Origin of the sequence: Arenibacter sp. ARW7G5Y1 (assembly GCF_003201775.1) — a bacterium.
Taxonomy (GTDB): Bacteria; Bacteroidota; Bacteroidia; order Flavobacteriales; family Flavobacteriaceae; genus Arenibacter.
This window is the reverse complement of the sequence record NZ_QJJZ01000003.1, coordinates 230,687-346,029: the sequence shown is the minus strand read 5'-3', so window position 1 is coordinate 346,029 and position 115,343 is coordinate 230,687. Positions and strand designations below refer to the sequence as shown.

General features: G+C 39.9%; 96 protein-coding genes and 1 tRNA gene (1 of these 97 cut by a window edge). 47 read left to right on the top strand and 50 right to left on the bottom strand.

Annotated features, from left to right (window positions below):
• The 3 genes in view from C7972_RS06660 to C7972_RS06650 are tightly spaced (at most 17 nt apart) and all read left to right on the top strand, a layout consistent with a single transcriptional unit that may run on beyond the window.
• A protein-coding gene (locus tag C7972_RS06660; RefSeq protein WP_110355435.1) for a SusC/RagA family TonB-linked outer membrane protein crosses the window boundary here: on the top strand, position 1 shows a 1-nt sliver of it. 3,029 nt of this gene lie to the left of the window's left edge; a 1-nt sliver of its 3,030-nt coding sequence is all that appears in the window; the start codon falls outside the window, past its left edge; only part of the stop codon is in view: it crosses the left edge, with 1 base visible at position 1.
• Positions 2-11: 10 nt separating this feature from the next.
• Positions 12-1,409 carry a RagB/SusD family nutrient uptake outer membrane protein gene (locus C7972_RS06655; RefSeq protein ID WP_110355434.1) on the top strand — a complete coding sequence of 466 codons (1,398 nt, stop codon included), beginning with the start codon at positions 12-14 and terminating at the stop codon, positions 1,407-1,409.
• A 17-nt stretch (positions 1,410-1,426) separates the two neighbouring features.
• Positions 1,427-4,279: a pitrilysin family protein gene (locus C7972_RS06650; RefSeq protein ID WP_110355433.1), complete on the top strand. Its 2,853-nt coding sequence runs from the start codon at positions 1,427-1,429 to the stop codon at positions 4,277-4,279.
• A gap of 57 nt (positions 4,280-4,336) precedes the next feature.
• Here C7972_RS06650 and C7972_RS06645 read toward each other — a convergent pair whose 3' ends face one another.
• The 4 genes from C7972_RS06645 to C7972_RS06630 form a co-directional block, all read right to left on the bottom strand.
• Entirely contained in the window at positions 4,337-4,648 is a 312-nt protein-coding gene (locus C7972_RS06645; RefSeq protein ID WP_110355432.1) for a DUF6520 family protein, read from the bottom strand.
• A 105-nt stretch (positions 4,649-4,753) separates the two neighbouring features.
• Positions 4,754-5,224 (bottom strand): MauE/DoxX family redox-associated membrane protein, encoded by a 471-nt coding sequence (locus tag C7972_RS06640; protein ID WP_110355431.1) that lies wholly within the window; start codon positions 5,222-5,224, stop codon positions 4,754-4,756.
• A gap of 106 nt (positions 5,225-5,330) precedes the next feature.
• Positions 5,331-6,284 (bottom strand): helix-turn-helix transcriptional regulator, encoded by a 954-nt coding sequence (locus tag C7972_RS06635; RefSeq protein WP_110355430.1) that lies wholly within the window; start codon positions 6,282-6,284, stop codon positions 5,331-5,333.
• A gap of 77 nt (positions 6,285-6,361) precedes the next feature.
• Positions 6,362-6,739: a hypothetical protein gene (locus C7972_RS06630; RefSeq protein WP_110355429.1), complete on the bottom strand. Its 378-nt coding sequence runs from the start codon at positions 6,737-6,739 to the stop codon at positions 6,362-6,364.
• Between the two features lie 223 nt (positions 6,740-6,962).
• Between C7972_RS06630 and C7972_RS06625 the strand changes: the two genes are divergently transcribed.
• Complete coding sequence (locus C7972_RS06625; RefSeq protein WP_110355428.1) at positions 6,963-9,389, top strand: aminotransferase class I/II-fold pyridoxal phosphate-dependent enzyme; 2,427 nt, start codon at positions 6,963-6,965, stop codon at positions 9,387-9,389.
• A 462-nt stretch (positions 9,390-9,851) separates the two neighbouring features.
• On the opposite strand, the gene C7972_RS06620 is transcribed toward C7972_RS06625, so the two are convergent.
• From C7972_RS06620 to C7972_RS06575, 8 genes are all read right to left on the bottom strand, one after another.
• Entirely contained in the window at positions 9,852-10,301 is a 450-nt protein-coding gene (locus C7972_RS06620) for a PA2169 family four-helix-bundle protein (protein ID WP_181422835.1), read from the bottom strand.
• A 338-nt stretch (positions 10,302-10,639) separates the two neighbouring features.
• Positions 10,640-11,041 carry a VOC family protein gene (locus C7972_RS06615; protein ID WP_110355426.1) on the bottom strand — a complete coding sequence of 134 codons (402 nt, stop codon included), beginning with the start codon at positions 11,039-11,041 and terminating at the stop codon, positions 10,640-10,642.
• 333 nt (positions 11,042-11,374) lie between these two features.
• The gene (locus C7972_RS06610; protein WP_110355425.1) at positions 11,375-11,626 is read right to left on the bottom strand and encodes a SemiSWEET family sugar transporter; all 252 of its coding nucleotides are present in this window, start codon (positions 11,624-11,626) and stop codon (positions 11,375-11,377) included.
• Positions 11,627-11,677: 51 nt separating this feature from the next.
• The gene (locus C7972_RS06605) at positions 11,678-13,144 is read right to left on the bottom strand and encodes a Y4yA family PLP-dependent enzyme (protein WP_110355424.1); all 1,467 of its coding nucleotides are present in this window, start codon (positions 13,142-13,144) and stop codon (positions 11,678-11,680) included.
• A complete protein-coding gene (locus tag C7972_RS06600; RefSeq protein ID WP_110355423.1) occupies positions 13,141-14,961 on the bottom strand; it encodes an FAD/NAD(P)-binding protein in 1,821 nt (606 codons plus the stop codon). The genes C7972_RS06605 and C7972_RS06600 overlap by 4 nt, the downstream gene beginning before the upstream one ends.
• A complete protein-coding gene (sbnA, locus tag C7972_RS06595) occupies positions 14,948-15,973 on the bottom strand; it encodes a 2,3-diaminopropionate biosynthesis protein SbnA (protein ID WP_110355422.1) in 1,026 nt (341 codons plus the stop codon). The genes C7972_RS06600 and sbnA overlap by 14 nt, the downstream gene beginning before the upstream one ends.
• A 429-nt stretch (positions 15,974-16,402) precedes the next feature.
• Complete coding sequence (locus C7972_RS06590) at positions 16,403-16,855, bottom strand: arsenate reductase family protein (RefSeq protein WP_110355421.1); 453 nt, start codon at positions 16,853-16,855, stop codon at positions 16,403-16,405.
• Positions 16,856-18,119: 1,264 nt separating this feature from the next.
• Positions 18,120-18,204, bottom strand: a tRNA-Ser gene (locus C7972_RS06575).
• Between the two features lie 109 nt (positions 18,205-18,313).
• Here C7972_RS06575 and C7972_RS06570 point away from each other — a divergent pair.
• The 5 genes from C7972_RS06570 (at position 18,314) to C7972_RS06550 (ending at position 24,311) form a co-directional block, all read left to right on the top strand.
• On the top strand, positions 18,314-18,862 hold the full coding sequence (locus C7972_RS06570; protein WP_110355418.1) for a sulfite exporter TauE/SafE family protein: 549 nt from the start codon (positions 18,314-18,316) through the stop codon (positions 18,860-18,862).
• Positions 18,863-19,084: 222 nt separating this feature from the next.
• On the top strand, positions 19,085-19,717 hold the full coding sequence (locus C7972_RS06565; protein WP_110355417.1) for an NAD(P)H-dependent oxidoreductase: 633 nt from the start codon (positions 19,085-19,087) through the stop codon (positions 19,715-19,717).
• A 50-nt stretch (positions 19,718-19,767) separates the two neighbouring features.
• Entirely contained in the window at positions 19,768-20,976 is a 1,209-nt protein-coding gene (locus C7972_RS06560; RefSeq protein WP_110355416.1) for a DegT/DnrJ/EryC1/StrS aminotransferase family protein, read from the top strand.
• A 44-nt stretch (positions 20,977-21,020) separates the two neighbouring features.
• On the top strand, positions 21,021-23,315 hold the full coding sequence (locus C7972_RS06555; RefSeq protein WP_110355509.1) for a GH92 family glycosyl hydrolase: 2,295 nt from the start codon (positions 21,021-21,023) through the stop codon (positions 23,313-23,315).
• Positions 23,316-23,522: 207 nt separating this feature from the next.
• On the top strand, positions 23,523-24,311 hold the full coding sequence (locus C7972_RS06550) for a DUF1080 domain-containing protein (RefSeq protein ID WP_110355415.1): 789 nt from the start codon (positions 23,523-23,525) through the stop codon (positions 24,309-24,311).
• An 83-nt stretch (positions 24,312-24,394) separates the two neighbouring features.
• Here C7972_RS06550 and ribB read toward each other — a convergent pair whose 3' ends face one another.
• The 11 genes from ribB to C7972_RS06495 all read right to left on the bottom strand — a co-directional run bounded on the left by ribB (position 24,395) and on the right by C7972_RS06495 (position 35,722).
• The gene (gene ribB / locus C7972_RS06545; protein WP_110355414.1) at positions 24,395-25,537 is read right to left on the bottom strand and encodes a 3,4-dihydroxy-2-butanone-4-phosphate synthase; all 1,143 of its coding nucleotides are present in this window, start codon (positions 25,535-25,537) and stop codon (positions 24,395-24,397) included.
• Positions 25,534-27,018, bottom strand: coding sequence for an LptF/LptG family permease (locus C7972_RS06540; RefSeq protein WP_110355413.1), 1,485 nt, complete (start codon positions 27,016-27,018; stop codon positions 25,534-25,536). Before C7972_RS06540 ends, ribB begins: the two co-directional genes overlap by 4 nt.
• Before the next feature lie 3 nt (positions 27,019-27,021).
• Positions 27,022-27,666, bottom strand: coding sequence for an outer membrane lipoprotein carrier protein LolA (locus C7972_RS06535; protein ID WP_110355412.1), 645 nt, complete (start codon positions 27,664-27,666; stop codon positions 27,022-27,024).
• 31 nt (positions 27,667-27,697) lie between these two features.
• A complete protein-coding gene (locus C7972_RS06530; RefSeq protein WP_110355411.1) occupies positions 27,698-30,079 on the bottom strand; it encodes a DNA translocase FtsK in 2,382 nt (793 codons plus the stop codon).
• Positions 30,080-30,206: 127 nt separating this feature from the next.
• Positions 30,207-30,572 carry a diacylglycerol kinase family protein gene (locus C7972_RS06525; protein ID WP_110355410.1) on the bottom strand — a complete coding sequence of 122 codons (366 nt, stop codon included), beginning with the start codon at positions 30,570-30,572 and terminating at the stop codon, positions 30,207-30,209.
• Positions 30,565-31,071: a thiol peroxidase gene (tpx, locus tag C7972_RS06520; protein ID WP_110355508.1), complete on the bottom strand. Its 507-nt coding sequence runs from the start codon at positions 31,069-31,071 to the stop codon at positions 30,565-30,567. The genes C7972_RS06525 and tpx overlap by 8 nt, the downstream gene beginning before the upstream one ends.
• A 186-nt stretch (positions 31,072-31,257) precedes the next feature.
• On the bottom strand, positions 31,258-31,515 hold the full coding sequence (locus tag C7972_RS06515; RefSeq protein ID WP_110355409.1) for a DUF6952 family protein: 258 nt from the start codon (positions 31,513-31,515) through the stop codon (positions 31,258-31,260).
• Positions 31,496-31,810: a co-chaperone YbbN gene (locus tag C7972_RS06510; RefSeq protein ID WP_110355408.1), complete on the bottom strand. Its 315-nt coding sequence runs from the start codon at positions 31,808-31,810 to the stop codon at positions 31,496-31,498. Before C7972_RS06510 ends, C7972_RS06515 begins: the two co-directional genes overlap by 20 nt.
• Before the next feature lie 75 nt (positions 31,811-31,885).
• On the bottom strand, positions 31,886-32,530 hold the full coding sequence (locus C7972_RS06505; RefSeq protein WP_110355507.1) for a peroxiredoxin: 645 nt from the start codon (positions 32,528-32,530) through the stop codon (positions 31,886-31,888).
• Between the two features lie 440 nt (positions 32,531-32,970).
• A complete protein-coding gene (locus tag C7972_RS06500; protein WP_110355407.1) occupies positions 32,971-34,440 on the bottom strand; it encodes a Na+/H+ antiporter NhaC family protein in 1,470 nt (489 codons plus the stop codon).
• Positions 34,441-34,507: 67 nt separating this feature from the next.
• Entirely contained in the window at positions 34,508-35,722 is a 1,215-nt protein-coding gene (locus C7972_RS06495) for an aminotransferase class I/II-fold pyridoxal phosphate-dependent enzyme (protein ID WP_110355406.1), read from the bottom strand.
• 156 nt (positions 35,723-35,878) lie between these two features.
• On the opposite strand from C7972_RS06495, the gene C7972_RS06490 reads away from it, so the two are divergent.
• Together C7972_RS06490 and lpdA are read left to right on the top strand one after the other, a co-directional pair.
• Positions 35,879-36,337, top strand: a complete 459-nt coding sequence (locus C7972_RS06490) for an Lrp/AsnC family transcriptional regulator (RefSeq protein WP_110355405.1) — start codon at positions 35,879-35,881, stop codon at positions 36,335-36,337.
• A 116-nt stretch (positions 36,338-36,453) separates the two neighbouring features.
• Positions 36,454-37,860, top strand: a complete 1,407-nt coding sequence (gene lpdA / locus C7972_RS06485; RefSeq protein WP_110355404.1) for a dihydrolipoyl dehydrogenase — start codon at positions 36,454-36,456, stop codon at positions 37,858-37,860.
• A 106-nt stretch (positions 37,861-37,966) separates the two neighbouring features.
• On the opposite strand, the gene C7972_RS06480 is transcribed toward lpdA, so the two are convergent.
• Together C7972_RS06480 and C7972_RS06475 are read right to left on the bottom strand one after the other, a co-directional pair.
• On the bottom strand, positions 37,967-38,203 hold the full coding sequence (locus C7972_RS06480; RefSeq protein WP_110355403.1) for a CDGSH iron-sulfur domain-containing protein: 237 nt from the start codon (positions 38,201-38,203) through the stop codon (positions 37,967-37,969).
• A gap of 54 nt (positions 38,204-38,257) precedes the next feature.
• Complete coding sequence (locus C7972_RS06475; RefSeq protein ID WP_309148916.1) at positions 38,258-39,514, bottom strand: heparan-alpha-glucosaminide N-acetyltransferase domain-containing protein; 1,257 nt, start codon at positions 39,512-39,514, stop codon at positions 38,258-38,260.
• Positions 39,515-39,591: 77 nt separating this feature from the next.
• Between C7972_RS06475 and C7972_RS06470 the strand changes: the two genes are divergently transcribed.
• The 8 genes from C7972_RS06470 (at position 39,592) to C7972_RS06435 (ending at position 51,902) form a co-directional block, all read left to right on the top strand.
• Complete coding sequence (locus C7972_RS06470; protein ID WP_110355401.1) at positions 39,592-40,125, top strand: NADPH-dependent FMN reductase; 534 nt, start codon at positions 39,592-39,594, stop codon at positions 40,123-40,125.
• 6 nt (positions 40,126-40,131) lie between these two features.
• Entirely contained in the window at positions 40,132-41,430 is a 1,299-nt protein-coding gene (locus C7972_RS06465; protein ID WP_110355400.1) for an anthranilate synthase component I family protein, read from the top strand.
• A gap of 84 nt (positions 41,431-41,514) precedes the next feature.
• Positions 41,515-42,360, top strand: a complete 846-nt coding sequence (locus C7972_RS06460) for an alpha/beta hydrolase (protein WP_110355399.1) — start codon at positions 41,515-41,517, stop codon at positions 42,358-42,360.
• Positions 42,361-42,392: 32 nt separating this feature from the next.
• On the top strand, positions 42,393-43,700 hold the full coding sequence (tilS, locus tag C7972_RS06455; protein WP_110355398.1) for a tRNA lysidine(34) synthetase TilS: 1,308 nt from the start codon (positions 42,393-42,395) through the stop codon (positions 43,698-43,700).
• Complete coding sequence (locus C7972_RS06450; RefSeq protein WP_110355397.1) at positions 43,697-45,679, top strand: protein-disulfide reductase DsbD; 1,983 nt, start codon at positions 43,697-43,699, stop codon at positions 45,677-45,679. The genes tilS and C7972_RS06450 overlap by 4 nt, the downstream gene beginning before the upstream one ends.
• 116 nt (positions 45,680-45,795) lie before the next feature.
• Entirely contained in the window at positions 45,796-47,667 is a 1,872-nt protein-coding gene (locus tag C7972_RS06445; protein ID WP_110355396.1) for a CocE/NonD family hydrolase, read from the top strand.
• A 91-nt stretch (positions 47,668-47,758) separates the two neighbouring features.
• Positions 47,759-50,158 carry a penicillin acylase family protein gene (locus tag C7972_RS06440; RefSeq protein ID WP_110355395.1) on the top strand — a complete coding sequence of 800 codons (2,400 nt, stop codon included), beginning with the start codon at positions 47,759-47,761 and terminating at the stop codon, positions 50,156-50,158.
• Between the two features lie 208 nt (positions 50,159-50,366).
• The gene (locus tag C7972_RS06435) at positions 50,367-51,902 is read left to right on the top strand and encodes a YifB family Mg chelatase-like AAA ATPase (protein WP_110355394.1); all 1,536 of its coding nucleotides are present in this window, start codon (positions 50,367-50,369) and stop codon (positions 51,900-51,902) included.
• A 309-nt stretch (positions 51,903-52,211) separates the two neighbouring features.
• Here C7972_RS06435 and C7972_RS06430 read toward each other — a convergent pair whose 3' ends face one another.
• Positions 52,212-53,522, bottom strand: a complete 1,311-nt coding sequence (locus C7972_RS06430) for a serine hydrolase (protein ID WP_110355393.1) — start codon at positions 53,520-53,522, stop codon at positions 52,212-52,214.
• A gap of 290 nt (positions 53,523-53,812) precedes the next feature.
• Between C7972_RS06430 and C7972_RS06425 the strand changes: the two genes are divergently transcribed.
• On the top strand, positions 53,813-54,640 hold the full coding sequence (locus C7972_RS06425) for a sialate O-acetylesterase (RefSeq protein WP_146216279.1): 828 nt from the start codon (positions 53,813-53,815) through the stop codon (positions 54,638-54,640).
• Positions 54,641-55,000: 360 nt separating this feature from the next.
• Here C7972_RS06425 and C7972_RS06420 read toward each other — a convergent pair whose 3' ends face one another.
• The 3 genes from C7972_RS06420 to C7972_RS06410 all read right to left on the bottom strand — a co-directional run bounded on the left by C7972_RS06420 (position 55,001) and on the right by C7972_RS06410 (position 57,382).
• The gene (locus C7972_RS06420) at positions 55,001-56,089 is read right to left on the bottom strand and encodes a Gfo/Idh/MocA family protein (RefSeq protein ID WP_110355391.1); all 1,089 of its coding nucleotides are present in this window, start codon (positions 56,087-56,089) and stop codon (positions 55,001-55,003) included.
• A gap of 215 nt (positions 56,090-56,304) precedes the next feature.
• Positions 56,305-56,844 carry a hypothetical protein gene (locus tag C7972_RS06415; RefSeq protein ID WP_146216278.1) on the bottom strand — a complete coding sequence of 180 codons (540 nt, stop codon included), beginning with the start codon at positions 56,842-56,844 and terminating at the stop codon, positions 56,305-56,307.
• 94 nt (positions 56,845-56,938) lie between these two features.
• Positions 56,939-57,382 carry a hypothetical protein gene (locus C7972_RS06410; RefSeq protein ID WP_110355389.1) on the bottom strand — a complete coding sequence of 148 codons (444 nt, stop codon included), beginning with the start codon at positions 57,380-57,382 and terminating at the stop codon, positions 56,939-56,941.
• Positions 57,383-57,597: 215 nt separating this feature from the next.
• On the opposite strand from C7972_RS06410, the gene C7972_RS06405 reads away from it, so the two are divergent.
• The 11 genes from C7972_RS06405 (at position 57,598) to C7972_RS06355 (ending at position 71,310) form a co-directional block, all read left to right on the top strand.
• Positions 57,598-58,701 carry a DUF2891 domain-containing protein gene (locus C7972_RS06405; RefSeq protein WP_110355388.1) on the top strand — a complete coding sequence of 368 codons (1,104 nt, stop codon included), beginning with the start codon at positions 57,598-57,600 and terminating at the stop codon, positions 58,699-58,701.
• 1 nt (position 58,702) lies between these two features.
• Entirely contained in the window at positions 58,703-59,896 is a 1,194-nt protein-coding gene (locus C7972_RS06400) for an Nramp family divalent metal transporter (protein WP_110355387.1), read from the top strand.
• 4 nt (positions 59,897-59,900) lie between these two features.
• A complete protein-coding gene (gene pxpA / locus C7972_RS06395) occupies positions 59,901-60,638 on the top strand; it encodes a 5-oxoprolinase subunit PxpA (protein WP_309148915.1) in 738 nt (245 codons plus the stop codon).
• The gene (pxpB, locus tag C7972_RS06390; RefSeq protein WP_110355385.1) at positions 60,635-61,372 is read left to right on the top strand and encodes a 5-oxoprolinase subunit PxpB; all 738 of its coding nucleotides are present in this window, start codon (positions 60,635-60,637) and stop codon (positions 61,370-61,372) included. Before pxpA ends, pxpB begins: the two co-directional genes overlap by 4 nt.
• Positions 61,365-62,204, top strand: coding sequence for a biotin-dependent carboxyltransferase family protein (locus C7972_RS06385; protein WP_110355384.1), 840 nt, complete (start codon positions 61,365-61,367; stop codon positions 62,202-62,204). The genes pxpB and C7972_RS06385 overlap by 8 nt, the downstream gene beginning before the upstream one ends.
• Positions 62,205-62,631: 427 nt before the next feature.
• On the top strand, positions 62,632-64,308 hold the full coding sequence (gene ilvD, locus C7972_RS06380; RefSeq protein ID WP_110355383.1) for a dihydroxy-acid dehydratase: 1,677 nt from the start codon (positions 62,632-62,634) through the stop codon (positions 64,306-64,308).
• Between the two features lie 85 nt (positions 64,309-64,393).
• Entirely contained in the window at positions 64,394-66,127 is a 1,734-nt protein-coding gene (gene ilvB / locus C7972_RS06375) for a biosynthetic-type acetolactate synthase large subunit (RefSeq protein ID WP_110355382.1), read from the top strand.
• Positions 66,128-66,189: 62 nt separating this feature from the next.
• The gene (gene ilvN, locus C7972_RS06370; RefSeq protein ID WP_110355381.1) at positions 66,190-66,714 is read left to right on the top strand and encodes an acetolactate synthase small subunit; all 525 of its coding nucleotides are present in this window, start codon (positions 66,190-66,192) and stop codon (positions 66,712-66,714) included.
• Positions 66,715-66,760: 46 nt separating this feature from the next.
• Positions 66,761-68,236 carry a ketol-acid reductoisomerase gene (gene ilvC, locus C7972_RS06365; protein WP_110355380.1) on the top strand — a complete coding sequence of 492 codons (1,476 nt, stop codon included), beginning with the start codon at positions 66,761-66,763 and terminating at the stop codon, positions 68,234-68,236.
• Between the two features lie 70 nt (positions 68,237-68,306).
• A complete protein-coding gene (ilvA, locus tag C7972_RS06360) occupies positions 68,307-69,560 on the top strand; it encodes a threonine ammonia-lyase IlvA (RefSeq protein WP_110355379.1) in 1,254 nt (417 codons plus the stop codon).
• A gap of 163 nt (positions 69,561-69,723) precedes the next feature.
• Positions 69,724-71,310, top strand: coding sequence for an NADP-dependent glyceraldehyde-3-phosphate dehydrogenase (locus C7972_RS06355; protein WP_110355378.1), 1,587 nt, complete (start codon positions 69,724-69,726; stop codon positions 71,308-71,310).
• A gap of 176 nt (positions 71,311-71,486) precedes the next feature.
• On the opposite strand, the gene C7972_RS06350 is transcribed toward C7972_RS06355, so the two are convergent.
• Complete coding sequence (locus C7972_RS06350; protein ID WP_110355377.1) at positions 71,487-73,253, bottom strand: ATP-binding protein; 1,767 nt, start codon at positions 73,251-73,253, stop codon at positions 71,487-71,489.
• Complete coding sequence (locus C7972_RS06345; RefSeq protein WP_110355376.1) at positions 73,250-74,377, bottom strand: FIST signal transduction protein; 1,128 nt, start codon at positions 74,375-74,377, stop codon at positions 73,250-73,252. The genes C7972_RS06350 and C7972_RS06345 overlap by 4 nt, the downstream gene beginning before the upstream one ends.
• A 415-nt stretch (positions 74,378-74,792) precedes the next feature.
• Here C7972_RS06345 and C7972_RS06340 point away from each other — a divergent pair, with 415 nt between their 5' ends.
• The gene (locus C7972_RS06340; RefSeq protein ID WP_110355506.1) at positions 74,793-75,989 is read left to right on the top strand and encodes an MFS transporter; all 1,197 of its coding nucleotides are present in this window, start codon (positions 74,793-74,795) and stop codon (positions 75,987-75,989) included.
• 102 nt (positions 75,990-76,091) lie between these two features.
• On the opposite strand, the gene leuB is transcribed toward C7972_RS06340, so the two are convergent.
• The 5 genes from leuB to C7972_RS06315 form a co-directional block, all read right to left on the bottom strand.
• Positions 76,092-77,147, bottom strand: coding sequence for a 3-isopropylmalate dehydrogenase (gene leuB, locus C7972_RS06335; protein ID WP_110355375.1), 1,056 nt, complete (start codon positions 77,145-77,147; stop codon positions 76,092-76,094).
• Between the two features lie 60 nt (positions 77,148-77,207).
• The gene (locus C7972_RS06330) at positions 77,208-78,725 is read right to left on the bottom strand and encodes an alpha-isopropylmalate synthase regulatory domain-containing protein (RefSeq protein WP_110355374.1); all 1,518 of its coding nucleotides are present in this window, start codon (positions 78,723-78,725) and stop codon (positions 77,208-77,210) included.
• A gap of 130 nt (positions 78,726-78,855) precedes the next feature.
• Complete coding sequence (gene leuD / locus C7972_RS06325; protein ID WP_110355373.1) at positions 78,856-79,452, bottom strand: 3-isopropylmalate dehydratase small subunit; 597 nt, start codon at positions 79,450-79,452, stop codon at positions 78,856-78,858.
• Positions 79,453-79,627: 175 nt separating this feature from the next.
• Positions 79,628-81,037 (bottom strand): 3-isopropylmalate dehydratase large subunit, encoded by a 1,410-nt coding sequence (gene leuC / locus C7972_RS06320; RefSeq protein ID WP_110355372.1) that lies wholly within the window; start codon positions 81,035-81,037, stop codon positions 79,628-79,630.
• A gap of 331 nt (positions 81,038-81,368) precedes the next feature.
• Positions 81,369-82,931 carry a M28 family peptidase gene (locus C7972_RS06315; RefSeq protein WP_110355371.1) on the bottom strand — a complete coding sequence of 521 codons (1,563 nt, stop codon included), beginning with the start codon at positions 82,929-82,931 and terminating at the stop codon, positions 81,369-81,371.
• Positions 82,932-83,248: 317 nt separating this feature from the next.
• Here C7972_RS06315 and C7972_RS06310 point away from each other — a divergent pair, with 317 nt between their 5' ends.
• The 4 genes from C7972_RS06310 to C7972_RS06295 all read left to right on the top strand — a co-directional run bounded on the left by C7972_RS06310 (position 83,249) and on the right by C7972_RS06295 (position 88,109).
• The gene (locus C7972_RS06310; protein ID WP_110355370.1) at positions 83,249-84,169 is read left to right on the top strand and encodes a dihydrodipicolinate synthase family protein; all 921 of its coding nucleotides are present in this window, start codon (positions 83,249-83,251) and stop codon (positions 84,167-84,169) included.
• Between the two features lie 92 nt (positions 84,170-84,261).
• Entirely contained in the window at positions 84,262-85,845 is a 1,584-nt protein-coding gene (locus C7972_RS06305; RefSeq protein WP_110355369.1) for an aldehyde dehydrogenase (NADP(+)), read from the top strand.
• 4 nt (positions 85,846-85,849) lie between these two features.
• Positions 85,850-86,857, top strand: a complete 1,008-nt coding sequence (locus C7972_RS06300; RefSeq protein ID WP_110355368.1) for a 4-hydroxyproline epimerase — start codon at positions 85,850-85,852, stop codon at positions 86,855-86,857.
• Between the two features lies 1 nt (position 86,858).
• On the top strand, positions 86,859-88,109 hold the full coding sequence (locus tag C7972_RS06295) for an FAD-binding oxidoreductase (RefSeq protein ID WP_110355367.1): 1,251 nt from the start codon (positions 86,859-86,861) through the stop codon (positions 88,107-88,109).
• 78 nt (positions 88,110-88,187) lie between these two features.
• Here the strand turns inward: C7972_RS06295 and C7972_RS06290 are convergent, their stop codons facing one another.
• The 4 genes from C7972_RS06290 to C7972_RS06275 form a co-directional block, all read right to left on the bottom strand.
• Complete coding sequence (locus tag C7972_RS06290) at positions 88,188-89,357, bottom strand: efflux RND transporter periplasmic adaptor subunit (RefSeq protein WP_110355366.1); 1,170 nt, start codon at positions 89,355-89,357, stop codon at positions 88,188-88,190.
• Between the two features lie 10 nt (positions 89,358-89,367).
• Entirely contained in the window at positions 89,368-93,705 is a 4,338-nt protein-coding gene (locus C7972_RS06285) for a CusA/CzcA family heavy metal efflux RND transporter (protein ID WP_110355365.1), read from the bottom strand.
• A gap of 72 nt (positions 93,706-93,777) precedes the next feature.
• Positions 93,778-94,176 carry a hypothetical protein gene (locus tag C7972_RS06280; RefSeq protein ID WP_110355364.1) on the bottom strand — a complete coding sequence of 133 codons (399 nt, stop codon included), beginning with the start codon at positions 94,174-94,176 and terminating at the stop codon, positions 93,778-93,780.
• A 65-nt stretch (positions 94,177-94,241) separates the two neighbouring features.
• A complete protein-coding gene (locus tag C7972_RS06275) occupies positions 94,242-94,946 on the bottom strand; it encodes a LytTR family DNA-binding domain-containing protein (protein ID WP_110355505.1) in 705 nt (234 codons plus the stop codon).
• Positions 94,947-95,738: 792 nt separating this feature from the next.
• Between C7972_RS06275 and C7972_RS06270 the strand changes: the two genes are divergently transcribed.
• The 3 genes from C7972_RS06270 to C7972_RS06260 all read left to right on the top strand — a co-directional run bounded on the left by C7972_RS06270 (position 95,739) and on the right by C7972_RS06260 (position 97,955).
• Positions 95,739-96,167 carry a VOC family protein gene (locus tag C7972_RS06270; RefSeq protein ID WP_110355363.1) on the top strand — a complete coding sequence of 143 codons (429 nt, stop codon included), beginning with the start codon at positions 95,739-95,741 and terminating at the stop codon, positions 96,165-96,167.
• Positions 96,168-96,277: 110 nt separating this feature from the next.
• Positions 96,278-96,688 carry an iron chaperone gene (locus C7972_RS06265; RefSeq protein WP_110355362.1) on the top strand — a complete coding sequence of 137 codons (411 nt, stop codon included), beginning with the start codon at positions 96,278-96,280 and terminating at the stop codon, positions 96,686-96,688.
• A gap of 319 nt (positions 96,689-97,007) precedes the next feature.
• Positions 97,008-97,955: a hypothetical protein gene (locus C7972_RS06260; RefSeq protein ID WP_110355361.1), complete on the top strand. Its 948-nt coding sequence runs from the start codon at positions 97,008-97,010 to the stop codon at positions 97,953-97,955.
• 58 nt (positions 97,956-98,013) lie between these two features.
• On the opposite strand, the gene C7972_RS06255 is transcribed toward C7972_RS06260, so the two are convergent.
• Together C7972_RS06255 and C7972_RS06250 are read right to left on the bottom strand one after the other, a co-directional pair.
• The gene (locus C7972_RS06255; protein WP_110355360.1) at positions 98,014-98,562 is read right to left on the bottom strand and encodes a GNAT family N-acetyltransferase; all 549 of its coding nucleotides are present in this window, start codon (positions 98,560-98,562) and stop codon (positions 98,014-98,016) included.
• Positions 98,563-98,768: 206 nt separating this feature from the next.
• Positions 98,769-99,206 carry an alpha/beta hydrolase gene (locus C7972_RS06250; protein WP_309148914.1) on the bottom strand — a complete coding sequence of 146 codons (438 nt, stop codon included), beginning with the start codon at positions 99,204-99,206 and terminating at the stop codon, positions 98,769-98,771.
• Between the two features lie 72 nt (positions 99,207-99,278).
• Between C7972_RS06250 and C7972_RS06245 the strand changes: the two genes are divergently transcribed.
• The 8 genes from C7972_RS06245 to C7972_RS06210 all read left to right on the top strand — a co-directional run bounded on the left by C7972_RS06245 (position 99,279) and on the right by C7972_RS06210 (position 106,411).
• Positions 99,279-99,701, top strand: coding sequence for a PaaI family thioesterase (locus tag C7972_RS06245; protein WP_110355359.1), 423 nt, complete (start codon positions 99,279-99,281; stop codon positions 99,699-99,701).
• Between the two features lies 1 nt (position 99,702).
• Positions 99,703-100,812: a chorismate-binding protein gene (locus C7972_RS06240; RefSeq protein ID WP_110355358.1), complete on the top strand. Its 1,110-nt coding sequence runs from the start codon at positions 99,703-99,705 to the stop codon at positions 100,810-100,812.
• A gap of 56 nt (positions 100,813-100,868) precedes the next feature.
• On the top strand, positions 100,869-102,623 hold the full coding sequence (gene menD / locus C7972_RS06235) for a 2-succinyl-5-enolpyruvyl-6-hydroxy-3-cyclohexene-1-carboxylic-acid synthase (RefSeq protein WP_110355357.1): 1,755 nt from the start codon (positions 100,869-100,871) through the stop codon (positions 102,621-102,623).
• Positions 102,624-102,660: 37 nt separating this feature from the next.
• Complete coding sequence (locus C7972_RS06230; RefSeq protein ID WP_031444095.1) at positions 102,661-103,002, top strand: DUF2853 family protein; 342 nt, start codon at positions 102,661-102,663, stop codon at positions 103,000-103,002.
• Positions 103,003-103,089: 87 nt separating this feature from the next.
• Complete coding sequence (locus tag C7972_RS06225) at positions 103,090-103,920, top strand: S1 RNA-binding domain-containing protein (protein WP_110355356.1); 831 nt, start codon at positions 103,090-103,092, stop codon at positions 103,918-103,920.
• Positions 103,921-104,100: 180 nt separating this feature from the next.
• Entirely contained in the window at positions 104,101-104,712 is a 612-nt protein-coding gene (locus C7972_RS06220; protein WP_110355355.1) for an SPOR domain-containing protein, read from the top strand.
• 1 nt (position 104,713) lies between these two features.
• Positions 104,714-105,622 carry a 1,4-dihydroxy-2-naphthoate octaprenyltransferase gene (gene menA / locus C7972_RS06215; protein WP_110355354.1) on the top strand — a complete coding sequence of 303 codons (909 nt, stop codon included), beginning with the start codon at positions 104,714-104,716 and terminating at the stop codon, positions 105,620-105,622.
• 33 nt (positions 105,623-105,655) lie between these two features.
• Positions 105,656-106,411 carry a LytTR family DNA-binding domain-containing protein gene (locus C7972_RS06210; RefSeq protein ID WP_110355353.1) on the top strand — a complete coding sequence of 252 codons (756 nt, stop codon included), beginning with the start codon at positions 105,656-105,658 and terminating at the stop codon, positions 106,409-106,411.
• Between the two features lie 207 nt (positions 106,412-106,618).
• On the opposite strand, the gene C7972_RS24280 is transcribed toward C7972_RS06210, so the two are convergent.
• From C7972_RS24280 to C7972_RS06175, 8 genes are all read right to left on the bottom strand, one after another.
• Complete coding sequence (locus C7972_RS24280) at positions 106,619-107,005, bottom strand: response regulator transcription factor (protein WP_309148913.1); 387 nt, start codon at positions 107,003-107,005, stop codon at positions 106,619-106,621.
• Entirely contained in the window at positions 106,992-107,261 is a 270-nt protein-coding gene (locus C7972_RS24275) for a response regulator (protein WP_309148912.1), read from the bottom strand. The genes C7972_RS24280 and C7972_RS24275 overlap by 14 nt, the downstream gene beginning before the upstream one ends.
• A gap of 766 nt (positions 107,262-108,027) precedes the next feature.
• Positions 108,028-109,974 (bottom strand): PorP/SprF family type IX secretion system membrane protein, encoded by a 1,947-nt coding sequence (locus C7972_RS06200; RefSeq protein WP_110355352.1) that lies wholly within the window; start codon positions 109,972-109,974, stop codon positions 108,028-108,030.
• Between the two features lie 260 nt (positions 109,975-110,234).
• Positions 110,235-111,515, bottom strand: coding sequence for a PD40 domain-containing protein (locus C7972_RS06195; protein WP_110355351.1), 1,281 nt, complete (start codon positions 111,513-111,515; stop codon positions 110,235-110,237).
• Positions 111,516-111,732: 217 nt separating this feature from the next.
• Entirely contained in the window at positions 111,733-112,314 is a 582-nt protein-coding gene (locus tag C7972_RS06190; protein ID WP_110355350.1) for a superoxide dismutase family protein, read from the bottom strand.
• A 226-nt stretch (positions 112,315-112,540) separates the two neighbouring features.
• Positions 112,541-113,182, bottom strand: coding sequence for a YceI family protein (locus C7972_RS06185; protein WP_110355349.1), 642 nt, complete (start codon positions 113,180-113,182; stop codon positions 112,541-112,543).
• A 123-nt stretch (positions 113,183-113,305) separates the two neighbouring features.
• Positions 113,306-114,523, bottom strand: coding sequence for a bifunctional alpha/beta hydrolase/OsmC family protein (locus C7972_RS06180; RefSeq protein WP_110355348.1), 1,218 nt, complete (start codon positions 114,521-114,523; stop codon positions 113,306-113,308).
• A 4-nt stretch (positions 114,524-114,527) separates the two neighbouring features.
• Entirely contained in the window at positions 114,528-115,211 is a 684-nt protein-coding gene (locus tag C7972_RS06175; RefSeq protein WP_110355347.1) for a DUF2490 domain-containing protein, read from the bottom strand.
• Between the last annotated feature and the right edge of the window lie 132 nt (positions 115,212-115,343).

The window sequence follows — 115,343 nt, the reverse complement described above, 5'->3', positions numbered from 1 at the left end:
AAACCGATAATATGAAACATAAATGGTATATCATAGTACTTAGTATCTGCCTTCTGCATACTGCATGCGAAGAATTTGTGGATGTTGACCTTCCCGATAATAAAATAAGCAGTGAAACCGTGTTTGGAAGTGACGAAACCGCCAATGCTGCTGTGATGGGCATATATAATGAACTGTACAATCTAGATGGGTTTTCCAATGGTGGATTTCGTTCCGTGACCCTTCTGGGAGACCTGTCCGCGGATAATCTTCGTACCATCACTCTAAATCAGGAAATGTCGGAATTTCAAGAATCCGAAATAATATCCGATAACGCCTATAACCAGACCCTATGGTCCAGCGCCTATAATATTATATATATGTGCAATGCTGTACTGGATGGACTTGATACATATAGCGGGGTATCGAATAAAACTAGGGATAGATTGATGGGAGAAGTACAATTCGTCAGGGCTTTTGCCTATTTCTACCTGGTCAACCTGTACGGAGAGGTACCCTTGGTACAATCTTCGGATTACCGACAGAATGCGATGGCACCCAGATCCAGTATAGAGGATATTTACAGTGCCATGACCACTGATCTGGAAAGTTCCATACATGTCCTTGGCGATTCCTATGGGGAAGGGGAAAGATGGCGTGCCAATAGGTTTACGGCTCAGGCCCTTTTGGCAAGGGTCCACCTCTATTTGGAAAATTGGGAAAAAGCCGAAAACCATAGTACCGAAATCATTGGCAGTACGGAGAACTTTACGCTTTTGGACCATCTTGACGACATTTTCCTGGCCAATAGCAAAGAGGCCATTTGGCAGATAACCCCCGCCGGGAGAAGTCTCAGTTTTGTTACCAACGAGGGCCGTATCCTGATCCTGACAAGTCCTCCGCCCAATTCCCAAAAACCTGTTGCATTGACCACTGATCTAATGGGGTCCTTTGCCGATGAGGACCTTAGAATGGAACATTGGATAGGAAAACTGGACACCGAAGATGGAGTGTATCACTATCCTTTCAAATATAAAGTAAACAGTGCGAATGTAATAACGGAATACTCCATGGTACTGAGATTGGCGGAACAATATCTGATAAGGGCCGAAGCCAGGGCGCATCAGGATAATTTGCCCGGGGCCATTGCGGACCTGGATAAAATAAGGACACGTGCCCACCTTGTACCGCTATCGATAATAGACCCTGGAATAAACAGGGCGGCCCTATTGGATTCCATTCACTTGGAGCGCCGCAGGGAACTGTTTACGGAATGGGGCCACCGATGGCTGGATCTAAAGCGTACGGGATCGGTTTCAAAGGTATTGGGCATAAAAAAACCGTTATGGCAGGATACCGATGTACTTTATCCAATACCGGAAACAGAAATCGACAAAAACCCTTCACTGACACAAAATAATGGTTATTAATCCTCAATAGGCCTGTAATGAAAAATCAAACCATAAAACATACAATATCACTCTTTCTGTATACCATTTTTATTTGGGTCCCCATTATTATGTATCCTTCTGTGCAACAGGATAAGATTGGTCTGGATCCCGGTATACGTAAAGGGGAATTGTCCAATGGACTGACCTATTATATAAAACCGACGGGTTCCGGTTCTTCAGAAATGGAAATACGCCTGCTTATCAGGGCCGGGTCCGCAAATCAGGATCCCGATCAATATGAATTGGACCATTTTATAGAGCACATAGCTTTCAAGGCAGGTAGGAATATGACCATAGCCAAGGCCCACGATGCCGGTTTTGATATAGGCCAGATCAATGGCAACACTTCCTTTGATTTCTCCAACTATTTGATCCAAAAGGTCGGGACCGATAAAGAAAGGCGGATCGCATTTCAACTTTTACAGGATATTATCTGGGATTTGGACCTTAAAAAGGAATATATCGATAGTGAGCGTTCCGTAATATTAAATGAAATAGTGACGAGGGGCGGATTTGATGCCAAATCGATCTTGGTGGGTATGGAAAGTGCTATGTTGGGAAGAGGTGCGCAACGTCCAAAAGATTATGCGGATTACATCCATTCCTTTCCCTATGAACCCCTCCTGCGATACTACAACGACTGGTACCGTCCAGATCTAATGGCCATTGTAGTAGTGGGGGATATCCGGGACATTGGTGCTCTGGAAAAGGAAATCACGGACAAATTTTCAAGGAGCAAAAAGGTCAGGGATCCACGTTCCCCCAATAAAGATTATAGTGATTATAGAAATTCGTCCCCGCAGTTTATATCCAAAGAGTTAACCTACATGAAAGAAGGTTCCAAAAACCAGGCCGTAAATCTACGCTTATATATGAGACAGGGAAAGGATAGCGAAGAACAAGGACTGGAAGTTTTGCAAAACGAGCAGAAAAGGTCACTTTTATTGACCATGCTCATGGACAGGTTCAAAACGGATAATGAGGTTTACGCGTCCACGTATAAGGTTTTTCCGGGTTATTCAATTCCGTCTTCCCTAGGGTTGTTTCTGCGCATTAGAATCGAAGGAGGGCTTGGGAAAGAAGCAATTTTAAAGTCGATGCGATTGTTGCGGCAACTCAAGGTCTATGGCTTTACAGCACAAGAATTTGAGGAATGTAAAAGAAAATATCTGGTTGCCCTGAACAAAAAGGATACCACGAAAGTGGCCTATTGGATGGATGATATCCTGGATAATTTTATCTATGGCAAAGTTTTGCCTCCCAATAAAAAGTCGATTTTACGTAACCTGATAAACGATCTGACCTTGGAGGAACTTAATAATTTTGTAACGGAGGGTATTAAGACCGGACCAAGGGAAATAGATATACTAATGTTGGCCCCTTCCGGCCATCCTGTATTGTCCTATTCGGAAAATACTGTCAGGGGCTGGATTGCCGAGGCCTCTAAATTACCTGTTCGGATGTATAGTCCGCCAATTTCGCCAACAGCCCTTATGCCCTTGTCCATCCAGAAAGGCTTAAAAACTACCTCTATATTAAAAACAGCCCATCCCATACCGAAAACGACAGAATACGTATTGGGCAATGGTGTTCGCATAGTTATGAACCCGTTGGGCCCAAATACCCAAAAAGCCGCTGGGATAAGCCTTCATGGCTTCACCCCTAAAGGTATAAGCTGTTATCCAAAGACGGATTACTTTTCGGCCTTAAATTCTGTTGAAATAGTGAAAAATTCAGGAGTGGGGGGACTGAACAAGTTTGATCTAAAAAGATTATTTTCTGAAAAGGGGTTTGGTGGGAAAGTTATGCCCTATATAAATTATAATGAAGCCGGAATAACGGGTTACCTTTCAGTCGAGGATCTGGAAATGGCACTAAAATTGGTATATCTCTATTTTATGGAACCTAATAAAAATAGCCTGGCCTTTAAGGATTGGAAATTGAACGCCACTTCATCCATAGCAATGAAGAAAGCCAATGAAAGTGACTTCATGGGAGACATTAAATCGATCTTGGGCGATTACACATTATTTCCCAATAGGGAAAATATCCTTGAAGGTGTCTCTAAAACCAACTTGGACCGTGCATATGAAATCTACCGGGATATTTTTGGCTCTCCTACCAACTTTACATTTGTATTCATAGGAGATTTTTCAGAAGAAAAGGTACTGGCCCTAAGTCGGAAATATTTAGGTAATCTGCCAATAGTGGAACAGTCAAAAAAGTGCGATAGTTCCATAGCAATAAAACAGGGTAGCTTACCAAGTCCCCGTTCAATACATCTTTCCCCACAGGAATATATAAAAGCATCAAAAGTAAAGTTGGTCCATGTTTCAAATAGGAATTCCGATAATAGTGACTGGAAAGAGGATATTAAAATTAGGTTATTGGCTTGGATGATGGATTTTTCGGCAAAGCAACACCTACGGTTTAATTCCAAGGAAGGTGGACTTTATGATATATCGCTTACAAGTAATCTTGATCCGATGCGTCCTTTTAATGAGATCTTTATTGAGTTTAGTTGTCATCCAGAAAATATGGATAGATTGATCAATGATACCAGGCAAGTAGTGGAACATTACAAAAACAATTTGGTAGATCCTGGATTATGGGAGCGGTTTATTAAAAATATGATGGAATATTCGGAGAACGAAATACAAAATAATAAATGGATCTCCAAGAAAATCCATGCATTTTATAGATATGGGGAACCCTGGTCAAGTATAGAGGATGAACAGAAGTTCATCAAATCCCTTTCCCCGGAAGATATCAAAAATACTGCCCAAAATTTATTGACGGTCAAACCCTTTCAATTTATAATGCTATCGGACCAAATGGGAGATCGATAGTACTTTGGATTAAGAATAGACCATAGGAGCGAATTTTTCGCTCCTATGGTTTGTTCACTACAATTCTGGGTCATCGGGACTTGGAACAGAACCGGTAATGGTTATCAATTCGCCATTTCCATCGGTCGGATAATCGGTATCCTTTTGATCATAGACAGGAAAGGTCATGGATGGTGCTCCGGAAAATTTTACACTACAATCCAAACTTCCCGCATGACAATTGACCTCAATTGTGGCCCAACCACCAGGGACCTCAATGTACTTGGTGGCGTAATAGTCCTTGTCCGCTGATTTGTCCACAAATGCAAACGACAGTGCAATGGCAAAAATAAATGCCAACATCGGTAATATCAATTTCAACTTTTTCATGATAATATAATTTTAATTAATAATAAGCGCCTACTCTATTGTCCAGGTTTTCGGTCTTCCCCCTGCTCTTGCTGCGCAACAAAATATTTTTATCATTTTATATTTTCATTTCGGTTCCATGGTCCTTGATGGATCTTGTCCCATGGTGTTTTTTTTGAGGGAGGATGATATGGCCATCATGGCCAAAAGAAGCAATACCAGATTAAATACCAAATGCTGTTCCCAGGTCAATAGCGAGATAACACCTCCACAGGAACAGGGCCTATAAGGGGCAAAAAACACAATGGCAACGGTATAACCTGTAAATAACAGCATAAGGCCCAGTGCTCCATATAATCCAATCATCCGGGTTCTGCGCCAGACCAACAACACGGCAACGGTAAGTTCCGATAGGGGTATGACCCAAGCGGCCAAAGAGGCCATGGCCTTGCCCCCAAGTACTGGTGAATTCCTGATGTTGTCATAGAACAAATGCCCTTCCATTAACTTAGTAAGTCCGGCATAAGCGAATAGAATAATAAAAAGCAGGGCAATGGCTTCTAAAATTACTGTGCTATGTTTTTGATGCCATTTCATATCATTTGTATCGTTTTGATATTGAATGGTATAAAAGTAAGGTGGTCGATTTATCTCTCTGGGATAATAACTGTTCTGAAAAGGATTTGTTTTTATAATATTGAGGTCAGGAGTTGGCCCTTAGATCTCTAGGCGTATATCCATACCTGGCCTTGAATTCACGTGAAAAATGGGTGGCGTTTTTAAATCCATTTTGCCTTGCGATCCGCTTAAACGGTTCATTGGAACCCTTCACCCATATATGGGCATTCCTCAGTCGCTCATTTTTGAGAAACTGAAACACAGTCATCCCAAACAACTCCTTGAACCCCCTTTTAAGTTTATATTCATTGGTGCCAAATTCATGGGCCAACTCCTTCAGGGACGGGGCGTTTTTGTCAAGGTTGTTTTTGAGATAGGTTCCTATAGCCCTGAAAGTTTCCAAATCCGATACATTTAGAAAAGACTTTTCTTCAATAAGATGTTTGGGTCTGGGGCGTCGTATTTGTTTTAAGATTTTGGATTGCAATTTTCTTTCCTGTATTTCGGTGTTTCTAACAATATCCGAAGATATTAGCATATAACTGGGCGTGGAATAACCCTTTTGGGGCAGGTTAACAATCTTACAGTACGCAGGAAGCTGTAAATCCGATTTGGTCCTAAATACCAGTCGCATATTTTTTTCAAAAGCTTGGTCGGATTTAAGAGCCTTGGTAAAATTGACCCATTTTTTTATCGATTCTTTTTCAAGAAGATTTACTAAGGGAAGATCTAGGAGCTCTATTTTTTTCCAGTGCAATAATTTGGTGACATCTTGGTTGATATAGACCATTCTAAAGTTCTTATCCAAGAAAAAAATCATTTGCACCAAGTGCATATAGGAGTCGTGCATATTAACATACCCTTGGTGCAGAAAGGAATCCTTTATTTCTTCAGCAACAATATTCACGATGGCAGAGAGAGCCTCTAATTCGTCCTGCTTATCGGTCCTTTCCAAGCGATAGGAAAAGTTGCCCCTTGATATTTCTATCAACAGTTGAAAAACTTTGTTAAGCCTATTGTTATAAGTTAGGTTCTCCATGGATTCACAGGCTATGTTACTACATTAAAACACTTCAATTATGGATCTTGGATTTTGTTATTATGCAGCTTGTCCATTCATTCAATAAATTCCAAAAGAAACTCCATCCCTTCCAACTCATTGCTAACTACCTTGGTGGGAATGGGAGGTATGTTGGCAATCAGGTATAAATCGGTCAGCATCTGGGAAAGGGGGGTATCGGAAATAAAGGCCACAGCTTTGGTAAGCAAAGAGCCTTCGGTAGCCAGATATCTTCTGGCATCCTTATTAATATCCTTAATACCCCTTATATCACAAAGAATAGGGTAGGCCTTGCCCTTTTGCAGTTTTAAACGATCTGACACAATTTCCATGGCTCCGGCCAATTCGATAGCAATATTTTGTTTGTAGACAAAAAGGACAACTCCATTATCTATACAATACTCGGCATATTCATTTTCGAAACTATTTTTCATGGTAACTCTCCAAAAATGCAATTCAAAGTAATAATTTTTATACAAATTTTGTACGATTATCTATATAATAATATAGAACTTATCTCTAAGGGATTATTAATGTTCCAAAAGGGATTTATTTCGTACCACAAGGGGTTTTAGTGGTGTTATAATGCTGATTATATGTACTTTACATATTAAAAAAACAGTTTATTTAGAGGTCACCTTATAAAAGAGCCAAAAAATGGCGAAGATAAAACACAACAATTTTCTTGATACTGTAGACAGTGTATTCAACGATGCCAAAAGGCAGGGAGTACTACATCTATATGCCGAGGGAGACCGATTGACCGGTAGGCATATACGCATTGGACAAAGGAATCTTTTTCACTTCGGAACCACCGGATATTTGGGCCTGGAACAGGATCAAAGATTAAAAAAAGCCGCTATGGACGCTATCAATCGATATGGCACACAATTCCCACTTTCAAAAACCTATATTTCACATCCGTTGTACAGGACTCTGGAAGAAAAGCTTACCGAAATGTATTCCACCCCAATAATAATTACTAAAAATAGTACCCTGGGACATTTGGGGGTCATACCCAGTGCCGTTGCGGATCAGGATGCCATCGTTCTAGATCATCAGGTGCATTGGAGCGTACAAAGTGCTGTAAAACTTCTAAAAGCCAGGAGCATTCCAATCGATATGATCAGGCATAACAATCTGGAAATGTTGGAGGATAGGATTAGAAAGCTTTCATCGAAATATAGAAGAATCTGGTATATGGCAGATGGAGTATATTCCATGTTCGGTGATGTTTCACCTATTGCGGAACTAATAGAACTTTGTAATAAATATCCACAACTACACCTTTATTTTGACGATGTTCACGGTATGAGTTGGATCGGAAAGAATGGAACCGGATATGTACTGGATAATTTAAAGGAGCTTCCTGAACAAATTTTACTCTTTGGAACTTTGAGCAAGACTTTTGGTGCAAGCGGTTCCGTACTTACGTGCTCCAATGCCAAAATGTACGCGAAAATTAAAAATTTTGGAGGACCCTTGACTTTTTCTGCCCAATTGGAACCGGCATCCGTGGCAGCTGCCATTGCATCGGCCAACATACACTTGTCACCAGAAATCTATTCCCTCCAGGCCGATCTCAAAGAGCGTATAGCGTATTTTAATATGCTCCTTGCACAATCGGACCTCCCACTGGTTGAAAAGAACAATTCACCTGTATTCTATATTGGTACCGGAATGCCAATAACAGGTTATAATTTTGTAAACCGGATGATGCAGGAAGGATATTTTGTCAATTTGGGATTATTCCCCGCCGTCCCAGTAAAAAATACCGGTGTACGTATCACTATTTCAAGACATAATCAACAGGAAGAAATCAAAGGCTTAGTAGAGGCCATGCAATATCATTACCCCCGTGCCCTGGAAGCAACTTATAGCTCGGACGAAAAGGTAAGGTCCGCTTTTAAACTGCCAACACTTGACATAAAAAAAATAGATAAAGAGTTGAAGAATAATCTGAAAGTTCAGTACACCAATAGTATTTCCAAAATACCTAAAAATAGCTGGGATGCCTTATTAGGGGAATACGGTATTTTCGATTGGGAAGGGCTACGATTTTTGGAAGCACTTTTTTCGAAAAACAAAAAGAAAGAAGAAAATTGGGGATTTCACTATTATATTTTTCGAGACCTAATGAACAAACCCGTACTGGCTACTTTTTTTACCTACTCCCTTTGGAAGGACGATATGTTGGCCCCTGAATCGGTCTCCCGGAAAGTAGAGGAATCAAGACAACAGAACCCCTATCTCATGACATCAAATGTTCTCGGAATGGGGTCCTTGTTTACGGAAGGAAATCACATGTATTTGGATACTTCGCATGCCTTATGGCATGAAGCTTTACTACTGATGTTGGATGCATTGGAGGCATTGGACCATAAGTTAAATACCAAAATGTTGGTGTTTAGAGACTTTATCAAAGATGATAAACTTCATGATTTTTTTCATAATCATGGTTTTATACAAGTATCCATGCCAGATTCGAGTATCATAACCAAACTAAATTGGCAAGACAGTTCAACCTATATTTCAAACCTAACCAAACGCTCCAGAAGTCATTTTAGAAAAGATATCGCTGCTTATGAAGAGCGGTTTAGGGTAGAGGTCAAGGATAAAATCGACCCACATGGGCACGACCATCTATTTAATCTTTTGGAGAACGTTAGACACAACAATCTAGGGCTAAACACCTTTTCATTTCCTAAAAAAATATTCAAACTCATGAACGATCATCCAGGTTGGGAATTTATAACTCTTAGACTGAAGGCAGCTTTTTCCAAAGATGGAAGAGAACTAATGGTAGGGGTAATGTTCTGTTATAAAAATATTGGTAAAGGCTATGTTCCTGCCTTTATTGGAATGGACTACGAATATGCTAAAGTACACCAAATATATCGTCAGCTATTATTCCAGACCATTAAGCGGGCAGGGGAGATAGGATGTAAAAAGATTCCATTTGGAATGACCGCTGCCTTTGAAAAAAGAAAATTAGGAGCAGAGACCATTTCAAAGTTTGCCTATATCCAATCCAAGGACAACTATAGCTTGGAATTGGTCGGGATGCTTGAAAACAACGATTAACAGAAGTATTCTTTATTAATTGGAATTTTTATTGAAACCAACGAAATGAATTTATGGGACTTTAAGGTATTTAATAAAAGGTATTAAACCTCAGGGCAGGCCTGTCTGCCGACATAGGTAGGCCTGTCTGCCGACTTAGGCAGGCCCCGAACCCAATAATAGGAATCGACCCTAGGGTCGAGGTATAGAACCTAGATCCCGCCGAAAAAGCCGGGATTAGTTCAACTTGCAATTTTTAGTGCGTCTTACCGACTTCTCAAAATTGAGTTTCACTAATAAACTTCCAACGGAGTCAGGGTTCCGATTGCACCTTAGCATGCAAATTTAAGGAAGAAAAGTGTATAGGACAGAGCAATTTAATACCTGGAACTATAATCGTCAAAGAATTTTGTGTGCCGGTAAATAAAAAAAGCCGTTCCAATTTAATTATTGGAACGGCCTCACTAAGATGGGAGACATGGACTATCTCAGATCTTCCAATGTTTTTATTCGTTGCAGATCTTGCCTAAGCTGATCCCTTTGTCTTCTTATTACATTGGCTACATCCAGTGGTAAGCGACCATCCTCTAGAATATCATTGTATTCTTCAATGGCAGCGTTATCACCTCTAATAGCCTCTTCCAACATTGATTCAGCTTCATCGCCCGAAAAGAATGCCTTCACATCCATCCAAGTTCGGTGCAATGCCCCTAAGGTGCTACCATCAATTTCACGCCTAGTATTTACAGCCGGGACAACGGATTTTAACTCGACCAAAAATATACCTCGCTCACGGGCCTTATCTAGAAAATAGGTTTGCAGTCCTACTTCCGTGGTATTCTCGGCCGCCTTTTTATACCCCTTGATGGAATCCTCGTTTTTCTGAATGATATCATTTAATTGATCTTTAATATCTCTTACATTATTATTCATATTTACAAATTTTATACGGTAACCAATAACGCCTACCGTTTGGCATAGTTTAAAATTACGATGCATTGTAACAAAACATTAATTCAATACAAATAATTATGACCTCTAATAATTGTGATACAGCAGTTTTATGGTTTTCGGTTTCTACACTTGACCAGGGAAAGAAACATGCTAATTATTCAATTGAAAATTCGCTCATATTATATTCAAAGTCAATGGTGGATTTAAACGGGTATTTGGGCTTTGAAAAAGTGTAAAATCACAGCAGATCTCATCCATATAGAAGTTTTCATTTATGTTTTAAGGGTTGTTAAACATCCCCATTGGTACCCCTAGCTTCAAATATCACAGTTAATCATCCAATTGATTCCATATTTATCAGTAAAGCGTGCGAAAAGGGCGTTCCACTCTCTTTCCCGTAACCCATGGTGAATGCGGCCACCGGCCGATAATTTTGCATAAATAGCTTCCGCTTTTTCCTTTTGGTCCAAATCAATGCTCAAATGTATCTTACTGCCATCGGTCAAAGGAGTATCAGGTGCGGCATCATAGGCCATTAAATATACACCTTTGCCCTTGAGTTCAGCATGTTGTAATTTATCTCTAAAAGAAGATGGGACATCGATTTCCTTATCTGCATAAGTTTGTCTATTCCTAATTTCCGCATTGAAACAATCCGCGTAAAAATTGAGGGCCTCTTGACAGTTTCCCCCAAAAGCCAAATAAGCTTGTACAGTCATATCTTAAATTTTTTAGTTTATGATAAATTTACTTTGGAAAGATCGATAAGTTTAATCGTAAAAGAATTGTCCTTAGTTCAAAAACTAAAGAGGGGAACTCTATGTTGCATTAATCTACCAATTAAATTTGGGTCATGGATTTCATAAAATTGTAAGGGATAAATTGGAAGCGACATGCTCTTAAAATACCTGTAACTATTCCTGCACATTTAGGCTGTTTATCCTTTTATCAGCAGACATGAAATCTATAATAAGTATAGGCATAGAGGTTAGTCCCCATGAAGTATGTATAAAACGTCCAGGAACATTTCTATTGGAAAATTAGTTTTATGATCACTTGGAAAATTTAAAATAAAATAAAATCATTATACCATTCAATATAGCCGATATGCCATTGGTTATAATTATTGGCCAATCCATTTTAATTGTTCCATAAACCGTCCAAAGGATAACTCCTGTTAGGATTGTAGTAAACATCCATAGCGATATGTCGCCTACACTTTTGGTTCGGTATGCCTTAATTATTTGGGGCAACGCACCAATGGTTGTAAAAAATCCCGCAAATATTCCGATAATATCGGCCATACATTATAATGTTTAAGAGTTATTTCAATATATATTATAAATAATTGATAATCAGATATTTGAAATCGAATCATCTGCCAATATTTGAAGAGGTTCATTATCTTTTGCTTCTTGTATATATAGGTTTGTAGACAGCTCAAAAAGGTGTGCTTCGGTTTCATAAAAATGCATCATGTAGCCACCGGTATTAACAAATACAACAAAATCCCCGATGTCGGGTAATTTTGGGAAAGAGAGTTTTCGTTTCAATAGGATATCTTGTTCCAAACAATATGCACCGGTAAAGAAAAGCTCCACAGAGCCAATATCACTTTCAGAATTTTGGTAAATGATATAGGGATCCACCAAGAAATCGGCACTAGAACTTTTTAATTGACTCATATTCATTTCCAATCCTACAAGCCAAGTGCCATTGGCATCCTGTTTTCTATGGGCCACAGTCGCAATCGTCAGCCCCACACCGTTCAACAATGAACGACCTGGTTCAATGCGCAATTGGATATTCCTTTCATTTAGGAGCTCATGTACCGGAGGGTTGGAATCTTTTGTGTAAGTTAGAATCTGCTCCAGAAATTCCGGTCCATTTATTTCATTGAAGTACGGATAGGTCTTCAAGTTTCCTTCTATGGAATTTCCAGTTTCAGCTATTTTAAAACCCAAACCATTATTCTTAAAGGTCAATGGCGGTTTTTCTTCCAGTACAGCCAATTGCAAGCCTGTTTGAAAATCTTCCCACTCCTTTTTCGATTCAAGGTAATTTACCAAGATACCACCACCGATGTCCAAAAAGGTAATATTACATCCACATGCCTTTAGTTCATCCACAAATTGCAAAGTTTGAAGGATTGCCTCCGCACGTTGAACTATGGAATACCCGTCCAAATGAAAATGTAGGCCTTTAAGTAAAATGTTGGGGAATTCAGATTTCTGGGAAAACCATAACTTCAGGCGACTCCTCTCTCCTTCTATGTCGAAACCAAATCTGCTATACAATTTTTTACCTGCAACTATAAAACCGCTAAGGCGAATTCCAATAAGTGCAATTATATTCAGTTCCTTGGCAATTTTTTGGGTCAGCTTAAGCTCATCATGGTTGTCAATAATTATTACCACATTGTTCTGTATTGCCAATTTCAACATTTCCGATGTTTTAATGGCCGCTGTCAATACCAAGTATTCCGAATTTGCTCCAAGTTTTATTGATTGTTCAAGTTCATTAAAGCTGGCGGTATCCACTCCAATTTCAAAATCCAAGGCAGCTTTAACAAGACTCTTTGATTTATTTGCTTTTCTGGCAAAATAGATTCTGGAATCGATATTGTACTTTTTAAAAACCTCTTGGAAGGAATCAATATTGTGTTCAAAGGAAGGTATGTGGTGCAAATTTACTGGAGACTTATAATTTTTGATCAACTTTTTCACAAGATCTGTTTCGGCCATAATATCAATCATCCATGGATTGGTAACTGGGGTCAGGGGATATTGGCCATTGGATTTTGAATAGGATAAACTTTTCATGGTGCTTCTATTTTACTGTTTAACTGGATTTCGGAATATTTTTCTACGGTTCGCAAGGCCCATGAAGATGCAAAATTATTGCACTCTCGCGAAAGTGAATCATTATCATATACTATGCCTTCAGTTAATGTTCCATATAAAGTAATATCATTATTGATATTCCCCTCTGGATCAACCAGTCTTCCACTTCTATCAATTTCCGGACAAGATGTGTTGTAGCTTTTTTTTCCGGGAACAATAAACTCCCTTAATAGCTCATTTTTTTGCATACCCTTCAATAAAGGCGACCAATCCGCTTGGGAAACATTGGTGGGAATACGTGCATCAACAAGCATTTCGGCTTCAACAGGCTTCCTGTTCTTCACCCCTAAATGCCATCTGTTTTGCTTCCAAAGAAGATTTGGCTTTTTAGCATAGTCCAAATTCAAAATTCCCGATTCTACCAGGGCCACTATTTTTTTCATATTGGTTAGGGGAGGGCCATAGGAAATTCTATTTAGTTGCGAACGAAAATTTTGTTCGAACATTTGGTGGGATTCTGCAGTCATTCCCCCAAAATTGTAAACACTCCTAAATAGTCCACTAATTTTTCCCCATGTCATGGCCGCCGCCATGAATGGACTTTTTTCTGATCCCAATTCGGCTTCTTCCACCAGATATCTCAAATAAGCCAAAGGCCCAAGTTTTACAGAGGGGTTTTGTATATCTACGGACCTGAACATATTTTCGAAACGAAATGGATACTCCTCCGTATAATCCTTGTGGAAATTCAAGATTTGACGCCTTAACCCATTCGCATTGTCTTCTGGGTACAATGTTAGCCCTTTGTTTTTAAAAGCTACAGTATAGTAACGATATTCGGTCTCTAATTTATATAATGGTAAAATATGCTTTAAAAAACAAGGTTTCTGCCCATTACCCATACTTCTGCGAATGGAATCATGTGTGAAGTAGACAGGCCGATATGCCTTTTTTCCTTCATCAACAGAACGGGGAACCATGGGAAGTCCAGTACGGGAAAAAGCATGTATAATGCTGGGCTCCTTATACGAAGGTTCATAGACAACCAAGTCATCATTTTTTGTCAAAAAACGACCTCCACGACCTTCTGTGAGCGCTAGCACAGCATCAATAAAAGTTAAACCCATGCCTTTGATCGCAACCGGAGTATTGCCTTGTACCTTAGATAATTTTAAATTAACCGGATAGATAAATGGTACGGTCGATTTTTCAGGGATCTTGGTCCCATCTCCATGTTTTCTTTCTTCAAAACTACCTTTCCAACTACAATGACCTGTGGATATTAAAATATTGTTTACAATAAGGGTTTGATCCTCTCCATCCATCGCTACTTTTAATCTCATTTTATAAGCTTCCTCCATTTTGGAAATATCAACAACAGCGCAGCTGTGTTTAATGATACGGTATGATTGGATACCCCGCTTATATAAATTTTCGAAACTGTCCTTTAAATATTTACCAACCAGTGACCGTGATGCAAATTGGTCATCATAGCTTGCCACTTTCTCAGGAGTTCTATTTGTTAACCACTCCGAAAAAGAGGGAGAATGTTCAACAACAGGCTTTAAATTTTCTGTTGGCCATACATCGATATTACGATTTGGATAGTTCATGAGTAAATAATCGGGCTGATTGGGATCATATATCGCTCCAGCTCCATAATTTCCCGATTTTTCAAATAAATGAACCTCTATTTCCTGTTCCCCTTCAATTTTGCCCAGTTGTGCCAGAAGTCGTTCAAAAGCATAAAGACCTTTGGGCCCCAAACCTACTATTGCGATTCTATAAGCTTTCATGTATAGGTATTTGAGTGTTGCTGTTGATCAAATCGCTAGGGTTAAAATGCAATGGAATTTGATCGATATCGAAATTTTGTCTAACCCATTGAGGATTATAGATTGTATCCAAGTAGCGTTCTCCCTTATCAGGGAATAAAAGTACAGACACAGAACCTTCGGGCAGTTTGTATTGATACTTAAGATAGGCAGAAACAACACCGCCTGAAGAACCACCGGCAAGAATAGCTTCATGGTGCAATAGTTTTACACAACCCCTTATACAATCAATATCCGCTACATGAATAACATCATGCACCTTATCCGGAACAAGAAAGTGGGAAGGCATGCCGGCACCATGACCAGGGATTTTTCTCGATTTGATTGGTCCACCAAATAATACGCTACCTATTGCATCAATAGCAACCAATTTTGTGCTTAGATTATGCTTTTGAATATAGTCTGCGCATCCCATAAGACTACCACAAGTACTGGTAGCAATAAAAATATAGTCGACCCGATTGTTTAATGAATGCATTATTTCCCTCATGGTGTTGCTGTATGCTTTTGGGTTATTTGGGTTGCGGTACTGGTTAGACCAAACGCTATTGGGATCAGAATAAAGCAACTCTTGCACCTTCTCCAATCTTGCACCTAAAAAACCACCATCTGCTATTGGACGATCTACCATTATTAATTCGGCTCCATAGACCTCCAATAACTTGCGCGTATGGGGATTGAGGTTGGGATCTACCACTACTTTTAGTTTCAATCCATGAAATAAACAGGCCTGCGCTAGGCCTATAGCCATATTACCAGAACTTGATTCTATGACCGTTCCCCCTTTTTTTATTTTCCCATCCCTCATTAATTCAGAGATGATGCGGCTGGCAGACCGATCTTTCATACTACCGCCAGGATTGAAACCTTCCATCTTTGCATATACGAATCTATTGTCTTCAAAAATTCTTTTTAAATGGACCATTGGTGTATTGCCAATGGAATCCAATATATGGGAAGCTATCTTTTTCATAGGAGTAACATTATAGTTTTAACCAATGTTTGGCAGTCATAAAACAACCGCTAATTTTTTGGTAAGATAAATCCTAATTGAAGCTAATATTAACCTGATATCCATAATTTTTGCTGCGAATGATAAACGCTGGCAAAGAACCAACCAACAGGCTTGGGAAGCCGATGTTTTTGATATTGGGGATTGAAAAATTTTAATATCGACCGTTATTCCAAAGTTGTGGTATCGGCTACAATTGTGGCCTCACTATTAAACAGAGGGGAACAATACAACTTGACCTTTGTTTAGGTACAATTTATAAATAGTAGTGGGTAGTTTAATTATAACAAGTGCTGTATTATAGCGATGATACCCTTGTTCTATAACGCCATATCCATAACTTGAGCTATCATTTTTATAAAATAACCATGGTAATGGAGTTGGCAAATTTTAGATAAATCTCTCTTTATCTGTCGTAGATGAAGTTGTTGGAGGTTCATGGGCCATCTTTTTCTTCAACCCGGCGGAATCAACACTAAAAAATTTTAAAATTTCCGACCGACTCGAGATCAATTTTGCGGTATCGCCATTTATAATAATAGGACGCTGTAAAAGACTAGGATTTTTATTAATAAGCTTCAGCCAATCATCTGTAGAATAATTTTGATCTACAGGCAGATCTGTAAAGTGATCCTCCAAGCTTGGGAAAATTTCGGTGAAAGGCAAACCAAGATTTTCAATCACTTCAAGCCAAATGGTATCACTTAGTTGTTCTTGGGCAATATCGATCGATTCAACTTTCATTTTAGTTCCCTTTAAATAACCCAACAATTTCTTACCCAAAGGGGACAGTGAACTATAAATAAATGTAATTTGATTTTCATTACGCGCAAGGACAGACATATACACAAATTTTATTTTTGCCAAAATAAGGTATGACTTACGGATAGATTAGCCTAAAAAGTTTAAAAATTAATGTAAACCAATAAAGGGATGTAATTCTGGGCTCATTTATGTTTCCTTCCTATTAAAGGATTCACTGCGTGCATCCCAAATGGGAATCCGGGGCAAGCATGGAAACCATAACAAGCTCGCGCTTGTTGTTTTTTTGTTTCCTTCCTTTTACAGGATTCACTGCGTGCATCCCAAATGGGAATCCGGGGCAAGCATAGAAACCATAACAAGCTACCGCTTGTTGGTTTTTTGTTTCCTTCATATTAAAGGATTCACTGCGTGCATCCCAAAAGGGAATCCGGGGCAAGCATGGAAACCATAACAAGCTCCCACTTGTTGTTTTTTTGTTTCCTTCATATTACAGGATTCACTGCGTGCATCCCAAAAGGGAATCCGGGGCAAGCATGGAAACCATAACAAGCTCCCGCTTGTTGGTTTTTTGTTTCCTTCATATTAAAGGATTCACTGCGTGCATCCCAAAAGGGAATCCGGGGCAAGCATGGAAACCATAACAAGCTCCCACTTGTTGGTTTTTTGTTTCCTTCCTTTTACAGGATTCACTGCGTGCATCCCAAATGGGAATCCGGGGCAAGCATGGAAACCATAACAAGCTCCCGCTTGTTGGTTTTTTGTTTCCTTCCTTTTACAGGATTCACTGCGTGCATCCCAAATGGGAATCCGGGGCAAGCATGGAAACCATAACAAGCTCGCGCTTGTTGTTTTTTTGTTTCCTTGGATCAATCCTAAAAGTTGTGTGTGAATTACAAAAACATATAATTTACTATCTCAAGTTTGTGTCCTGTTCATTTTTTGCATCGCCCAAAAAACGAACCAAAAAAGGCTAGGCTGATTTTAAATTTCTTTAAATCTACGCACTTTCCACGGCCCCGGCGTCCAGGCCGCTTTCACTTGGGTGAAATGCTCTATGGACGCCTTCCACCTTCCAATGTGAAAACCACTTGATTTAATACGAAATTGAAAATAGGCCGGTTCTTTATTATGTCTACTCTAACATAGTGTCGATAAATCATTACCCATTGAGGGCCCAGTTCAGAGGAGTCAAAAACACGGAATTCTTCCTAATTAGGCTACCAACAATATTTGTATAAACACAACAATTGGTCAAGACCCGTTTCCTTCCGCCTCTTCGAAGTAAACTTCGGAGACTCCAGAAAACAAAAAACCCATAACTTTCGTTATGGGTTTCCTTTTGCGGAGAAAGAGGGATTCGAACCCCCGGAGGTGTGACCCTCAACAGTTTTCAAGACTGCCGCATTCGACCACTCTGCCATTTCTCCTTAGCGGGTGCAAATATAGAAACCTTTTTCCTCTTTTTAAAAGAAAATTCATTTTTTATTTCAATATTAAAATTAGGCTAATATCTTTCCAAGACCTTATTTTTGCCTAATGGAAGAATGGCACCTTTATGCACTTTTGGCTTTGGTAGGTCCGCTAGTTGGTGCGCTCAATACTTTGGCAATAGGTGGATCCCTCCTTACAGTGCCCATCCTGATTTTTAGAGGGCTGCCAGCCACTGTTGCCACCGGCCCCAACAGGATAGCCCTACTTAAACAGGGTATTGCCAATGTTTCAGGGTACAGGAGCAAAGGCAAGTCAATAGCCGGTCCATTTATTTTGTACCTTTCCATAATTGCTACCCTTGGTACCCTAATAGGTTCCAAACTGGCTATAGATATCAATGAAAATACCTTTAATAAGGTCTTGGCCATTGTTATGGTCCTAATTGTTGAAATTATGCTTTTACAACCTAGAATTCGAATTAAGGATTTTGAGGAATTAATTAGTGGTAAACTACAATTATGGGCCACAGTGTCATTTTTCTTTATTGATATTTACGGTGGTTTCATACAAGCCGAAACAGGGATTTATATTTTATTGGCTTTGTCAACGATCAATCACCTATCCTTAATAAATCGAATGTCATTAAAGCGGTAATAATGGTAGTGTAAGCCAGTGCAGCCTTAATACTTTTCGGCTTAAATGGTAAATTGGATTGGGAAGTAGGCCTAACTTTGGCCAGGGGGCAAACCCTTGGGTAGCGACTCACCAGCAGATGGTCTGTTGACAAGGGAAACGGAATTGTAAAAATTCTATTGATTATAGTGGTCATGTGTATGCCCATGAAACTATGGATTTTTAATTAAAAGAGAATTAGCTTTGGATATTATTAAGAAATTGGAATGGCGTTATGCAGTAAAGAAGTTTAATCCTGACAAGTTTTTGTCAGAGGAAAAGCTGGAAAGATTAAAGCAAGCCTTTAACTTAACAGCCACTTCCTATGGCTTACAACCCATTAAATTATTAGTAGTACAAAATAAGGAACTGCAAAAAGAATTGGTGAAGTTTTCCTTTGGCCAAAAACAGGTGGAACAGGCATCTCACGTTTTTGTCATTTGTATTGAAAAACAAATTGACAAGAAATTTATTCATGACTACTTTGCCAGAGTACAGCAAATTAGAAATACTTCCGATGAAATACTTGATCCCTTCAAAGGCGCCCTCATCGAAAGTTTTTCCAAGAAAGAAATTGAAGAGGTCAGGGGATGGGCCACAAATCAGGCTTATTTGGCATTGGGAACCCTGCTCACAGTTTGTGCTCTCGAAGAAATTGATGCCTGCCCCATGGAAGGTTTTTTACCTAAGTCCTACGACGAACTATTGGGCCTGGACAAATTAAAACTAACTTCGGTCCTGGTGCTTCCCGTTGGCTATAGAGCCGCCGATGATATGTTCGCTACCCTAAAAAAGGTGCGTAGAGACTTGGATGAAAGCATCATCCATATACCCTGATCCCATCACAAAAAAATAATTTTATAACCTAATAATTTAAGAATAAAGATATGCCAGGATTTGAACTTTTTGGAGACAAGGAACGAAAACAAGTCAATGATGTTTTGGATTCAGGAGTATTGATGCGATATGGATTTGATGGTATGCGGAAAGGCCATTGGAAAGCCAAGGCATTGGAAAAGGCCCTGGAAAATCGCATGCAGGTGAACCACGCACAATTGGTAAGTAGCGGTACCGCTGCCTTAACGGTGGCCTTGGCCTGTGCCAAAGTAGGTGCAGGGGATGAAGTTATATTACCTACATTTACCTTTGTGGCAAGCTTTGAAGCCATCCTTTCGGTGGGTGCCATCCCCATTTTAGTAGATGTGGACGACACCCTTACCTTAGATCCCATTGCTGTTGAGGAAGCTATAACCCATAAAACCAAAGTAGTGATGCCCGTACATATGTGCGGATCCATGGCGGATTTGGCTGCTTTAAAAAGTATATGCGACAAACATAACCTATTGCTATTGGAAGATGCCTGTCAGGCCATTGGCGGTAGTTATGAAGGGAAACCCTTGGGTAGTTATGGGGATTTGGGATGTTTTTCATTCGACTATGTTAAGACCATTACCTGTGGAGAAGGCGGGGCAGTCATCACCAATAACACAGAATATTATAAAAGTGCCGACCAATATTCCGATCACGGCCATGATCATATAGGGAAGGATAGGGGAGCGGAAGACCACCCCATTCTAGGCTATAATTATAGAATTTCAGAGCTTCATGCTGCCGTAGGATTGGCACAAATAGAACGTTTGGACGATTTTATAGCCATCCAGAAAAAAAATTATTCCATTCTGCGATCGGCCTTGGAAAAAATCCCTGGGATCAGTTTTAGACGGGTACCCAATGGCGGTATTGAGAATTATTCCTTTCTCAGCTTTTACATGCCATCCGAAGAAATGGCCAGGGAAACAATTAAGGCTTTTTCGGAGAATGGAGTGGATACCTGCTTTTATTGGTACGATAACAATTGGCATTACTACAGAAAATGGGAGCATTTAAAGAACCTGAATAGCCTCAATAGCCATTCCAAAGAAATTAAAGACGGGCTTCCCAATTATAATTCTATGGATTTTTCCAAGTCGGATGTATGGGTTAGTAGAAATATCTCCTGTTTAATCAAATTGGGATGGACAGAGGAGGAAGTTACTTCAAGAGCTGAAAAAATGGTAAATGTTCTACAAAATATTGTTGATATTTCCGATTATTGAATTATTATTGGATACAATCCAGAAATGAACCTAAAATCAACTTAATGAAAATAGATCGAACGCCCTTTATTCTTCTTCTTTTACTCACTGTTTTGTCGTTTATTTCATGTGAAGAAATACAAACTCAGAATCCCAAAAACACTGATTTTGTTGACCTCGTGTATCCTCATTTGGATTCCGAAAACTCCAGATGGTTCTTTTTTTCCTCGGCCTCAAGGCCATTTGGTATGGTGAATTTAAGTCCGGACACGGAAATCAATGGTGCCTGGGGTAGTGGATATAGGTACAAAACAGATACTATTAAGGGATTTAGCCATGTACACGGCTGGCAGATTTCAGGGCTTTCCATAATGCCCGTAAGTATAACCGCTGAAAACAGGGCTTCGATTTACAAAGATTTTTATTCCAAATTTAATCACGATGCGGAGAAGGTCTCGCCCGGTTATCATTATGTGGAATTGGAGCGCCAAGGAATAACGGCGGAGCTAACCAGCACCAAAAGGGTTGGGTTTCACAAATACTCTTTTCCAAAAAATGGAAGTCCAGCCATATTATTTAACCTTAACACCCTCTTGGGACCTAGTGGGAATGTAAATGGCAGCCTAAAAAAGATAGGGGACAATACCCTTCTGGGCGAGTTGGAGATGGCACCTACGCACAGACGACCAAAACCGTTTAAACTCTTTTTTAGAGTTGAATTCAACTCGGTAATCGAGTCTATTACCCAAGACCCGGAAACCGGTAATTATGTAGTATTCACGGATAAAGACACCCCTGATGTCTTAATGAAAGCTGCTATTTCATATACATCGGCCGAAAATGCCAGTATCAATATGGATTCTGAATTGAACCATTGGGATTTTCAAAAGGTAGTGGGCGAATCCAAAGAGGAATGGAACGACTTTCTTGGCAGAATTAAAATTGAGGGAGGTTCAGAAATACAACAACGAAGGTTTTACACAGACCTATGGCATGCCTTGCAAGGCAGAAGGGTAATAAGCGACATTAATGGTGCCTACCCTGATAATACCGGAGATAACTTCAGAATTGGACAAATACCCCTGGATGCGTCAGGAAAACCAAAATTCAACCATTACAATTCAGATTCCTTTTGGGGTGCCCAATGGACCATAAATACATTATGGGGATTGGTATATCCGGATATCATGGAAGATTTTGTCCATTCCCTATTGCAATACCATCAGGATGGCGGCTTGGTGCCACGGGGTCCATCGGGAGGCAATTACACCTATGTGATGACAGGTGCCTCGTCCACACCTTTTATAGTCAGCGCTATTCAGAAGGGTATTATTAAGGAAGATCATGAAGCTATATATCAGGCTTTAAAGCAAAACCATATGCCAGGTGGCATCATGGAAAAAGCGGGTTATGAACATAAAACCGCCCTTGGGGGGGGATTCAAATATTACCTTAACAACGGCTATGTACCCTATCCAATTCCCGAAGGGAAATTTGGTGGTCATCAGGATGGGGCCAGCCTAACAATGGAATATGCTTACCAAGATTGGACCTTGGCACAATTGGCAAAAAAACTGGGGCATCAGGATGACTATGAAATGTTTATGCTTCGTTCCAAAAATTATAAAAATGTGTTCGACAAAAGCTCCGGTTGGATGAGACCAAAGGATGTGGAAGGAGTTTGGTTGGAGAATTATGATCCTTACGAACATCAACACGGATTCATTGAATCCAATGGGGCACAATCCACATGGTTTGTACCCCATGACATTAGTGGCCTGGCAGAACTGATGGGGAGCAAGGAAAAGGCAGTAGATAAGTTGAACGAACAATTTGAGGCCGCAGAAAAATTAGGATTTGCGGCAGGTAATTCCCACGCACAGGAACTCCACCCAGAATATAGGCGCGTTCCCATCAATTACGGGAACCAACCATCCATACAAACAGCGTTTGTATTCAGTAAGTTGGACAGGCCCGATCTTACACAATATTGGTCCAGAAAGGTAGTGGACAAGGTATTTGGTGGACTTTCCCCTGCAACGGGCTATAATGGCGATGAAGATCAAGGACTCATGGGAAGTTTGGCCGTATTAATGAAAATAGGGCTTTTTCAAATGAACGGCGGTACCGAAAATGATCCCATTTATGAATTGGGCAGTCCTATTTTTGACAAAATAGAAATAAGTCTTCATCCCCAATATTATACAGGAAAAAAGTTCACTATAAGGACAAATAACAATGGCATGGACCAATGGTCTGTAAAAAGTGCCCACTTGAACAGTAAGCCATTTAATGCTTACACTCTTGGACACTCACAATTGACAAAAGGTGGGGAACTGGAACTTGGGATGGGAGAGTAAAACTGTTAACCATAGATTTTTAAATAATGGTTCATGTACTGGCTTAATTTGGAAATTTTAGGTGAAACCAAGCTATTTATCAATTTCGGTTAGCGTTCAACCAAAGTATGGCGATCAACGGAATATTACTTTCGATTTGTGTAGGTCCAAGTAATATAACTATATTTAAAAATCAAAAATTAATTCAACTTTAAATCTTTTACCCATATGAATTCCAAAACTTTTTTTACCTGTGTTTTTTCCATTGCCTTTGCAATGCAAATTGAGGCACAGAATAAGCATATCAGTACACCACCCGAGGTATCGCCAATGCCCATGAAGCCGGAAATGACAGAGATATGGGAACCCGAGGTAGTTGTAGTGACCCCTGCTAAAACTTTGGGAGATGCCCCTTCCGATGCTATAATATTATTTGATGGTAGCAATTTGGACCAATGGGTAAGTCAAAAAGACAATACACGAGCTGCTCCATGGAAAATAGTGGACAATAACCATTTTGAAGTCGTACCAGGTACAGGTGGGATCAGTACAAAAATGAAGTTTGGCGACTGTCAGATTCATATAGAGTTTAGCGCTCCTGATATAGTGGAAGGCTCAAGTCAGGGTAGGGGCAATAGCGGCCTATTTTTGCAAAACAGGTATGAACTACAAATATTGGACTCGTACAATAACCGTACCTATAGAAACGGTCAGGCGGGCAGTATTTATAAAGACCATGCGCCCTTGGTAAACGCCATGCGCAGTCCATTGGAGTGGAACACCTATGACATTGTGTATACGGCCCCAAGGTTTAAAAAAGATGGTCGCTTGGATGCCAAGGCAAAGATCACCGTGCTACACAATGGGGTTCTGATACAAAATAATGTGGAGATTAATGGTAACACTTATTATGTTGGATTGCACAACTACCCATCTGCCCATGGCGATGACGTACTATCACTGCAAGACCACGGAAACAAAACACAATTCAGAAACATCTGGGTAAGACCTTTGTAAGTCGACCAAACTTTAGATTAAAATAAAATGCCGAAGAATTCATGTTCTTCGGCATTTTTAATTTAAAGGATCCAGTATCCTTATTAATACGTTACGTAGTCCACAATTTCCAGTCCGTATCCAACGAGCCCCACCCTTTTGGTTTGGCTTGAGTTGCTAAGCAACCTAATTTTGGCTATATCCAAGTCGTGCAAAATTTGGGCTCCAACACCAAAATCCTTGGCATCCATATCCACCTTGGGCGCCTTATATATTCCTTGCTTTTGCAACTCTTTGAGTTCGCCCAATCGGCCCAATAGGTTCAAGGATTCGGTTTCCTGATTTATAAACACTATGGCTCCCTTGCCTTCTTCATTTATGGCGGTGAACATGTCCTCCAATTTCTTGTCGGGATTGTTCGTTAGCGTACCTAATATGTCATTATTTATTAGTGTGGAATTGATTCGGGTTAGGACCTTTTCGTCCTTATTCCACGTTCCCTTGGTCAGCGCCAAATGCACCTGATTATTGGTTGTCTGTTGATATGCCCTAAGCCTAAATTCACCAAATCTTGTAACAATATTAAAATCCTCTTTTTTACGGATCAAACTATCATGTTCCATGCGATAGGCAATCAGGGCTTCGATCGAGACAATTTTTAAATCAAATGTCTTGGCTACTTGTACCAATTGTGGCAATCTGGCCATAGACCCATCCTCGTTCATAATCTCAACGATAACCCCGGCAGGTTTTAGTCCTGCCAATCGGGCAAAATCAATAGCGGCTTCGGTATGTCCGGTGCGTCGCAATACTCCCCCTTCTTTGGCAACAAGGGGAAATATATGTCCAGGTCTTGCCAAATCATGTGCCTTGATACTTTCATCTGTTAGGGCTTTAACGGTACTTGCACGATCTGCAGCAGAAATACCGGTGGTTACACCATGGCCCCTCAGATCCACAGAAACTGTAAAGGCGGTTTCCATGGGATCGGTATTATTGTAGACCATCATGTGCAGGCCTAATTCCTTGCACCTACCTTCGGTGAGCGGTGCACAGATAAGTCCTCTACCATGGGTAGCCATAAAATTGATCAATTCTGGAGTGGCCAACTCAGCAGCGGCCAAGAAATCCCCTTCATTTTCCCTATTTTCATCATCCACTACTATTATTACCTTACCTTGCCTAATATCCTCAATAGCCTCCTCAATGGTATTTAGCGTAATAGTCTTTTCAACTTTTGTTGTCATGTTACAGCAATTTTATCTTTCTTCTTAAATACGCCCTTAAAATAATCCAAAATACTCCCAAAGGACATTAACCCTTTGTCGGCCGTTGCCCTTCTGGTTAGAAAAACACCTAAAGGTAACATTATAAATGTAGAAAGCCATGCCCCTATAATAGGGTTAATATTCCCCTCCTTGGCATAATTTCCGGCAAATACACCTATAAAATAATAGGTTAGGAATAGAATTATTGCGATGACCATTGGCAAACCTAAGCCTCCTTTTCTGATAATGGCACCCAATGGAGCTCCTACAAAGAATAATATAATACAGGATAATGCCAACGCAAATTTCTTGTGGAGCGATAAAATATGAAGTCGGTATATCTTGTATTTAATTTGAAGCTCATTTTTCTTTCCCTGAATACTAGTTATTATATTGGAAGTAGCACTTTTTGCAGAACTTAAAATCTGCGTCTGATTCCATGAAGGGAAGAGGCCCAGTATACTATCGGTATCCATTCTAATTCCTAAGGAATCCATTTCCTTCTTTCTTTTGTCCAATGTAATCTGGGCTAAGGAATCGGGTTTTTTCAAGGATACGAAAGCTCCCATTCTCCCTACGATATTCTTTGAAAACGCCGTAACCAATTTCACATTGTCTTCCTTAAGGGAGTCAATATCCTTGGTTAAGCGGGATATATTTTTCATCTTGTCCGTACTTACGTCCCTCTCCTCATCCAGGTCAACATCATTAAGATCCGAAAGATCCTTGTTTATGGTATAGGTCCTAAAATTGGCCTTGGTAAAAGGATTTTTCTTCTTCTCCTTGTTATTTTTGGCCGTGACATCCCAATAATAATTGCCCTCTTTTAATACCAACTGCAAAATGTCTGAATCCTCACTACTGATAAGTTCTCCCGATTTTGCTTTGATTACTGTAGTATTGACTTTCGTTTTGGATTTTTCGTGAATGATAACATTCTCCAAGAACCTGTCATTTGGCCCGTACTTACGGTCTACCTTCATATTCATATCCGTACCTTCCAAATCGCTAAAAACTCCCTCCGATATAATGGCCGCAGGTTTCACCTTGGCTATATTCCTTCTTAAATTGTATATCTTTTGTTCCGAAATTGGAATAATATTATTGGCAAAATAAAAAGTGACCCCTCCCAAAAATGTAACAAAAATAATAAGGGGCAACATGGCCCTCTGTAAGGAGATACCAGAGGCCTTCATAGCCGCAAATTCATAATTCTCTGCAAAGGAACCAAAGGTAAGTATGGAAGAAAGCAATACGGTCAAAGGAATCACCCGTTCCATTAAGTTGGGCATAAGGTAAAAAAGGAACTTCCCAATAATGAAGATGTCCAATCCCTTACCTGCAAAATCATCAATAAACAACCAGATCGTTTGAAATACGAAGATAAACATCAGTATTACGAACGAACTGAGAAAATTAAAGAGGAACCTCGATAAGATATATCGGTCTAGAATTCTCAATGTCTAATTTCTTATGATGTAGTAACCATCATTCTTATACTTTTTCTCGTCAAAAGTAAATAAGGTTTTGGACAAGGGCTGGTCTATTTTAAAAGAATTAACAGTAATGGTCGTTTTTGTACCATTCTTCCCCGTTTCAATAAGCTTGTAAATATGCTTGGTCTCCACATCTATACCCAAAAGGATCGTTTTGATCTCTGAATTGGTATCGATTGGTGTCAACTTCACAAACTGTATTTTTCTTCCCTGGATATTTTGCAGGATATCCCAATCATAATTGTGCCCCTGCTTATAGAATGTAAGCATTTTAGAGGGCGTAATGGTGTTTTCATCATCCAATTTCTCTTCAATGGTCACCTCTTCATTTTCAGGTACAACGGTATATACCTTATTACCATCATACACTTGCTTGGATCCCAAATAATTGAACAAATACTTATCGCCTTGCATGGTTACATCCCCACGGGTCTCCGTATTTATATTGGCCTCCTCATTATGAAGGCTATATTTAAAGTCAACAAAAATATTGTCATAGCTTTTTACTTTATTATACACTTCATCCAACAAACTTTTGGCCTTAGCAGAGTTTTGGGCCATAGATATGGAAGTAGATAATACCAATAATAAAATAGATAATTTAAGTTTCATTTGTCTTCTATTTAAATTTTTACAGTGCCTCCTATGCACCTTCATTGCTCAAAAGTTGATCGAGGGCGTAAATATCGGGCACAAGTACCTGCCGGGCCTTACTACCTTCAAAAGGACCAACAATACCCGCTGCTTCCAACTGGTCTATAATTCTCCCGGCCCTATTGTACCCTAATTTCAACTTTCGTTGTATCAAGGAGGCCGACCCCTGTTGTGCTATTACTATGACTTCCGCCGCTTCCCTAAACATGGCATCCCGATCAGATATATTATAATCAATACCTGTGCCAGAATCGTCATTTCCTGAGTATTCCGGTAATAAATGCGCATCTGGATAAGCTCTTTGCGCACCTATAAATTCTGTGATCTTAGCAACTTCAGGGGTATCCACAAAAGCGCATTGAATTCTGGTTACGTCATTACCCTGGGTAAATAGCATATCCCCACGCCCAATCAATTGATCGGCTCCTTGGGTATCCAAAATGGTCCTTGAATCTATTTTTGATGTCACCCTAAAAGCTATCCTGGCCGGGAAGTTGGCTTTTATAATCCCCGTAATTACGTTCACTGAAGGTCTTTGCGTTGCAATAATCAAATGTATCCCAATGGCTCGGGCCAATTGGGCAAGTCTGGCAATAGGCGTTTCCACTTCCTTGCCGGCGGTCATGATCAGATCGGCAAATTCATCTATCACCAATACAATATAAGGCAAGAACATATGTCCGTCGTTAGGGTTAAGTTTCCTGGCCTTAAACTTGGCGTTGTATTCCTTTATATTCCGAACCATGGCCACCTTTAACAACTCATACCGGTTGTCCATTTCTATACAAAGGGAATTTAAGGTGTTGATTACCTTATTATTATCCGTAATAATGGCTTCTTCGGAATCAGGTAACTTGGCCAGATAATGTCTTTCAATTTTGTTGAATAGTGTAAGTTCTACCTTTTTGGGATCTATAAGGACAAACTTTACCTCTGCTGGGTGCTTTTTATAGAGCAAAGAGGTCAATACTGCATTCAGTCCAACGGATTTCCCCTGACCGGTGGCTCCTGCCATTAATAAATGGGGCATTTTAGCCAAATCTACCACAAAGGTTTCATTGCTAATTGTTTTTCCAAAGGCAATGGGTAATTGCATTTCCGCTTTCTGAAATTTACTGGAGGCGATAACGGAACGCATGGATACGATAGTAGCATTTTTATTGGGCACCTCTATACCAATGGTTCCCTTTCCTGGAATAGGTGCTATAATTCTGATCCCAAGTGCTGCCAATGACAGGGCAATATCATCCTCTAAATTTTTTATTTTAGAAATTCGCACTCCGGCATCAGGTACTATCTCATACAGGGTCACTGTGGGACCTATGGTAGCCTTGATCTGTGCAATACCAATTTTATAGTTCTTTAAGGTCTCTACAATTTTATTCTTATTTTCCTCCAGTTCCTCCTGGTTGATGGTAATACCTCCGCTGGCGCCATGCTGATCCAAAAGATCCAATGGGGGAAACTTAAAATTGCCCAATTCCAAGGTAGGATCAAATTCACCGAAATCCTCCACCAGCTTGTCCGAAATATTGTCCGACTCCTCTTTCTCTTCCTTAATTTTTTCCACCTCCATGGCAATGGTTTCCTCTTCGACCCCCACCTTTACTTCAAATTCCTCCTCATTGTCCTCTTTTGTCAAAGCCGGAATATCCTTCTTATGGGTGTAGGTGTCTATAACCACTGGAGTTTCTTCCTTTTCCTTGGTGAATAAAACCGCGCTCCCATCGTCACTGTCATCAACCTTGACAGCTTTGCCATTTTTAAATTCGGTAGCCAAGGATTTTCCCTTGTCGTTCAAGTAGGCAACCGCTTTGTCCGGGGAAAATTGGAACAATCTTACCAAAATAACGATCAATCCAAAGAGCAATAAAAGAAAGACTCCAACTTTACCTCCATAGTCCTGTAGAAAATCGTTCATCTCGTACCCGACCATACCGCCCAACAACGGTTTTCCCGCAGCAAAAAATCCCAGGGCAAGTGAGAACCAGATAATAAACACAAAGCCCCATATCCACTTTCTTAGCAGCCCCTGTTTTTGCATGCTTAAAAATAGGTACAGCCCCGTTAAAAAAAGTAAAAAGGTCAATATGATGGAAGAGATACCAAAACCTTTATAGAGGACAAAATGGCTAACATTGGCTCCAAATTTATTCAACAAATTTCTAGCCTGTTCATTCCTGTTTGCAAATTCGGTAAGCAAGCTTTGATCGTCTTGCCAAGTAAAATAGAAGGAGACAAAAGAAAAGAACAGCGCAATACTTAAAAGCATTAACAACCCCCCAAAAATAATTTTGTTCTGCTGTGATAATTTTAAGGAAAAGCCTTTTTTACTGGGTGTTGACTTTGGTTTTTTTACCTTTTTTGCCATTAAATCTTAAATTCTGGTGGCTAAATTACAAATTTACTTATGAACTCTTCGGAACTTTTCCCTTTCAAATAGCTTTTTATGGAAACTCTGTATAAGCCGGATAGAGAATAAGGATAACTATTGGATCCTAAAAGAGTTTGGGTATATAGATGATAAGGCCTATAATGGATGCGGCAATGGATACCAGCATAACAGCACCTGCAGAGATGTCTTTGATAAATCCAATTTTTTCATCAAATTCGGGCTGGACAAAATCCGATATTTTTTCCACAGCCGTATTTAAACCCTCAATTCCCAGTACCAATCCGATTGCCAGTATTTGAAGAATCCATTCCGTGTTGGAAATCTCAAAATAAAATCCTGCAGCAGTCATCACCAAAGTAATAAATACCTGAATCTTGATGCTGGATTCTGTTCTGATCAAGAGAAGTGCCCCCTTTAAAGCGAAACCTACACTCTTTAAGCGATTCACCAAAAAGCTCTCCTTAGGCATCCATCAACGCTTCTAGTGCCGCTTTGTAATTGGGCTCATCAACGGTTTCTGCAACTTGCTCCGTATAAATAACCTTACCTTCCTCATCCAACACCACCACAGCCCTAGAGTGCAAGGACTTTAACGGGCCATCCACAAACTCCAAGCCATAGGCCTTTCCGAAATTACCATCCCGGAAATCTGACAACATTTCTACATTTTCTATTCCTTCCGCCCCACAGAAACGTGCTTGGGCAAAAGGAAGGTCTTTGGAAATACATAGGACCTTGGTGTTTTTCAATTCGGCAGCTTCCTTATTAAATTGCCTTACAGATTGGGCACATGTGCCCGTATCCACACTGGGAAAAATATTTAATACCACTTTTGCGCCTTTGTATTCATCCAATTGTGTACTGGACAAATCCCCCTTGGTCAAAGAAAATCCAGGAGCTTTACTTCCTGATTCAGGTAATGTTCCTATTGTATTTATCGGGTTTCCCTTAAGTGTTACTGTAGCCATGATTATTTTTTTAAAATTTGTGTGAAAATAAAAAATATATGCTGGATAAATAAGGAATATCTCATAAAAAGTAGGACCATGTCTAGACTTGCCAAATCTTTTACATAAATACAAATACCTCCATCCCATGTATTAAACATAAGGACAAAGGTATTTGATAATACATGGGCCAGGATGCCTAAACAATTACTTGTCTATGGAACCAACCACCCGCTGCATAAATTCGTTCAAAGCCTCTTTTTGGGACTTACCTTCCTTTATGGATTTTTGTACTTCCAAAGCTCCGTACAAGTTGGAAATCAATTCCCCAATAACATCCAATTCCTCATCTTTCAACGAGGATACTTCTGTTATGGACTCCAATGTTTCTATGGTCTCCAATACATAATCCTCATCGTTTTCAGCTATAAAGCCCGTAAGGTGTTTAATTACTGGTAATTTCACCGATCAATTCTTTTAAAACTTCATATTTATTGGTCTGGACCTGATTCTTAAATTCACCATCACTAAAAATGGCAAAGGTGGGAAGATTGTCTACCTTGGCCAACTTTCTAGATTCAGGAAATTTCTCTGCATCAGCAAGAACAAAGGTGATATCCTCATTAATGGATGCCTCCTTTTTAAACTTGGGTTTCATTATTCTACAATTGCCACACCAAGTAGCCGAATACTGAACGACCACCTTCTTATTCTGATCGATAATCTCTTTCAGATTATCATTTTCCAATTCGATTATCATAAATTTCAAATTTAATTATATAAAAAAGGAGTCAATGCTACAGCACTATTGACCCCTTATATTCAATTCTTGAAATTAGTTTGCGTGCGTGGATAAATAACTGGCAACACCATTTCTATCAGCCGTCATGGCATCTTTACCTTCTTCCCAGTTGGCAGGACATACCTCTCCTTTTTCCTGAACATGGGTATAGGCATCGATTAAGCGTAAATACTCATTTACATTCCTACCCAAAGGCATATGGTTAATCCCTTCGTGGAATACGGTACCTTCCTCATCAATTAAATAAGTGGCCCTGTAAGTTACATTGTCACCGTCTACCATAACAACACCGGTTTCCTCATTATACTGCTCATTGGTTATATCCAATATACCTAAAGTAGAGGCAAGATTTCTGTTGCTATCTGCAAGAATAGGGTAAGTAACCCCTTCAATTCCACCATTATCCTTTGCTGTATTCAACCAGGCAAAATGAACTTCGGCAGTATCACAGGACGCCCCGATAACCAAAGTGTTTCTTTTTTCAAATTCGCCCAAAGCAGCTTGAAAGGCATGCAATTCTGTTGGACATACAAAAGTGAAGTCTTTTGGGTACCAAAATAGGATTACTTTCTTATTGTTTTTTTGAGCTTCTTCCAAAACATTCAATTTGAAAGTATCTCCTAAATCGTTCATTGCATTAACGCTGAGATTTGGAAATTTTTTACCTACTAAAGTCATATTTATAAAATTTATACGATTAATTTCTGATGTAAAATTACATCTATTTATAAGGGTTCGCACCAATATGGATTTAAAAAATTTATGGCAATATAACAATTGTATATACCTATCCCGATTATGGTTTTTCTTTGTTAATTTGAAAAAATACAAGACTTAATTTTTCATATTTGACAACAGGATAGGGTTAAAAATATCAAATTCATTTTTAAGGAATAAGTAGGTTTATGATGTGATTTCATTTCTTAAAAATGCACTCCCTTGTTAACTGAAGAGACTGGGTGGTTTTCCGTGGAAAACAGCTTGATGGATAGGTACACTCCTGTGATAAATCAGGGAAACATAAAAGATATAAGGACCAACTATTTAGCAAAGGCAAACTCAATTGCCCGCATTTTACAATTCACTAGTAAGGAATTCCGGGTCGAAGATTATTGTCCCTATGCTTTGGATGTTTTAAGCTGTCTTATCTTTAAGTGCAGAGCCGCAAAGAACAGGGTGGTAAAAGGACTTAACCAATTGAATATGGCATATACAAAATATTCGGCAACGCCCACCCCCAACACGCCCGATTGATAAGCTCCACAGGTGTTCCAGGGTATCAATACAGACGTTACGGTACCGGAATCCTCCAATGTTCTACTCAAATTCTCCGGAGCCAAGCCCTTGTCGTGAAAGGCCTTCTTAAACATTTTACCGGGGATAACAATAGCAAGGTATTGATCACTGGCTATAGCATTTAAACCAATACAGCTAAGCACGGTACTGGCAAACAATCCAAAAACAGAACTTGCAATGGACAATAAAGCTTTAGTAATCCGGGCCAAGGCCCCAATGCCGTCCATGATACCGCCAAATACCATTGCACAGCAAATAAGTAAAATAGTCCATATCATTCCTTGCATGCCTCCAGCACTGAACAAATCGTTCAACTTTTCATTATCGGTTACTATGGCCGTATCGGTAAATATGGCATTGAAAATAGCGGTTACATTGGAATCCGACAAAGATTTTAATACCTCAGTTTGAAAAAAGAGGGCAAATACCCCGGCCAGACCCACACCAGCTCCCAAGGCAATCAGAGGTTTCGTTTTAAAAAGTATTAGTACTATTACCAAACCTGGCACAATGAATAAATACGGGTTAATATCAAAGGTAGCATCTATAGTGGCCAAAAGTGCACTTACATCTGCACTCCCAGAAGTTTCTATGTTTAAACTTATTATGGCAAAAACCACCAATGTTATCACAATAGTAGGGACCGTGGTGATGGTCATGTATTTAATATGTGTAAAAAGGTCGGTCCCGGCCATCGCAGGGGCCAGGTTGGTGGTGTCGCTCAAAGGGGACATCTTGTCCCCAAAATAGGCTCCGGAAATTACGGCACCGGCAATCATACCAGGGTATATGCCCAAAGCGGTCCCAATACCAACAAGTGCAATTCCAACAGTAGCGGAGGTAGTCCACGAGCTCCCTGTAGCCACTGAGATGATAGCAGCGATAACAACTGAAGCCGGTAAAAAAATAGAGGGATTCAAAACTTGCAGACCGTAATAAACCATGGCCGGAATAACCCCGCTCACCAACCAAGTACCCGCCAACGCTCCCACCAAAAACAAGATCATTATTGGAACAAGAACGCTTTTTAGGTTTTCCAGGACTTCGAGTCCCATAGTTTTTAAGGAGGTCTTATTAAAAAACCCCACAATGGCACTTATGGCACCTCCCAATAGCAAAATAATCTGATTGGAGTATTCCCCAAACCATTCGCCGTCCTTAAAGAAAATATTATAGGCCAACATCATCATCAATAGAACTACAGGAATAAGGGCTTCCCATATATTCAATTCCTTGTTTTCTACAATATGCTCATTTTCGGGTCCAGCGGGATTGGTACTCAGGTTCTGCATTTAGAGGCTTTTTGTTTCTTCGTAATATTACGATTTTGATATCTCTTCTGCAAACCCATAATTAGACCTACGCTCTTAAAGGTTTTAAAATATCCAATTGAATTAAACAATCCTTCATGGCCCTATAGGTTCTATCAATATGGTCATCCAACCCTATGGAAAATCGGATCAAACCATTGGTCAGGCCCATCTCCAATTGCTCTTCCAACGGAATCTCCGAAGAGGTAGAGGTTCCCGGAGCACTAAATAAAGTTTTATAAAAACCCAAACTAACGCCCAAATATCCCAAATGTTTCTTCTGCATTAATTCCATCAAGGCATTGGCATTTTCCAAAGAACCCACATCCAGGGTCATTAATCCCCCAAAGCCATATTCCGGATTATATTGTTTTTTCATTAGCACGTGCCCCATATGCGATTTAAGGCCAGGATATACCACTCTTAGTCCGTCCTTTTCAAAATTTTGTGCCAAGTGCAGCGCATTTTCACTGTGTTTTTTCATCCTTATATGCAGCGTTCTCATATTCTTTAAAATAGAAGAAGCCCTTAAACTATCCAAAGTACTGCCCAATAACATCCCTGCGCCATTATTTACATCCTTTAGGCCTAAACAGAAATCTTTGGTGCCACAAACCACTCCGGCCACACAATCGCTAGTGCCATTTATAAATTTGGTTAAACTGTGGATAACAATATCGGCCCCTAATTTTGCGGGTGAAATGGATAAGGGAGAAAAGGTATTGTCCACCACCAAAGGAATATTATGTTTTTTGGCCAGTTCGGAAAGGGCCTCAATATCGGCAACTTCCAATAAGGGATTGCTAACGGACTCACAATAGATCATCTGTGTTTTGGGAGTAATGGCCATGGCCACTGCCTCCAATTTTGTAGTATCCACAAAGGTAGTTGCTATATCGAATTTCTTTAAAAAATTCTTCATTAAGGCATAAGTACCTCCGTATATGGTCCTGCTGCTAACAATATGGTCCCCGGCATTGCACAACTGCATTATCACAGCACTAATAGCCCCCATACCACTTGCAGTTACATTGGCGGTTTCCGTACCTTCCAAGGCAGCCAGGGCCTCTCCCAAATATAGATTGGAAGGAGAGGAGTGGCGACTGTAGAGATAGCAGCCTTCCGTATTGCCCTCGAAGGTATCGAACATAGTCTTTGCCGACAAAAACGTGTAGGTAGAAGAATCGGATATCGAGGGATTGACCCCACCGTATTCTCCAAAATACTGCAAATCCTGTAAATCATCAGATGCCCTAAATTTCATAACCAAATATTTATTTTACTATAAAATTAAATTAATAGCATATAAAAATCAATAGTTATAAATTAAACTAGATTATAAATCTATGTAATGTAATTTATTTAGTTTATTTTTACAACTTATTGATGGCAGCAGCCAAACAGAAGAAAATTTATCACCATGAAGTTTGACGAAATAGACATAAAGTTATTGGGATTGCTTCAGAATGACAGTAAAAAAACGACCAAGGAGTATGCCCAACAATTAAATTTATCGGTTACGGCCATATATGAACGTATAAAAAGACTGGAAAAATCCGGGGTAGTTACCAAATACGTGGCTTTAGTGGACAAAAAGAAGGTTCACAAGGCTTTTACAGTTCTCTGCCACATTAAACTGGTTCAGCACAATAAGGAGTATGTACTACAGTTTGAACGGGAGGTACTTAAACTAAATGAGGTTGCGGAATGTTACCACACCAGCGGGGATTATGACTATATACTAAAGATATACGTTGCCGATATGGAAGAGTACCGAGAGTTTATGATCACCAAACTTACGGCCATAAATCACATAGGGAGCACCCAAAGTTCATTCGTAATCAATGAGGTAAAAAGTACTACCGAGGTATTCTTATAATAACAATTGTCCATAAGACGTTCATATCACAAGGAATATGAATGTTGTTCAAGAATAAAACATTCGTATTTTTGTAATCACAATAATGATACTAATCTTTTCAATACAATAATAATATGACCCAATATGATGTAGCCATTATAGGCTCAGGTCCTGGTGGATATGTTGCAGCAATCCGGTGTGCCCAGTTAGGAATGAAGACTGCGATAATAGAAAAATATTCAACTTTAGGAGGAACTTGTCTTAACGTAGGCTGCATTCCCTCGAAAGCGTTATTGGATTCTTCCCATCATTATGAGGATGCCGTAAAGCACTTTGAAGATCATGGAATTGAAATTCCAGGGGAAATCAAGGTAAACCTTGAAAAAATGATAGGGAGGAAACAAGCTGTAGTAGATCAGACTTGTGCAGGGGTAAAATTCCTTATGGACAAAAATAAAATAGACGTTTATGAAGGTCTAGGGAGTTTTAAGGATGCAACCCATGTCAATATAAAAAAGAACGATGGCAAAACAGAGACCATCGAGGCAAAAAACATAATTATTGCCACAGGATCCAAACCATCCAACCTACCTTTTATCAAATTGGACAAAGAGCGCGTTATTACCTCTACAGAAGCCCTAAAACTAAAAGAAATCCCAAAACACCTTATCGTAATTGGTGGTGGTGTAATAGGATTGGAATTGGGACAGGTATACAAACGCCTGGGTGCAGAGGTAACGGTCATTGAATATATGGACCGTATTATCCCTGGTATGGACGGAGCACTTTCAAAGGAATTGCTGAAAGTAATGAAAAAGCAAAAGGTAAAATTTAATTTATCCCATAAGGTTAAGTCGGTTGAGACCAAGGGCAAAGAAGTAATTGTAAAAGCCGAGAATAAAAAGGGGGAAGAGATAACTTTTACTGGAGATTATTGCTTGGTTTCTGTGGGCAGAAGACCTTTTACCGATGGATTAAACATTGAAGCTTCCGGAGTTCAGCTCGAAAAGAACGGTACTATTGCCGTAAATGATCATTTACAGACCAATATACCTAATATATATGCTATAGGCGATGTTGTAAGAGGAGCTATGCTGGCGCATAAGGCAGAAGAGGAGGGAGCCTTTGTTGCCGAAGTATTGGCAGGGCAAAAGCCACATATAGATTACAACTTAATTCCCGGTGTGGTATATACTTGGCCAGAAGTTGCCGCCGTAGGTAAAACGGAAGAAGAACTAAAAGAAGCTGGTGTTGAATATAAAGTAGGTCAGTTTCCAATGCGCGCCTTGGGACGGGCAAGGGCCAGTATGGATTTGGATGGTTTTGTTAAAATATTGGCAGATAAGGAAACCGATGAAGTTTTGGGTGTCCATATGATTGGGGCACGAATGGCCGATTTAATCGCCGAGGCAGTTACAGCTATGGAATTTAGAGCCTCTGCCGAGGACATCTCCAGAATGAGTCACGCACACCCAACATTTGCAGAGGCGGTGAAAGAGGCTGCTCTGGCAGCAACCGATAATAGAGCCCTACATGTTTAAATAATTAAAGAGGTTGATAATACAATAGCCCCGTTGGATATTTTCCAACGGGGCTATTGTATTATTGTAGTTCTTTAAATAGTACCTATTAAAATACAAATTGTTTTTACAACTTATGGGTACCGTCACAGTACGGTGGGTTTTTGGTTAATTTACAGGTGCACAAATGAGCTTTCTTACTTTCTTCGGCCATAAAGACCAAAGGGGGCGTAGCATTTTCCGCCTTATGGGAACCATCGCAAAAAGGTTGCACGTTACTATGGCTACAGGTACACCACTTATATTGTTTATCCTTCACCAATTCCACCGCAATGGGTGTATACTTTTTGTTCGTCTCGCTCATCTATATTTTTTGTACGAAAATAAGAGAAACAATAGTAGCAAAGGGATGCAACCACTAATTTTTCACCATTCTAAATAAGCGCATTAAGGTTAGCTTGGATTTGAGTAAGAATGCTTTTAGCAAAGGCTGACCTTCCTGGTTCAGCCAAGCTTCGCCTTTTTGTTGCACAGCCCTGACCACTGATGACAATTGCAATTTTATATAAACCTTATTCCTTTCGTACTGTAAGGCCAACAAGGTCGTTGCAATCATAAAGGCCAGTGCACCCGGAATAACGATAGTAGGGGACAAACTATGGTTCAAAAAATAATACAGCCCCAAACCGGTAAAGCTTCCGTACAATATTATATAATGGATAACATAGATAGATAAGGTACTTTGCCCTATCTTAAGTATACTACCATTGCCCATAAATTTTCTAAATAACATAAAAACGGCAAATACCAAGGAGACATCCCCTAGCCGTATGAACAGATAGTTATTAAAATACACTTTGGAAAACACCAACATTCCGGTCCAGTTATATAACTTTAAAAAAAAGCCTGATGAATAAAACATAAGACCAATGCCAACCATGGTAAAACTCACAATGGCAGCAGGGTACAAATATTTAAAATCTTTGAATCTATTGAACAATACGGACATAAAAGCCCCAATAGAAGCATACCCGAACCATGGTATTATGGTAAATACGGATCCATTGGCCTTGGTCAGGTAATTGGCCACCATCTGTGGCAGATAGTGATGGGCGTATTGTTTATAATTGGGTTCAAGTACAAATAAAACAAGGGTAGTGACCATTAAAACACCCGGAAACAGATACTTATTCCTAGAAATGGTAAGAAGATAAATGCCTATAATCCCCAAAATGGATAGGCCAATACAGTGAAGCACATCTACTAAATAAAAAGAACCATAAATCTGGCCCTTTAGCAGTCCAAAAAAGTTCAATCTAAGCAAGTAGCCTATGGCCAATAATTGCAGTCCCCTCTTAATGCCTTTTTTTACCCGTGGATTGTTAATCCCAATCTCCTTTCCTTTAATTAGGAGATAGGTAAATATAAAGCCGGAAACCGTAAAAAAGACTGGTGCCGTTACCCCCCTAAAATATTTCCAAACAGCATAGACCATATTGGAATTATCCCTAAATGCATTGTCCAAAAGTCCATCCACAAAATGCCCCTGTAGCATCATTAGGATTGCCCATGCCCTTATAGCATCTATAAAATACAATCTTAGGTTGTTAGCACCCATATTAACTTTTATGTACACCCTATATACTTGTAAAACAGTAGCTTTGGATGTTTTCAAGTGCAAAATTATGCAATTTCCTCGCAATTCAATCTATTTTACGGTATTTTCGTTGTGCAAACAATTAAATAATCAAGATGTCCCATATACTGGCATTTGCCGGAAGCAATTCCAGCACCTCCATCAATTATAAATTAGTAAAATACACCGCCTCCCTGATTACGGATCATGAGGTTGAACTTATAAATATGGTCGACTATAATTTTCCTGTTTTTAGTGAGGATTTGGAAAGGGAGGAAGGTTATTCCGATTTATTGCGAGGGTTAAAAGACAAGATAGTCCATGCCCACGCCCTCATTATTTCTGTAAACGAACACAACAGCAATCCTTCCGCTTATTTCAAGAATGTATTGGATTGGTTGTCCCGAGTGGACAGGAATTTCTTGGTGGACACAAAGGTTTTCCTAATGTCCTGTTCCGGAGGTAGAAGGGGAGGTACCGGCTCCTTAGAGGTGGTCCAGGGAATTTTACCTCGATTTGGGGGCGAAATTTCGGCTACCTTTTCCTTGCCATCCTTTAATCATACCTTTGACAAGGCAAAGGGCATAACAGACCCTGAGCTTGCACAAGCCCACAAAAAAGCATTGGAAATATTTTTATCACAAATTTAAAAGTCTTTGCGAAAAAAGGTTTCATTTACAGTTTCGGACATTATAAGTTTTAAACAATCCCTCTTACATTGGTCCCAGCAATATTATGAGGTTGTATGGTTGGACAGCAACGCCCATAGAAGAAGTTATAGCTCGTTTGATGGTATGCTTGCCGTGGATGCACTCACATCGATAGTAACGGATACCCAAAACGCATTTGAGGACTTAAGCAACTACCAAACCAATGTCAAAGACTGGATTTTTGGTTATCTTTCCTATGACGTAAAAAATGATACGGAACTGCTTTCCTCTTCCAATGCCGATGGATTGGACTTTCCTGCTCTATATTTTTTTCAACCCAAAAAATTAATAGAAATACAGAATACCGTAGTCACTTTCCATTACCTAAATATGGTTGCCAATGAAATTGAAGGTGATTATAAGAATATCCTAGAAGCAACTACAGCGTTTGAACCAGAATTGGAAAATCAATCCAATATCAAAATTAAGCTTAGAATATTTAAGGACGAATATTATAGACGTGTGAATAAAATGCTGAACCATATCCATAGAGGGGATATCTACGAAGCCAACTTCTGCCAAGAGTTTTATGCGGAGAACACTAAAATAGATGCTTTAAAGACTTATTTGAAACTGAATTCCATCACCAGGGCCCCTTTTTCGACCTTTTTAAAAATAAACGATAAGTACTTATTGTCATCTTCCCCGGAACGCTACATTAAAAAATTGGGCAACCAGATTATATCCCAGCCTATTAAGGGTACGGCAAAACGTTCGTTGGATGAAGATGAAGACAGGCTATTGGCAGAAGCTTTGGAAAAGGACCAAAAAGAGAGGGCCGAAAACATTATGATTGTGGATTTGGTAAGGAACGATCTTTCCAAAAGTGCTTTGAAAGGCACGGTCGAGGTCAAGGAACTATGCAAGGTGTATTCCTTTGACCAAGTTCACCAGATGATTTCCACTATAACAGCAGAGGTCTCCAGTACCAAAAATCCGGTGGATATTATCAGGGAAACCTTCCCCATGGGTAGTATGACAGGAGCTCCAAAAGTGTCGGCCATGCGAATAATAGAGGAACTGGAAGCTTCAAAAAGAGGACTTTATTCGGGCACCGTGGGCTACTTTACTCCTGAAAACGATTTTGATTTTAATGTGGTCATTCGAAGTATTCTCTACAATAAAACATCCCAATTTGTATCTATTTCCGTGGGAAGTGCCATAACGGCCCAGGCAATTCCAGAAAAGGAATATGAGGAATGCCTGCTTAAGGCCAAAGCTATGAGACAGGTACTTGAAAATTAATGGGTCGTTTGGTTATAATCAATTTTCAATCTAACTTAAGCCATTATAAATTTAGGCCTACCTAATATTCATTATACAAATTCTATGGATGTAAGAATGCTTGATCTTCAGTTTAAGAACCTCCCAATCAATGCATGGTATGCCAGACCCAAAATAGTTAGAGGGGCCATCGTATTGGTCCATGGCTTTGGGGAACATTCGGGACGCTATAAGGATGCTGTGATTCCAAGACTTTTGGAAGAAAATTTGGCCGTTTTCTGTTATGACAATATAGGCCATGGCAAATCTGGCGGAAAACGGGGACATTGCCACAGCTATACGGCATTGTTGGAACTTTTGGACAATATGATTGCAAAGGCAAGATTGCTAAATCCCAATAAACCCATATTTCTTTACGGCCATAGTATGGGGGGAAATTTGGTTTTAAACTACGACATGAGAATAAAATCGGAATTGGCCGGTATTGTGGCGACGAGTCCATACCTAAAATTGGCCTTTCAACCTCCAAAATGGAAAATGGTCCTGGGCAAATTAATGCTGGGAATGATTCCTTCAGTAACCATGTCGTCCGGCCTGGATCCACAACATATCTCTAGAATAAATCAGGAAGTGGAAAAATACATTGCAGACCCCTTGGTTCATGACAGGGTAAGCCCCATGTACTCTTTTCCCATAATGGAAGCGGGGGAGTGGGCCATAAACAATGCCAGTAAAATAAAGACCAGCACACTTTTGTTGCACGGCACTGGGGATAAAATTATAGATTATAGGGCTACTGAAAAATTACATAAAAACTCAAATTGTACCCAACTCCATTTAATTGAAGGCGGCTATCACGAATTGCACAATGATGTTGGCAGTAAAAACACTTTGGATATAATTGGCATTTGGTTAAGGAACAGGCTGGACCACTTCTATGGCCAAAAGTAGTTGCTATCATTTTTCTTATGTAAATTAGCCCTGTGTTAGAAAATTTCAGGAATCACATAGATCTGCACTTTCCCCATCTTAAAGAAGGTAAATTTATATTGGCCTGCAGTGGGGGTATAGACAGTGTTGTGCTGGCACATTTATGTTCTTCTTACCATTTGGATTTTGCCATAGCCCATTGCAACTTCAAACTGCGCGGTTTGGAAAGTGATAAGGACGAAGATCTGGTCCGAAAATTAGCCAAGGATTTGGGCAAAGAAATTTTTGTGACCAGTTTTGACACCCATGGGTACATGGCCCAACATAAAACCAATTTGCAAATTGCAGCACGGGAACTCCGCTATCATTGGTTTTCGCAAATCATGGCCAATCACCATATTAAAACCCTAGTAACGGCCCATCATGCAGACGACAATTTGGAAACCTTTCTTATCAATCTGTCCAGGGGAACAGGCATTGAAGGCCTCACCGGAATACCATCGCATACAGATACTATCTCTAGACCCTTATTGCAATTTTCCAGAACCGAAATCAAAAAATATGCGGAATCAAACGCTATTCACTGGAGAGAGGATGCCAGTAATGAGAATACCAAGTATTTAAGAAACAACATTAGACATAATATTATTCCTAAACTAAAGGAACTGAATCCCAGTTTTTTGGAAAATTTTTTAAAGACCCAAGCGTATCTCACACAGACCCAAGAAATATCAAAGCAGCATATAGCCTGCTTAAGGAAACAACTTTTTTCAAAAGAGGACAAGGTGGAAAAGGTAAAAATAGCCTCACTGCTGGCACTTCATCCTACCAAAGCCTATCTTTTTCATTTCTTTCGGGAGTTCGGGTTTACACAATGGGATGACATTTACTCCCTACTAAGCGCCAATAGTGGTAAAGAAGTACATTCCAACACCCATAGATTGCTAAAGGACAGGGACTTTTTGTTATTGAAACCCAAAGTTCCACAAAATGCCGAGGTTTTTCATATTGAAGTGGAACAAGAAGCAGTCTCAGTACCCATAAGCCTAAAATTCGAAACTGTCAAAGCCATTGGAGAAATCTCTACAAACATAATTTATGTAGATAAAGAAACGTTAAAGTACCCATTAACAGTCCGTAAATGCCAAAAAGGGGATTATTTTTATCCCCTTGGAATGTTGGGCAAGAAAAAAATATCCAAATACTTCAAAGATCGGAAGATGGATGTTTTTGCCAAGGAAAATCAATGGTTGTTGTGTTCTGGCGATAATATTGTCTGGATAATAGGAAAACGTGCCGACGACCGATTTAAAATTACCGACAGGACCAAAGAGATTTTAAAAATTGTTTTGGAATTATGAAACAGATATTGGGATCGATTTTAACAGTACTCAGTTTTTTCTTGGGTTTTTCCCAATCGGATGAAAATCCGGCCATTTGGACCTATGAGGCCGAAAAAATATCGGATACGGAATACAACCTGATATTTAGGGCGGATATATTTGAAGGCTGGCATATCTATTCGCAATTTACGGATGAAAATGGTTCCTTGCCCAGTGAATTTACATTTGAAAAAGTGGGAAGCGACTATGAACTGGTAGGAATCACTGCAGAAAGTGAAACCCTCACGGAATACTCCGATATTTTTGAGGTGGATGAAACCTTCTTTAAGGAAAAGGCAGTCTTTACCCAAAGAATAAAATTATTGAATCCGGAGGTCACCCAGATCGATGTGGGGTTGTTCTATCAAATCTGCAAGGAGGTTTGTATCCCAAAGGATGAAGTCTTCCATATTTCCCTGACCGGAGAGGAAATAGTTGTTGCGGAGCAACAGCTGGATCAGCGCAGCCTGGACATGAGCGCTGCTTTAATGCTGGACCTAAAGAACAAGGAATTGTTGGTGAATGGGGATGACAATGCTGTGGATGAAAAATCGGGTCTGTGGACCATTTTCGTTTTAGGCTTTTTAGGTGGATTAATTGCACTGCTCACCCCCTGCGTTTTTCCCATGATACCATTAACGGTGTCCTTTTTCACCAAGCAAGGGGCCCATAGATCCAAAGGGATAGCAAATGCATTGCTTTATGGATTTTTTATTGTATTGATTTATTTTCTTTTGAGCTTACCTTTTCATTTGTTCGATTCTGTGGATTCACAAATTTTGAATACCATTGCTACCAATGTTTGGCTAAACCTATTTTTCTTTCTCATTTTCATATTTTTTGCCTTCTCCTTTTTCGGATATTATGAATTGACGCTCCCTAGTTCCTGGGCCAATAAAATGGATTCTGCCTCCTCCAAGGTGGGAGGCGCAATCGGAATCTTTTTTATGGCCGTTACCTTGGCCATAGTTTCTTTTTCCTGTACCGGTCCTATTTTAGGAGGATTGTTGGGAAGTACTGCCTTGGCGGAAGGGGACGTGGCTACCAACCTTTCTACGGGGATGGTCGGCTTTGGAGTGGCCCTGGCCTTACCCTTTGGTCTTTTTGCATTGTTCCCTACTTGGCTTAATTCCCTGCCTAAATCAGGAGGATGGATGACAACGGTAAAGGTTACCCTCGGATTCTTGGAACTGGTGTTGGCTTTTAAATTTTTGTCCAATGCGGACCTAGTAGGCAACTGGGGAATCTTTAAACGGGAGATCTTTTTAGGGATTTGGATAATATTGTTCGTATTGCTTTCCCTTTATTTATTTGGAATCTTTAGATTTCCACACGACGGGCCAAAACAACGATTGTCCGCCGGAAGAAAGCTCACGGCTGTTCTAAGCAGTTTATTTGCCATCTACCTAGTGTTGGGGTTGTCAAAAATTACCGATTTAAAACTGTTGAGCGGTTTTCCACCCCCACAGTTTTATAGCATTTTTGAAACAGGGAGCGATTGCCCCTTGGGCATAGAGTGTTTTAAGGATTTTGACAAGGGACTTGCCCATGCCCAAAAGGTAAATAAGCCAATTTTGTTGGATTTTACGGGCTGGGCCTGTGTAAATTGTAGAAAAATGGAGGAAACGGTATGGAGCGAAGCGGATATCTACCCCATACTTAAGGACGAATATGTTTTAATATCGCTCTACATAGATGATAGAAAGGAACTACCCGAATCGGAACAATTCCTATTTAAGTACGAGTCGGGACGTGTCAAAAAAATCAATACCGTTGGTGAAAAATGGGGTACTTTCCAAACCTTGAATTTCAACGCAGCTTCACAGCCTTATTATGTGCTTCTTTCCCCCGATTTGGAAATTTTGAACACTGCGGTCCAATACACGGATAGGGACACCTATAAGGAGTGGCTGCAAAAAGGGGTGGGTAATTTTAAGGAGTTGGGGCAGCTTAAATAATATCTTCACAAGAAAATGCTTGGTGGTTCAACCATTGAACCGCATCCCCTTAAAGAAAAGTTATCCTGAAATTGGCATAAAATTGTACGAAATCAATTAATACAAATTCAACTCTCATGAGAAAGTTTATATTTATTTTATCAGCTATTTTCCTAGTATCCTGTGGAAGAACAGGAATTGAATCTACAACCAATACTGGGACTGTCGACTCATATAATCCAAGGGATTTTTACGACAAAACAGAAGTCGCCATTCCTATGCGTGACGGAATAAAATTGCATACCACCATTTATTCCCCCAAGGATACTTCCAAGAAATATCCCATCATTATGTCCAGAACGCCATACAGTTGTAGGCCCTACGGTTCCAATGAATATAAAGCCCTGATATCGCCGAATAGAAAAATGATGAAAGAGGGAAATATTGTAGTATACCAAGATGTTAGGGGCAGGTGGAACAGCGAAGGGGTCTATGACAATATGAGAGCTTTTATTCCCAATAAAAAAAATGGGGAAGTGGATGAGGCATCGGATACCTACGACACTATAGAGTGGTTAATAAACAATGTTAAAAACCACAATGGCAATGCAGGTATATGGGGGATTTCCTATCCGGGATTTTATGCTACCTATTCATTATTGGATGCCCATCCCGCGCTAAAAGCAGTTTCCCCCCAGGCCCCTATCGGAGATTTCTTTTTTGACGATTTTCATCATAATGGAGCATACTTATTAAGCTATTGGAGGGCTACGGCCGTATTTGGATATATGAAAGACCAACCCACTACCGAAGAATGGTATACTTTCCCGGAATTGGGCACGGAAGACCAATACCAGTTTTTTTTGGATGCCGGCCCATTGTCCAATTTGGACAAGTATTATAAGGAAGACAATGTTTTTTGGCAGCAACTAAAAGAACATCCGAACTATGATGATTTTTGGCAAAAGCGTGGAATCATACAACATTTGGAAAATATTAAACCGGCAGTGATGACCGTAGGAGGTTGGTTTGATGCGGAAGATCTGTACGGTCCATTAAACACCTATGGACATATAGAAAAGAACAGCTCCAATTATAACACTATCGTAATGGGGCCATGGAGCCATGGAGATTGGTCCAAGGAAACAAAACGCCAAGCCATTGGCAATGTATATTTTGGCGATGACATCTCTAAATTCTATCAGGAAAATATTGAAACCAGATTTTTCAATCATTTTTTAAAAGGGGAGGGGGCGACCACCAATTTGCCCGAGGCCTACGTTTTTGATACGGGTAGCAAGGAATGGAAAACTTTCAACGCCTGGCCTCCCAAAAACACCTCTAAGGAAACCTACTCCTTACAGCGCAATCAACGTTTGGGGCAAATAGCGACAAGGGAATACTCCTTTCAGGAATTTATAAGTGACCCCAAGAAACCAGTACCTTATTCCGAGGATATAAAGATGGTATTCACCCCTCGTAAGTTCATGACCGATGATCAGCGTTTTGCAGCCCGTAGACCCGATGTTTTATTGTTTGAAACCGAGCCCTTGGAGGAGCCACTAACCCTTGCCGGTGATATAATGGCGAAACTTAGCGTTTCCACCACTGGGACGGATGCTGACTGGATCGTTAAGATCATCGACGTATATCCTGCAGACCACAAAGATTACGAGGAGACACAGGACTACCTGAAAATGGGCAACTATCATCAAATGGTCCGTAGCGAGGTAATGCGTGGCCGATTCAGAAACGATTTTTCAAAACCAGAGCCTTTTGTTCCCAAGGAGGCTACTCAGGTAAACATTCAATTACAGGATGTTTTCCATACATTCAAAAAAGGCCACAAAATACAGGTACAGGTCCAAAGTACTATGTTTCCATATATAGATATTAATCCTCAAACCTATGTGGAAAATATTTTTCAGGCCAAGCCCGAAGATTTTCAAAAACAAACACATCGTGTCTACAACACTTCTTTAATAGAGTTTACTGTTCTAAAACCTTGATAATATTTTCACATTACAAAAATAAATGTACTCTTACAAGTACTTTTATTATATCCTAAATTGACATACCTTTAAGCTAAAACCCATAAGTGTGAAAGTATTAAAAAAGCTGCTCTGGATAGTTTTGGGCCTTATCGTAATATTGGCCCTGAGTAGTGCCATTTATGTTTATACCCATACCCCGGAGTATGCCGGCAACATTGAAACGGATAAATTAAATAATAAGGTGGAGGTTTATTTTGACACCTATGGCATACCCCATATTTATTCAAATTCCGAAGAAGATGCCCTACGAGTACTGGGTTATGTCCATGCCCAGGAAAGACTGTGGCAAATGGAGTTGTTGCGAAGGATTGGAAAAGGTGGACTTTCGGAAGTTTTTGGTGGGGACATGCTTAAAACGGATAAATTTTTTCTATCCTTGGGCATAGACGATGCCTCTCAACAAACCGTGGAAAAGCTTTCAAAAAATGACCCCATGGTAAAACTTTCCCAAGCATATTTGGATGGGATCAATAAGTTTATAGCAGAAGGGCCAACTCCTATTGAATTCCATCTTACGGGCCTGGAAAAAACGCCATTTACCCTTAAGGATGTCTATAATACCGTGGGATATATGGCCTTCAGTTTTGCCATGGCCCATAAGACCGATCCTTTGCTTACCAATATCAAGAATAAATTGGGGCCTGACTATTTAACTGATCTGGGGTTGGACTCGGATCCCAATTCAACATTGATCAAAAATTACAGACCGAGTATTCGCGATTCTATTAAAAATGAGATAACCGGTCTGGTTACAGAGGCGTTGAAGGATCTACCCGTACCGCTATTCGAAGGGAGCAATAGTTGGGTTATAGCTCCCAATAAGACCAAAAACGCTAAGGTTATTTTCGCTAACGACCCCCACATTGGTTTTGCCCAGCCCTCGGTTTGGTATGAAGCCCACGTAAATAGCCCCAACTATGAAAAATACGGATATCACCTGGCCGGGATACCATTTCCCATATTGGGCCACGACAGGAATTTAGCTTATGGGATTACCATGTTCGAGAACGATGATATTGATTTTTACTATGAAGAGGAAAATGCAAGTGACCCCAGCTTATACAAAACCTCCACTGGCTGGAAAAAATATAAACAAGTATCCAAAACTATAAAAGTAAAAGGGGGAGAAGATGTTCATTTTTCCTTTAAGAAAACCCATCATGGTCCAATTCTCAATGGCATTGCCGATCAAGTGACGGACCAACGCCCAGTAGCCATGTCGTGGATCTATACCAAATTGGAAAATAAGGTAATGAATGCTCTTTATGGCATGTCCCATGCCCAAAATTTATTGGAATTTCAAGACGCACTGCCAGATATTCATGCCCCAGGTTTAAATATTATGTACGGGGATGCTGTTGGTAATGTGGCATGGTTTGCATCAGCTAAACTTTATCAAATGCCGGATAGTACCAATACCAAATTTATAATGGAAGGCAGTACGGGAGAGCAAGAACCCATTCGTTATTTAAACTTTACCGAAAATCCCATGGCCATTAACCCACCTTGGAACTACGTGTACTCTGCCAACAATCAGCCCGATTCCATCAACGGCCGATTGTATCCAGGCTATTACTTGCCAGAGGATAGGGCAAAGAGAATAGTGGCCCTTTTAGAACCAAAAAATAATTGGGACAGGGAGGCCGTACAGGAGATGATGTTGGATGATACCTCCATTGTAAATACCGAAGTGGTCACCAACCTGTCCAAAAGCATGGAAGTGGAGCAATTGAACGAAAAGCAAATCGCAATCTTGGACAAATTAAACTTATGGGACGGCAGTAATCAGTTGCAACAGATAGAACCTAGCATTTACAATCGCTGGATATATTTCATTTTGAGGAATACTTTCGAGGATGAATTGGAAACAGAGATGTTTGGACAAATGTTGGATACCCATTTTCACAAACGCCTAATAGCAGATTTGGCGGAAAAGGAAACCTCTGTATGGTGGGACGATATAAATACCAAGGATAGTGTGGAAACAAAAAAAGAAAGGATAAACCTTTCCTTTAGACAGGCATACCAATCTTTGGAAGAGGAATTTGGCAATGACTCCAATAAATGGACATGGAATAAGTTGCACACTCTGGAACACGGCCATCCCATAGGGCAGATCAAAGCCCTTAGATCTCTCTTTAATGTTGGTCCTTTCCCCGTTTCCGGATCAAGGGAAGTAATCAACAATATGGACTTTAAATATGACGATACCGGTTATTACCCAGTTAGCTCAGGTCCGTCCACAAGAAGGGTAATCGACTTTTCGGATATTGAAAATAGTACCAGTATACTTCCTACAGGCCAGTCCGGGAATCCTTTTAGTGAACATTACGACGATCAGGCCGAAATGTACAATCAAGGTAAATTTCGAAAAATGATGATGAACAAAGAGGAAATTATTGAAACCAAAAAATCACTCTTGACTTTTGAACCGACTAAAGAATAAATATCCAAGAATTTTCATGGAGCGGCAACTAATAGTTGGAAAAGAAAATCTACCTCGACCCGTAATCTGAACATTGAACAAGTAAAAGTTCGCCACAACAATTGATGTAAGTTACCATTGCCTTGAGTCCTTAATTTCCTAAAATTTAGCACATTGGCTACGCCCAGAATTTATTTTATTTACTTAAATTTATCTAAATTATAAGTAAATGCTTACAAAAATTTATGGTAGTGCGGTTTTTGGGGTAGAGGCTACCACCATTACCGTTGAAGTAAATATCGACAAAGGCATCGGCTATCATTTGGTAGGATTGCCAGACAATGCCATCAAAGAAAGTAATTACCGAATAGCGGCAGCTTTACAGAACAATGGTTACAAAATTCCAGGAAAAAAAATAACTATTAATATGGCACCCGCCGATCTTCGCAAAGAAGGTTCGGCCTACGACCTTACCCTGGCTTTGGGGATTCTCACTGCCTCCCATCAGATCAAATCGGCATCCATAGAAAAATATATTATCATGGGGGAGCTTTCCCTGGATGGGAGTTTACAAGCCATAAAGGGAGCCTTGCCCATAGCCATCAAGGCCAAGGAGGAAGGCTTTAAAGGATTTATTTTACCCAGTGAAAATGCTAGGGAGGCCGCTATAGTGGACGATCTGGAAGTATATGGTATAGACAATATTAAAGAGGTGATAGACTTCTTTGATAAAAATGCCCCTTTACAGCAGACCATTATAGATACCAAAGAAGAATTTTATAAAAAATTGGATTTTCCTGAGTTCGATTTTTCGGATGTAAAAGGGCAGGAGAGCATAAAACGCTGTATGGAAATTGCTGCTGCGGGCGGACATAACATTATCCTGATAGGTCCACCAGGTGCTGGAAAAACCATGTTGGCCAAACGCCTACCGTCCATTTTACCCCCCATGACCTTGCACGAAGCCCTGGAGACCACCAAAATTCATTCTGTTGTGGGGAAGATCAAGAATATGGGCCTTATGAACCAAAGGCCTTTTCGCAGTCCCCATCATACCATTAGTGATGTTGCCCTAGTCGGTGGCGGAGCCTATCCCCAACCAGGGGAAATATCATTGAGCCATAACGGAGTCCTATTCTTGGATGAATTACCCGAATTTAAAAGAGGCGTACTGGAAGTGATGAGACAGCCTTTGGAAGATAGGGAAGTGACCATTTCCAGGGCACGCTTTACCGTAACCTATCCCAGTAGTTTTATGTTGGTGGCCAGTATGAATCCCAGTCCCGGAGGTTATTTTAATGATCCCGACGCTCCTGTGACCTCCTCACCAGCAGAGATGCAGCGCTATTTGAGCAAGATTTCCGGACCCCTGCTGGATCGAATCGATATCCACATTGAAGTAACACCGGTACCATTTGAAAAGTTGTCAGAGGAACGCAAAGGGGAAAGCAGTGTCGAAATCAGGAAGCGGGTTACGGCCGCCAGGGAAATACAGACCCAACGTTTTGCGGAACTGGAAAACGTTCATTACAATGCCCAGATGAACACCAAACAAATTCGGAAATATTGCAAAATGGACGATGCCTCCAAGGAACTGCTAAAAAATGCCATGGAGCGATTAAACCTTTCTGCACGGGCCTACGACAGGATTTTGAAGGTAGCAAGAACAATTTCCGATTTGGAAAATGCCACAGACATCAACGGAAACCACATTGCCGAAGCCATTCAGTACCGCAGTCTTGACCGTGAAGGATGGTTGGGGTAAAACTGCCAAACCATACACTGATTACACTATAATTCATTACCAATATTCACATTATGAAAATCCATTTCAAATTTTTTATTACAGCTACCCTTTGAACAGGATTCTAAGCATTGGATAAGACAAAAGCCCTGGCACTTCCAAAAATTAATACTAAAGGCTTCCTGAAATCAAGGATTATATATAGCGCAAAGTCGGGAGACTTTGCGTAGCTGGCTTTGCGTAGCTGGCTTTACGTAGCTGGCTTTGCGTGGCCGTCAATAATATGCAGCAACAGAGACAAACAACCTACAACATTGAACTTTTACCAGTTTATTCCAAATGCAGTTGGACTAAATCATCACCTTTCTTAAAATTGTTATAGGGGGCCGTTTTTCCATATATTTCCTTCACTATGGCATATAGATCCGGGATAACGGTTTTGGCAATTCTACTATTATTGCTCAAAAGTACGCAAATACCCAGATCTGCTTCTGGATAAATAGCAATTTCATTTCTGTAGTTGTTGACACTTCCACCATGATGCCAAATGGTTTTCTCTTGGTCCGAATCCTTTTCATGGAATTTATGTATTCTCCACCCATAACCATAGTAAGAGGCTTTATGTCCGGGCCAATGTTGATAATACTTACTTCCTCCCTTTATTTCTATAAATGGGGAAAAAGTTTCGGCAAGAGCCGATTTACTCATTAATTCAGGATTATGCCCCAATAGAAATCGCATCCATTTGGCCATATCAACAGAACTGGCACTAATACCACCCGCTGCAATGGCGTTGTAATAATTATTGGAAAGTGGCAATGTTTTCCAGCTGTTTCTTCTTTTGGAATGTGGCATGGCCACATTTTCCGTGTGCGTCAAGGTTTCATAATCCATGGTCGTAGAACACATGCCCAAGGGATTAAAAAAAGTATTGGTCAACACCTCACTAATATCCTGTCCGGTTGCTTTGTGTATCATTTCCCCACATAATGCGAACATGGCATTCTGATAACTGTACATGGATCCCGGTTCACTTATCGGTGTAATGTCCTTAAAACGTTGGGCGATATCCTGTAGGGGTAGTCCAGCCTCCACAAGGTTGGTATAACTGTGATAAGGGGTTCCTGAAGTATGCGATAATATATTGGCTAAGGTGATTTTATTCGTATTGTCCTTGTCACCAAACTTAAATTCTGGTATAAAATCGCTCACCCTATCCTCCCAGTGCAATTTTCCCTCATCCTTTAATTCAGCAGCCAATACCCCCGCAAACCCTTTTGAAAGGGATCCAAGCCTAAAAATGGTCCCTCCATCCACACCCTCGTCACGATTGATGTTTCTTTTGCCATAACCATCCGAAATTAGAATGGAATCATCCTTTACAATACTCACACCCGCTCCAACAATATCGCCTGCTGAAATAGCCTTGTAAAAATAGGCCTGTAGGGCTACTTTCAGTTCATCTTGATGTTTTTTGTATAGGAGATTTTCTTTGGCGGCCAAAGCGTCCTTCAAATGTTCAATACTTGTAACGGCCACTTTGGGTCCCAAATCAGGGGCCGACTTAAAAGCGTTTAAAAAAAGTGTTACCAGTGTAAGGATTAAAAGCGAAATTCCGATAAAGGTTTTGCTTTTCTTCATAGGGGGTGCGTTTTTAAAGGTAATTTTTGCTAAATATAGGATGATATACTTAAATAACGGATGAAATGCACTGTTTCTTATTTATGTCCCAATTTTTTTTATACTATAACGGTATTGGTTTTGCCCGAAATCCATCTAAAAGTACAGTGTCATGGCCCTGCGCCAATACCAATCTTTTCATTATCCTTGGTATACGGCTAAGGACACAAGCATAAATAAATAAATTAATATATTGTAGCTGTTAAAAAAAACACCAATCAACAGTGGAAGCTAATACCAATGGACCCAAAATGACTAAAAAAATATTTTTGTTTTCCTTACTTACATTTTCTGTAATTTTTTGGTGTAGAGGGCAGGACAAAGACAAAAGGACCCAATTCTTTCCAAAACTTGAACTGTCTGTGGACAATGTGCCAAATAAAGAGAATCTATGGGTCTTTCTTCTTGCCGGGCAGTCCAATATGGCCGGAAGAGGCCTAGTAGAACCTCAGGATACCGTACCCAACAAAAGGGTATATACCCTAAACAAACAAGGCAATATCATCATTGCTCAAGAACCTTTACATTTTTATGAACCATCCATGGCAGGATTGGATAGTGGTCTTTCCTTCGGCAAGGCCTTGGCGAGGCATATCCCGGACAGTATATCGGTACTGTTAATTCCCACTGCAGTAGGGGGAAGCTCCATTTCACAATGGCTAAACGACTCCATCCATAGGGAGGTTAAACTTTTGTCCAATTTCAAACAAAAAGCGGAATTGGGTAAACATTATGGGACCGTAAAAGGGATTCTATGGCATCAGGGAGAAAGTGATGCCACAACCAAGTTGGCTCCATTATACCAAAGCAGATTATCGGTATTGTTCCATCAATTTAGAAAGATAATTGGAAGGCCAGAGACCACCATTGTCGTAGGGCAACTGGGCAGTTATTCTACCAATTCTTTATGGTCCAAGATCAATGACCATATAAAATATTATGTATCCACCGATCCATATACCGGGATGGTCAAAACCCAAGATCTAAAGGACAAAGGGGATAAGGTGCATTTTAACTCCGAGGCACAGCGACTTCTAGGCGAAAGGTATGCCCGTGAATTTATTAAATTACAACCTTAGCCTTATTTAAGTATATGTATTAATGTTGTAACCACATAGCATGCATACGGATCCTTAAATTGCCGTAACCTCATTTAAGAGGCTAGTACATAAATGGCCCAAGCAAAACAAAAGGCGCAAAAGAGATAGAATAACAATTGATTTAATGTAGTATTTTCCTTCATATGTCAGGTTTATATATAAAACCCCGAAATGAAAGGAAAAGCATTTTCGTCCCCATGTATGGGACATAATTTCGACGACATGACCCCAATTCGGATGAAGGGTCAAAATCATCTATTAACGTCAAATTCCATAAATCCCTAAAACCAATAAAGTCAACGGTTTACCGATATTTTACCCAACTATCTTCACACTAACCTACAATTTTACCACACAATTCTGTGCAGCCGATTTGTAGATGGCCTCAACCACGCGAATATCCCTTAAGCCTTCTTCCCCAGGAACGAGCAGGTCGGTTTTGTTCATAATGGCCATAGCATCCTCATCCATTTGTTTGGCTTGCTGGCTGGGTATGGAAAATTTTATGATGGTCCCATCGGACATACTTCCATTATTGCCATTGTAGGAACTATGCGGTTCCATTTTCAACCACCCTTTTTCATAATTTACCTGGAGATGGTTCATATTGATCCCAAAACTGGTCTGGCAGGATGCCCTGGCCCCGCTGGGAAATTCCAATTGGAACATCATGGTCTCCTCTACTTCGTGATAAATTTCAGGTCGGGTAGTGGAGGCCTGCGCCAAGACCGAAATGGGTTCTTCTCCAGTGGCCAAACGGGCACCTTGTAGGGCGTACACCCCCATATCGCCCATTACTCCTCCACCTAATTTTTTATTTTGTTTCCAATGGTTGGTCCGGCCGTCAAAATATCCTGCGGCAGAAGTGACCATCCTTACTTTCCCAAATGGCCTTTCCTTGCCCACTTTCATATAGGCCTGAATATTGGGATCGTGCTGACAACGGTACCCTATAGCAAGTTTTACCTTATTGTCCTTGCAGGCCTTGATCATGGCCTCACAATCGGCCACAGAAGGTGCCATAGGCTTTTCGCACCATACGTGCTTACCGGCATTGGCCGCCCTAATAGTATATTCTGCGTGCATCGACGGTGGCAATACCACATAAACTACATCTATATCCGGGTTATTGGCTATTGTATCAAAATTATTGTAGTTGTATATATTCTTATCCTTAATACCATATTTTTCCTTCCAAACAGGAATTTTTTCGGGACTACCGGTTACAATACCCCTTAATTCACAATTGTTGGTCAATTGTAGGGCAGGGGCAAGAAGATCGGTGCTGTAGTACCCCAATCCAACCAGGGCTACTCCTAATTTTTTATTTTGAGTCCTGGTCGAGGACAATAATATTTGAGGTGTAAACGCACTGGCTGCTGCAATTAACCCAGCCTTTTGAATAAAAATTCGTCTTTGTTTTTCCATGGCTTCAATTTAAAGTTAAAAAATACCACAAAATTTTGATATTTCCATGAAAATTTGAAAAGCCTTTGAAGATGAAAAAAAACTACAGTATTACAACGATTGCACACTCACTTTCCGGATATCGCAAATCTTTAATCAATATACTTACTATACCACATCCTATTGAATTTCAAATATTTACAATTACACCGTAAAATTAAAGGGCGTAGAACCCCTTATTCCTTCTTTTGCAGGTTCTGTACCAATAGGTCCTTTAAAACGTAAGCGGCCACAAGTATGAATCCCGTAATCAGGGTAGGAGTAGCATACTCCCATTCCAATATTTTAGTGAGGCTTCCGATAATTATGGCCAATATGCCGATAATCATCATGGTGTTCCACATAAAATACGCAATATCGCTCCTATTATCTTCCTTGTCATCAATGAGATAAGATGTGCCTTCCATGATGATCCAAATAATGAATGCCAAGCCCCCTAATACTTGAAAAAACTCGTTGTGGGATATATTCAGGATTTTAAAAATTCCATTTAAGGACCAAGAAGTAACTAAAACCAATTTGTTGTATTGCAGAAATCCTTTCTTTGTCCTTTTCCAAAATCGCCACGCGTACAATACACCAATAGCAATAAGGGCAAACAAAATAATTGGATTTGCGAGGGTCGTAATATGTAGAATTTTAAAAAGAAAGCCTACAACAAGTAGGGAAATGGCAATTCTTAAAGGTGTTCTCAAAATCTTCTTTTCTGTTTCCATAAAATTGTTTTTAAGATTCATTGCATTTCAGTTCTGCTTGAGCCGAAATGCCTCGGTCCTTACTTGAAAAGACATTTCCCTATGGCATCAAAGGTTAAACGACCTTGATATTGGCCTTTAGTCCTTCCATTATTCCCAAAATATTATCTACGGTTTCCTTTAAATAATATTTGATGAGTACATGGGGGATACGAATGGTGGTAAATCCATTTCTAAAAGAATGCATAGCCTCTTCCAAATCATTGATGGCTTGTTCTTGGGTAATGGATTGGTATTCCGTGTCTATCTCTATATTAAGTTTTACCCTGGATATAGCAATATCAACTGATTTTTTTCCATCCCACCATTCCAGCATTGGATTTACTCCTGCATTTTTTAAACCATAATATAATTGTATGGCTTCTTTGGGGGTACTTTTAAGTTTGATCAGCTTTTCCATTCTGCTTTTGTGCTTCGCACAAAGCTCTATTCCCAAGAGATCCATCGCTCTTTTGTGGTCAAGATAATCAAGCTCTTTATTACAATCTAAACATGTCATTCAAGTAGGTTAAAAATTTAATTTGGGATTATTATAACCGTAATATTTTTAGATTATTATATGTGGGTTATCCAAAAAGGCCATCTTTTAGACGAACTGCAACTTTTTAGATGAACGACCTACTTTTTAAACCACATGGCCTTTAAAAAACAATTATTCTTCCGCATTTTGGAATATCCCTATATATTTACATATTCGCTTTTCAAACCAAAATAATGGACCATAAAACAATCATTACTACTTTTTCGATCTTTGTCTTTCTTGTAAGCTGTAGGAATCAACAAAAGACATTACCTGATAATTCTTTATCCATGGCTCTGCCCGAGCTAACTTTTAATGAAGCCAACCGGCTGGTGCGTTTGCCTTTGGAATGTCTACAGACCGAATATCCCAACAAATTAAATCAGTCTCTACAGGATTCAACACATTTGGGCGGTCCGAAACAATTGCATCCCGCATTTTATGGTTGCTACGATTGGCATTCCTCAGTACATGGTCATTGGTCCTTGGTCTCTTTGCTAAAGCAGTTCCCTAGTTTAAATCAGGCTTCCACAATACGCAATAAATTGGTAGAAAATATTTCCAAGGAAAATATTATGGCCGAAGTAGATTATTTTAACATGATAGGGAACAAGTCATATGAACGGACTTATGGGTGGGCATGGATCTTAAAATTGGCCGAGGAGATCCATACCTGGCAGGACCCTTTGGCCCGTGACCTGGAAGCTAATTTACAACCTTTGACAAATTATATAGTGGCTGCCTATATAGAATTTTTACCGAAATTAAATTACCCCATTAGGGTTGGGGAACATAGCAATACCGCATTCGGGCTTTCCTTGGCTTGGGACTATGCAGTTGTTCTTGAGGACGACGCCTTAAAAAATGCCATTACCACCAGTGTTGCCCGTTTTTATGAAAGCGATGCCAATTGCCCTTTGAACTGGGAACCTAGCGGATTCGATTTTCTATCTCCATGCTTGGAAGAAGCCAATCTGGTGAGAAAAATATATAGCCCTGACAAGTATAAGAAATGGTTGGATAAATTCTTACCGCAATTGGCCGATCCCCAATTTAGTCTGGTACCCGGAAAAGTATCCGACAGAACAGATGGAAAATTAGTGCATTTGGATGGCCTCAATTTTAGTAGGGCCTGGTGTTTGTACGGTATTGCGCAGACACTTCCCCAATACTCCCATTTAAAACAAATAGCCACCGATCATATTAACTATTCCCTCCCCGGTATAATTGATAATAATTACAGTAGTACCCATTGGTTGGGAAGTTTTGCATTATATGCCTTAAATACAGCCCAATAGGATGAAATGGAAGATGGGGCCAGGAGTGTTGGTAGCGGCAGCCTTTATAGGTCCTGGTACCGTTGCCGTGTGCTCCATTGCGGGAGTACAATATGGATATTCACTTCTCTGGGCCATGTTGCTCTCCATTGTGGCCACTGCGGTACTACAAGAAATGGCGGCGAGATTGGGAATTGTGACCCAGAAGGGATTGGCCCATGTTATAAAAGAAGAGATAGGTGTTCGCTGGATAAAGATGATGGTACTGGGTTTGATCCTGGCAGCAATAGTCATAGGGAATGCAGCCTATGAGGGCGGTAATATAGGAGGTGCTTCCTTAGGTTTGGAAGCTATATTTGGACAGGAATATCTAATTTTTTATCCTTGGATAGTGGGGATTTTTGCATTTCTACTTTTGTTTTTTGGCAATTATCAGGTTCTGGAAAAGGTATTGGTATCCTTGGTAGTGGTCATGAGCCTATCCTTCTTACTGACCGCCATAATTACAAAACCCGATATTTCATCCATCTTACATGGCCTTTTCATCCCCAAAGCTCCAGATGGAAGTATTTTGACCATTATTGCCTTGGTAGGCACCACAGTAGTACCCTATAATTTATTTTTACATACCTCTTTGGTAAGTGAAAAATGGAAGTCCAAAGAAAATTTGAAGGAAGCACGTAGGGATACCCTATTGTCCATTGTTCTGGGAGGTACGGTATCTATGGCGATCGTTGTTACTGCAACTGCTATTCCGTCCAACGAAATTAGCAACATAATGGATATGACCAAAGGCCTGGAACCACTTTATGGGGAAGGCGCCAAATATTTTATGGGAGTAGGACTTTTTGCGGCGGGGATAACCTCTGCCATTACCGCACCTTTAGCCGCTGCCTACGTGGCCAACAGCTGTTTTGGATGGAATACCACTATGGACAACCTGCGGTTCAAAATGGTTTGGATGATCATTTTATTCGTTGGCGTTCTATCCATGTCCATAGGAATAAAACCTTTGGAGATTATTAAATTTGCCCAGGTGACCAATGGGATGCTATTGCCAATTATAGCTGTTTTTCTACTTTGGATCGTTAATCGGAAAACAGTAATGTTGGAGTATCAAAACACACAATTTCAAAATATATTGGGAATTATAATCATTGTGTTGTCGGTCATACTTGGTGTAAAAAGCATATTAACCGTATTTGGGTTATTTTAAAGATATGATGAATATCGACATAAATTGTGACGTAGGGGAGGGAATAGGCAACGAAGCTCAGCTAATGCCATTGATTTCCTCCTGTAATATTGCTTGTGGTGGCCATGCCGGGGATACAGTCACCATGATGAAAGTGGCCTCATTGGCCAAAGAAAACAAGATTCTCATAGGGGCGCACCCATCTTATCCGGATAGGGAAAATTTTGGGAGAACCAGTATCAAAATTGCCAACGATGAATTAAAAAAATGCATCCAAGCCCAATTGGAAGAATTAGGAACTGTTCTAAAATCCTTGGGGGCAGTGCTGAACCACATAAAACCCCATGGTGCCTTATACAATGATGTAGCCAAGGACAGGAAATTGGCAGCGGTATTTTTGGACTCTATTGAAAAATATAAAAAGGAAGTGTTTCTATATGTGCCGTACCATTCCAAAATAGGGGAGGAAGCCCGGCGCTTAGGGTTTCAAATAAAATATGAGGCGTTTGTAGATCGCAATTATAACGAAGACCTCTCCCTAGTGTCCCGCAAAGACCCTAGGGCCATGATTCAGGATCCCAAGGCCGTTATGGACCATTTACTGATTATGGCTACAAAAGGTTCGGTTTTGACCCTTTCCGGGAGGCTAGTAAAAATCAAAGCGGACACTTACTGTATTCACGGGGATTCTCCAACAACTTTACAAATATTAGCGTATCTTTCAAGACATTTACCAAAGAACCAAATCTTAATAAAGAAGTGAGTAATTTTAACATATCGGTAAGGCAATTTGGTGCCCATGCCATATTGGTGGAGTGGCCAAATAAGGTGGAAGAAACCATATTGAATGAGATTCTTCAGTTCATTCAATACTTAAAGGAGAATCACTTGGATGAAAAGGAGTGGGAGTTTGTACCCGCCTATAATTCACTCACATTGATCTGCAAGGACACTCTTCTCGATTTTGATTATTTTAAACCCAAGATCAAGGAATGGTATGCCATAAAAGGCAAAATTGAACCAGCTACGCGGTATCTCTGGCGATTGCCAGTATGTTATGATTTAAAGTTTGGCTTGGATCTGGAGGAGCTGTCGGAAAAATTGGGCAGATCCATAGCAGATATCACTGCATTACACTCCAAGGGTATCTATACAGTATATGGCATTGGCTTTTTACCTGGATTTATGTACTTGGGCGGTGTGCCAGAGACTCTGGAAGTGCCACGCAAGTCCTCGCCAAGACCCAAGGTACTTATGGGCTCGGTTGGCCTGGCCGGAAAACAAACAGGAATTTATCCGCAGGATTCACCTGGAGGTTGGAATATTATTGGCAAATGTCCCATTCCCATGTTCGATGTAAACAAGGAAAACCCCTGTTTCGTTAAAGTGGGCGATAAAATACAATTTTACCCAATTTCAATGGCGGAGTACCAATTGCACAAAATTGAAAGTGAGGTTGGGATTTATAACATAGAAAAAATAGTGCTCAATGCTTAACATTATAAAATCGGGCTTTTTCACTACTGTACAGGATTCCGGTAGATTTGGCTATAGGGACAAAGGGGTGCCCGTTGCCGGGGCTATGGATTCGTTCACCGCCTCAAAGCTAAATACCTTGTTGGAAAATGAGGAAAACAGCGCCGTCCTCGAAATAACCATGACGGGACCAACCCTGGAATTTGAAGAGGATACCTATATTGTTTTGGGCGGTGCGGAAATGTCGGTTACCCTGAACGATATGGCCGTTGAGCACTACAAAGTCTACAAGGTCAATAGTGGTGATATCCTATCCTATGGCAAGTTATTAAAGGGATTCAGGGCCTATTTGGCAATTAAGGACGGGTTCAAGACTTCCCTGGTGTTGGGAAGCAGGTCTTTCTTTAAACCAATTACCGAACACGATTCCATTAAAAAAATCCCTGCTCTTCCCTATAATAAATATAAAGAGTTCAGTCCCAAAATTACGAAACTCAAAGTAGACTCCGTTTTGGACAAATCACAATTGGAAGTCTTTAAAGGGCCTGAATACAATCTATTGACTGATAAACAGTTGTCCCAAATATTTTACAATGAATTCTCGGTTGCCAACGAGAACAACAGAATGGCATATCAACTCAGTGAGGCTATTGAAGGCAACACTCTATCCATGTTGACTTCCGCCACATTGCCCGGTACAATACAACTTACCCCTGCTGGAAAATTGATCATTTTAATGAAGGATGGTCAGACTACGGGTGGTTATCCAAGAATTTTGCAGTTATCGGACATGGCCATGTCCATTTTAGCACAAAAAAGACCAGGAGACCTTATTCGTTTCAAATTAAAATAGGGGGTGGAAATTTATTTCTTTGTCAATTAAATTTTAATGCCTAATTTTACACTTATGAAAATAAATGGAAGCATAATAAAATTGGTCATTATCGTCCCATAACTGGGATGATACGGATTTCTATTTATTTAAAAAGCCTGTATCAGATATATTTGATACAGGCTTTTTTTTAAAGTTTTGACAAACCAAAAGCTTGGATTTATGTTCTTTTTAAGTGGATAACAAAAGGTTTATCAAAGAATAAAAACCTACTGAATATGATATGGTTTATATGTTTAAACATTTGATTATCAGATATTTAAAATTAAATCATTATAATTGAATTTAAATCAATTATTTATGTTAAAAATCTAAGGGGTTTTAAACTTTTATCTTTGGTAGTCGTAGTTTATATAGGATAGTATTAAAATACAAAGTATACAAATTAATGGAATTAAATAAATTTAGCAAAAACGTTACCCAGGACCCCACACAACCCGCCGCTCAGGCTATGTTATACGCCATAGGATTGGATGAAGAGGATCTAAAAAAACCTTTGATAGGAATTGGAAGTACTGGTTACGAGGGCAATCCTTGTAATATGCATTTGAATGATCTGGCACAAGAAGTAAAACTTGGAACCGAAAAAGGGGGCTTGGTTGGACTCGTGTTCAATACGATAGGTGTAAGTGACGGTATTTCAATGGGTACCTATGGTATGAGATACTCACTTCCATCCAGGGATATCATTGCAGATTCTATGGAAACTGTGGTACAAGCTATGAACTATGATGGTTTGGTAACAGTTGTAGGTTGTGACAAGAACATGCCAGGTGCGCTAATGGCCATGATTAGATTAAACAGACCATCTGTTTTGGTATATGGTGGTACTATTGCCTCTGGTTGTTTCAAGGATAAGAAATTGGATGTAGTTTCTGCCTTTGAGGCATGGGGCGAAAAGGTAGCCGGAACTATGAACGAAGAGGATTATAAAGGAGTCATTCAAAATGCATGTCCCGGAGCGGGCGCCTGCGGCGGTATGTATACTGCCAACACCATGGCCTCTGCCATTGAAGCTTTGGGAATGGCCTTGCCATACAATTCTTCCAACCCCGCTATTGGTAAGGAAAAGAAACAAGATGCCATTAGTGCGGGTTTTGCATTACGACATCTATTGGAAAACGATATTAAGCCCAGCGATATCATAACAAAAAAATCTTTTGAAAATGCTGTGCGCTTACTTACGTTATTGGGAGGTTCCACTAACGCGGTCCTACATTTCCTGGCCATTGCAAAGGCGGCAGATGTTGACTTTACCTTGGATGATTTTCAAAAAATTAGTGACAACACTCCATTCTTGGCAGATTTGAAGCCTAGTGGCAAATATCTAATGGAAGACCTACACCGTGCTGGTGGTACACCGGCAGTTATGAAGTTTATGTTGGAAAATGGTATGCTACACGGAGATTGCTTGACCATAACCGGTAAGACGGTAGCCGAGAACCTTGCAGAGGTTCCTAGCTTAAAAGAAGGGCAACAGATTATTAAACCATTGAGCGCTCCGATCAAGGAATCCGGACACTTGAGAATTTTATACGGAAACCTTGCAATAGACGGTGCGGTAGCCAAGATTACAGGAAAGGAAGGATTGCACTTTACCGGTCCTGCAAAAGTTTTTGATGATGAATTTTTGGCCAATGCCGGTATAGGCAAAGGTTTGGTAAAAAAAGGAGATGTTGTGGTTATTAGGTACGAAGGACCAAAAGGTGGCCCAGGTATGCCGGAAATGTTGAAACCAACCGCTGCTATTATGGGTGCCGGATTAGGGAAGGATGTAGCCTTGATTACGGATGGTCGTTTTTCTGGAGGTACACACGGTTTTGTTGTGGGCCACGTATGCCCTGAAGCACAAGATGGAGGAACTATAGCCCTCCTGAAGGATGGGGATGTCATCACCATTGATGCAGAAAAAAATAGTATTTCTGTGGCATTGTCCGAGGAAGAGATCAAAACGCGTAGGGCAAACTGGGTACAACCACCCCTAAAGGTCAAAAAAGGTAGTTTATACAAATATGCAAAAACGGTGTCATCGGCCTCCCAAGGTTGTGTAACCGATGAATTATAATATTAAGGGTAATAGAGATAAAGCTTTTACCCAAAAAAAATAAAGGGTTTTATACCAAGTATGTTAACCGATTAGGTCTACAATTATGGAAACATTAAAAAAGGAAAAAACAGCATCAACAAAGCAGGCCACGAAGAGGATCAGTGGTGCGGAGGCTATAATCCATTGCCTATTGGCTGAGGGTGTAGACTTGATTTATGGATATCCTGGAGGGGCCATCATGCCGCTGTATGATGAACTATACAAATTTCAGGACAAACTTACCCATATCTTAACAAGACATGAGCAGGGGGCTACCCATGCTGCACAGGGTTACTCTAGAGTAACCGGAAAAGTAGGTGTGGCCGTGGCCACATCGGGACCTGGGGCTACCAATTTAATTACCGGTATTGCAGACGCCCAGATAGACTCGACACCCATGGTCTGCATCACGGGACAGGTAGCGAGACATTTGCTGGGGTCCGACGCTTTTCAGGAAACCGATATTATTGGAATTTCCACACCGGTAACCAAATGGAACTGTCAAGTTACCAAAGCTTCTGAAATTCCTGAGGTTTTGGCCAAAGCGTTCTATATTGCGAAATCTGGTAGGCCAGGACCTGTATTGGTGGATATTACCAAAAATGCACAAATTGATGAGTTCGACTTTTCCTATGAACATTGCAAAGGGGTTCGAAGTTACAACCCTTACCCCAAACCAGATATAAAAGCCATTGAGGAAGCGGCCCATCTGATAAATACGGCCAAAAAGCCTTTTATCGTCTTTGGACAGGGGGTTATTTTAGGACAAGCCGAGGAACAACTAAGGACCTTGGTGGAGAAAGCGGGTATTCCTGCTGCCTGGACCATACTTGGACTTTCGGCCATGGATACAGACCATCCCTTGAATGTTGGAATGGTAGGTATGCACGGTAATTACGGCCCTAATTTATTGACCAATGAATGCGATGTACTCATTGCCATTGGTATGCGCTTTGACGATAGGGTAACAGGAAGTTTGGATACCTATGCCAAACAGGCAAAGATTATCCATTTCGACATAGACCCTGCCGAAATAAACAAAAACGTAAAGGCCGATGTAGCGGTATTGGGCGATTCCAAAGTAACCTTGGATTTATTATTGCCGTTGATCAAAACCAACAAGCATGAAGCTTGGCACAATGAGTTTAAAGAAAAATATAAGATAGAATTTGACCAGATCATCAAAAATGATGTTTATCCTACCAAGGACAAACTCACAATGGCGGAGGTTATAGAGGAAATCAATATAGCCAGTGGCCATAAGGCCATTATAGTATCGGATGTAGGGCAGCACCAAATGATAGCCTGCAGATACGCCAAGTTTAAACAGACCAAAAGTAATGTTACCTCTGGTGGACTGGGAACTATGGGCTTCGCATTACCAGCGGCTATCGGAGCCAAAATGGGAGCTATGGATAGGGAAGTCGTTGCCATTATTGGTGATGGCGGATATCAAATGACCATACAGGAGTTGGGAACTATCTTTCAGAACAAGACCCCTGTAAAAATAGTGGTGCTTAATAATGACCATTTGGGAATGGTCCGCCAGTGGCAGGAACTGTTCTTTGAAAGTAGATATGCCTCCACGGTAATGGTAAATCCCGATTTTGTAAAAATTGCCGAAGGTTACCATATAGAATCAAAGCGCATAAGCGAAAGGAAGGATTTAAAGGCTACCATAAAAGAGATGTTGGCCTCCAAGGATGCTTACTTTTTGGAAGTTAAGGTTGAAAAAGAGGATAATGTTTTTCCTATGATTCCTTCCGGGGCATCAGTATCGGATATACGTTTGAAATAAAATAATTATTAATTAAAATTGCCCATAACTTCATATTTTTAATAGAGGATTGGGATAAGGAGATGGAAAAAAAATGGTTTACAATTTCAGTTTACTCCGAGAACAGCGTAGGACTACTGAACAGAATTTCAGGGATATTTTTAAAACGTCATATAAACATTGAGAGTTTAAATGTTTCTAAATCGGAAATAGAACACGTGTCAAAATTCACCATTGTAGTGTACACTACAGAAGATTGGGTGCGCAATATTGTAGGACAGGTTGAAAAACAAATCGAGGTAATCAAAGCCTTCTACCATACCGATGAAGAAACCATATATCAGGAATCTGCATTGTTTAAAGTGGCTTCCACCTTATTGTTCGATGAACGAAATATTCAAAATATCATTAAGGATAGTAATTCGCAAATTGTTACCGTGTCCAGGGATTTCTTTGTTTTGGCCAAAAGCGGAAGAAGAAATGAAATTGATGACATGTACCAACAATTGAAGCCATACGGCATTATGCAATTTGTACGCTCCGGGCGGATAGCGGTTACCAAATCGGAAATGAAAATTTCATCATTGTTAAAAGAGTTTAATCAATAAATAATCATCCCCGAAGTTAATCGGGACATAAAATCGAGTTTAAAAAATGGCAAATTACTTTAATACGCTATCATTAAGAGAACAACTGACCCAATTGGGAAAATGTAGGTTTATGGAATCTACCGAATTTTCTGATGGTGTATCCGCTCTAAAAGGGAAAAAAATTGTAATCGTTGGCTGTGGAGCCCAAGGTCTTAACCAAGGTTTGAATATGCGCGATTCCGGATTGGATATTTCATATGCCCTAAGGGATGCGGCTATAAAAGAAAAAAGACAGTCTTTTATAAACGCAAGTGAAAATGGCTTTACAGTTGGAACCTACGAGGAACTTATCCCTACCGCCGATGTGGTAATTAATTTAACTCCGGACAAACAACACACCAGTGTGGTTTCCGCGGTTATGCCCCTAATGAAAAAAGGCGCTACCTTATCCTACTCACACGGTTTTAATATTGTGGAGGAAGGAATGCAGATCCGTGAGGATTTAACTGTCATCATGGTGGCACCAAAGTGTCCAGGCTCGGAAGTACGTGAAGAATACAAAAGAGGTTTTGGGGTACCTACCCTAATTGCGGTACACCCTAACAATGACCCCGAAGATAAAGGGTTGGCGCAGGCAAAAGCCTACGCAGTGGCTACCGGAGGACATAAGGCAGGTGTATTGGAGTCATCCTTTGTTGCAGAAGTAAAATCGGACTTAATGGGAGAACAAACTATTCTTTGTGGTTTGTTGCAAACAGGTTCTATACTTTGTTTTGATAAAATGATTGAAAAAGGAATTGACCCGGGATATGCCTCCAAGTTAATTCAATACGGATGGGAAACCATAACAGAGGGTCTAAAATATGGAGGTATTACCCATATGATGGATCGTTTGTCCAACCCTGCGAAAATCAAAGCTTTTGAACTTTCAGAAGAATTAAAGGATATAATGCGCCCACTTTTCCATAAACATATGGACGATATCATGAGTGGCCATTTTTCAAAAACCATGATGGAAGACTGGGCCAATGACGATAAAAATCTATTGACCTGGAGAGCTGCAACGGGAGAGACCGCATTTGAAAAAACCCCTGCAGGATCCGATAAAATTTCTGAACAGGAATTTTATGACCACGGTGTATTAATGGTGGCAATGGTTAGAGCTGGTGTGGAATTGGCATTTGAGTCCATGACCGAATCCGGAATTATTGCCGAATCCGCTTACTATGAATCGCTTCATGAAACTCCATTGATCGCCAATACCATTGCTAGAAAAAAATTGTTCGAAATGAACAGGGTCATATCCGATACGGCCGAATACGGTTGCTATTTGTTTGACCATGCCTGTAAGCCTTTATTGGCCGATTTTATGAAAACCATAGATACCGATGTAATTGGAAGACATTTTGCAGACCAGAAACATTTAAGTGTGGACAACGCAAAACTAATTGCAGTGAACAAGGCCTTACGCGAGCATCCTGTAGAAATTGTAGGAGCTAGGTTGCGCGCATCCATGACGGCTATGAAACCTATAGTTTAATTACAATCAACTAATTATAAGGCCTGCCGAGTTTAATTTACTGGGCAGGTCTTTGTTTATATACCTATTAATGGAAACATATTTCCCCAAAATAAAGGACATCCGAAAGGCTGCCGAAACCATTAGGCAGGTAGCCGATATTACCCCATTGATGCAGAGCATCAGATATTCCAAGGCCTATGATGCCAACATTCTTTTAAAAAGGGAAGATCTACATAGGGTAAGAAGTTATAAAATAAGAGGAGCCTTTAATAAGATCAGTTCCCTTAGTAAAAAAGAAACTGCTAACGGGGTGGTTTGTGCCAGTGCAGGAAACCATGCCCAAGGCGTTGCTTTTGCCTGTAATCACTTAGGAATAAAAGGAACCATTTATATGCCTTCCGTTACACCTAAACAAAAGGTTGAACAAACAAAATTATTTGGAGGGGATTGGGTAACCGTGGTACTGGAGGGGGATACCTTTGATGATTCCTCGGATGCGGCCAAGGCATTCTGTGCCGCTGGGAAAAAGACTTATATCCATCCTTTTGATGACCCCAAAATTATTGAAGGTCAGGCTACGGTCGGTTTGGAAATTTTGGAACAGACCAAGAAACCGATAGATTATATTTTTGTGGCTGTTGGTGGCGGTGGATTGGCCTCCGGACTCTGTGCCGTATTTAAGACATTATCACCACAAACAAAAATCATTGGGGTGGAACCTGAAGGAGCCCCATCCATGAAAACTTCCATGGAAAAGGGAGTTAACACAGAATTGGAACATATAGATAAATTTATTGATGGTGCTGCGGTAAAACGTGTGGGAAACCTCACGTTCAATATATGCAAGGACCATCTTTATGATATGGTAACCGTACCGGAAGGCAAGGTTTGCCAAACCATCTTAGACCTTTATAACAGGGACGCCATAGTTGTGGAACCCGCAGGAGCCCTCACCATTACGGTATTGGACGATTATAAGGAAGAAATAAAAGGGAAAAACGTGGTTTGCATTGTAAGTGGCAGTAACAACGATATTACCCGTACGGCCGAAATAAAGGAACGCGCCTTGCTTTACGGCAAATTAAAACATTATTTTATTATACGCTTTCCCCAAAGACCAGGAGCTCTGAAGGAATTCGTGGTTGATATTTTGGGTCCAACCGATGATATTACCCATTTTGAATATTCAAAAAAATCGAGTCGGGAGAATGCTCCGGCCGTAGTGGGAATCGAATTAAAAAATCCAGAAGATTTGGCTCCGCTTGTAAAACGGATGAAGGAAAACAATTTTTTTGGCGACTACATTAACGATAAACCGGATTTGTTTGAGTATTTGGTTTGATAAAATTTGCGGTATTTTGTGATATTGAAAAATACGAAATCCTTTTCGTGACTTTCCCTCAAATATTCTACCAAATTTATACGGAATTAGAATTATCGTTTTATTAATTTAGTGGTCTGATAGTTAAATTTCAATAGTTTCATTTTTCAAAAAAGAATCAATTATGGGCAAATCGGGCATACCTTCAGAATACAAAATAAACGAGGTTAACCATCAAAGAACTTATCTCATCAATGGCGAATTAAAGGCTTGGGACGGGAAGACCTCTGAGGTGTATTCCACCATATCCAGCACAGAAAAATACGCGCCAACCTTACTGGGAAGCATTCCGGACATGGAGGAAAAGGAAGCTTTGGAAGCCCTGGATGCAGCCCTTACGGCCTACAACAAAGGTAAGGGGATATGGCCCACCATGCGGGTCAAGGAACGCATAGACTGCATGGAGATTTTTGTAAAGAAAATGCAGACCAAAAGGGATGAGATTGTAAAACTTCTGATGTGGGAAATAGGCAAATCGCTTCCTGATTCCCAAAAGGAGTTCGACAGGACGGTAGAGTATATATACGATACCATTGAGGATTACAAGCAACTTGACCGTGATAATGCCAAATTTGAAAAAAATGACGGTGTTTATGCCCATATCCGAAGGGGGCCACTTGGAGTGGTACTTTGTTTAGGCCCCTATAACTATCCTCTAAACGAAACTTTCGCCTTGCTTATTCCTGCCATAATCATGGGGAATACCACCATATTTAAACCTGCAAAACATGGCGTATTATTGATTACACCCTTGCTGGAAGCTTTTCAATCCAGTTTCCCAAAAGGGGTAGTGAATATTGTATTCGGTAGGGGTAGGGCAGTAGCCGCCCCAATAATGAAGACCGGAAAAGTAGATGTTTTGGCCTTGATAGGCAATAGTAAATCGGCAAATGCACTTCAAAACCAACATCCTAAAAGCAACAGACTGCGATTGGTGCTTGGACTGGAAGCCAAAAACCCAGCCATAATACTGCCCGACGCAGATTTGGATTTAACCATAGACGAGTGTATTGCCGGCACCTTGTCCTTCAACGGTCAACGTTGTACCGCACTAAAAATAATCTATGTCCACGAGGATATTGCCCAGGAATTTAATAAGCGGTTTTCCGAAAGGGTCGATGCCTTAAAATTTGGGAACCCTTGGGAAGATGGCGTTAAGTTAACCCCTCTTCCCGAACCTGATAAACCTGCCTATATACAGGAGTTGATAGATGACGCCAGGGAAAAAGGTGCCAAGATTTTGAATAAGAAAGGCGGTACGCATTCCGACAATTACATTTGGCCGGCAATTTTGTATCCGGTTCATAAAGAAATGCGGGTCTATCAGGAAGAACAATTTGGTCCGGTAATTCCCATCGTTACCTTTAAGGATATTGAAGAACCACTAGATGATATGGCCGAATCCAACTATGGACAACAGGTAAGTTTGTTCGGGAAAGATGTATACGCCATAGCTCCGTTAATAGACACCTTGGTGAACTTAGTGTGTAGGGTAAACCTGAACAGTTCTTGCCAACGCGGCCCGGACGTTTATCCATTTACCGGGCGAAAGGACTCGGCCCAAGCAACCCTAAGTGTCTATGATGCATTACGTTCCTTCTCTATAAGAACCTTTGTTGCCTTTAAGGACAATGAACTTAATAATGAAACCGTAGAACAGTTATTGGAGTCCAAATTGTCCAATTTTATTAGTACCGATTATATTCTATAACCCGTAATTCATATTGCACGGATTGTACATCATTGGAATATTCTAAAATCAAGGCCCACCTGACATGTATCGGATGGGCCTTGATTTTTACTTATCTTAATCCTCCCATCCCTATCACTTCCAAAAGGAATGGAAGGACTTTTAATTGAGAAAACCTTTCACTTTTTATGTAATAATTACTGAACATACTTTTGTTGAAGGATGGAGGTCAAGGTTTTGAATAATTCGGTTGGATTAAAAGGCTTGCATATTAGACCATCTATTCCGTATTTCCCTAATTGGTTCTTGGTATCCATTCCCGTAGATGCCGAAAGCGCGTAGATGGGCATTACCTTATTGAGCGGGTTGTTGGACTCCCTAATAGCCTTGCTGGCTTCAAAACCATTCATTACAGGCATTTGAAGGTCCATCAAAATCATATCATAGGTGTTTTCCATAGCCTTATTAAGGGCTATTAATCCATTTTCCGCTATATCAAAATCTACCTGCCACTTGGAGAGAAATTTTTCAATGACCATTATATTTACTTTGTTGTCTTCCGCCACAAGAATTCTAGTCCCTTTTAAATTATCCTGTTCATGAATCGATTTGACATCAAAGGCATTGGCATCCTCTTGATAATCCGTAACCCCACTCCTTTGTAGCTTTAGCTTAAAACTAAAGGTGGATCCTTTGCCAACTTGGCTCTCCAGTTTTAAATCGCTGTCCATGATTTCCAACAATCGTTTACAGATGGCCAGTCCCAAGCCGGTACCACCATATTTTCTTGTCGTATCTGAATTGGCTTGGGCAAATGAAAGAAATATTTTATCCTTTTTATCCTCAGGGATTCCAATGCCCGTATCGGAAATCACAAATTCCACAAGGTAGGAATCCCCTTCCACCCCCAACACTTCAATATCTACCATTACTTTACCTTCCTCTGTAAACTTAATAGCGTTGCTTACCAGATTGGTCAGAATTTGCGACAGTCTAGTACTGTCCCCTATAAACATTTTCGGGAGGGAGGTATCTTTTTTTACAAGCAACCGAATGTCCTTTTCTTTTGCCGAATTGTGGAATATGCTCTGTAAACCATTAAGAACCTGATTTAAATTAAAATCCCTATTTTCCAATTCCAATTGTCCGGAGGCAATTTTGTTGAAATCCAAAATATCGTTCACCAAACACAATAAATGCTCCGAGGAGTGCTTTAAAGTGCTTAGGTTTTCCATCTGCTCCATTTTTGGATTTTCCAGTATTAGCAAGTGGCTTATACCAATGACCGCGTTCAATGGCGTCCTAATCTCATGGGACATAGTCGTTAAAAATTCGTCCTTGGCCTTATTGGCCATAGATTCCTTTTCCTTGGCCTCGATCAGGGCCAATTCGGTTTCCTTTATTTTGCTTATATCCACTATAGCACCAATATATCCTTCAATTTTTCCATCTTCGGACATAATTACCTTCAAGGAAAAATCCAGCCACTTATATTCTCCGGTAATAATTTGGGACTTAAATGATTTGCTTATAGTACTAAAATTATGGGTCTTTAAATCTATAAGATCCTTAAAATCATTCCCCTTGTCGTCCTTCAAAAATTGGTAGTAGGGTTTTCCTAAACAATCCTTGACCATATAACCAGTCAACTTTCTCCAAGCCGGATTCAAATAGGACCAATTCCCATTCAAGTCCATTTCAAAAATTACATCCTTTATGTTTCCAGCCACTTTGGACAATTGCCCAGAAATGGATTCCACACTGTTTTTCAACTGTTGGTTGGCCTGAAACAATTCCTGTGAACTTATTTCCAAAACATTCTCCACCTGTTCCATATCACGATCATATGCCATATATGCGTCGTTCACTAGACGCAATAGAGGGGTAATAAGATCTAGGGTGCCATCGTCCAAATCTATCTTTTTCAACTGTCTTTTGAGTAATCTGTGATAATTATTGCTCATTCGGAAAATGTTGTTATCGTCATAGTTTGATTGTGCAAGGTGCAGGGCGAAAACTTATCAAAGGGAGCAATTTCCCCGTATGAATAGAAACCAGTGGTATAAATTTTATCTCCAAACACCTCATTTACAGCTTCTACCTCTTCCTCCACCAACTGTTTCATAACCAATCTCCTCCCTACACAGCTTATCAGGAAAGCCAGTTGATGTTGGTCTTTTGTACTGTTCTTGGCTATTACCGCCGATTGTTCCGCTCCTCCTATAATTCGATCAATATTGGCTTTCATCAATCTTACATAGGAACCTTGAGGAATATTTCCAGCAAAAGTGAGGCTACCTTTTTTTTCATCAATGGACAAAATTGTCCTGACTACTGGTATTTGATTATCCTCATCCCTCATACTCAAAGGGAATAATAGCCCCGAACCGGGCAAATCCTTCGCCAACTCTCCCAAAAATGATTTATACAGATCCAATGCCGGTTGACCGTCCAATTCATAGAGCACATTATCCGTAGATTTTGTCACCAATCTTTCAATACCAAAACTATCCCACCCTCCTTTGGATGCAAATCCTATGCTTAGTTCCGAGCTATATAGACCTAGGGCAACAATTTTTTTGGATGCCACTTGGTTCCCGGATATGACAAATGTATTCTCAAAGTTTGAACAATCACCAGCCAAACCACCAGTGATACTTACAGACTTATCCAAATCCCGGTGCAACCCCTTTACCAATTCTGCTCCATTTACGATTAGCCCATCACTTAAAACGAAGATATGCCTTAAGTCAGGCCCTTTTAATTTTCCGCTTATAGCTTTCCCTGCCTCAAAACTATCAAGGTTGCATGAAACCAGATCAACTTCCTCTATTCTAAGTTTGGTCTTTTCAAACTTAACGGCTGTTAAGGCAATGGTTGAATCCATTACCTCATTTCCCAATATTTCCCCAGCAGTGGAACATCCTATTAGATTGGCATTTTCAAATTTGTCTGCCAGTTTGGATACAAACTCTTCCGTACCTATAAAGGTGGGGGATGCGAAGAGGAAAAATACATCAGGAATAAAATCCAAATCCATTTTATCTAAATCTTCTAGATGAAGTATTTTGTGCTGATATATTTTCATGCTAAAAATTTTGTAGGAAAAAACTTCCTAAACATATGCTATCAACGTTCAATATTCCTAAATCGTATAGATTTTGATGTTTCATGGGCCATACCACAGGGTTTAAGGCATTTTTCCATCCAGTAATATAAACTGCCGAACCTTTTCCAGTAGACGATGGTGCCCTCTGACTGTCGTTGTTGCAACATTTAGATTAAAAAAATGGTAAATGGGTCGTACCCCTCAACTATTAAATTTTTCCCAACAGACTTAAAAACTACCATAAACACTTATTATTTGGGTAAAGAGTATTAATTTTGCCGCTTTTTTATAGGATATAATTGAATATAAATAGGATAATTCTCCATAGCGGTAAGAAATTGCCTTGTAGTAATATTGTACCTGTATTAATGACTTAAATGTTAGTATTATGAGTATGGAGAAATCGAACAAAAAAGCGCTACTTGCCCTAGGGGTAGGAGGCTTTGGTATAGGTATGACCGAGTTTGTAATAATGGGGATTCTACCAGACGTGGCCAATTCCCTGCAAATAAGTATACCTCAAGCCGGACATTTTATTTCGGCCTATGCTTTGGGAGTGGTAGTGGGGGCACCCACCTTGACCGCTATGAGCGGAAAGTGGCCTGCACATAAAGTGTTGATGTATTTAATGATATGGTTTACGGTTTTCAACACCCTTTCGGCATTTTCAACCAACTATGTCACTTTAATGATTACCAGATTCCTATCAGGTTTGCCACATGGAGCATTTTTTGGAATTGGTGCGGTAGTTGCGGGAAAATTGGCGAAAGAAGGAAAAGCGGCCCAGGCCATTGCCACCATGTTTGCCGGACTAACCATAGCCAATGTAATTGGAGTGCCCATAGGTACCTATCTGGGTCACCACTATAATTGGAACCTTTCTTTTCTTTTGGTGGGTATTGTAGGTGTAATTGCACTGCTTAGCATCTATTTTTGGATGCCAAAAATGGAAAAATCATCTTCCGAAGGATTTATAAAGGATTTGAAGGTTTTTAAAAGAGTGGAAATCTGGATGCTAATATTGCTTACCACCATTGGTACTGGAGGATTCTTTGCTTGGTACAGTTATATAGCCCCCTTATTGACCAATGTTTCGGGGCATTCTGAAAACATGGTAGGTTATGCCATGATCTTGGCGGGTGTTGGAATGGTGTTCGGTAATTTTATTGGCGCTAAAATGGCAGAAATATTTAGTCCGTTAAAAGCTGTAATCATCAGTTTATCGCTAATGGTAATGGTACTACTAATCAACTACTTGGTCGCAGCAAACCCAGTGGCCATATTAATATTAACGTTCATAATTGGAATCGTCTCCTTTATGGTGGGAACCCCAATTCAATTGGCTATTATAAAGGCATCAAAGGGGTCTGAGATGCTGGGGTCTTCCATGAACCAGAGCGCCTTCAATATGGGCAACGCCTCTGGAGCCTTCTTTGCCGGGTTACCCATAGCCTTAGGGTACGGTTTTACATCGGCAAGTCTTGTAGGGGCATTAATGGCAGGAACAGGTATAGCCATTGCTGTATTGATAATTGTGTTCTCTAAAAGTAGATCGGTCAGTACTAAAAGAAAAATGGCATTCAATTCTTAAACATATTATCCAACATTCTTTGGAAACAAAAAAGCGGGCATCCAATTCAGTTTGGATGCCCGCTTTTTATATATTCCTGCCTGCGCGGAAATAATAGTCATATTAAATGTGCGATGCCAACCAATCGCCAATTTCACTGGTCTTATAGGCTTTTCCACCTTCAGCAAGATCTTCTGAAACCACTCCTTCGGCCAGCGATTTGTTTACGACATCACGTATGGCCTGCGCCTCTTCCTTCAAGTCGAAATCTTCGAACATCATGGCAGCAGAAAGTACGGTAGCCAACGGATTTGCAATATCCTTTCCTGCTGCTTGTGGATAGGATCCGTGAATTGGTTCGTACAATCTAGTTTTGGTTCCTACGGAAGCCGATGGCATTAATCCCATAGAACCGGAAATTACCGAAGCCTCATCCGTTAAAATATCTCCAAAGAGATTTTCAGTTATTATTACATCATATCCTTTTGGCCATTGCACCAATCTCATGGCCACTGCATCGACAAACTCATAGGAAACAGTTACTTCTGGGTAATCCTTTTCCATTGCCTGTACCGTTTCTCTCCACAATCTGGAGGATTCCAACACGTTGGCCTTATCTACACAACAAAGCTTTTTAGATCTGGCCATTGCCATTTCAAAACCTTTTTTGGCCAAACGCTGAATTTCCGCACGGGTATAGGTCATAGTGTCAAAGGCCGTATTCCCGTTATCCTTTCTTCCACGTTCTCCAAAATACACTCCACCCGTTAATTCTCTTAGAATAATTAAATCCGTACCTTCTATTCGCTCCCGTTTCAAAGGGGATTTGTCTATCAGCGAAGGAAATGTAAAAGTAGGCCTAACGTTGGCGAACAAGCCCAATTTTTGTCTCATTTTCAACAACCCCTGTTCTGGACGTACCTTGGCAGAAGGATCATTGTCAAATCTTGGATGCCCAATAGCGCCAAATAATACAGCATCCGCAGCTTCACAAACCGCATGGGTCTCATCCGGGTAAGGCTCTCCAACCGCATCAATTGCCGCTGCACCGGTAAGGGCCGGTGTCCAGCTTATCTCATGATTGTATTTCTTGGCAATGGCATTGGACACTTTTACTGCTTGGTCAATTACTTCAGGACCTATTCCATCTCCTGCTAAAAGGGCAATTTTTAAATTCATTTATTCTTGCTTTTCGCCATTCGTGCTACGCCTGGCATGGTTATAATTGTTTATATATTCCTAAATAATATTCAACATTTTTTCAGTCGCTTTTATGGCCGAAACGGTTTGATCGGAGTCCAACCCCCTGGATATAAATTCCTTACCATCCCTTTTCCAGGTAATAATGGTTTCACAGAGCGCATCGGAATTGCTTCCTGGCGGTATGCGAACCGCATAATCGACCAAGGTGGGCAATTCCATTTTTTTGGATTTATAAACTTTTCTCAAGGCATTCATAAAAGCATCGTATTGTCCGTCGCCCTGGGCATGTTCCTCTATAAGTTCTCCATTAATTTCAAGGGCTAGGGTAGTGGAAGGCTTTAAACCTTTGGAATGGGTTAGAACATACGATTTAACAAAAACTTTTTGTTGATAGGTATCGCTATCCAATACATCGGAAATAATATAGGGCAGATCCTCCTTGGTAACCTTTTCCTTTTTATCCCCCAATTCAATAATACGGGCAGTAACCTTTCTTAATTCATCATCGTTAAGCGTTAATCCAAGCTCCTGTAAGTTCTTTTGAATATTGGCCTTACCCGAGGTTTTACCTAAGGCATATTTACGTTTTCTACCAAATCTCTCCGGCATTAAATCGTTAAAATACAAATTCTTTTTACTATCCCCATCTGCGTGGATTCCTGCAGTTTGAGTAAAAACATTATCACCTACTATTGGCTTATTGGCAGGAATTCCAAATCCGGTAAAGGCAGATACCAACTTGCTCACCTTGTAAAGGGAAGATTCGTTAACGGCCACCTCTATTTCGGGCATAAAATCGTTGATCACCGCTATGGCACTTGCCATGGGGGCGTTACCGGCCCTTTCACCCATTCCATTTACGGTTAAATGAAGTCCATGGCAACCCGCTTTTATGGCCTCCATAACATTGGAAACACTTAAATCATAATCATTGTGCCCATGAAAATCAAAATGCATTGTGGGGTAGCGCTCTACTATTTCCGATATATAATTGTATGTCTCGGAATAGGTCAGAATTCCCAAAGTGTCGGGCAACAAGACCCTTTTAATAGGTAATGCGGACAGGAAGTCTATAAACTGGAACACGTATTCCTTCGAATTTCGCATCCCATTGCTCCAGTCTTCCAAATATACATTGGTAGAAATACCTTCCTTGGCAGCCTCGGCGATGGTATTTTCTATTTCCCTAAAATGTTGTTGTGGCGTTTTTTTAAGTTGGTGCGTTAGGTGGTTCATAGAACCTTTTGTTAAAAGGTTTTGGACCTTGGCACCGGATTTTTTCATCCAATCAATGGAAACGCCCCCATCCACAAAGGTCAACACCTCAACGCGGTCCATATACCCCTTGGTATTGGCCCATTCGGTAATCTGTTGTACCGCCGAAAGTTCTCCCTCCGATACACGCGCAGAAGCCACTTCAATTCTATCCACATTCAACTCATCCAATAACAACTTGGCCAAAGTTAGTTTCTCGGATGCTGAAAAAGACACCCCGGAGGTCTGTTCCCCATCCCGAAGGGTGGTGTCCATTATTTCAATTATTCTTCGTTTCATTTATGCAGAACTAGTAACGGTATCTCTAATGCCCAATAACTTAAAAACAGTAAAATTCCTTAGTGCAATATGAAGACAAAAGGGATTTTCTCCAATCAACATTTGGGTACATTTACTACAACCCAATATTTTACAATGGAGTATCTTCGGCAAATGCCCTAATATTCTCCTTGATATTCAAAAGGTAATCAATATCATCAAAGCCGTTAAGCATATTATCCTTTTTGTAATGATTGATATCAAAACTTTCGGATTCGCCCGTAGTTGTCAACGTAATGGTCTGTTCCGGTAAATTAACCACCAATTCCGTTTTGGGATCTGCATAGATTGCCTCAAATATTTTTTCCAAAAACGGAGCACTGACCTGTACGGGCAACACACCGATGTTTAAACAGTTATTCTTAAAAATATCTGCAAAAAAACTGGATACCACGCATCTAAATCCGTAATCGTATACCGCCCAGGCGGCATGTTCCCTGGAAGAACCAGATCCAAAGTTTTTGCCCCCTACCAAAATTTTGCCACTAAAGGTAGGATTGTTCAGTACAAAATCCTCTTTTGGACTATTATCCGGATTGTAGCGCCAGTCCCTGAACAAATTGTCTCCAAAACCCTTACGCTCTGTCGCCTTAAGGAAACGCGCCGGAATTATTTGATCTGTATCCACATTTTCAATGGGAAGCGGAACCGCTGTTGTTTTTAAAATATCAAATTTATCGTATGCCATCTTATTTAGACTTATGTGTTCAACGCCCGGCGTCAAACGAAAATTAAACTTTTTTTATCACAAAATTATTTTGACCACAACAAAACCCTCCAGAGGCCATTTCCTAAAACTAACGTACCAATACTATGTGGTTGGTCCGGATTATTATAGGTTTTGCCAAAAGTGCAATTATATTTTAAACCAATTCCTCCTGCATCAACTCCCTTGGATCGGTAACCTTACCCGTCACGGCCGCTGCAGCTGCCACCAACGGACTTGCCAAAAGCGTTCTGGACCCAGGTCCTTGTCTTCCTTCAAAATTTCTATTCGAGGTACTAACGGCATATTTTCCGGCAGGAACCTTATCATCGTTCATGGCCAAACATGCAGAGCATCCAGGCTCGCGTAATTCAAAACCGGCGGCGTTCAAAATATCCAAAATTCCTTCCTCCTTAATAGCGGATTCCACCTTATGGGAACCGGGAACCAACCAAGCCGTTACATTATCGGCTTTTTTTCTACCCTTCACTATGGAAGCAAAGGCTCTAAAGTCTTCAATACGCCCATTGGTACAACTCCCCAAGAACACAAAATCGATTGGCTTTCCAATCATATTATCGCCCTCATGGAAGGCCATATAATGAAGTGATTTTTTATATGTGGCAACACCACCCTCCAAAGATTCTGCCTTTGGAATACCATTGGAAATTCCGATACCCATTCCTGGATTGGTCCCGTAGGTAATCATAGGTTCTATATCGGCAGCATCAAAAGTTATTTCTTTATCAAAGCTTGCACCCTCATCCGTTTTAAGGGTTTTCCAATATTCCATGGCCTTGTCCCAATCGGCACCAACAGGGGTAAACTCACGTCCTTTGATATATTCAAAGGTTTTTTCATCCGGGGCAATCATCCCACCACGGGCACCCATTTCTATACTTAGGTTACAAACGGTCATCCTGCCCTCCATGGTCATGTTCCTAAAAACATCCCCTGCATACTCCACAAAGTATCCAGTTGCACCTGAGGTAGTTAATTTGGAGATAATATAGAGGGCCACATCTTTGGGAGTAACGCCCAAACTAAGTTTTCCATTAACATTTATACGCATAGATTTGGCTTTCTGCTGCATAATACATTGGGTAGCCAATACCATTTCCACTTCCGAGGTTCCAATGCCAAATGCAATTGCTCCAAATGCCCCATGGGTAGATGTATGGGAATCACCACATACAATGGTAGCCCCAGGTTGGGTAATCCCGTATTCCGGACCTACTACGTGCACAATACCATTTTTTTCATGCCCTAATCCCCAATAGGAAATACCGTGAGCCTTGGAGTTTTCCTCCAACGCTTTTAACTGGTTGGCCGAAAGCGGATCCTTAACCGGTAAGTGTTGGTTAATGGTAGGTGTATTATGATCCGCAGTGGCGAAAGTGCGCCCTGGATACATTACTGGAATACCCCTACTTTTTAAACCTAAAAATGCCACCGGACTGGTAACTTCATGAACCATATGACGGTCTATGAACAATACATCCGGCCCATTTTCAATCTTATGAACAACATGGGAATCCCACACTTTATCAAATAACGTTTTCTTCATTTTATAGGGTTATGATTTATGATCTTAGATTTAATATTCGTACAGTGGCCCATTGCCTACTTTTTTACTAGCATGCAAAATTAAGACTATCTTGTAAATCACTGAAATTAATATAGGAATAATTACGATGTTCAACATAAAAGTTAGTGAATGTTTGGAATATAACCAGTACTTTTTTACGAAACGGCCTTTAGCCGATCATCACCTATTTGGGAATATTATTCCTGGGGAGGGGCTAAAGCAGAAATAGCCACAATTATCACTAATAACAAAGGCGGACAAAACTAGTTCATCCACCTTTTAAAACCTCTTCATCAGAAGCTATATTAAATTACTTGGCTGCTTTGTCCACCTTAAGACGGGCATCCCTATTGGCTATTTCCCAAGCGGTATGAAAAACCAGTCTGGTTCTATTTTGCAAGAGGTCATAATTTATTTTGTCCGGTGTATCCCCAGGTTGGTGATAGTCGGCGTGGGTTCCATTAAAATAGAATATGATGGGAATATTATTTTTAGCGAAATTATAGTGGTCACTTCTATAATAGAAACGGTTGGGATCATTTTCATCATTATAAGTGTAATCCAGTTCAATATTCATATATTTTTTATTGACCTCTTCGGATAGCTCATGAAGTTCCGTACTCAACTTATCGGAACCAATTAAATAAATATAATTCCTTTCTCCCGTGCGCTTTGGGTCTATTCTCCCTATCATATCAATATTTAAATCGGCTACTGTTTGGGACAATGGAAAAATAGGGTCGTGGTCCGCGTAATATTTTGAACCCAAAAGACCTTTTTCCTCTCCGGTCACATGTAGAAAAACAACAGATCTTTTTGGGCCGTGACCCGCATCGGCTGCTTTCTTAAAAGCTTCGGCAATCTCTAAAAGACCAACGGTACCCGAGCCATCATCGTCAGCGCCATTAAAAATCTCTCCCTCCTTATTTACCCCAACATGATCAAGATGTGCTGAAATAATAACATACTCATCGGGTTTTTCCGTACCTTTAATTACGGCCACTACATTCTCCGATTCCACGTCCTGACTGTCACTATCAATATTCAGAACCAATTTGGTGGGAACGTTTTTAGAAGTATTTTCGGATTCGATATTAGGGAGAAGCGCATTTGCCACAAGGGCATCGATAAAAAAGCTAAAAAAATCATTTTGCACCTCATCCTTCAAGCCCATGCTTCCGCTATCTTTGTTCTGCATAAAATTAAACCTGTTTTTAAAGCGACCATAGTTGTCCTCGTCAAAATACATTATCCCAATTGCACCTTTACTCGAGGCCAATTCCATTCTTTTGCCTATGGATTCGGACATATTGCTCCAAACGGACTTTTCATTGGTGCCTGACAGCCTATAGGTTCCATCGGCGTTCATAGGTTCCCCTGCTTTCAGCAAAACTATTTTCCCCTTAACATCCATGCCTGCATAATCCGAGTAATCCCCCTCCTCAATGCCATGGTTTACATATACTATATTATCATAGCTACCCGTGGCAGCTGTAAATGTCAACAAACCTTCTCCATTTTGGTATTCCTTCCCATTAATGGAAACAGTCCCCTTGGGCAGCTTACTAATGACCAAAGGAACATTTTGAAAGTAATTCCCATCGGACTGGGCAGCAGGAATACCTAGTTCTACATAGTTATCCTTGAGATATTCAACCGCCAATTTCTGTCCTGGCTCTCCGGTGTCCCTACCTTCAAATTCATCCGAAGCATATATATAGAGATGCTCCTTTAATTCGGCTTCTGTAATGGATTCCGCGTAAACCTGGGGGTCAACCGTGGTCTTTACCGGTTCAATTTGTTGGGAAATGGTTTTTTGCGATGAGTTGCAGGCCAACGAAAGTCCTAATGCAACAAACAGTATCTTTTTCATTCAGCTATTTTTAATTAATTCAGAATTTTCCAAAAATAAGGAAATCTTAAAGAAAGAATCTTAGTATTTTTATAAAACTGTTTGGACTATGAAACTTGACCTTATTTAAGTGGTACAAATCCTTAAAAGTTAGAAAAATGAACAAGTTCGATTAAATTCCCATTGTTTAGGATTGGGTAAGGTTCGCATTATTTTTTAACACGTTATTTCCAAAAAGAAGCCACAACAAGTTAATATTATCTCAATTTCGGCTAATATTCCCCTATTAAGAGGCTAATTGTTGTATTAATTTTGTAGTTCATTAAAAAATCTTTGTTATGCAAATAAATTGGGAAGGCGTAATGCCTGCAGTTACTACAAAATTCACTAAAGAGGATACTCTAGACCTAAAAATGTTCGAACTCAATATTCAGGCACAGCTGGAAGCTGGGGTCAGTGCTATTATCCTGGGCGGTACACTTGGGGAAGCCAGTACCTTGACCGATGAAGAGAAAAAGATTTTAATACAAGAGACAGTAAGAATTGTCAATGATAAAATCCCAGTAATCATAAACATAGCGGAACAAACCACCAAAGGTGCCATTGAAGCCGCATATAAAGCTAAAAAATATGGGGCCAGCGGTTTAATGATGCTTCCTCCTATGCGTTACAAGGCGAATGACTTTGAAACGGTTACCTACTTTAAGGCAGTGGCCATGAGTACAGATTTGCCAATAATGATATACAACAATCCTGTAGATTACGGAATAGAGGTAACTTTGGATATGTTCGAAGAATTATTGACCATGCCGAACATACAGGCCGTAAAGGAATCTACCCGGGATATCTCCAACATTACCCGGATTAAAAATAGATTTGGCGACCGTTTGAAGGTGTTTACAGGGGTTGACACTTTAGGATTGGAAAGTGTTCTAATGGGTGCAGATGGCTGGGTTGCTGGTCTGGTCTGTGCTTTTCCTGCAGAAACCGTAGCTATATATAGCTTGGCAAAAACCGGGAGAATTCAAGAAGCCCTAGCTATTTACAGGTGGTTTTTACCTTTATTAGAACTGGATATCAACCCCCAGTTGGTACAAAACATTAAATTGGCAGAAGTGGCTACCGGCATAGGAACGGAACAAGTAAGAGCTCCTAGATTACCTCTTCAGGGAGAGGAAAGAAAAAGGGTGTTGGGAATTATTGAAGAAGGAATGAAGACTAGGCCGACCCTTCCTGATTATAAATCGGAATTGGTTTAAACCAATAATACTTTTAATACCCTCCTAAAAGTATTACTTTAGTCAAGGAAATTCAAGCTCAATAGAGCGAATAAATAAAATTTAAATTTACAATGATTACAGGGAAAAACTATATTGGACTAGATACATCGGCCAAGAACAGTAGAACATATTCAACTTTCAATCCAAAATTGAATAAACCTACGGAATGGATTTTCCATGAGGCCTCTAAGGAAGAGGTAAATGCCGCAATTGACAAGGCTGCGATAGCATTTGAAACATATCGCACTTTCTCGGACAGAAAAAAAGCAGAATTTTTAAGGGCCATAGCCAGTGAAATTGAAGCCTTGGGCGACGAACTGATTTCAGTTTATGTCCAGGAGTCGGGTTTGCCGGAAGGCAGGGCCAAAGGCGAACGCGGTAGGACCATGGGACAACTTCATGCCTTTGCCACCTTATTGGAGGAAGGCTCATGGGTAGAAGCTACCATAGATACCGCTCAGCCGGACAGGGAGCCGTTGCCAAAAGCGGACATTAGAAAAATGTTGCTTCCCTTAGGTCCTATAGTTGTATTTGGTGCCAGCAATTTCCCATTGGCCTTTTCCACCGCTGGGGGAGATACCGCCAGTGCTCTTGCTGCAGGGTGTCCCGTAATTGTAAAAAGTCATCCCATGCATGCCGGTACCGGAGAATTGGTAGCCTCCGCTATAGCCATAGCAGCCAAAAAAACAGGAATGCCCGATGGTGTATTTTCCAATCTAAACAGTAGTGATTTAGAGGTTGGACAGCTATTAACCGTACATCCCAAAGTAAAAGGGATAGGTTTCACAGGGAGTACCAATGGAGGTATGGCCTTATATAGATTGGCAACACAAAGAAAAGAGCCGATCCCTGTGTTTGCGGAGATGGGCAGTATTAATCCCGTAGTGGTTCTTCCATCTGCCTTGGAAGAAAAAGGGTCCGAATGGGCATCCCAATACGCGGGTTCCATTATGTTGGGAGCAGGCCAATTTTGTACCAATCCAGGACTTATTATTGGCATTAAAGGACAGGCCATGGATAGTTTTACCACCCACTTGGGCAAGGAAATAGAAAAATTGGATCCTACCTGTATGTTGCACCCCAACATACACGAAGGTTATGAAAAAGGAAAAAAGGAATTGTCCTCCCAACCCAACACTAAAGAAGTAGCCTCCTTTAAAGGGCAGGTTGATCCCAATTATGCCGAACAAAAAGTATTGACCGTTGCAGCAAAGGATTTTTTGGAGAACCCCGTGCTACACAGGGAGGTCTTTGGCCCCTTCTCTATTGTTGTACAATGTCAGGACAAATCGGAATTGGCCACAGTAATCCAGCATTTGGAGGGACAATTAACCGGAACCATCCTAGGAACGGAATCCGAGATAAAATCCAGTCCGGAGGTAGTAAACGCCCTGGTAAATAGAGTAGGACGCATCATCTTCAACGGGGTTCCCACAGGAGTGGAAGTTTGCCCATCCATGATGCATGGAGGCCCATTTCCATCCACTACGGACAGTAGGTTCACTTCCGTTGGAACCTCGGCAATAAAACGATGGGTAAGACCAGTGTCTTTCCAAAGTTGGCCGGAAGAATTATTGCCGGAAGCCTTAAGGAACAATAATCCCTTGGACATTATGAGGCTAGTAAACGGCGAACATACCAAACAGAAAATATAGATTAATGGCCAGGAAGACCTTTTTTTGCGTGGATGCCCATACCTGTGGCAATCCCGTTCGGGTGGTAGCCGGGGGAGGACCAAATCTATTGGGGAACAATATGAGCGAAAAGCGCCAGCATTTCCTTAAAGAGTTCGATTGGATTCGGAAAGGTTTAATGTTTGAACCAAGAGGCCATGATATGATGAGCGGAAGTATTTTTTACCCGCCCACCGACCCCGAAAACGATTTTGGTATTCTGTTTATAGAAACCAGTGGCTGTCTCCCCATGTGCGGACACGGTACTATAGGGGCAATAACCATCGGGATAGAAGAAGGTCTGCTAACCCCAAGGGAACCGGGAAAAATAAGAATGGAAACCCCTGCCGGTTTGGTGAATATCCAGTATCAACAAACAGGCAAAAAAATTGATTGGGTAAAATTAACAAATGTTAAATCGTACCTAGCGGCATCCGAACTGACTGTGAATTGCTCCGATTTAGGGGAGCTCGTCTTTGATGTCTCATATGGCGGCAACTATTATGCTATTATTGATCCACAAAAGAATTTTAAGGGTATCCAGGATTATTCTGCAGGAAAATTGGTCCAATACAGTCAAGAGATAAGGGAGAAGATAAACCTCAAATATCCAAACAAATTTATCCACCCAGAGAATCCAACGATCAATAGTGTGAGCCACATAGAGTGGACGGGGAAAACGATATCACCCGAAGCTACGGCAAGGAATGCTGTTTTTTATGGGGACAAGGCTATAGACAGATCTCCATGTGGTACCGGAACCTCTGCACGTATGGCACAGTGGCATGCCAAGGGGAAGCTAAAAGTGGGAGATGAGTTTATCCATGAAAGTTTTATTGGTTCCCAATTTGTTGGGAAAGTGGAAGAAGAGACTAGTTTGGCCGGAATGAAAGCCATTATCCCCAGTATTAAGGGTTGGGCACAGGTTTACGGCTATAACAATATCATTATTGATGATGATGATCCATATGCCCACGGTTTTCAAGTAATATAGAATGAAAAAGAACGTATTGATTATTGGCGGGGGAATAGTAGGACTCTGTTCTGCCTACTTTTTACATAAAGAGGGCCATAATGTTACCCTATTGGACAAATCTGATATTAGCTCGGGAGCCTCCTTTGTCAACGCTGGATATATTACCCCCAGCCATATTATTCCCCTTGCTTCCCCTGGGATGATTTTAAAAGGCATTAAATGGATGTTCAATTCATCCAGTCCATTTTATATGCAACCCCGTTGGGATACCGATTTTTTTAAATGGTCCTGGTATTTCCATAAATCCTCCACTAAGAAAAAGGTAGCTCTGGCCATTCCCCTGATCAAGGAGATAAACATATTGAGCAGGGAACTTTTCACTGCTATTAAAAACACTGGGGATTTAGGGGATTTTCAGCTGGAAAGAAAGGGCTTATTAATGTTGTATAAAACCGACGCAGAAGGAGAACATGAAATGGAGGTCGCTAAAAAGGCTTCCTATTTAGGTCTGGAAGTTAATTCCTTGGACAAAAAAGCGTTGAACAAATTACAACCCAACCTTACCATGGATGTTAAGGGAGCCGTTCATTATGAGTGCGATGGACATACCACTCCGACCGAGTTCATGAAAAAAATGTTGGATTATTTAAAGCGAAGCGGTGTAATCATAAAAACCAATGAGGAGGTTACCGATATTGTGACAGATAATGGCCGAATAACCACCGTAATTACAGATAAGACCCAGTATTCACCTGAAGAAATTGTATTGGCGGCAGGCTCTTGGAGTGAAAAATTATCCAAGAAAATGAACCTTAAACTTCCCATACAGGCAGGAAAGGGATATAGTATAAATGTAGCAAGACCTACCAGGATTACCATTCCCGCCATTCTAATGGAAGCCAAGGTAGCGGTAACTCCAATGGCAGAATACACCCGTTTTGCAGGTACCATGGAATTTTCGGGAATTAACGATATTATTAAAAAACAACGTGTTGAGGCCATTGCCAAGGCTGTCTCCCAGTTTTATCCTGAAATAGAAATCAACACCAAAGAAATAGGGGATGCCAAAAGCGGTCTACGCCCAGTTTCTCCAGACGGCCTGCCCTATATTGGAAAATGTAGTTCCTTAAAAAATTTAACCATTGCCACAGGACATGCCATGATGGGCTGGAGCCTAGGACCGGTTACAGGACAACTGGTCTCGGAAATAATTTCGGACAAGAAAACATCTATGGACATAAATGGCTTTTCGCCAAATAGAAAGTTCTAATGCACAATACTAGCTGACCAGAAATGTATTTTAAACAGTTTTTACATTTCTGGTCGACTATTATGTATGCCAAGATGGTTAGTGATCATGACCAGCATTCTCGCCCAACAAATTAAATCCACCCTTAACGATTACCTGGTCATTATCCTTAAGTTCGCCAACATCGGTGATGGCTATATAACCGTTATAACCGTCACCCGTCTGTACCCGATTTGTTTTAAAAACATTTACCTCATTGTCTTCGGAAACCAGTGATAAAACATATTGCTTGTTGTCCATGGTAACAACACTCTCACTGGGCAAAGCCTTCATAACCCTATTTTCGGTAATAATGGTAGCTTCTACAAACATCCCTACAGCAAAATTGTGATTTTCATCATCATGTAAATGGCCATGTATTTTCACGGTTCTACTATCAGTATCAATAGAAGTACCGACCAAATATACCTCCGCCTCGAAATATTCTTGTGAGGCCTCTGAAATCCTAAAGCGAATTTTTTGATTTTTTTTGATTTTCATAACATCCTTTTCAAACACGGATAATTCCAAATGAATATGGTCCGTATTTATGATCTCCATTATTTCATCCGAAGGGGACACATACATACCCTTACTAACATTTACTTTGGTGATACTGCCATCAATAGGGGCGAAGATGGTTACTTCGGATACAATTATTCCTTTTTCCACATTTCCTGGAGAGATATTTAGCATTTTAAGCTTTTGTCCCAAACCGTTATACCTGGCAAGAGTGCGTTTATATTCGCTCTCCGCCTTTAAAAAATTCTTTTCTGAGGTTATTTGCTCGGCAACCAAACTTTTTTGTCTTTCATATTCCGATTTAAGGTAGCTTAGCTGTTCAAAGCTTTCCTGATATTCCTGTTGTATTTGAACGAATTCCGGATTTTCCAGGCTCAGCAAGGGTTGCCCCTTTTTTACTTTATTACCTATTAAAAGGGGAGTCCTTTTTATATATCCGCCAGAAAAGGCACTAACTATTGCCTTGTTTTGAGGTGGGACATCTATAGTACCCGTAACCTCCACCACCACCGGAAAATTTTGCTGGCTAAGACTCCCTAACGCCATTTCTTCTCCTTCAAATTGAGCTCTTGTAACCTTTATGGTATTTGCATTATCGGCACTTTCCTCCGCAATGCCTTGGTCATTATCTTTATTACTAAAATCCCCACAGCCCATAACATTGAACAAAAGGATGGATAAAAGCGAAATATATAGTATACGTGACATAGTCTTTATTTTATAGGTTTATGAAATTAATTGCAATGACCGTTTGATTATAGGCATTTAAATTTTCCAGATAGGCAAGGGTTATATTATAGCCATTTTCCATACTTTGGATATATTGGAAGAAGTCAATTTCCCCACTTTGATAACTTAAGGTAGCAGTTTTAATAATTTCATCGGCAAGACCCTGACCTTCGGTCTCATAGTAGGACAGTACCTCTTGATACTTTTTTAACTGTCCCATTAGTGAATCGTACTTGACCCTAAGCTGTACCCGGTAATCCTGTGCTTCGGCTTGGGAAATATCCTTGGCTATTTTGGCGGCCTTTATTTTTGAGGCGTTACCACTAAAAAATAATGGAATTTTGATACCCAATTGAAAACCTTGGAGATTCTCTCCCAAATTGGAATTGGTGCCCTGGAAATAATTGAAGTTCAGATCGGGCAATAAATGCTGTTGTTCAAGATTACTTTTGGCTACGAACATTTTACTTCTGTTTTCAAAGTAGGCCATACCAACATTTTCCTCGATAATGATATCCTTTAACTGCAGTTTTTCCATAGGCAGGGTATTGACCAACAAGGTAGAATCTGGTTGTACCACTTTAATCAACTGATTATAGGCAAGCTTAACATCTTCAATGGCTTTTTCATAAAGTGTCCGAAGTTCCCTTTGCTTGGCCTGGGCCGTTATTTTTTCCAAATAATTACTCTCCCCCAATTCAAACTTTCTTTGTGCGGAGTAGGAAAAGCGTTCATACATCCGATTCAATTCACTATAGGTCTTTTCCTTTTGTCTGGCATATTGCAGTTCATGATAGCTAGACGCCAATTCCTGTTCCAGAATTTGCCTTTTCAGCTCATAATTACTACTTTCTATAAGATAATTGGCTTTATTTACTCCTTTGGCAGCAAAATATACGGTTGGGAAAAGGAAATTTTGCTGTACACCGAATACCTTCAATGGTTTGTCGTTAAAGGCTAAGTTATTTTGGTCGTAATGATAATAGAACTCTGTCTTGTCAAAGTTGTAGGCACTTGCTATCAGTGCCTTGGATTCATCTACTTTTAATTTAGATGCTTTTAGACCAGAATTCCCCTTGAGTGCCATTGCACGTATTTCCTCAAAATTAAGTCCTTCCTCCTGTGCTTGAACCGATGTGGCAGACACCATAAACAGTATAATAATTCCCAGTATCTTTGAGCTGCCTTTAATTTGTAACTCCTTGTGTTCATCGTTTAAATGAAAAATAGAGTAGAGGATAGGCAGTACTACCAATGTTAGAATGGTTGCGGTAATAAGCCCTCCAATAACCACGGTGGCAAGTGGTCTTTGCACCTCTGCCCCAACGTTGGTGGAAATAGCCATTGGAAGGAAACCAAGTGCTGCAGCGGATGCAGTAAGCAAAACCGCCCTCAATCTATCTTTGGAGCCTTGGATAATCAACTCATCAGAATCTTCCATACCTTGGTGTTTAAGTTCTTTAAAATGTTCTATCAATACAATCCCATTAAGGACAGCAATTCCGAAAAGGGCGATGAAGCCAACTCCCGCAGAAATACTAAATGGCATGTTCCTTACAAATAAAAGGAGTATACCACCTACAGCTGCCAAAGGAATGGCCGAGTAAATAATCAATGCTTCCCTTATAGATTTAAACGCAAAATAGAGCAATATTAGAATGAGGACCAACGCCACTGGTACGGCAATTTTTAAACGATCCTTGGCACTTTGTAGATTCTCGAACTGCCCTCCATAGGTGATGGTGTAACCTATAGGAAGTTTTACATTTTCCTCGATGAGCCTTTGAACGTCGTCCACTACAGACTGAAGGTCCCTATTCCTCACATTGATACCCACAACGATCCGACGTTTGGTATCGTCCCTGGAAATTTTGGCCGCTCCGGTGGTGTAGGATATCTGGGCCAACTCCCCTAAGGGAATTTTACCCGCTAAGGGGGTGTCCACATACAAATTCTTTAAATTGGTAATGTCCTGTCTACTTTTTTGATCCAGCCTTAGGGTAAGATCAAATCGTTTTTCCCCTTCAAAGACACTCCCCAGATTGGCACCTGCAAACCCCATGGAAATAATACTGTTTAAATCGGCAATATTAAGACCGTACCTAGCTATCTTGGCGCGGTCAAATTTTACGTTCATTTGCGGAAGTCCTGCAATTTTCTCTACCGTTATGTCCGCGGCCCCATCAACATTCTTGACCAAATTTTTTATTTCATTCCCTTTCTTATTAAGGATCTCCAAATCTTCGCCGAAAACTTTAATGGCGATATCTGCACGCACTCCCGTTATTAGTTCATTAAAGCGCATTTCAATGGGCTGGGTGAATTCCACCTCCATTCCCGGGATTACGGCCAAGGCCTCCTTAAACTTATCGGCCAGTTCATCCTTACTTTCTGCAGAAACCCATTCCTTTTTGGGCTTAAGGATGATAATAACATCACTCTCCTCCATAGACATAGGGTCCGTGGGCACTTCGGCCGCACCAATTCTGGTAACCACCTGTTTTACCTCTGGAAAATTATCCAATAGTATCCGTTCTATCTTGGTGGTAATTTTAACCGTTTCGCTCAAGGATGTCCCGGTCTTCAAAACAGGTTGTATAACAAAGTCCCCCTCGTCCAGGGTGGGAACAAATTCCCCTCCCATAGTGGTAAATAAATATATGGACCCCCCCAATAGCAAGACAGAAATGGCCAACACCATTTTTTTCTTTTTAAGGGCCCAACGAATAATGGGATCGTAGGATCTATTTAGAAAATCCATAAGGCGTACCGAAATGTTTCTTGGGGACGCGGTAGAGGGTTTAATAAATATTGAAGCTGCTACAGGCACATAGGTAAAACACAGGATCATTGCACCTATTAAAGCAAAACTAAAGGTTAGTGCCATAGGCTTGAACATCTTTCCTTCTACACCACTTAAGGACAAAATGGGAATAAATACGATTAATATGATCAGTTGTCCAAAGATGGCCGAGTTCATCATTTTGGAAGCGCCCTTAATGGTTATTTCATTTTTTAAAGTCTGTTGGGCCTTAGCGCCGAGCAGTTGCAATTCACTCTTTTTAGCGGTTATTTGAAAGGCTATGAACTCAACAATAATAACCGCGCCATCTATAATGATCCCAAAATCTATGGCCCCAAGGCTCATGAGATTGGCATCTACCCCAAAAATGTACATTAAGGAAAGGGCAAATAACAAACAAAGTGGAATTACGGAAGCTACGACCAAACCCGAACGAAGATTCCCCAGCAACAAGACAACGACGAAAATAACGATCAAACAGCCCAAGATCAAATTCTCCGCTACGGTGAAAGTTGTTTTGCCTATAAGCTCGCTACGTTCCAAAAATCCATTGATGAAAACACCTTCAGGCAAGGTTTTGGAAATTGCATCTATGCGCTCATGAACCGCTTCAATAACCTTTTTGGAATTGGCATCCTTGAGCATCATTACCTGTCCCAAAACCTTTTCCCCTTCGCCATTTCCAGTGATGGCCCCAAAACGCGTGGCACTTCCGTAACCAACTTGTGCTACATCCTTAATATAAATGGGAAGGTTGTTGGTGGATTTAACCACAATGTTTTCAATATCCCCCAGCGAGGAAATAAGTCCTTCTCCCCGAATAAAGTAGGCCTGGTTTACTTTTTCGATGTAGCCACCGCCCGAAACACTATTATTTTTCTCCAAGGCCGTAAATATATCGGCAATGGTTATATTCATAGCGTGCAGCTTTTGGGTATTTATGGCCACTTCATATTGTTTTAAATAGCCACCCCAGGTATTTACTTCCACAACCCCTGGAATTCCAGACAGCTGTCTCTTAACCACCCAATCTTGGATGGTACGAAGGTCCATAGCGGAATACTTGTCCCTATACCCCGGCTTGGTATCCAGAATGTACTGATAAATTTCGCCAAGACCAGTGGTGATCGGGCCCATTTGGGGAGTACCAAAACCTTCGGGTATTTTCTCGGAAGCCGATATTAATTTTTCGGAAATTAACTGCCGTGGCAAAAAAGTCCCCATCTTATCCTCAAAGACAATGGTGACCACCGACAGTCCGAATTTTGACACCGAACGAATTTCAATAACGCCAGGTAGGTTGGCCATTTCCAATTCCACCGGATAGGTTATGAATTGCTCCATATCCTGGGTGGACAAATTTTGGGAAGTGGTTATTACCTGTACCTGATTATTGGTTACATCGGGTACGGCCCCAATGGGTATTTGGGTCAAGGAATACAATCCAAAACCTATAATGGATATTGTTAGTAAAAAAACAATCAATTTGTTCTTTACACTGAATAGTATAATATTGGATAACATAATTCATAGATAATAAAGATTACAAGCTATTGAAAAACAACTTGTTAAATAATGATTTAAATCAGTAATGAATTATGCAGTCTTGGGGGGTTGAAAAATGTCGGAATTTTCTATTTGGCGATACGATTCTTGATAAAAAAAGTTTGAAGTGGTATCTGCCACCTGAGGCGTTTTGGGAACCGCGAAATCAGCGCCGCACATTACAAAGGCAATGGAGAAATGGGAACAGGTTTGATGATTAAAGGGCAAATCTTCGTGATCCTCATGTTCTTCCTTATGTTCCAAATTATGCTGGGTTTTAAGTTCCCCATAATGTTTTGAGATAAAAACCAACAAATTGTCACCGTATTTTTGTTTATGGAACTGGGCATGGGCCAAGAAATCATCCAACTGGGCAACATCAACCATGTCCAAGTTAAAACTTTGGAACAACAATAGTAGAGACAGGGTTATGGAAAATATTTTGCTCATTTATACAGTAAAGATATAAAAAAATAGCTTTCCCGATATGGGCTCTGCCTTACTTTTCGGGTGTTCTATTCAATTACCACCAAGGCCTTGATCAAGGCCTCTTTTTTATGCCTACTTAAAGGAATGACCTGTTCGTTTATCTCTACCGTGGAACCGTTGAAATTTTCAATTTTTTCCAGATTAACGGTATAGGACTTATGGATTCTCAAAAATTTATCCTTGGGCAATTGTTTGGCAAATGCCTTCATGGTAGAAAGTACTAAAGTCTTTTTTCCATTTGAGATAACTTTTACATAATCTCCATAAGCCTCTATCCATAAAATCTCGTTCAGGACTAATTTTGTTTTCTTTAGATTACTATTTACATATATGTACTCTAGCACTACCTCCTCTGCATTTTGAAGTTCATACTTGTTGATCGCCTTTCTAATGGAGACATCGAAGCGCTTTTTATCCAATGGTTTCTGTAAATAATCGGTTACATCATAATCAAAGGCCTTCATTGCATAGTTCGGGTTACCGGAAACAAGGATAACCTGAGGTTTATGCTCCATGGATTCCAAGAACTCAAACCCGTTAAAGCCCGGCATTTCAATATCCAAAAAAATTAAATCCACAATACTGCTTCCAATGTCGTTTTTGGCATCCAAACCATTATCGTATTCATTTATAAGATCCAGCTTGGAATGTTCCTTTATAACCTTGGCCACTGCACGTCGCTGTAAGGTGGAGTCGTCTATTAAAATGCATTTTAATTTAGTGTTTTTCATGGTCGAAATTTGAACAAGCCACCATAAGGTATTAAAGTTGAGCAAGACCAAAGTTTGGGAACAGCCCAAATTTCCCGCTACCATTGGCCACAGGAATACCATCAACTTTAATGCCCAGGGTTAGTGTTTGGCATTTTATAAGAAACAAATATACAGTATGTTATACTAAAATTAATTCTAAATTATTATAAATCGCCGAACCCTTATGCAATAAGGGTTGACGCAATTTAGTACCTGAAAATGTCGACAAAAAAAATGGGTTTTGTGGTTCAACAAATGAAATGCACCTCCTAAAAACCAGACATTTTATATTACCTGGAAGGTGGCCAACCTATCGTATTTCAATCAACTACGATTAGTGTAGTCCTCTTGACAATAGTTTGGAAATTTTCATTTTTCCATTAACAAATATAGCACTGTCAAGGGCAAATAAAAGGTATTAAACCTCAGGGCAATCCTGTCTGCCGACAAAGGCAGGCCTGTCTGCCGACAAAGGCAGGCCCCGAACCCAATAATAGGAATCGACCCTAGGGTAGAGGTATTGAACCTAGATCACGCCGAAAAAGCGGGATTAGTTCAACTTGCAATTTTAAGTGAGTCTTACTGACTTCTCAAAATTGAGTTTCACTAATAAATATTCCTGGCCCAATCTTCCCAATGGTCACAATTCACTTCCCGGAATTATCTAAATTGAATTATCTTTATAAAATCATCCCCCAAATCCATGTTTCAAATATGTACCCAAACTATGTAACTCGAAAGAGAATTATTCTCAACTAAAACCTAATTGTAATGAAAGTACATCCTTATTTAAATTTTGCCGGGCAGGCAGAGGAAGCGTTTAATTTCTATAAATCGGTCTTTGGAGGCGAGTTTTTGGCCAATATGAAAATGTCTGAAATCCCTGAAAGTGATAAACTCTCCGAGCAAGAACAAAACCTTACCATGCACATTTCCCTACAAATTGCAAAGGACACTGTTTTAATGGCTTCGGATATTATGCCTTCGGCCGGACAGGTTTTACAAGCAGGCAGCCAAACCTATATCATGTTGACTACAGAAAGTAGAGAGGAAGCAGATCGATTGTTCAAGGGACTTTCCAAAGGAGGTAATGTTGAAATGGATATGGATGATATGTTCTGGGGCGATTATTTTGGCAGCTTCGTTGACAAGTTCGGTATTCGATGGATGATCAGCTTCAACGAAGACCAATCAATGTAAGTTATGCTTCGCATAATCTTTGGATCTTAAATTAAACACACAACATACAAGTGTTTAAAAATCAAAAATTTAATGGAATTATATTGACTTTTAATTCTAAATAAACCATTATGTCCAAGATCACCTCAAAAAACACTGTAGAAGATGTTTCAACATACATTGCCAATTGTCCGACAAAAATGCAGGAGGTTTTGGAAAAATTGCGAAATACCATACTAAGGGCAGCGCCCGAGGCGGAAGAATTGATAAGTTACAAAATGCCAGCCTATAAATACCATGGTATGTTGGTGTACTTTGCTGCCCACAAAAAACATATCGGATTCTATGCCACACCTACGGGCCATAAAGAGTTTGAAAAAGAATTGGCGCCCTACAAACAAGGGAAGGGCTCCGTTCAATTTCCATTGGACCACCCCTTGCCTTTGCCTTTAATTACCAAAATCGTAAAATTTAGAGCAAAGGAAAACCTTGTAAAACATCAGAGTAAACTACCTCGGGGCAAGCCCGCGAGGCATTTGTAGGAAACGAACTTTAATTTTCGAGGCAAGTCTCGGGGTATTATACCCTTTGGCGGTGCCAATAAAAATTAGGTCTTGGATAGAATGCCAACAGCTGGCAGACCGTTATAACATGGGTCTTGATTATATTATTATGATTGGGGACAAAATTACAACCGACTTCAATTTCTACGTAAATTCCCAATTTACTAACTTAGTGGTTACCAAAATTAAATGAAACCATACTATATCATAGGTCCATTATGGCCAAAAGCCCAATACTATGCTATTGTTATCTTCTTTTTTGCTTTTATTATGACTTATTAAAGACTAATTTTGGCATATGATGAAAAACTACTTGATCCATATTCTTTTGCGTATTGCCCTTGTTCTGGGTATTGCCTTCCCTCTAGGTACGTCCGCTCAAGAAATAAAAGTGTTTTCTGTGGAAGATTTTGATTTAAACGGCCCCGTTAAATCCTGCTTGGTTTCGACCGACTATGGAAAAGAGGAATATGCCTTCAACGAAGATGGCCTTCTTACAAAGGCAGTTACGCGTTATAATGATACGGATTACGACATAACAATTTACAAGCTGGATGGATCTGCACTATTGGAAAAACGGCTGGAAAATTATAGGGATGGCGTTTTTGTAAAGAATACCTCCATTGCCAATTTTTATGAATTGGATACCACTGAAGGGAAAAAGATTACGGAAAAAATAATTTCATATAACAAGGAATTCTTAGAGCAATACGAATATAGCTATGGGGAGGATGGCAAGCTTTCTACCATAAAGCGAATCAATGACAGCGGTATTGATGAAACTGCCCTGAAATATGAAGTTTATAAAGGAGAGTTTACCGTTACTTATTATTTGAACGATATTATATTCAAATCAATAAGAACCTCCAAGGTAAAAGGAAAAGACAATACGGTCCACAAAATGATTCTGACCAAGGAATTTTTGGAAGGCTTACCTCAAAAGGCCCTGGAACAAACCTATGACAATTCCAATAAATTAGTTTCCGAAAAAAAGTTCGTCTACAACGAGGGCCAAAAAACATTTATTCCTACCGAGAGTTTTATTTACACGTACAATGACAAGGGTATGCTAACTTCACTAAAGACCCTAGTTGGTAAATCTGTAAAAGTCCAAGAATTTATCTACCAATATGATAGCCACGAATCGGGCAACTGGATCAAACAGATCATTACCCCGGACAACACTTATAAAACCAGAAAAATCAAATATTACGAAAAGGAACCTATAGAGGAAGTCAAATCCTAAATCTTTTTTTTAATTACAAAAGTATGGATTTACCCCGCTTTGAAGATGCTTCAAAGCATTAGCCCCATTCCTCCTTTAAAATACCATAACAACAGGTATTTCTTTTAAACCCATCCAGCAGGTAAACATTTTTGCGCAAAATACCCTCCAATTTCGCCCCCAATTTCTCCACTGCCCTTCGGGAACGAACATTGCGCTCGTCGATTCTAAATTCAACCTTTTCGAACAACATTTCATTAAACACATAATTGATCATGAGAAGTTTTGCCTGACCATTGAGCCCAGTGCCTTGAAATTCCCTTCCAATCCAGGTAGCACCTATTTCAAGAACCTTATTTTTCCGGTCGATATTCATAAATCGGGTACTTCCTGCGTACTTTTCATTTTTTTTGTCATATATGATGAAAGGCATTGCCAAAAAACTCCTTTCTTTTTCCAAAGCTTGTTCAACGTAATTTTTTAGAGCTTCGGAAGTCTCAATATCGGAAGGAGAATACTGAACAAGCTTTTTCTGACCGGCAATAGGAAGTAAATAATGGTAGTTGCCCAAAGAGAGTGGCGACAGTTTCACAAAATCGTTTTCCAGGATCGGAGTGGCATTTTTCATTTAATTAGGTTGATTAAAACTTCCTTGTTTATTTCATGTCCGCCTTCAAATTTAATCAATTCGGCTTTTCCATTGAATAGGGAATCCATTTTTTCCTTCTCATTTTCAAGACGGGCTTTGGTTATAAATTGATCTTGGTTGCCCACTACCAATTTTATCCTGGCATTTCCGGTATGTAAGAATTTAAAATCCTCTGGAGTGAGTTCCTATGGAATTCGTCCTGCATATAATATTAATTGATCCAGTTCTATTTTGCGTTTCGCAGTCCAACGGGTAGCTATGGATACCCCTTGGGAAAACCCCAATACCAATAGTCGGCAATGGGCGGGAATTTTTTCCGTGGCAAAGAGCTTATCCATATAGTTCAGAACATTTGTCGTTTCCAAGGCCGTGTTTTCCTTCGTAAGCCAACTAGCCCCAACATGCTTGAAATCCGTGTTCAAATAATACTTTGAGGGAGCTTGTGGGGCTATTATATAATTTTCTTCTTTGGGCAGTTCACTAAAATATTTAATAAAATACCTGCTCAAAAACCCAATACCGTGAAATACGATCCACACGTTCCTTGTCTTTTCATTTAAGGTATTCATGGTACTGTAGGTATTGGCCGTTGTGTATGAAATTTGTTTTTCCTCTGATGACATAAATTTTGGGATAAGGGATAAAGTAACGCAATTGTTGAATTTCTAATGCTTAATTTTACAAAAAAATAATTCATGAACGAATACAAAGAAAAAATTCTGAAAATTTGTAATGAGTCCAACAAGGCTACCCTAATGGAAACCTTGAAGATAGAATACATAGATGTGGGAGAGAATTATTTGGTGGCGAAAATGCCAGTTACTTCCCAGGTTCATCAACCAGACGGAGTATTACACGGTGGGGCAACGGTAGCCTTGGCCGAAAGTGTAGGAAGTATGGCTTCCCATATATTTTTGGATACCAAAGAATTTTTTGTTCGTGGATTGGAAATTTCGGCCAATCATGTCAAGAGTATCAAGGAAGGTGATGTTTACGCCAGGGCAGAGGTGGTACATAAAGGACGTACTACACAAATCTGGGATATCAAAGTAACGGATAAAGACGGTAAGCTAATTTCGATCTGCAAACTTACCACCATTGCCTTATCAAAAAAATAGTATGTCCCTAGGTTTTTTGGATCAAATAAAAGAACAGTATCGTAAAGGTCTGCCATTTGTGGCTTATAGGAAACCCAATGAGGGTGATGTAAAGGTAATTTTTCAAAATGACACTGAGATACATTATGTAACCGACTATACCGAGTGCGGTTTTGTTTTTGCTCCCTTTGATGGGGACAGACCTGCGGTGTTAATTAGAAAAGACAAGGCTATTGCCGAAGCCTTTGGGGCGGTTCCAAAACATTCCGGAAATCCTTTACCAAAAACTATTGACCAGGACGCCGATAAGGATATTTATCTTAAACTAATAGAACGGGCGATCAGTAGTATCGATTCGGGAAATATAAGAAAGGTGGTCCTTTCCAGAAGTATAGAGGTGCAAACCTCCAAGACCTCCTTTGTTATGTTCAACGAATTGCTGACCCAATACCCAAAAGCTTTCTGCTATATTTGGTTCCACCCAAGGGTTGGTCTGTGGTTGGGAGCCACCCCCGAGATATTTCTTGAAACCGAAAACAATAAATTTAGAACCATGTCTTTGGCCGGCACCCAACTGCACAGGATAGGCAAGGAACCTATTTGGCAAGAAAAGGAACTGGAGGAGCAGCAGATGGTGACCCAGTTCATCCGTAGTTCACTGGAAGATAAGGCTACCCCTCTAAAGGTATCGGAGACAAGTTCATTTAAAGCGGGGAATCTTTGGCACCTAAAAACATCCGTGACCGGGAACTTAAATAATTCGCGGCTTGAAGAAATAATAGAGGCCCTACATCCAACACCTGCCGTTTGTGGGCTACCCAAGAAAGCGGCCAAAGAATTTATATTGGACAATGAGAACTATGATCGACAATTTTATACCGGTTTTTTGGGGGAGTTGAATTTCAAGGAAGATATCAGCAGACCGTCAACAAGAAGAAATCAGGAAAATATGGCTTACAGGACCATAAAGAACAAGACCTCTTTATTCGTGAATTTAAGATGTATGCAAGTATTGGGAAATAAGGTTAAAATTTATGTTGGTGGCGGCTTAACGAGCAGGTCCGTACCTGAAAAAGAATGGCAGGAGACCAAGGACAAAAGTAACACCATGTTAAATATAGTTTTAAAATAAACCAAAAAGCAACAATGTATTGGTTTTAGAAAAACCTGAGTTGTAATTTTGCAATAATGAAATATTCCAGTATTCCCACAGCACAGTCCCTTGTCCATCACTGCAAGGCACGCGGTGTTAAAAACATAATCATTTCCCCGGGATCAAGAAATGCCCCCTTGACCATAAGTTTTTCGGAAGACCCTTTTTTTACTTGTTACAGTATTGTTGACGAGCGTTGTGCTGCGTTTTTTGCCCTGGGCATAGCACAACAACTAAAACGGCCTACTGCGATCCTGTGCACTTCCGGAAGCGCCTTGCTCAATTATTATCCTGCCATTGCGGAAGCTTTCTATAGCGATATACCCATTATTGTTATTTCTGCGGACAGGCCATCCTATAAAGTTGATATTGGGGACGGACAAACCATAAGACAGAACAATGTGTTTGAAAATCATATTGGGTATTCGGCAAACCTCAAGCAGGATGTCTGCCATGCTACCCATAAAGTACGGAAATATGACCCTGTTCAATTGGCGGGCCATACCGTTGAGCAATCCCAGGCCCTGGTTCAAAAATACAATGATAAGATTCTCAACAAGGCTTTAAACATAGCCATTGCCAATAATACTCCGGTACATGTAAATATTCCGTTCGAAGAGCCTTTATATGATACAGTGGATGAATCCCCAATTTTGCCACAAATTGATTTGTTGGAGGTCCAGGCTAAAAATGGCCAGGAAGAATGGAAGGAATATATTGATCGCTGGCAAAACGCTTCACGGAAAATGGTTTTGGTAGGGGTAAATGCGCCTAACGAAGTTGAAAAAATCTATTTGGATATGCTGGCAAAAGACCCAACGGTTGTGGTACTTACAGAATGCACCTCCAATATATTCCACCCCAACTTTTTCCCCAATATAGACAGTATCATAGCTCCCATTGAGAAATCCGCCAACAAGGACGAATTGTTCCAAATGCTCCGTCCCGAAATTGTCCTAACCTTTGGAGGACTGATTGTCTCGAAAAAAATAAAAGCCTTTTTAAGGGATTATTCCCCGCTTATGCATTGGCACGTAAATCCCAAAAAAGCGTATAATACCTTTTTTTGTCTAAATAAACATTTTAAAACAAGTCCCAATGAACTATTTAAAAACCTTTTAACAGACACCTCGGCCAAGGAAGGCTCCTATTACGAGTATTGGGCGAAAAGGAGGGATCGTTACAGGGTAAAAAGAAAACAGTACTTACTGGAAATACCATTTTCGGACATGTGGGTGTTCCACAAGGCCTTGGGAAGCATTCCGAAAAACTACCAGCTACAATTGTCCAACAGTTCTACGGTGAGATATGCCCAATTATTCGATTTGGAGCCCTCTATCCGTGTTTACTGTAATCGAGGTACCAGCGGTATAGACGGGAGTACTTCAACGGCCGTAGGAGCTTCAATTTACGAGCAAAATCCAACCTTGTTGATTACAGGCGATTTAAGTTTTATATACGACAGCAATGGTTTATGGAATAATTATATTAAGCCAAGTTTTAGGATAATTGTCATTAACAATAATGGTGGTGGCATTTTTAGGATCCTGCCCGGTAAAGAGGAAACCGACAATTTTAACACCTTTTTCGAGACAACCCATACGCTTAAGTTACAATCCCTGGCCAAAATGTATGGCTTTAAATTTGAATCTGTTTCCAATAAAACCGACTTAAACAAGGCCTTGAAGAACTTTTATAACGAATCAGGAAAACCCAAAATCCTGGAAATAAAAACGCCAAGATTATTGAATGACAATATTTTGCTTAGTTATTTTGATTTCATATCTTAGAAGGATATTAATCTAATCATTAAGAATATTTAATATTATGAGCAAAAGAGATGAATTGATCGAAAAATATGCGGCAGACATCAAGGACAAATTTGGTGAAACACCTAATATGGATTTACTGACGAAGGTGACGATAGGATTAGGACCTTCCATATATAACATGGATGCATCAAAAGTGTCCGGGTCGGATGATAAAGAATTGCAAACGGTTAAAAATAATTTCCTGATTAAAAAACTTGGACTAAAAGATAGCCCTCAATTAATGGATGCCATCAAATCTGTGACAGATAAATACGGTAGTTCCGTGAAGAGTAAGCATAGGGCAGTAGTTTATTACATGTTGGCCAAGCACTTTAAAAAGGAGTCCGTCTATAAATAATGGTACCCGCTGTATATAATATTTGAGCCGCCTTTAAAAAGAGCGGCTTTTTTTTATTGAGATTTATTTTAAACGTATTTTTGCCGAATGATAGCACTTGGGAAATATAATAATTTAGAAATACTTAGGGATACCACAGTGGGTCTCTTTTTGGGCGATGACGAGGGTAATGATGTTCTATTGCCCAATAAATATGTTCCAGAGGAATTTGAGATCGGAGACCGCATTGAAGTATTTTGTTATCTAGACCACGAAGAACGAATTGTGGCTACCACATTGGTTCCTTATGTGACGGTTGATCAGTTTCAATTGTTACAGGTTGCCGAAGTAAACGAATACGGTGCATTTATGGACTGGGGGTTGGAAAAACATTTGTTGGTGCCATTTAGGGAACAGCGCAATAAAATGCAGGAAGGCCAATGGTACGTTGTTTACTGCTATTTGGATGAAAAAACAGATAGATTGGTAGCTTCCAACAAACTGGATAAATTTTTATCCAATGACGACTTAACAGTGAATGCATTGGACGAGGTAGATCTGGTAGTTACAAGGCTGACCGATTTGGGCTGGGAAGTAATCATCAACCATAAGCACAAAGGATTGGTCTACTCCAATGAAATTTTCAAAAAAGTGGCCGTCGGGGACAAGATAAAGGGGTATGTTAAAAATATTAGACCGGACAACAAAATTGATGTCAGCCTGCAGCCTATAGGTTATAAAAGTTTAGAGCCGGCAGCCAACCTAATCTATGACAAACTTGTTTCCAATGGTGGGGTATTAAATTTACACGACAAGTCGGACCCGGAGGATATCAAAAGAATTTTGCAGATGAGCAAGAAGACTTTTAAAAAGGGGATAGGGGCTTTGTACAAGGAAAGAAAGATAGAGATTAAGCCAGATAGTATAAACTTGCTATAAGCAACTAGCTTTAAATAGCAATCTTTAATTAAATGGTGTCCAATTATTTATGGATTTTCGTTTTAATTATTTGTCGTTTTGCAACAAAAACCATTACTTTTACAACAACCAAGTTTAAAAAGTTATATAGTCGATTTATTTTTACTAATTTTAGAACTCATCCCCTAAACAATTTATACTATGCCATTCATTGAGGAAAGTGATTTATTGGAATTGCATAAAGACATAGACAAGGCCCAAATTATTAATGAGCGTCTATTGGATCAGATAAAATACAAGAACAAGGAATTAAAGCGCAGTAAGATACAACGAAATCTATTCGGTAGTATTACCGTGCTTTTTTTAATTGGTACTCTGGCCATTTTCTCGTACAATGCCGGATTTATTAGGTCCTCCAATTATGAAAGTAGAAATAATATGGGGAATAACCTTTTGGTGTCCATAGATAGTTTGGAGGTCATAAAAGCAAGAATAGACAATCTTAAGGAGCAGAACGAAGAACTTAGTTTGGTGAAGGAGTTTTATTTGGCCAAAAAGTTTTTGGATAAAGAAAAAATTTATTCCGTACAGGTTAAATCCTTTGTGGACAACAACATAACCCTTGCGTCCGAATCACTTAACAATACAATATTTGTTAAAACCAATCCCTTCTATTCTTACTCCCTTGGAAATTTCGAAACTTTGGAAGAAGCCAGGTCATTCAGGTTCCAATTGGTAAAAATGGGTTTTGAGGATGCATTCGTTGCCTCTTACAAAGAAGGAAAGCGTTTAGAAATAGAAGACCCATATTAAATTGCCAAAAATAAGAGCATGGATAGGTGCGGCCCGATTGAGGACACTTCCTCTTTCGTTGTCAGGAATTATTGTAGGCACGGCACTTGCAAGTATGTACAGCCAATTTAGTTGGGATATTTTTGTCTTGGCTTTATTAACCACTGTCGGATTCCAGATTACTTCAAATTTTGCCAATGATTATGGCGATGGCGTTAAAGGTACCGATAATGAAAACAGAGTAGGGCCCAAGCGTGCACTTCAAAGCGGACAATTGTCCCGGAACGAGCTTAAAATGGGTATTATTATATCTATTGTTATATGTGCCCTTTTAACGATAGCCCTTTTATATATTGCATTTGGTACTAAATACCTACTTTTCACGGTAATTTTTGGAGCTCTAGGTGTATTTAGTATATGGGCCGCCATAAAATACACAGTTGGATCATCGGCCTATGGATATAAGGGACTGGGGGACGTTTTCGTATTTCTTTTTTTTGGTCTACTAGGGGTTATGGGTTCAATGTTTCTTTACACCAAAACTCTTTATGCAATGTCCATTTTTCCGGCAGTAGCTATAGGCCTATTGAGTACGGGAGTCCTTAATCTTAACAATTTAAGGGACTATGAGTCGGATAAGAATTCCAATAAAAACACAATAGTCGTGAAAATGGGTATTAAAAATGGCAAGATATACCATGTTTTCCTAATCGTATTCAGTTTTATAAGCATCTTGGCCTTTACCATAATTCATTACGAGAATTGGAAAAATGCCATCCATTTATTAGCTTTTGTACCTATATTTATGCATCTTAACAAAATGTGGAAACTTAAGAATACGGTTCTACTGGATCCCGAATTAAAAAAGCTGGCATTGAGCACTTTTTTATTGTCGATTCTGTTTTATTTTAGTTTTAATAATTTTTCGTAATTTTGAGATAATAACCAATCAAAAAAATGCACTTTGGAACAACCAATTAGAATTCTTATTGTAGAGGACAACGTAATAATTGCAGATGATATGCAATCTATGTTGGAAGAGATTGGATACGAAATCGTGGACAATGTAATTGTTTACGAACAGGCTGTTGAAGTCTTAAAAAATAAGGAAGTTGACCTGGTTTTAATCGACATTATCTTGGCGTCCGATAAAACAGGAATTGATTTGGGCAAGCATATCAGGGAGAACTACAATATCCCCTTTATATTTGTTACTTCAAATTCCGATAGGGCCACTGTTGAAAATGCAAAGACTGTGAAACCCAATGGCTATTTGGTTAAGCCATTTGAGCAGCAGGATTTATATACTTCCATCGAAATTGCGCTCTCCAACTTTACTTCGGTCAAGAACAATGGGGCATCGGAAAATCAGGAAGAAGAAGATGATAAACTTATGTCCAATAAGGTATTAAAGGATTCCATCTTCGTTAAAAAACAACATTTGTACTATCGAATCCAATTTGGGGATATACAATTTATTAAAGCAGATAATGTTTATTTGGAAGTAAATACTGTAGATAAAAAGTTTTTGGTTAGATCCCCGCTGAAGGATTACTTGGAGAAACTACCACAGCAAAAATTCTATAGGGCACATAAATCCTATATTGTCAACGTAGACCATATTGATGCCATCAACTCCAAGGATATATTGATTAACAATACCCTGATTCCTATTTCCAAGGAATTCAAAGAGTTTATTATCTCAGCAATGAATTCGTAATAAATAATCTTCTAAAAGAGTATAAAGGTGCCTAAGGGCATCTTTTTTTAATTATAGGGCTTTGATCTGGGCCTATACTTTCCTTGTGGTTCAACTAGCTACACCACTGCCAAAGATAGTCTACGGGATACTTCAATAAACCAGGCAAATGTTAAGAACAACCTCTATAATTAAGAGTAACTATTTAATCATTCCAGTTGTTTCCCTTTAGATCAGTTGCGCAGAATTTTCCATTTCCCTCAATTTGGACAAGGCCTCGGATTTTGAATTTACATTTAATTTTACATAAATATTCTGAATATGAAAATTAACGGTGCTCGGCGTAACATATAAATTCTCCGCAATAGTCTTATAGGTAGCTCCCTGACATAAATAGTCAATAATCTGATTTTCCCTTTCGGAAAATGATGCCTGGGTTTTTCTTTGAAACATAGATATTATTTTCTTGGCAATATCGTTGCTCATGGTTGCACCTTCATACTTTATTGCATTAAGGGCATGGTACAGATTATCTATGCCAACAGGTTTGGATAGATAACCGTTCGCCATATTTTTAAAAGCTCTTTTTACGATCTCAAAATCATTTTTGATCACTTATCATAATAATTTTTACTTCAGGATCTTTTTTCCGAAAATGTCCAATACCTTCAATACCGCAACCATCGGGCATAGCCACTTCCGAAGCAATAATATCGGGCAGAACATTGTCGTAATCCAATAACGCTTCCTGTACCGAAACATATATTCCAGCAAGGGTATATTCCTTATAAGTTTTAAAGTAGTATTTGTAGGCATCATGTAAAGACAGATCATCGTCTATAACCATAATTTTTAGGAGATTGGATTTCATATTAAAGGAGGTTTGGGGATTTTTTTTATTTTATTGTTAGTAAACTACCTCGAGGCAAGCCCGCGAGGCATTCGTAGGAGACGAACTCTAATTTTCGAGACAAGCCTCGGGGTATTATACCCTTTGGCGGTGCCAATAAAACTCAAGCGCAATACTTGAATTCAATATTAAAAGAAACTCTTGGTGCCTATTAGGGATACGCTATTATTCCTTTCTTTACTTAATGGGGTAGATTGAATTTTCATGTTTTGGTGATTTGGGGTGTTACTATTATTTCTATTTGTATTCGTATTTGGTAGCAAAAAACACACTGATAAATTTCGTATTAAGACCGTAGGTAAATCGCATACAATTGTGGTTTGTCTTGAACTATCAAATTTTAAAGCCTAAAGTTATGTTAATAAAAGTTAAATATAAGTATAAAAATTAGAACCGGCATAAATAACCGATGTATTTTCCTACAAAATTAATTTATAAGGTTAATTATGAATTATTCATAAAAATTAGCCAATTTAAATGTATTATTACAACCTCAATTGCTTGCAACTTGGAAGCAATTCAATAGGATAAGTAGGTCATATTGAAGGACATAGGAACACGAAAGTTATCCAAATAGCCGAGCCATGACAAGGGTAGGGAGGGAGTACATTTAAAAACAAATAGTGGTCAAAAATTCTTCCAGAATTTGAAAACCTTTGTTTGTATGAACAATACTAACATTACAGCCCTTCCTATTGGATATTTACAATACAGAGCGTTCGGCCGGCTATTCCCCGTCTTCGAATAAAGTCTCGGCCGTTGCCGTGTTATTATTGACTTTCATAATCCACTTTTCACTGAAATACTTACCATCCAAGTCTGTGGTATAGGCCATTTCCGCCTCGTTCTTCTGGTTGTAATCTGCCAAATACACATAGTATAGACCATTTTCCTTATTAAAAAATTGTTTGGCGTCAATTCCCTTGTGTTTAAGGTCGCTTATAAAGGAATCCACGTTTTCCTTATTCTTGTAAACGTTGGCTATCAAATAATAACCTGTCTTTACACCAGCTATGCCAGATTGCTGCTCCATCCTTATAGGCAACTTGGTGTAATCTTTTTTCTCCGCATTATTAATTTTATATATCGTTTTTTCTTGTATATCGGCTACAGCGGTTTCGTATTCTTCACTATTTAATTTCTGAAGGTCGGTTTTCATGTTCTGCCTTATTTCGTCTTTCAGTATACGTACCAACATATCGAACCTTTTATCAATCTCCCTTTTGTTGGCAGATTCCAACGAGTCTTGTCGTAATATAAGTCCGTCCAATATTAACCGATTTTCATAGGCAAGGGTGTTTTGACAGGCATCATTTTTCTCTGTTTTATCAACATTATCGGCATTGGCAGTATTAACAGTAAGGTTTATTACATGATCTTTGGAGTCGTCATTATTTGCATATTGCTTTTTAAGTAGCTCTTTTAAAAGCAAGTGATTCTGGTACGCCAATGTGCTTTGACATTCGCAATTACTAGTGCTACCACTGTCATTGCCGGAGCCTAATCTTAACATTTGATTCCCAGAACCCTCGTTAACGGTATAATCATCTTCTGTCGTTTCTGAATATGGTCGATCACTTAATTTTATGTCCTGATCCCTTCTCCGTATTTCAGCTTTCAGTTTTTTAATCTCTTTTTGGTAATTTTTTACAACGGGGTCCGATTTTCTTTTTTTGGATGAGGTTGGTTTTCTATAGGTTGAATTTACTATAGGCCTTCTAGTTTCGGGGAAATCATTTTTAAATGTGTAGGCCAAGGATAATTCGTGGTTCCAGCCAAGGCTGGCCCCATATTTTAAAAAATTCTTTTCAAATACGTATCCCAAGGTCATCTTTTTACCAAGATTAAATCCCAATCCCACGGACAGGCCGTACCTATCATCCAGGGTCGACTGGACCCAGCCATAATCCGGCAAGTCCAACAATACCGATCCCGCTATAGAAAAATTCTCTTCTTCATCCCTATGGACCTGTACCAAAGGCATAATTCTGCCATTGGTAAACAATCCCCTTCTAGCGTCAAGTTCATGCGTATATTGCACCGATGCCTTCAGGGCATTTTCGCTAAAATCGGTGATAACGCTATTGGTCGTTTGATTATAACTGATAAGGTCTTGGGCATATAGTCCAAAATCCAACTGCCCCATGGAAAGTACCACCCCTGGCTGTAGGGCCAACCGCGTCTCGTTTCTGGCATCCAATATTTCCGGGTCGTTTTCCGAAGCAATAATCCTATTTTTATCGATCCCTGCATTGAGATAAGTGACATTGGTTCCGAAACTCAACTTACTGTTCCGACCCAATTGTACCGCAGTGGCATAATTGGCGTTTAACCCAAATTCCTGCATAACCCCCGAACGATTGGTATAGACACCTAGACCCATGGCGGTATTATCGTTCAATTTGTTGCCAAAACCCAGAAAATAATTTTGATTATTGTCATTAAAGGTGGCGTACTGATTTTGGTGTAGAATATTAACGTAGGATTTGTTCTCCCTTACCAATGAAAAGGCAGGATTTATTAAAAACCTGTTGTAGACCAATTGATTGTGGTAGGAGGTAGAGGAATTAAAATCGGAATTGGCCTCTTGACAAAATGCAGTAGCATTGCAGAGTGCAATGCAAAATAATATTAGGAGTAATACCTTCTTAAAAATGGCAACTCTGCAGTTCATCCAAGGGGGAAAATTTGTGTTATTCAGATCATAATTTATTTCTTATAATCATATAGTGCGTGTCTCTCGCTTAACTTGGATCATTCATTTCCTATTGACCTCCAACCTGGTCTGGGCTTTAAAAAGTTAGATTGAAATGGTCCAAAAAAATATAGAGGACCAAATTACAATATTGTAAGTAAATTCTTACTGTTAATTTATCATAGTATTGCTGCTTTTTAAATTATCCATTACTATAGCTATTTTTATATGGGAAAGACTTACTCCTCAAAAACAGTATTTGAATAATTAATTTGGGCCTTGTCATCAATACTTTCCAAGATATTGAATTGCCTTTTTTCCAATAGCCTGTCCTTTTTTTCTTTGGAATAGGTAAATGCCACCCTCTGAGGGGTACTTTTACTTTTACCTCTATTGGACATAACGTACCCCATTCCGTTGCTACCAGTTAGTAAAATTGAAAAGTCATCCTCAACACTATTAATATCGGTTCCCAAGTTAACGGAAGTCCCCACTTTCCTTTGATCAACCTGAACCATATACACATCCAATCCACCAAATCCTTTTCTTCCTTCCGATGCAAAGACCAAGGAAGACCCTCCCAATATTTTTGGATAAAGATCGTTGTCGTCCGTGTTCACTTTTTTGCCCAAATTCTTAGCTACACTAAAGGAACCGTCATTTTGTATGTCTGCCACGTAAATGTCATATTTACCAAAAGTACCGGGCATATTGGAGGCAAAAAACAATCTTTTTCCGTCTGGTGAAACAGTTGGATGGATGGCCGAATAATGCTTGGGTGCCAAGGCAACTTCTTTTATATTTTGCCATTTCCCGTCCACTTTATTCGCTTTGAATATTCTGTGTACCAATTCTTTTTTTGAAAAGACCCCATACAACGGCTTTGTATATACAGCCTTGCTGAAATATGCCGTATTGCCATCTTCGGTGACTGCAACGGGCGCATTATAGGCAAATTTAAATTTTTCCTGATCCCCCATATCGGATATCAACTCATTTTTTAAACCTAGATCTTCCATAGTCAATTCCCTGGACACCACAGTTTCTTGAGGATGTTGAAAATTGAAATCCCTATATTTACATACTTTTTCAGGTTTGGAATTATTTTCAACGAGGGTGCCGTTTATTTTATAGTCCCCTTTAATTTGGGCCAGCCAATCCTTATCTTCAGAGGTACTTTCCACCACTGTTGACCTAATTTTCTTTAGTGCAAATAGATATCGTTCATAGTAACCAGGCCTTGCAGTGGAACTTGTATTGATATCAATTAACTTTTTGTACCAAAATATGGCTTCCTCGTAATTTTCAGCCAAAAAATTGGCATTGCCCAGATCCTCGAATATTTCGTTTTCCTTGTATCCCAGTTTTAGAAGTTGCAGATATTTGCCTGCTCTTTGGCTGTTTTCGTACTCGTTGGACTTACTGTTGGTGGAAACCTTGGATTCTTGGGCGGACAACGAACAGAAGAATAACGTAATAATGCAGCCGATTATCCCTTTATAGCTATTGGGTAGGTTCATATTATTAGATATTGGGGTGTTAAACTAAACAAAGGTCTATCATTTTGTAGGAATTATTATTAGTAAAATTTCATAGGTTTTTGTTTTATTTTAATTTTTTAATCACCCTATAGGAATTTGGATGTTTGGCTTGCCCCTGTATACCGATCTTCAGTGTTGTTTTTATAAGAAAAAAAAGCTGCCCAAAAATGGCAGCTTATTTTTTTTTCAAGTCTCACTATTCAATTATTCCACCGCAACTTATCCTTCCCCCGGCGTCGCCTGTGGGTTGGGTAACAAAATCGTCCGCTCCTTGGTGTACTATCACAGCTTTACCCATTAGGTTTTTGGTATCGTCCGAGCAGCCCAAACACCATTCATCTGTAGAAAACTCAATAGTTGCATTGCCTTGCGCATCTGCCGTAAAGTTTCCAATATCTCCCCTGTGATAGCCTTTTGTGGAACCCCATTCGCCATGAGGAGAAAAGGTTGGGTTCCAATGCCCCCCCGTTGATTTTCCGTCAGCCGAAGAACAGTCCGCCTTTTCATGGATATGTACCGCGTGCTCCCCAGGGATTAGTCCGGACAAGCTAGCTTTCATGCTTACGGTTCCATTTTCTTCCGTAAAGCTTACCTCGCCTTTAACATTACTATCACTTTTTGGCTCCAAGGGAAATTTTAAGGTTTTAACCTCATTGTTTATTTCCTCGGCCATAGCTTCCACAGCTTCCATAGTTCCTTTGGTTTCCTTCTTTGCTTCCTTACAACTATAGGAACCCAGGAAAAGCAACACCACTGATAATATTTGAATATTTCTCATCTTTCATTTTTTTTAGGTTCTCTTAAAATTACCAATTTTGTGAAATGATGTCAAGCCTAAAAGGGATACGCGTTATTTTATAATGTAATAGCGTCAATAACAGCTTCAGATAAATTAAAAAGTCCCTGTATTTGAATGTATCAAATACAGGGACTTTCTACCAAATCCTTCTAATTTCAGGGAAAGGGGATCATTTGGACAATATTCCTTCCTGATAATTTAAAAACTATTTTTTTTGCATAAGGACATCGGCATGTACGGCCACTTCACTCCAAGTCTTACTTACCCCATCCTTACCTGTATGCAAAGCTTCACAAGCTTTGTTTATGGATGCCACCGCATTCAAGGCGTCCCAATTCTCCAAATCCATTACACCACTAAAGGAATGGCTGTTGTCTCCTGAAATTTCATGTTTCAAAGGAATATTGGCCGTTTTTCCGTTTAGGGTAACATCTATGGAACAGGTATCTTCCCCTGTAACTTTAAAGACCCCTGAAATAAGCTCTGTGTTATCCATAACACCAAAAAAGAATTCCAATATTTTTGGATCCCTGGTTCCCGTGGCGTCATTCGTAAACAAACTGCTTACGGGAATACTAAAGGTAGTACCGTTCAGGGCTTCCATTGCTGTATTGCCTTCCTTGGTATTTGTAATATTAATTTTGGTAAACTTGCCACCAACCGGCAATTTTTCGGTGGTCTTATAAGCCGTAAAGCCCACTTTGGTAGAATCTTTTACCAAGATAAATTTTTCGGAAGAGGCGGTATCCTGTTCCATGGCACCACCATCTTGACCTTTTTTGGCATCCTTACAGCTTATTCCCGTAATCAAAAGTAAACCTAAGCATGCAAAAGCGATTTTTTTCATGATATTTTATTTGAAATATTAGCTATAAAGTTAAGCATAAAAAAAATTGTCCAACAATTCTTTAAAATGAAATAATCATAAATTATTAAAGCCCTGCTATCTTATAAGGGTATATGGACAATTCTAACTGTTAATCAATGTGGTATTGATTTTTATTTCACTTTCCAAGGTTCTGTGAACCGGGCATTTATCTGCAATCTCCATAATTCGGGCAATTTGTTTTTCATCCAAACTACCTGTAAGTTTGATAGCTCTTTGAAATGTATCTATTTTTGCCACGCTTGAATCACAGTTCTGACAATCTGCTGCGTGTAATTTTTGATAGGAGGTATGTACTTCCACATTTTCCAAAGGCCATTTTTTTCTTTTGGCATACATCTGTATGGTCATTACCGTACAGGCCGACAGCCCGGCGGACACCAATTCATAGGGAGAGGGGCCAAAATTATTGCCCCCATATGAAACAGGCTCATCAGCGATGATATAATGGCTGCCGACTTTCATTTGGGTAGTAAATCCATCATCACTATCCAAACTGGCCACCACTTCTTTTTCCGTTTCCAAGGCTTTGGCCTCGGGCATCTCCAAATACCTTTTGGACCATTTTCCAATGATTTCCCCAGTATAGGTTGCATCTTTTGGGTTACCGAGCAAATGATCGGCCCCATCCAAGGAAACAAAGCTTTTCGGATGGCGAACGGCAACGTAAATCTCCTCTGCATTTTTTATCTCAACAACATTGTCCTGGGGCGAATGAAGAACCAAAATGGACTTTCTATTGTTCTTTAAAGTATTCTGGAAGGATTGTGATTTTAAATCTTCCAAAAACTGTTTTTTGATGGTAAAGCTTCTTCCTCCAATATTTACTTCGGCAGCTCCTTGATCCTTAATGGTTTCAATATCATTTTTAAAGATATGTTTTACATGTAAAGGATTGGATGGCGCTCCAATAGTTGCAATAGCTCGTATGGAAGATATTCTTTGCGCAGCAAGAATAACTGCAGCTCCCCCCAAGGAATGCCCAACAATCAAGGTCGGGGCCTTATAGTGCTCTTCCAAATATTTGGCCGCTTCCAATAAATCTTCCACATTTCCAGAAAAATTGGAATCTGAAAATTCCCCCTCGCTTTCCCCTAGACCCGTAAAATCGAACCGCAAGACCCCAAAACCATGAGAAGTCAGGGCCCTACTTATATTCCTTATGGCAGTAAAATTTTTATTACAGGTAAAACAATGGGCAAATAGCACAAAATTATGTGGATGTTGATTGGCAGGTAGGGATAAACGCCCAAACAGGGTTTCTCCCCGTACATTTTTGAAACTTACTTTTTGTTGGTTCATAACACTATTTTTTCTTCAATACACCCCTTAAGTCGGGATTATAGGTAATACCTATCTGGAGCCGATCATAATGTGCCTCTGAAAAATGATTTTTTAGGTAGCCTATCTGAAGGCTCAAATTTTCCGTCACATTTACTCCAAGAGCAGCGTATAGTCGGTTTTGACCAAATATATCATCTTGAAGGTTCAGGAAGATCTCATCGTAGAAATTAAGGAAAAAAGTATTGGTCAAGGGTAATGTCATTTGCAAACGATACCGCATCCTATGCTGTACATCGGTCCGATCCCCAAAATCCAAAAAACGTTGTTCCAAAGTATACCTATGTTCAAAGTTAAATTCCCAAACCTTATTTTTTAGGAAAAATCGTTCAAAAATACGGTGCTCCTTAGAATTTGTTTCTTCTGGGAATTCCTCAAAACTACCGTCCGTGACAATATATCCATACCCAAAAGTGGTCCATGTATTGGCATCAATATGATAGTTTATACCTGTTCTTAATAGTAATTGATTAAAATTTTTGGCCTGTTCGTAATAGCGGAGTTGCGCTTCCGTGTGGATACTTAATTTGTTGCTAATCTTATTGGTGCCAAAATACATATGCCAAGATCCCAATTTGTTTTCCCCATTTTCCTGTGCTTTCATTGTAAACGTTGAGATAAGCAATAGCAAGCCTAAAATTTTCTTCATAATGTTAAGATGTTTCCGTCTGTGATTTATTTAATAATTATTTCCGCTATAGAGAGGAATTTACTCCATCCCCGACCCAAAAATACAGTTTCCGTGGAAATGCTTATTTCTTGGGTTTCCCATGAATAACGT

Excerpts from the sequence above, each read along its gene's own strand:
- C7972_RS06655 (WP_110355434.1), top strand. The coding sequence starts at position 12 with ATGAAACATAAATGGTATATCATAGTACTTAGTATCTGCCTTCTGCAT.
- C7972_RS06650 (WP_110355433.1), top strand. The coding sequence starts at position 1,427 with ATGAAAAATCAAACCATAAAACATACAATATCACTCTTTCTGTATACC.
- C7972_RS06645 (WP_110355432.1), bottom strand. The coding sequence starts at position 4,648 with ATGAAAAAGTTGAAATTGATATTACCGATGTTGGCATTTATTTTTGCC.
- C7972_RS06640 (WP_110355431.1), bottom strand. The coding sequence starts at position 5,224 with ATGAAATGGCATCAAAAACATAGCACAGTAATTTTAGAAGCCATTGCC.
- C7972_RS06635 (WP_110355430.1), bottom strand. The coding sequence starts at position 6,284 with ATGGAGAACCTAACTTATAACAATAGGCTTAACAAAGTTTTTCAACTG.
- C7972_RS06630 (WP_110355429.1), bottom strand. The coding sequence starts at position 6,739 with ATGAAAAATAGTTTCGAAAATGAATATGCCGAGTATTGTATAGATAAT.
- C7972_RS06625 (WP_110355428.1), top strand. The coding sequence starts at position 6,963 with ATGGCGAAGATAAAACACAACAATTTTCTTGATACTGTAGACAGTGTA.
- C7972_RS06620 (WP_181422835.1), bottom strand. The coding sequence starts at position 10,301 with ATGAATAATAATGTAAGAGATATTAAAGATCAATTAAATGATATCATT.
- C7972_RS06615 (WP_110355426.1), bottom strand. The coding sequence starts at position 11,041 with ATGACTGTACAAGCTTATTTGGCTTTTGGGGGAAACTGTCAAGAGGCC.
- C7972_RS06610 (WP_110355425.1), bottom strand. The coding sequence starts at position 11,626 with ATGGCCGATATTATCGGAATATTTGCGGGATTTTTTACAACCATTGGT.
- C7972_RS06605 (WP_110355424.1), bottom strand. The coding sequence starts at position 13,144 with ATGAAAAGTTTATCCTATTCAAAATCCAATGGCCAATATCCCCTGACC.
- C7972_RS06600 (WP_110355423.1), bottom strand. The coding sequence starts at position 14,961 with ATGAAAGCTTATAGAATCGCAATAGTAGGTTTGGGGCCCAAAGGTCTT.
- sbnA (WP_110355422.1), bottom strand. The coding sequence starts at position 15,973 with ATGAAAAAGATAGCTTCCCATATATTGGATTCCATTGGCAATACACCA.
- C7972_RS06590 (WP_110355421.1), bottom strand. The coding sequence starts at position 16,855 with ATGTCTGTCCTTGCGCGTAATGAAAATCAAATTACATTTATTTATAGT.
- C7972_RS06570 (WP_110355418.1), top strand. The coding sequence starts at position 18,314 with ATGGAAGAATGGCACCTTTATGCACTTTTGGCTTTGGTAGGTCCGCTA.
- C7972_RS06560 (WP_110355416.1), top strand. The coding sequence starts at position 19,768 with ATGCCAGGATTTGAACTTTTTGGAGACAAGGAACGAAAACAAGTCAAT.
- C7972_RS06555 (WP_110355509.1), top strand. The coding sequence starts at position 21,021 with ATGAAAATAGATCGAACGCCCTTTATTCTTCTTCTTTTACTCACTGTT.
- C7972_RS06550 (WP_110355415.1), top strand. The coding sequence starts at position 23,523 with ATGAATTCCAAAACTTTTTTTACCTGTGTTTTTTCCATTGCCTTTGCA.
- ribB (WP_110355414.1), bottom strand. The coding sequence starts at position 25,537 with ATGACAACAAAAGTTGAAAAGACTATTACGCTAAATACCATTGAGGAG.
- C7972_RS06535 (WP_110355412.1), bottom strand. The coding sequence starts at position 27,666 with ATGAAACTTAAATTATCTATTTTATTATTGGTATTATCTACTTCCATA.
- C7972_RS06530 (WP_110355411.1), bottom strand. The coding sequence starts at position 30,079 with ATGGCAAAAAAGGTAAAAAAACCAAAGTCAACACCCAGTAAAAAAGGC.
- C7972_RS06525 (WP_110355410.1), bottom strand. The coding sequence starts at position 30,572 with ATGCCTAAGGAGAGCTTTTTGGTGAATCGCTTAAAGAGTGTAGGTTTC.
- tpx (WP_110355508.1), bottom strand. The coding sequence starts at position 31,071 with ATGGCTACAGTAACACTTAAGGGAAACCCGATAAATACAATAGGAACA.
- C7972_RS06510 (WP_110355408.1), bottom strand. The coding sequence starts at position 31,810 with ATGATAATCGAATTGGAAAATGATAATCTGAAAGAGATTATCGATCAG.
- C7972_RS06505 (WP_110355507.1), bottom strand. The coding sequence starts at position 32,530 with ATGACTTTAGTAGGTAAAAAATTTCCAAATCTCAGCGTTAATGCAATG.
- C7972_RS06500 (WP_110355407.1), bottom strand. The coding sequence starts at position 34,440 with ATGCAGAACCTGAGTACCAATCCCGCTGGACCCGAAAATGAGCATATT.
- C7972_RS06495 (WP_110355406.1), bottom strand. The coding sequence starts at position 35,722 with ATGAAATTTAGGGCATCTGATGATTTACAGGATTTGCAGTATTTTGGA.
- C7972_RS06490 (WP_110355405.1), top strand. The coding sequence starts at position 35,879 with ATGAAGTTTGACGAAATAGACATAAAGTTATTGGGATTGCTTCAGAAT.
- lpdA (WP_110355404.1), top strand. The coding sequence starts at position 36,454 with ATGACCCAATATGATGTAGCCATTATAGGCTCAGGTCCTGGTGGATAT.
- C7972_RS06480 (WP_110355403.1), bottom strand. The coding sequence starts at position 38,203 with ATGAGCGAGACGAACAAAAAGTATACACCCATTGCGGTGGAATTGGTG.
- C7972_RS06470 (WP_110355401.1), top strand. The coding sequence starts at position 39,592 with ATGTCCCATATACTGGCATTTGCCGGAAGCAATTCCAGCACCTCCATC.
- C7972_RS06460 (WP_110355399.1), top strand. The coding sequence starts at position 41,515 with ATGGATGTAAGAATGCTTGATCTTCAGTTTAAGAACCTCCCAATCAAT.
- C7972_RS06450 (WP_110355397.1), top strand. The coding sequence starts at position 43,697 with ATGAAACAGATATTGGGATCGATTTTAACAGTACTCAGTTTTTTCTTG.
- C7972_RS06445 (WP_110355396.1), top strand. The coding sequence starts at position 45,796 with ATGAGAAAGTTTATATTTATTTTATCAGCTATTTTCCTAGTATCCTGT.
- C7972_RS06435 (WP_110355394.1), top strand. The coding sequence starts at position 50,367 with ATGCTTACAAAAATTTATGGTAGTGCGGTTTTTGGGGTAGAGGCTACC.
- C7972_RS06430 (WP_110355393.1), bottom strand. The coding sequence starts at position 53,522 with ATGAAGAAAAGCAAAACCTTTATCGGAATTTCGCTTTTAATCCTTACA.
- C7972_RS06425 (WP_146216279.1), top strand. The coding sequence starts at position 53,813 with ATGACTAAAAAAATATTTTTGTTTTCCTTACTTACATTTTCTGTAATT.
- C7972_RS06420 (WP_110355391.1), bottom strand. The coding sequence starts at position 56,089 with ATGGAAAAACAAAGACGAATTTTTATTCAAAAGGCTGGGTTAATTGCA.
- C7972_RS06415 (WP_146216278.1), bottom strand. The coding sequence starts at position 56,844 with ATGGAAACAGAAAAGAAGATTTTGAGAACACCTTTAAGAATTGCCATT.
- C7972_RS06410 (WP_110355389.1), bottom strand. The coding sequence starts at position 57,382 with ATGACATGTTTAGATTGTAATAAAGAGCTTGATTATCTTGACCACAAA.
- C7972_RS06405 (WP_110355388.1), top strand. The coding sequence starts at position 57,598 with ATGGACCATAAAACAATCATTACTACTTTTTCGATCTTTGTCTTTCTT.
- C7972_RS06400 (WP_110355387.1), top strand. The coding sequence starts at position 58,703 with ATGAAATGGAAGATGGGGCCAGGAGTGTTGGTAGCGGCAGCCTTTATA.
- pxpA (WP_309148915.1), top strand. The coding sequence starts at position 59,901 with ATGATGAATATCGACATAAATTGTGACGTAGGGGAGGGAATAGGCAAC.
- C7972_RS06385 (WP_110355384.1), top strand. The coding sequence starts at position 61,365 with ATGCTTAACATTATAAAATCGGGCTTTTTCACTACTGTACAGGATTCC.
- ilvD (WP_110355383.1), top strand. The coding sequence starts at position 62,632 with ATGGAATTAAATAAATTTAGCAAAAACGTTACCCAGGACCCCACACAA.
- ilvB (WP_110355382.1), top strand. The coding sequence starts at position 64,394 with ATGGAAACATTAAAAAAGGAAAAAACAGCATCAACAAAGCAGGCCACG.
- ilvN (WP_110355381.1), top strand. The coding sequence starts at position 66,190 with ATGGAAAAAAAATGGTTTACAATTTCAGTTTACTCCGAGAACAGCGTA.
- ilvC (WP_110355380.1), top strand. The coding sequence starts at position 66,761 with ATGGCAAATTACTTTAATACGCTATCATTAAGAGAACAACTGACCCAA.
- ilvA (WP_110355379.1), top strand. The coding sequence starts at position 68,307 with ATGGAAACATATTTCCCCAAAATAAAGGACATCCGAAAGGCTGCCGAA.
- C7972_RS06355 (WP_110355378.1), top strand. The coding sequence starts at position 69,724 with ATGGGCAAATCGGGCATACCTTCAGAATACAAAATAAACGAGGTTAAC.
- C7972_RS06350 (WP_110355377.1), bottom strand. The coding sequence starts at position 73,253 with ATGAGCAATAATTATCACAGATTACTCAAAAGACAGTTGAAAAAGATA.
- C7972_RS06345 (WP_110355376.1), bottom strand. The coding sequence starts at position 74,377 with ATGAAAATATATCAGCACAAAATACTTCATCTAGAAGATTTAGATAAA.
- C7972_RS06340 (WP_110355506.1), top strand. The coding sequence starts at position 74,793 with ATGGAGAAATCGAACAAAAAAGCGCTACTTGCCCTAGGGGTAGGAGGC.
- leuB (WP_110355375.1), bottom strand. The coding sequence starts at position 77,147 with ATGAATTTAAAAATTGCCCTTTTAGCAGGAGATGGAATAGGTCCTGAA.
- C7972_RS06330 (WP_110355374.1), bottom strand. The coding sequence starts at position 78,725 with ATGAAACGAAGAATAATTGAAATAATGGACACCACCCTTCGGGATGGG.
- leuD (WP_110355373.1), bottom strand. The coding sequence starts at position 79,452 with ATGGCATACGATAAATTTGATATTTTAAAAACAACAGCGGTTCCGCTT.
- leuC (WP_110355372.1), bottom strand. The coding sequence starts at position 81,037 with ATGAAGAAAACGTTATTTGATAAAGTGTGGGATTCCCATGTTGTTCAT.
- C7972_RS06315 (WP_110355371.1), bottom strand. The coding sequence starts at position 82,931 with ATGAAAAAGATACTGTTTGTTGCATTAGGACTTTCGTTGGCCTGCAAC.
- C7972_RS06310 (WP_110355370.1), top strand. The coding sequence starts at position 83,249 with ATGCAAATAAATTGGGAAGGCGTAATGCCTGCAGTTACTACAAAATTC.
- C7972_RS06305 (WP_110355369.1), top strand. The coding sequence starts at position 84,262 with ATGATTACAGGGAAAAACTATATTGGACTAGATACATCGGCCAAGAAC.
- C7972_RS06300 (WP_110355368.1), top strand. The coding sequence starts at position 85,850 with ATGGCCAGGAAGACCTTTTTTTGCGTGGATGCCCATACCTGTGGCAAT.
- C7972_RS06295 (WP_110355367.1), top strand. The coding sequence starts at position 86,859 with ATGAAAAAGAACGTATTGATTATTGGCGGGGGAATAGTAGGACTCTGT.
- C7972_RS06290 (WP_110355366.1), bottom strand. The coding sequence starts at position 89,357 with ATGTCACGTATACTATATATTTCGCTTTTATCCATCCTTTTGTTCAAT.
- C7972_RS06285 (WP_110355365.1), bottom strand. The coding sequence starts at position 93,705 with ATGTTATCCAATATTATACTATTCAGTGTAAAGAACAAATTGATTGTT.
- C7972_RS06280 (WP_110355364.1), bottom strand. The coding sequence starts at position 94,176 with ATGAGCAAAATATTTTCCATAACCCTGTCTCTACTATTGTTGTTCCAA.
- C7972_RS06275 (WP_110355505.1), bottom strand. The coding sequence starts at position 94,946 with ATGAAAAACACTAAATTAAAATGCATTTTAATAGACGACTCCACCTTA.
- C7972_RS06270 (WP_110355363.1), top strand. The coding sequence starts at position 95,739 with ATGAAAGTACATCCTTATTTAAATTTTGCCGGGCAGGCAGAGGAAGCG.
- C7972_RS06265 (WP_110355362.1), top strand. The coding sequence starts at position 96,278 with ATGTCCAAGATCACCTCAAAAAACACTGTAGAAGATGTTTCAACATAC.
- C7972_RS06260 (WP_110355361.1), top strand. The coding sequence starts at position 97,008 with ATGATGAAAAACTACTTGATCCATATTCTTTTGCGTATTGCCCTTGTT.
- C7972_RS06255 (WP_110355360.1), bottom strand. The coding sequence starts at position 98,562 with ATGAAAAATGCCACTCCGATCCTGGAAAACGATTTTGTGAAACTGTCG.
- C7972_RS06250 (WP_309148914.1), bottom strand. The coding sequence starts at position 99,206 with ATGTCATCAGAGGAAAAACAAATTTCATACACAACGGCCAATACCTAC.
- C7972_RS06245 (WP_110355359.1), top strand. The coding sequence starts at position 99,279 with ATGAACGAATACAAAGAAAAAATTCTGAAAATTTGTAATGAGTCCAAC.
- C7972_RS06240 (WP_110355358.1), top strand. The coding sequence starts at position 99,703 with ATGTCCCTAGGTTTTTTGGATCAAATAAAAGAACAGTATCGTAAAGGT.
- menD (WP_110355357.1), top strand. The coding sequence starts at position 100,869 with ATGAAATATTCCAGTATTCCCACAGCACAGTCCCTTGTCCATCACTGC.
- C7972_RS06230 (WP_031444095.1), top strand. The coding sequence starts at position 102,661 with ATGAGCAAAAGAGATGAATTGATCGAAAAATATGCGGCAGACATCAAG.
- C7972_RS06225 (WP_110355356.1), top strand. The coding sequence starts at position 103,090 with ATGATAGCACTTGGGAAATATAATAATTTAGAAATACTTAGGGATACC.
- C7972_RS06220 (WP_110355355.1), top strand. The coding sequence starts at position 104,101 with ATGCCATTCATTGAGGAAAGTGATTTATTGGAATTGCATAAAGACATA.
- C7972_RS24275 (WP_309148912.1), bottom strand. The coding sequence starts at position 107,261 with ATGAAATCCAATCTCCTAAAAATTATGGTTATAGACGATGATCTGTCT.
- C7972_RS06200 (WP_110355352.1), bottom strand. The coding sequence starts at position 109,974 with ATGAACTGCAGAGTTGCCATTTTTAAGAAGGTATTACTCCTAATATTA.
- C7972_RS06195 (WP_110355351.1), bottom strand. The coding sequence starts at position 111,515 with ATGAACCTACCCAATAGCTATAAAGGGATAATCGGCTGCATTATTACG.
- C7972_RS06190 (WP_110355350.1), bottom strand. The coding sequence starts at position 112,314 with ATGAGAAATATTCAAATATTATCAGTGGTGTTGCTTTTCCTGGGTTCC.
- C7972_RS06185 (WP_110355349.1), bottom strand. The coding sequence starts at position 113,182 with ATGAAAAAAATCGCTTTTGCATGCTTAGGTTTACTTTTGATTACGGGA.
- C7972_RS06180 (WP_110355348.1), bottom strand. The coding sequence starts at position 114,523 with ATGAACCAACAAAAAGTAAGTTTCAAAAATGTACGGGGAGAAACCCTG.
- C7972_RS06175 (WP_110355347.1), bottom strand. The coding sequence starts at position 115,211 with ATGAAGAAAATTTTAGGCTTGCTATTGCTTATCTCAACGTTTACAATG.